This window comes from Pseudomonas nitroreducens NBRC 12694, assembly GCF_002091755.1.
GTDB classification, from domain to species: domain Bacteria; phylum Pseudomonadota; class Gammaproteobacteria; order Pseudomonadales; family Pseudomonadaceae; genus Pseudomonas; species Pseudomonas nitroreducens.
On sequence record NZ_BDAI01000001.1, the window covers coordinates 1 to 111455 of the forward strand.

Genomic DNA, 111455 nt, shown 5'->3' on the forward strand with positions numbered 1-111455 from the left:
CTGCCCATGCGGCCGTCGAGGCTGGTGATATTGCCTTCTGCCGTGGTCATGCGGCCGCCCAGGCTGGCGATCGAAGTCGCATTGCTAGAGATATCGGCGGTATTTTGCGTGACGCGGGTATCCAGCCCGGCGATCGATACAGCATTGGCAGCACTATCCGTGGCGTTCTGGGTCACACGACCATCCAGCTTGCCCAGAGCACCATCCACCTTGTCAAAGCCCGCTCCCACATTGGTCGCGGCGCCACTGGTTCCGCCAATGGTATTGGTCTTGGCCAGCAGGTAACTCGGCGCAGTGATCGCACCGTTGGTGCCCACGGTAGTGCTCAGAGCCGATGCGGCTGTCGCGGCGAGGTTCTCCACCTTGGCGTCTTCCGACTGCAATTGGCTGACGTTGACTGCGTCGGTTGCCTGCGAGCCAGCTGCCAGGTTGGTCAAGCGGCGCTCCTGGGTGGATGCGCCGATGGACACTTCGCCGTTGGTGGCGGAAGCCACACCCGACAAGGTGGCGATTCCCGGGTTGTAACCGGCAGCGGCAAGGTTCGCAGTGGTGCTGGAGTTGGCACCCAAGGCAACCGAGTTGCCCGCCGTGGCGACGGCGGAAGTACCCAGTGCCAGGCTGCTGGCGGCTGTTGCGCTGGCGGAAGTACCCAGCGCCAGGCTATCCACGCCCGAGGCATTGGTGCCATAGCCCAGCGCAATCGCATGGTCGGCCACCGCGTTAGCCAGGGTACCCATGGCGATCGAGCCGTTGCCCTTGGACGAGGAGTAGATGCCCATGGCGATGCCGCCGGAATCCTGCGCCATGGAGCCAAAGCCCATTGCGGTGGAGCCGAATCCATAGGCGCGGACGGCACAACCGATAGCCGTGGAGTTGTACCCGTATGCCAGGGTCGATCCGTTATTGACCGCGGTACCGCCGGCGTTGTTGCCAATGTTGCCGGTGCCGCCGATGAACTGGCTCGAGCCCCAGTTGACGTATCCCGTGCCTTTGTTGGCCTGCGAGCCATAATCGACTGTGGTTGAGTATTGCGGAGCCAGGCTGCTGAACAGACTGCTCATGTTGCCCAGCGCCCCAGGACCGGTCGTGTAGGTAGCGGTGAGGTCCTGGCAGTCGCCGTCAGGCGTCATCGCCAGGCCCTGGTAGTTGGCTTGCGCCCCCCAGCCACCACTCGAACCGGCAGCCCGAGAACCGTTGTTGCCGTTGACCGCTGCCCCCGTGTCGGAGAACGACGCTCCCGCAAACGCCTCGGGCAGGAAGCCGAATACGCTCATGAGGGCAGCAGCGATCAGACCACCGATGCGCCCTGCCTTGGTCCGACTTTTGGCCGTCTCCGCAGCCGCGACATAGGTCCCTGTTTTTTCACACCAGATACTGCGATATACGCGATTCATAAGAATTTCCCTCATGCCAAACGTAGGAATCGTCTCGTTTAAAAATCGAAAAGAGACGGGATGAGCGCATGTTATGGAGAGGCAAATTCCTATGAACTCAGATAATCCCATTACTTAGGTAGGATGATTCCTAAGACCATTTCCGCATGAAGCACGGAATACGCAATAAACGACCAGAACATAAATCTGGCCGACTCGTTTGAATCGTCACTTACAGAAATAGGAGATATCTCATCATGATGATTTCTCCTACAGACTGGAGTTGGAACCTACTGGCTGCCGCTTCGTAGCCGAGTCAGATAAAGTACTGCCTGCATCTACTACCCGGCGTGCGGAAGTACCCCCTCTCGCGGGTAAAAAAGCGGCAGCCTGAACCAGCCCGGGCGAGTCGTCGGCGAAGGCTTGAGCGCGCACAGAAAACAGAAAGGAAAACGCCAGGACTGTCCCACAGGGTGGGACAGTCCTGGCGATAAGACCTGCTCCCCCTCGAGCGACGGGGCCACTGCACGGGGAAGAGCGGCTGGTATCAATCAGGGTAACGTCGTCGAAAGATAATAGTTCTTGCCAAGTATCACTCCCCGGCCGAGCCAGAGCTGGCCGTAGCGTTTCAACACCACCCCCTCCCTTTTTGACACGTCGTAACGCAGGCCGGTGTCGGAGCTGAAGGAGAACTGATCGCTAGTCAGGCGATCCAGGCGATACCGGGTACTCGCGGGCGGAATATGCTGTTTCAGATCGTTCAGATAGCGCGGTGCCAGCTCCGCGAACAGTTTGGCAGCACTGCTCCGGTAATCACTCTCGGTCAGGCCCGGCGTGGCAGCCAGACGCCCAGCGATGAGTGCAAAGACGTCCGCATTGGCGCGGCTTTGCGCAATCCGCAAATCCATCAGCCTGCCCAGTGCGACGCTATCGAGTGTGACGGCTGAATCCGCCTTCACTTCACTTTTCCTTGCCTCCTCACCTGCAACTTTCCTGGCATCAGCGACGCTCCGAGCAGCCTGTGGCGTCGTCTCATGGGGCCGCATGAAGTCCTCGGGGGCAACAGGGGTCAGTGCGGAAACCGCATGATAGGCGGCACAGGCCGCAGCCTGAGCAGCCGTATTGCCGTTGACCAGTAGAGCCAGAGCGTCATTCCCCTGATGCGGCACCGAAGTCGGGTCGATCCCCAGCTTTCGCAACTGGGCACTGTTCTGCTCCGCGGTAACGCCATCATTGGCCAAGGAGCACAATTGATGGACAAGGGCGGGAACGCTTCGGCCATTGAAGGTGGGATACAGGGAGCGCACCGCCTCCTGAATGACCGGCAGTGCGGGCATGCTGACCGAATGGGCGGACGGCCCAGCCCCGGAGCCTTCATGCGGGCCGCAGCCAGCCAGAGTGAGCAATACCGCCGAGAAAACGAGGGATTTTGAGTTCATAGCAGCACCAGTTAGAAAGAGTGGCTCTCCGATATTGAAAGTCTTCAGAGAATGACCTGGTGATACTAGGAATTTACCCACTCGTTCTCGGTCATAAAATCCCACAACTCATGTAGGATATTTCCTATTAAGAATAGAAATTCATCGAAGTATTTCCTACGAATAAGTCTCGGGCGCTTTGGTTGATCAATTAAAAACCTACGAGAACCTGCTCTCGAAAATTCATCCCCCTGCGAACTCCCACCCCGGAACTGTGAACACAATCGTGACACCCCAGACACTCGCCTCAAGGTGAAGTGATGCTACTCGGCGCTATGTGCAGCCCCATGAATAAACGATCTCGAAGTACAAGGGTTTTCTCAAGGCTGAGCGGCGCTATCGGCGGGTGATGATCTGGGCGCGTGCACGCAGTTGCCCGCAGCCACCATCAACATCCTGCCCGGCGCTGTTGCGCACCTTGGTCAGCACGCCACGGCTGTGCAGGTAGCGGACCATTTCGACGATACGTTCGCTACCCGGTCGCTGATACAGGTCGCCCTCCAAAGCGTTGAACGGGATGAGATTGAGCACGCCGAACTTGCCCTTGAGCAGGCGCAGGATACCGTCGAGTTCTTCCTGACTGTCATTGATACCCTTGAGCAACGTCCACTGGTACTGGATCGGATAGTCCGTGGCGCGAGCGTAGGCCTCGCCCAGCTCCACCAGTTCGTCGGGGGTAATCTTCGGCGCACGCGGCAGCAGGTGCTCGCGCAACGCCGCATTGCTGGTGTGCAGCGAGAGCGCCAGCGCCGGCTTGATCCGCTGCTGCGGGAGGCGCTCGAACACGCGCGGGTCGCCGACGGTGGAAAACACCAGGTTCTTGTGGCCAATACCGCCGTCGGTGCCGAGGCGGTCGATGGCCTCCAGCACATTGTCGAGGTTGTGCGCCGGCTCGCCCATGCCCATGAACACCACCCTCTTCACTGGCCGCACACGCCGCGCGAGCACCAGTTGGGCAACGATCTCGCTGGTGGATAGCTGGCGCAGCAGGCCGCTCTTGCCGGTCATGCAGAAGCGACAGCCCACGGCACAACCGACCTGAGTCGACACGCAAACGCCGCCGCGCGGCAGCAGCACGCTTTCCACCATCTGCCCATCGGCCAGGCGTACCAGCAGGCGCTCGGAGTTGTCGCCGCCCGGGTGGCGCGACTGGATGGTCGCCAATGCATCCAGCTCGGCGGCAATCTGCGCCACGCCGTTGCGCACGCTCAGCGGCAGGAAGTCCTCGGTCGCCTGCCGCTTGGTGCCGGCATCCAGCGCCTTGCCCTGAAGCCAGGCACGCAGCATCCGGGCGCGATGCAGGGGCAGCGCGCCAAGGTCGGCAAGGCGTTGGTCGAGGTCGGATATTCGCATGGGGCGCGAATCCTACCACCCGCTGCCGGCTCGGCGTAGCGCTGCCGGTCGACGGCGCTGAAATATCCGTCCTAGACGCCTTGCTGTGACAATCACGTGCATCTTCCTTTGAGATTCGTCTTATTCAGCAACCGTTCATCGGGGCCCTACAGTGCCGCCGCCCCCAATCCAATGCAAAAAGGGGCATTTGCATACAAGGAGTAAGCATGAAGAAGTTCCTGAGCGCCGCCGCACTCGTCTCGGTCGCCGCACTTGCCACCGGCTGCACCAGCTACAACGTCAGCCAGCCGATCGCCCCGATCGCCGGTGCCGTCAAGACCGACCTGAAGGCAGACGTTGCCGTCGGCGGCCCGATCAGTGGCCAGTCCCAGGTCAACATCCTGTTCGGCTTCATCAAGTTCGGCGGCGACAGCCAGTACGCCGATGGCGTCACCTACGGCGCCGAGAGCGGTTCGGGCATGAGCCTGGCTGCCTTCGATCCGGTTTCCTCGGTCAAGGCCGCTGCCGCTTACAAGGCCGTGAAGAGCTCCGGTTCCGATCTGATCGTCGCACCGCGCTACGAAGTGAACGTGCAGGATTACTTCATCTTCAAGAAGGTGGACGTCAAGGTCACCGGCAACAAAGGCAGCATCAACAACATTCGTTGATGGACGCCGGGCGGGGCATCGCGCCCCGCCTACCGCTGGAGCGACGGAGCAGGTGGTGCTAGGTTCAGTCCTTCTACACCGCAACAGGACGTCTTCATGCGCCGGACCGCTCCCCTCGCGCTCAGCCTCATCGCACTCGCATTCTCCAACCTCGCCCAAGCCACCCCGCCGGACTTCGATGCGAAGGTGAACAAGCTCGCCCAGCAGGTCATGCGCGAACAGAACATCGCCGGCCTGGCCATTGGCGTCACCAACCATGGCGAGCAGCATTTCTACAATTTCGGCGTGGCGTCGAAGCAGAGCAAGCAGCCGGTGAGCAGCGATACGCTGTTCGAGATCGGCTCGGTGAGCAAGACGTTCACCGCCACCCTTGCCGGTTTCGCCGAGGCCAGCGGCAAGCTCAAGCTGCAGGACAGCCCGACGCATTATCTGAAGGAACTGCGCGGCAGCGCCCTGGACAAGGTAACGCTGATCCAGCTCGCCACCCACGTCACCGGTGGTTTCCCACTGCAACTGCCCGACGAGGTGAAGACCCCCCAACAGCTCACCGACTACTACAGGACCTGGCAGCCGCAGTACCCCGCCAACACCCAGCGGACGTACGCCAACCCCAGTATCGGCCTGCTCGGCATCGCCACCGCGCGCGCCCTCGATGTGCCGTTCAAGACCGCGATGCAGCGCAACGTCTTCGCCCCGCTGAGCCTGAGCAATACCCATATCGATGTGCCCGTGACGCGCCAGGGTGTCTATGCCCAGGGCTACGACAAGGACGACCAGCCCGTGCGAGTGAACCCCGACCAGATCGCCGATGAGGCCTACGGGGTGAAATCCAGCAGCCGTGACCTGCTGCGTTTCGTCCAGGTGCAACTGGGCGAGGTCAAGCTCGGTGCCAAGTTGCAGGCGGCGGTGGATGCCACCCGCACCGGCTATTACCAGGTCGGCCCGATGACCCAGGACCTGGTCTGGGAGCAGTATGCCTACCCCCCCAAGCTCGCCGAACTACAGCAATACAACGGCCCTTCGATGGTGCTGGAGAGCCAGCCGGTGAAGGCTCTGCGCAAGCCGCTGCCGCCGCAGCAGGACGTCTGGGTGAACAAGACCGGCGCCACCGGCGGCTTCGGTGCCTACGTCGCGTTCGTCCCGTCGAAGCAGCGTGGCATCGTCATCCTCGCCAACCGCAACTACCCCAACGAGGCGCGGGTGAAGCTGGCCTGGGACATCCTCTCGAAGCTGGATTGACGCGCTTGCTGTGGCAACGAATCTTGGCCGCGATGTCTCCCGGCAGCTCCGCCGCCCAGCGGTTCGCGAGCAAGCTCGCTCCAGCAGGGCCTCTCCCGAGGCGCGCGGCTTGTATCGATGCCGGTGATGTTCTGAATCAAAATGCCGGTAATGATCCCTGGCGGCGGAGCCTGTAGCGTGCTGTCCTGACAGACTCCGCCTCCAGAGGATCAGTGCCTTGCCCCGCCTCCCACTGCAACGCGCGCCCATCGGCAACTACGACCACTCCGCGCAATCGCGCGGAGGTCGCTTCCACAACCTCACCCCTCGCCCGGCCGACATGCCCGAGCCCAGCGCGAGGGTGCTCTGGGATGTACTGTTCAACAAACCGAAGAACACCGTGCCGCGCGCTCCAGTGCCCGTGCGCGCGCTGACTCCGGTCGAGCTGGACTCAGCGCCTGACCGTAGCCTGTATCGCCTCGGCCACTCCACCCTCCTGCTCAAGTTGCGCGGCGGCTGGTGGCTGACCGACCCGGTGTTCTCCGAGCGCGCGTCGCCCTTCAGCTTCGCCGGGCCCAGGCGCTTCCACGCACCGCCGATTGCCCTGCGGGACCTGCCGCCGATCCGCGGCGTGATCCTCTCCCACGACCACTACGATCACCTCGACCGCGCGACCATCGCCGTGCTGGCCGAGCGCGCGGAGGTCTTCCTCACCCCGCTGGGCGTGGGCGACCGCCTGCTCGACTGGGGCGTACCAGCTGAGAAGATCCGCCAACTGGACTGGTGGCAGAGCACCACGGTGGACGGCCTGTGCCTGACCGCTACCCCGGCGCAGCACTTCTCCGGCCGCGGTGTACGCGACGGCAACCGCACCCTGTGGTGTTCCTGGGTGATCGAGGACGACAGCCTGCGCATCTTCTTCAGCGGCGACACCGGCTACTTCGACGGCTTCGCCGAAATCGGCCGGCGCTTCGGCCGCTTCGACCTGACGCTGATGGAAACCGGTGCCTACAACGAGCACTGGCCTTACGTGCACATGCACCCGCAACAGACTGTGCAGGCGCACCAGGACCTCAACGGCCGCTGGCTGCTGCCAATCCACAACGGCACTTTCGACCTGGCCATGCATGCCTGGTACGAACCCTTCGAGCGCGTGCTGGAAATCGCCGGTGAACGCGGCCTGCCCGTCACCACGCCGATGATGGGCGAGCGTATCGCCATCGAAGTACCGCATAGCGCTGAGCGCTGGTGGCGCGGCGTAGTGGCAGAGGAGGCCCGCGCACCGGCGCCGCGCTGTGGTTGTCGTGCCGCCCGCGAAGGATGAAACCACAGTAGCCTGACGCCAATCGCGAACCGAATCCGCTCCTACACGCGGGGTGAAGTCGGCATTTGTAGGAGCGAGCTTGCTCGCTCCTACGAAAAGCCATGGATGCTCGCATACTCAATCGCTGGCCAGTTCGAACAGCTGCCAGCGCACCGAGCTGACGCCCTTCTCCAGGCTGATGCGGCTGACCATGCGCTCCAGCTGTCCGGCGGCGCCATGGCCGCCGAGCAGTTCGGCGCGCACTTCCAGTTTCGCCGGGTTGGTTTGATCCTCGCTGTGCAGCGATTGCAGGCGCAGTTCGCTGCTGTCCAGGCTGTGCAGCATCAGGCTGCGCACTTGGATCTCGTCTTCGGCGCGGCAGATGATCGCGACGCCGTAGCGCTGCTCCGCTTCACTGGCCGGCACTACGTCCTGGTGGTTCAGGCGCAGGGCGATGTCGCGCAGCAGGATGTTGGCGCAGAGCACCACCACGCTGCCCAGCGCGGCTTCGAGCAACAGCCCCATGCTGCACAGCACACCGATGGCGGCGGTGCACCAGAGCGTGGCAGCAGTGTTGAGGCCGCGCACGTTCAGGCCATCGCGCATGATCACGCCGCCGCCGAGGAAGCCGATGCCGGACACCACATAAGCGGCGATGCGCGGAGCGTCGGCCGAGAGCCCCGGCATCGCCTGGGTCATCAGCACGAAGAGACAGGCACCGGTGCTGACCAGCGCATTGGTGCGCAGGCCGGTCAGGCGCTGGCGCAGCTGGCGTTCGGCGCCGATCAGGGCGCCCAGGATGAGTGCCGCGGCAACCCGCAGCAGGAAGATTTTCCAATCCATGTTCCACCTCGTTTGCGGCGCTCGGCCGCTCCATGCGCCGGGCGATGCCGGCGCGCATTCGGGTGGTGGATTGCGAGGGAGCGAAGGGCCGGTTGGCCCCGCAGGGGAATGGTGAGACGTCATCCCGCGGCGGGATGCGTATCGCCACTGTCCGCAACGCAGCGAGACAGTGGCAGGGTTCTGCCGGACGGCTCGCTGTTCAGACCTGTCGCAATCGACCAGGGCAAGTGTCCAAGGCAGGACTCCTCTATTGATTCAAAAAAAGCGACCGGGCCCGGTGTGAGCACTGCCCGGGACAGCCCCGGCCGCGAGTCGTCATCATCCCCGGGCAGCCTTAAGGTTTCCTTAGTGCCCGGCCAATGGTTGGCATTGGCCGGGACAGGGCCCTACCATGCGCCCCTGCCCGATCAGGAACACATCATGCCGTCCGCCATCGTCACCCGCGAGCACTGGATCAGCAGCGAGAAAGGCCAACTGTTCGCCCAGGCCTGGACACCCGCCGGGAACACTGGCGAGCCGATCCTGCTGCTGCATGATTCGCTCGGCTGCGTCACCTTGTGGCGCGATTTCCCGGAAAGCCTCGCCGGCGCCACCGGCCGCCCGGTCATCGCCTATGATCGCCTCGGTTTCGGTCGCTCAGAACGCTACCCCGGCGCCCTGCCCCTGGACTTCATCGACGAGGAAGCACGCACCGTCTTCCCTCTGCTGCAGCAGCACTTCGGTTTCGAGCGCTGCGTGGTGTTCGGCCATAGTGTTGGCGGCGCCATGGCCGTGACGTCCGTGGCACGGCATCCGCAAACCTGCGCGGCGTTGATCACCGAGTCGGCGCAGGCCTTCGTCGAGCACCGGACCCGCGACGGCATCCGCGCCGCGGAACTGGAATTCGCCCGCGAGGGGCAGTTGCAACGCCTGCAGAAGTACCATGGCGACAAGGCTTTCTGGGTGCTGCGCGCCTGGGTCGACACCTGGCTGTCGGACGACTTCAGCGACTGGAACCTGGACGCCGAACTGGCGCAGGTAAAGTGCCCGACCCTCAGCCTGCATGGCGAGCAGGACGAGTACGGCTCGGCCGCCCACCCGCAGCGTCTCACCTCGATACCGGGCGTACCGACGATGCTCAGGCTGCTGCCCGATTGCGGACATGTTCCGCACCGCGAACAGCAACCTGCCGTGCTGAAGGCGGTGGCCGAGTTTTTCCAGCGCCATGTGCCCCAGGCCCCGTCAGTCGTGGGGCGCAGGTAATACCGTCTGGCTGAAAAATTGAATCCGGGTTCGCGCAGGGCGGTCACAACGACCAGGCGCCGTCGCTTCGCTTTCTTTTCCCAGGGAGCAGCCTCAAGGGCGCCGTCGCGCGGGTACCGGAAGGGCCCTGCGCAACGGCCAGACTGGTTTTGTCGCGCAGGTAGGTTCGATCATGTGCCGCCTTCATTTTCTTCCGCTGTTATTGCTCGCGCTCTGGGCACCCTCTTCCATCGCCGCTGAGCTGGGCACATCCACCGATGAGAAAGCCCAGGCCGCCGTGACCAAGGGCGAAGTCCTGGAACAACAGGTCGCCCACCCCGCTACCGCGGTAACCACCGCAGCACCCATCACCAAGGCCGAAGTGAAAGCCGTCGACCCCGCCGGCAAGGCGCCGCTGGACGACGCCGTCGTCTGCCTGTCGCGGACCCTCTACTGGGAAGCCAAGGGCGGCGGCCGCGCCGACATGGAGGCGGTGGCCAATGTGGTGCTCAACCGCATGGGCCACGGTGGCTTCCCCGACACCGTGTGCGGCGTGGTCAAGCAGGGCCAGGAGCAGAAACACTGCCAGTTTTCCTGGTGGTGCGACGGCCGCTCCGACCAGGTGGAGGAGAAGAACCGCTACGACATCGCCAAGGAGATTGCCCGCAAGGCGCTGAACCAGCAGCTCAGCGACCGTACGCGCGGCGCGATGTACTTCCACGACCGCCACGTCTCGCCGTCCTGGGCGAAGGAATACATCCGCACGGCCGAGACAGACGAGTTCGTCTTCTACAAGCCGCGCGGCGGCGATGCGCGTTAGCTGACGGCATTGCTGCCGTCGCGCTGGGCATCCATCCAGCGCACCAGGGCCTCGCCGAACTCCGCCGGCGCCTTGCGCCCGACGCGGCGTGCGAGATCGAGCACGGTGTGCTGGGCCAGCGCCTCTTCCATGCGTTTCTGCGCGGTCAGCATGACGGCGTGGATCGAGCAGGTACCGCAGGTCGCCCATTCCGGCGGCGAACCTTCGAACACCGCGCAGCGGCCGCGGATGTCGCGGCACTCGAAGATCTGCTTGTCGCCATCGATGGCCCTGACGATGTCCAGCACGGTGATTTCGTCCGCCGGCCGCGCCAGGCGGAAACCACCGCGCACGCCTTCGGTGGCTGCTACCAGCCCAGCCTTGGCCAGTTTGGTGAAGACCTTGGCCAGCAATTCCTGGGGCACACCCTGCAGCTCCGCCAGCGTTCGCACGCTGGAGTCACGGCTGTCGCCCTTCTCATCCGTCAGAAAGAGCAGGCAGTGAATGCCGTACTCCACCCCTGCACTGTATAAAGCCATCACAAACTCCGACTAATTTAGTCGCACAAATATCAAACTACAGCCTGCACCCGACCAGCACTTAAGCATGCAACCAGGGGGATTGTAACCCGTCGAGCCCTGCTTGCAGTACTTCCAAGCGTGCAGAGAACAAACAGAAGCAGGACTACCGCCTCCGCCGTAGGGGTGACGAACGGTCGGAGTTTGGGAAAAAAACAATTGCCTCGGATAACTACGACAAATATAGTCGTAGTTATCCGAGGCAAGCCGGGAAGCAAACCGCTCCGATGTCGGGCACTCGGGAACCCTACAACCTGAATTCATCCTTTCGTCGGAGAGACCATGAAACAACGCATCCTGATCGTCGGCACCGGTTTCGCGGGTATGTGGAGCGCCCTGAGCGCCACGCGCCTGCTCGATCTGCACCAGCGCGGCGACGTCGAAGTCGCTGTGCTCGCCCCGCAGGCCGAACTGCGCATCCGCCCGCGCTTCTACGAGCCGAACGTGCACCAGATGGCCGCGCCGCTGGGCGACCTGTTCGGCGCCGTGGGCGTGACCTTCATCCAGGGCAGCGCCGAGCAGATCGACGTCGACGGGCGCCAACTGGATTACCGAGATGCCAGCGGTGAGATCGCCACCCTGGGCTTCGACCGCCTGATCCTCGCCAGCGGCAGCAAGGTTGCTCGCCCCGCCCTGCCGGGCATCGAACACGCCTTCGACGTCGACGACATCGACCAGGCCATGCGCCTTGAGACGCATATCCGCTCGCTGAACCAACTGCCGGAATCTGCAGCGCGCAACACCGTGGTCGTTGCCGGAGGCGGCTTCACCGGCATCGAGACCGCCACCGAAATGCCCGCGCGCCTGCGTGAAGTTCTGGGCGCGGACGCCAAGGTACGGGTGGTCGTGGTCGATCGCGGCGCCGAGATCGGCGGTGCGCTGGGCGTCACGTCGCAATCCGTGGTGGCCGAAGCCTCCGCCGAACTGGGCGTGGAATGGCGCCTGAAGGCCTCGGTGGAATCCATCGACGACAGCGGCGTCACTCTCTCCAGCGGCGAGCGCATCGAGGCGAAGACCGTGATCTGGACCGCCGGCGTGCGCGCCAGTTCGCTGACCGAACAGGTTGCCGGCGAACGTGACCGCCAGGGCCGCCTGCATGTGGATCGTAACCTCCAGGTGATCGGCCAGGATGCGGTTTTCGCCACGGGCGACGTGGCCTATGCCGCCGTGGACGACGCCGGCAACTACGCGCTGATGACCTGCCAGCATGCCATTTCCCTGGGCCGCTCGGCCGGCAACAACGCTGCCGCCGACCTGCTGGGCGTAGCCCCCATCCCCTACAGCCAGGAGAAGTACGTGACCTGCCTGGACCTGGGCGCCTGGGGCGCATTGTTCACCGAAGGCTGGGACCGCCAGGTGCGTTTCCTGCGCGAGGAAGGCAAGAAGATCAAGACCGAGATCAACACCGTGTGGATCTACCCTCCGGCCGCTGATCGAGCCACCGCGCTGGCAGCGGCCGATCCGATGATCCCGGTCGTGGCCTGATCGGTTGAGAAAAGCCCCGGTTGGCGCGAGTCTTCCGGGCTTTTTTACGGGCGGACCCAGCCTCACTCCTTGCATGCGCAGGCTCGCCGGGAGAAGACAGCCGCCCCTACGGATGCCGCACAGCGCGCGGCAGGCACAGGGCTTCAACCATCCGCGCCAGGGTATGGATCACTTCCTCGCGCCCCAGCAGCGGCTGCGCATCGCTCAGGTAACGCGCGCAGGTGTACTGCACGGAGTTGATCACCACGAAGAGCACCGCCGGCAGGTTGTCGATGCGGTAATCGTCGAAGTGCCGAATCAGGTACTGCCGGCACACCTCCATCATCTGCTGCTCCAGGGCATGGAACACCGGCGCGGAATTGAGCCGGTGCCAATGCCGCAGCAGCTCGCACTGCGCCGAATCTCCCTCCACCTGCTGGAAGATGCCCTCCAGCACCGCACGGGTGACGCTGCCGATGTCCGCGCCCAGTAGCGGCGTCACGCGCTCGTGCACCACCTTCATCAGCGTGCCGGCGCGCTGCATGAGCAGGGCCTCGACGATCATTTCCTTGTTCGCGAAGTACTGGTAAAGCGAGCCGACGCTCACCCCGGCTCGACGCGCGACGTGGTTCGTGGTCAGGCCATCCAGGCCGTGCTCGCCGATCTCCAGTGCAGCGGCCTCGAGCAGCACCGCGACCATCTCGCTGGCGCGCTGCTGCTTGGGTTGCTTCCTCATGCCTATCCCCCGATGCGAGTCGGATGCGAGTTGAATGCGAGCAAATACTCGCAATAGCGTAACTCGACGAATCCTCCCGGCAACCAAACCAAGGTATGAATCGATGTGCGCAACTGACCTGCCTACCCGTCACGGCGCTGACCTGCAGCGCGCTCGGCGCACCGCTGCGCCGGTCAAGCGCTTCCTCAAGGGCCCTAGCGAGCCGGATACCGCGACCTGGAAGGCCATCGGCGCGTCCCTCACGGTAGGCGATGCTCCCATGGATACGCTGCTGGAGTGGATGTTCGAAGTCGGCCTCGGCAAGAGCATGCGGTTGTATGAACAGGCGCTGCACCAGGGCATTGCCGCCATCCCCGACGCACCCGAGGCACTGAGAACCTTCTTCGCCCGTGTCGAAACACCGCCCGCCTGGGTCGACCCGCAGCGCCTCGACGAGGGCGCCCGCGCCTGCGGAATTTCCGGGCTGACCGGTATGCGCGTGCTGCGCGACCTTGGCTTGCTGGCCGGATACCAGGCCTCCGCGATCAACCGTACCCTGGTACTCACCGGCGCGCTGGAAAAAGGCCCGCAGCGGCGTATCGCCGAGACCACCAAATGGTGGATCGACTGCACCCGCCCAAGGGGCATGGCGCGCGGCGCAGCGGGCTACCGCAGCACGCTGCACGTACGGCTGGTGCATGCATTGGTGCGACGTCGGGTGTCGCGCCTGGAGCAGTGGGACTTCGCTCACCATGGCCTGCCCATCAACCAGGGAGACATGCAGGCGACCTATCTGGCCTTCTCGGCGATCTTCCTGATCGGCCAGCGCATGCTGGGCGTAGTCCTGAGCCAGCGGGAGCGCGAAGCCATCAGCCACCTCTGGCGCTACATCGCCTGGCTGATGGGCGTCGAGGAGCGCTGGCTGTGCGCCAGCGAGAACGACGCGATACGCGCGCTCTACCACAACCTGCTGTCCCAGGCACCGCCGGACGAGAGCAGCCGCATGCTCGGCTGCGCGCTGGTGGACGAACCCCTGCAGCGCCACTACGCCAACTTTTCCTGGTTGCGCGGGCGCCTGAACCGGGCGATCCACCTGAGCATCGCCAGCACCTTCATCGACGACCAGGGGCGACGCGCCCTCGGCCTGCCCCGCGGCAGCCTGCCTTGGTACCCGTTGCTTACGGCCCCGCCCCGCTTCCTCGGCCACTGTCTGCTGCGCGTCATACCGGGCGGTCGCAACTGGCTGGTGCGCCGCGGCCTGCGAATCCAGGAGGATTACCTGCGCACCCTGTTTGGCGGTAGCGACCCCAGGCTGATCTCGCCCGTGCCTCTGGCCGTCGAGGATCGGCACTCCTGAGCTTGGCCATCCCGCCGGCGGATGAAAAAAAACAGCACTCCCGATGCCCTTTCGCGATCCATTACCGAAGAGACCTCGAGGAGCCGCCATGAGCACATCGCCGGAGCTGCTGGACCTGCCCCCCGACCTGCACTACGTCGACGACAGCCTGCCAGGCATCAGCCGGCGTCGCCTGCGCGGGCGCTTCGCCTACTTCGACCCGGGCGGCGAACGCATTCGCGTCGAAGCGGAGATCGAGCGCATCGACCGCCTGGCGATTCCGCCAGCCTATATCGATGTGTGGATCTGCATCGACCCGCTCGGCCACCTGCAGGCAACCGGCCGCGACGTGCGCGGGCGCAAGCAGTACCGTTACCACCCGCGCTGGACCGAGGTCCGCGACAGCGCCAAGTACGAGCGCCTGCTGCGCTTCGGGGAAAGCCTGCCAGCGCTGCGCAGGCGTATAGAACGGGACCTGGCGCTGCCCGGCCTGGGAGCGGAAAAGGTCATGGCGACCGTGGTCGAACTGCTCGATCGCACCTTGATCCGCATCGGCAACGAACGCTACCGCAAGGAAAATCGCTCCTTCGGCCTCACGACGCTGAACAACCGCCATGTCGAAGTCCAGGGCACGCGCATTCGCTTCGCCTTTCGTGGCAAGAGCGGCATCCGCCACAGCGTGGACATCGAACACCCGCGCCTGGCGCGCATCCTCCGGCGTTGCCTTGAGCTGCCCGGGCAACAGCTGTTCCAGTACCTGGACGCAGACCGCCAGCGGCACATGATCGACTCCCGCGATATCAACGCCTACCTGCGCGAGCACGCCGGCGAGGAGTTCACCGCCAAGGACTACCGCACCTGGGCTGGCACCACCCTGGCCCTTGAGCACTGCCGCAGGACCCACTGGGAAGACGAGAAGAGCGCCAACCGCCAGCTCAAGTCGATCATCCAGCAGGTGGCCGACGAACTGGGCAACACTCCGGCGATCTGCCGCAAATGCTACGTGCATCCGCGGGTGATACAGGCCTTTCTTGCTGGCGAACTGAGCGGATTAGCGAAGGCGCGCAAGCGCAAGAACCTCAGCGCCGAGGAAGCTACCCTGCTGGCTTTTCTCCAGTCCGACTGAGCTGCTCATGGCGCCGCGAAGACTGCCGAAGCGGAAAAGCCTAGACAAATGGCCCTCGGCCATTAGTGCGAAAAGCGTCTAATACGGCCAAACTGAAAAACTTTCATACGGGACTAACAGAGTATTCCCGCAACCAACTTCCGGCTCACAGAGTCGGTCCCCAACGGAGTGCCTAACCTTGCCCGCCGCAGAGACCGCCCTCGAACAAGCCATGGAGCGCTGCGCCCAGGAGCCGATCCAACTGCCCGGCAGCATCCAGCCGCAGGGATTCCTGCTGGTACTGGATGAATCCGACCTGCGTATCCTCCAGGCCAGCGAGAACGCCCAGCGCTGGCTCGGCCTGCCCGCCAGTGACTTGCTGGGCCGCGACTTCGCCGCACTGCTGGCCGATGACTTCGACCTGCGCGAACACCTCAAGCGCCTGCCCGACAGCGAAATATTCCCTTTCCACATTGGCGACGTCAGGCTGCGACACAGCCCAGGCGCCGGTGAGCCCACCTCGGTGATGGTGCACCGCCACGATCAGGTCCTGATTGCCGAATTCGCCCCGCACCAGGAGCGTCCCGGGAACCCGTCCAACGTCGATTTCTATCCATTGGTGCGCGCCTTCGTGGCCGGCCTGCACAACGCCAACAGCATCGATGAGCTGTTGCAACGCTCGGTGCAGGAGGTCAAGCGCATTACCGGGTTCGGCCGGGTCAAGGCCTACCGCTTCGATGCGGAAGGCAATGGGCTGGTCATCGCCGAGGCGGCCGACCCCGGCTATCCGCAGTACCTGGGATTGTGCTTCCCGGCCTCCGACATCCCCCGCCAGGCCCGTGAGCTGTACCGGGTCAACCGCATCCGGGTCATCGAAGACGCCAACTACCAGGCTTCGCCACTTGTACCGGTCGACAATCCCCGCACCGGGCGCCCGCTGGACATGAGCTTCGCCGCCCTGCGCAGCGTCTCGCCCGTGCACCTTCAGTACATGCGCAACATGGGCACGCTGGCTTCCATGTCGCTCTCCATCGTCGTCGATGGCCGCCTCTGGGGGCTGATTTCCTGCCACCACCGCGAGCCGCGCGCCGTCGGTTTCCAGACACGCACCGCCTGCGAGTTGCTCAGCAGCGTGCTGTCGTTGCAGATCGAGTCCCGCGAATCCCATTCAAATACCCGCCGATTGCTCGATCTGCGCCAACGCATCGTGCAGATGCTTTCCGCAATGGCCGACCACGACAGCATCAGCGGCGGCCTGCTGGAGTTGCCCGCAGTAATGCTGGAGTTCGCCGCGGCCACCGGCGCAGCGATCGTGTCCGCCGAGCGGATCGATCTGCTTGGCGTCACCCCGCCAGCCGCGCAGGTCAACGCGCTGATTCACTGGCTGGCCAAGCGTGGCGGCGAGGTGGTGTTCCAGACCGACAACGTGAAGCGCGACATCGACGAACTGCCTGAACTCGCCCAGCATGCCGGCGGCGTGCTGGCCGTGGCAATTTCACAGATTCACTCGCACTACCTGGTCTGGTTCCGCCCGGAACAAGCGCGCACGGTAAATTGGGCCGGACGCCCGGCGAAGGAGATCGACGCCCAGGGCCAGTTGAATCCACGCCATAGTTTCGAGCGCTGGCGCGAGGAAGTACGCGGTTTCTCCGCCCCCTGGGAGCCGCTGATCGTCGACGCCGTGGTGGAGCTTCGTACCTCGGTACTGGGCATCGTGCTGCGCAAGGCCGAAGAACTGGCCCAACTGGCGGGGGAACTGCGCCGCTCCAACAAGGAGCTGGAAGCCTTCTCCTACAGCGTTTCCCATGACCTGCGCGCGCCGCTGCGGCACATTGCCGGCTACGCCGAGCTGCTGGGCGAAATCGAGGGAGAGGCGCTGAGCGAGCGCGGCCGTCGCTTCCTCCAGCACATCGAGGATGCCGCGCGCTTCGCCGGCACCCTGGTGGACAACCTGCTGAGTTTTTCGCAGATGGGCCGCTCGGCGCTCCGCCTGTCCGAGGTGGACCTCAACGCGCTGGTAGAAACCATCCGCACGGAAATGGAGCCCGACTACGTCGGCCGCCAGATCGACTGGAAGCTGGAGACGCTGCCGAAACTGATCGGTGATCCGGCGTTCATCAATCTTGCGCTGCGCAACCTGATCGCCAACGCCATCAAGTACACCCGCGGCCGCGAGCCGGCCCGCATCGAAATCGGCGCGAAACAGACGCGGGATGAAACCGAGATTTTCATCCGTGACAATGGTGTGGGCTTCGATATGGCTTACGCCAACAAGCTGTTCGGAGTGTTCCAGCGCCTGCACCGCATGGAAGAATTCGAAGGCACCGGCATCGGCCTGGCCAGCGTGAGGCGCATTATCGAGCGCCACGACGGCCGCGTCTGGGCCGAAGGAGTTATCAACCAGGGCGCGACATTCCACTTCGCCCTGCCCCGCCACCCACAGCCCCACTGAAGGAAAGCCATACGTATCATGCTCAAACCCATTCTCTTGGTGGAAGATAATCCCAGGGACCTGGAGCTGACGCTGGTTGCGCTGGAACGCAGCCAACTGGCCAACGAAGTCATCGTCATGCGCGATGGCGCCGACGCGTTGGACTACCTGCTGCGACGAGGAGCCCACGCCGAGCGTGCCGATGGCAATCCAGCGGTGCTGCTGCTGGACCTCAAGCTGCCCAAGGTGGACGGCCTGGAAGTGCTCAAGGTGGTGCGCGACACCCCCGAGCTGCGCAGTATCCCCACGGTGATGCTGACCTCCTCGCGGGAGGAGCCGGACCTGCAACGTGCCTACGAATTGGGCGTCAACGCCTACGTGGTGAAGCCGGTCGAATTCAAGGAATTCGTCACCGCGATTTCCGATCTGGGGATTTTCTGGGCCGTTCTCAATGAACCTCCGCCCGGATCGTTGCGTCTGAATCGTAGACGCAACCCGTGACGGAGCGGTGATGTCCGAAGTTCCGCTGAAACTGCTGGTCGTCGAAGACAGCGCCATGGATGCCGAGCTGACCCTGCTACGCCTGGAGCGCAGCGGCATGAAGATCGACGCTCGGCATGTCTTCGATCACAACGGAGTCGAACATGCCCTGCACGAGGGCAGCTTCGACCTGATTCTCTGCGACTGTGTGCTGCCCGGTTCCTCCGGCACCCACGTGCTGGCCATCGCCCAGCGCCTGGTGCCTGATACCCCGTTCATTTTCCTCTCGGGCATCTATGGTGAGGAGCACGCGGTGGAGATGATCCGCCTCGGCGCCACCGACTACGTGCTGAAGAAGAACCTATCGCTGCTGCCCAAGGCAGTGCGCCGCGCCCTCACCGAAGTCCAGGAGCGACAGCGTCGACGTCGCGCCGAAGAGGCGCTGGCGGACGTCGAGGCGCGCGCGCGCATCGCCATCGACGCCGCCGGCATGGGCACCTGGGACCTGCGTCCGGAGGACGGCCTGCTGCTCTGGGACGAACGCTGCAAGACGCTGTTCGGCCTGCTGCCGGACACCGAAATGACCATGGATGTGTTCTACAACGGCATCCATCCCGAAGATGTGGAGCGGGTGCGCGAAGGCGTCGAGCGCGCCATGGACCCGCGGGGTAATGGTCGTTACCGCGTGGAATTCCGCATCGAACAGCCCGACGGGCTGGAACCGCGCTGGCTGCTGAGCAATGGGCAGGCGCGATTCGTCGATGACCGCTGTGTTCGTTTCTCCGGCGTGCTGCAGGACATCCACCAGCAACGCAAGGCTACCCAGGCCCTGGAACAGCTCAACGAAATGCTTGGCGAACGAGTCGAGCGCCGCACCCGCGAGCGCGACCGATCATGGGATCTGTCCCAGGACCTGCTCGCCGTGCTCAACAGCGACCTCACCCCGGTCGCCCTGAACCCGGCCTGGGAACACACCCTGGGCTTCCAGCGCCAGATGCTCTCGCGCATGTCGCTGTTGCAGCTGCTGCCCGAGCAGGACCAGGACGCCTTCCTCACCGAGTTGGCCGCCCTCGCCCACGGTGGTACCAGCGCGCGCTTCGATGGCCGCATACGCCACGCCAGCGGCAAGCAGCGCTGGCTTTCCTGGGTGGTGGTACCCGAAGACACCCTGCTTTACGTGGTCGCCCGCGACATTACCAGCGAGCGCGAGGCTGCGCTGGATCTGGCCGAAGCCAATGCCCGGCTGCGCGAGCAGATCGCCGAGCGCGAACGAATCGAGGCGGCGCTGCAGCAGATGCAACGGCTGGAGGCGGTAGGCCAGCTCACCGCCGGTGTCGCCCACGACTTCAACAACCTGCTGACGGTGATCCTCAGCGGCTCCACCTTCCTCGAGCGCGACCTGGCGAAGGGTGATTACGAAAAGGCCGGCAAACGCTTGCAGCACATCCGCGAGGCCGGCGAGCGCGGCGCCAAGCTGACCGCGCAGATGCTCGCCTTCTCCCGCCGGCAGCGTCTGGAACCAGTGCCGCTGAACCTCAACGACACCCTGAGCGGCCTGGAAGAGCTGCTGGCCCGCTCCCTGGGCGGCAATATCTCGGTGCGCCTGGAACTCACCGATGGCCTGTGGCAGGCGCTGACCGATCCGACCCAGACAGAGATGATCATCCTCAACCTGGCGATCAACGCCCGCGACGCCATGCCGGCCGGCGGCCAGTTGATCCTTTCCGCTCACAACATGCACATCAGCCACAGACCCAGCCGCCCGGAGCATCCCGAACCGGGAGACTACGTGGTGTTGTCAATCCGCGACACCGGCTGCGGCATGGACGAGGAAGTGCTGGGCAAAGTGTTCGAACCCTTCTTCACCACCAAGGACATCGGCAAGGGTTCGGGACTGGGGCTGGCGCAGGTGTTCGGCTTCGCCAAGCAGTCCGGCGGCGGTGTGCACATCGACAGCGAGCCGGGGCGCGGAACCCAGGTGAACGTCTACCTGCCGGCCGTGGAACGTGCGCAAGCGGCTGACGACAGCGTGCGTGACCCCAGCGGCGACCTCACCGATAGCGGCCACGACCGCAATATCCTGCTGGTGGACGACGACGACCTGGTGCGCGAACTGCTCGGCGACGCCCTGCGCCTCTACGGCTACCGGGTGCGTCAGGCCAACAGCGGGCAGCAGGCTCTGGAGATGCTCGACGAACACGTCGACCTGCTGCTCACCGACTTCGCCATGCCCGAACTCAACGGTGCGCAGATGGCGAAGATTGCCCGCGAGCGTTTCCCCTACCTGCCGGTGGTGTTTCTCACCGGCTACGCCGAACTGCAAGGGCTGGAGCTGCCCGGCAGCCTGGTGATTCAGAAGCCGGTACATCACGAGGAGCTGGCCCGGTCCCTTGGCGAACTGCTGGGCATCAGCTGAATTCGACAGCAAGATTGTTCAAGCCACGCACCAGGCTTCTCTGCGACGCTGAAGGCACTTATCGGCCTGCAAGAAACGCTCATGTCCCAAGATCAGCTTCCTTCACGTGCCTTCCTCAAGGGCGCCATCGACATCACGCCGCTGTCGCTCGCGGTCCTGCCCTGGGGGCTGCTCGCCGGCTCCCTGGCCATCGACGCCGGGCTTTCGCCACTGCATGGCCAGGGCCTGTCCGCCATCGTCTTCGCCGGTGCTGCGCAACTGGTGGCCATCGGCATGCTCAAGGGCGGCGCCGGGTTCTTCTCGATCATGATCACCACCCTGCTGCTGACCTCGCAGCACCTGCTCTACGGAATGACCCTGCGCCCGGTGCTCTCCGGCCTGCCGGGACGCTGGCGCGCCGGCCTGGGCTTCCTGCTCACCGATGAATTCTTCGCCCTCACCAGCGGCCACGACCGCCAGACCTTCAACCGCTGGTACGCCCTGGGCGTGGGGCTGACGTTCTACATCGCCTGGAACCTCTTCACCCTCGCCGGCGTGCTGGTGGGCACCAGCATTCCCGGTCTGGAACACCTGGGCCTGGACTTCTCCATCGCCGCCACCTTTGTCGCGCTGATCGCGCCGGTGGTGAAGAACATCCCCACCCTGGTCTGCGTCGCCGTCTCGCTGTTCTGTTCGGTGCTGTTCAGCTACTGGCAGGTCGGCTCGGCACTGGTGCTTTCCGGGCTGGCGGGCATGTTCGCCGGCTTTGTCTGCCAGAAACTCTCGGGGGGGCGCGCATGATGGTCTGGGCAGTGATTTTCGGCATGGGCCTGATCGTGTTCTTCAACCGCTACGTATTCCTCGAACCGCGCCTGCCGATCCGCCTGAGCAGCAACGTGCGGCAGTTCCTCGGCTTCGCCGTGCCGGGCATGCTCACTGCGATCTGCGGGCCGATCGTGTTCCTGCCCGAACATCAGTTGAACCTGCGCCTGGACAACCCCTACCTGCTCGGCGCCGTGGTCGCCGTGGCGCTGGTGCTGTGGACGCGCAACGTGCTGCTCAGCGTGATCCTCAGCATGGGCGCGTTCTACCTGCTGCGCTGGTGGCTGTGACCGACGCCGGGCTTCAGCCCGCCGCGCCCCGCCCGTAGTACGCCAGCACCAACTGCACCAGCGCTTCCTCGATGCCCTCCCGCCGTCCAGGGATCAGGGCGCCGGGGTCGTCCAGCAGGGCACGCAGGACACCGCCCACGGCATGGGCGAGGACGAACACCTCGGCCTCGTCGAGCTTGCGCAGCTGCTGGTCGTGGTCGACCAGGCCATGGGTCACCAGGTGGGTCATGACGCTGCCGCGCAAGGCGGGCAGCGGGCTGCCGCCGCCGCGCGTCATCAGGTAGTGCATCAGCGCCTTGTGCGCGCCGGTGCGCCCGCCATAGGCGCTGACGGCGGCGTGAATCACTGCGCGGATGCGCTCGCCGGGCGCCTCCGGCGGGCGGCCGGTGAGCGCGCCCATGATGCCGGTAGCCAACGCTGCCAGTTCGCGCCGGGCCAGCTCGTCGAGGATCCGCTCCTTGTTGGGGAAGTACTGGTAGAGCGAGCCGACGCTGACCCCCGCCAACTCCGCCACATGGTTGGTGGTGAACCCCTCCAGGCCGCGGCGCTCCAGGATGCGCCGCGACGCCTCCAATATGAGCTCGACCTTCTCCAGCGCCCGCGCCTGCCGCGGCAGGCGGCGGTTATCTGGATGATTTTCCGCTGTTTTTCGGTTCACCTGGGGCCACCGGGAAAGCGAGTACAGCAAGCGTCGCGTCCTACCTATCATGGCAGCCACATCGAGGCCGGCAAGTCGAGCGGATGAACCGCAGCGGCCGGCGCAGGAGACCCGCCATGAGCCACAAGAGCCACACCGCCCCGCTGGACGACGACATCTGCGTGCACATCTTCGCCGCGTCCGGCGCCATGGTCGGCGTGTGCCTGACAGTGGTGGGCATCCTGCGCATCATCGTCGGCCAGCACCGCGTCGACCTGATCGGCCAGGACATGCTCGCGCTGAACACGGTGATCTACCTGGCGACCACCCTCACCGCCTATTTCGGCCTGCGGACCCGCAAGCTGCAGCGCAATCACCGTCTGGAACGCGTCGCCGACACCCTGTTCCTGGTAGGCCTGAGCATCACCACCCTGACCACCGCCTTCATCGCCTGCGCCATGTCCTGCTGCTGAAACGCCGCTTGAATTCCGGCATCGCTATTTTGAAACAGGTATTGCGATCAGCCTGCCGTTCAGAAGAAAGGACATACAAACCGCCAGGTACGCCCAGCAAGCCATCGCCGCGCCGAGGCTGACCGAACCGGAGATGGCCGCCTGCCAGGCGGCGACAACCCTGTTCGAGCGCACCGAGGCGCGCTGGTGGGTTTCCGCCAGGGCGGGAAGGAAATCACCGGCACTGCCGTGCTTGGCCACCAGCGGCAAGACCCACCACCCCATCGTCCAGTAAAGCGGAGCGGATGCCGGCCGGCTCCCGGGACCGCCTTCGAAATCGCCCCGCAGGCGCTGCTGGCGGCACACGCATACGCGGTATGGAACTGCCAGCGGGTCAGCGTGCAATTACCCGCCCGGCCTCCAGGCGTGGGTCCACATCAAGGCCCGGGGCGAGCCGCCATTTACCAGCCTGCCTGCATGGACTCATTAGCAGAACTTCAGTGTCGACCAGTTCATGACCCACGGCGGAGTTTCCGCGACCAAGCCCGAGGCCAGGTGGATCAAGGGTTTGATGCCAGTTCCCGCCTCGGCGGAAATTGGCATCAAACCCGTCCCTCGAGCGATTCGATCATTCATACCAGTTTTCTTCATGGGTCCCTCCTGCGGCTGCTCACTAGACTGTGGTCACTCGCGAGCATCACCCCACTGCACCTCCTTACCGAGAACATTCCAATGAAACTGCTCACTGCCAGTACCCTGACCCTTGCCGCCCTGCTCGCCAGCCAGGCGTCCATGGCCGAAGAATCCGCCCTGATGACCAACCGTCTGACCCAGGCCAACTACCAGGCTCTGCAGGCCACGCACGACAAGACCGACGCCGGACAGCAGACCGCTCAGAACGCCCAGCCGAGCGTCGAGAAAAAGGCCGAGCAGGACAAGCACTGCTGATACCGCTTCACACCGGGAGCGCGCTGTCGCTCCCGGTTCCCCCGCCCCCACTCCCTCTGCATCCCACCCTGCCTGTCCCTTATGCCGCCCTGCAGGAATGCGCCGTGCGCGCGATTGCGGCCCACCACCCTCCTGGAGAAGCGACCCGCTCCTACCGGTATACTTCGCACAAAACATCAGCAACAGCTGATGTCAGTGCAATCAAATATGAATTTTTCCTGATGCGGCAGCGCCCTACTCTGGCCATGCGCTGCACTGACAGCGCCAGCTACTCAGCCGTCCTTTAGAGACGCGGGTTCTCGATAACAACTCCAACTGCCCCGAGGATCTCCCATGCGCCCCGTCATGCCTGGCCGTGAATCCCCCTATTCCCTGAACCCCGGAGGCCGGCATGTCTGACCTTCGCAGCCCTGCCGTCGCTACCAGCAACGGCGACGAAAGCCTGCTCGCCAGCCACGGCTACCGCCAGGAGCTGGACCGCGGGTTGAACCTGTGGTCGTCGTTCTCCGTCGGTTTCGCCACCATTTCCCCGGTCGTCGGCATCTACTCGGTGATGTCCCTGGGCGCCATGAGCGTCGGGCCGTCCTGGGTATGGGTCGTGCCCCTGTGCCTGCTCCTGCAACTGACCGTGGCACTGGTGTACGCCGAGCTGTCCTCGCAGTTCCCGCTGGCTGGCGGCTGCTACCAGTGGGTGCGGCGACTGATCGGCGACCGCGCGGCCTGGTTCACCGGCTTCCTCTACCTCGCCTCCGCCCTCGCCTCGCTGACCACCGTCGCCTACCTGGGCGGCTTCTGGCTCGGCCTGCTGGTGACCGGCGAACCGCCGTCCGCCAATGCGCAGGTACTCTGCGGCGCGGCGCTGCTGGCCCTTGGGTTGGCGGTCAACCTGCTGGGCATCAACCCGCTGAAGTACTTCGTCAACGCCGGCATCTTCGCCGAGGCCATCGCCTCCATCGGCATCGGCGTGCTGTTGCTGCTGTTCTTCCGCAACCACTCCTTCGAGATGCTGTTCAGCAGCCTCAATGCCCTGGAAGTCTCCGGCGGCACCTACTGGAGCGGCTTCCTGACAGCACTGGCGGTGGGCGGCTGGGCCTTCCTCGGCTTCGATGCCTGCTCGCAGATTTCCGAGGAAACCACCGACGCCCGCGTCTCCACGCCCCGCGCCATCCTGCGTTCGATGCTGGTGGTCGGGCTGACGGTGATGCTCACCGCCTTCGCCGTCACCCTGTCGTACAAGGACCCGGCCGCCGTGGTCAGCGGGCAGGTCATCGACCCGGTAACCCCGGCCGTGGTGGACGCTTTCGGTGCCTGGGCCGAGCGGCCGTTCGTGGCCATCGTGCTGGTTGCCTTCGTCGCCTGCGTGGTCTCGGTGCAGACCTACATCGGCCGCGCCATCTTCGGCATGGCCCGCGATGAAATCCTTCCCGGTTCCGCCCTGCTGCGCCGCGTCGACAAGCGCAAGGTACCGATGGCCGCGATGGTCTGCAGCACCCTGCTGGCCAGCCTGGGCCTGGCCCTGGGGCTGAACGCCACGGCGGTCGGCACGCTGATCGCCTTCGGCAGCGGCGGCTTCTTCTTCGTCTTCCTGATCGTCGCCGCCAGCGCGCTGTATGCACGCCTGACCGGACGCTGGAACCCGGACAAGGGCGCACTGAAACTCGGCCGCAAGGGCCTGCTGGTCAACGTCATCGCCGTGGTCTGGCTGGTGTTCGAGGCGATCAACGTGGCCTGGCCGCGGGAGATGCTCGCCCCGCCCGGCGCGCCCTGGTTCCAGGTCTGGGCGGTGGTCGTGGTGTTCTCCGCCCTCGCCCTGTTCGGCCTGGCCTACCTGTTCATCGCCAAGCCGCACCGCCGCATCGCCACCAGCCTGAGCTTCGCCGGCCGCGCCGTCGGCTGAGCGCTCACCTGAACGCCTGGCGCCGGGCCTGTCCGGCGCCCTGTTTCCCACTTCCTCCCGCCGCTGGCTTTGCACGAGCCGGCGCGGGCAGGCCATGCCTGAAATCCGGAGCTTGTCATGTCCACCCTGAACTACTGGAACTACCCCACGGAAATCCTCTGCGGCGTCGGCGCCCTCGATCAACTGGCCGAGCGCTGCCGCCTGGCCGGCATGCTCAAGCCGCTGCTGGTCACCGACCCCGGCATGCTCGAACTGCCGCCGCTGCACGAAGTGCGGCGCCGCCTGGAAGCGGCCGGCATCGACTACGCGCTGTTCCACGGTTTCTCCAGCAACCCCGCGCTGGAAGAAGTCAGCGCCGGCGCCGGCGTTCTGGCCGAAGGCGGCCACGATTCGCTGATCGCCCTGGGCGGCGGCAGCGCGCTGGACGCAGCCAAGGGTATCGCCCTGCTCAGCCGCGATGCGAACGGCCTGCACAACTTCGAATGGTCGCAACTGATCGAGCGCTACCCGACCCTGGGCGACCACCCCGCCCTCGACCTGCCGCCGCTGATCGCCATTCCCACTACCGCCGGCACCGGCTCCGAACTGGGCCGCGAGGCCGTGCTGACCGATACCGCGCGCGGCATCAAGATAGTCGTCGGCCACCGCGAACTGCTGGCCCGCTCGGTGATTCTCGACCCGGTACTGACCGTCGGCCTGCCGAAGTCGCTCACCGCCGCCACCGGCATGGACGCCCTGACCCATCACCTGGAGTCGCTGTTCTCGCCGCTCTACCACCCGATGTCCGCCGGCGTAGCCATCGAAGGCGTGCGCCTGGTGAAGGAACACCTGCAACGCGCCGTGCGCAACGGCACCGACCTCGCCGCGCGCGAAGGCATGCTGGTGGCTTCGGCCAGTGCGGCAGTGGCCTTCCAGAAGGGACTCGGCGGCGTGCACGCGCTGGCCCACCCACTGGGCGCCAAGCACCACAAGCACCACGGCCTGCTCAACGCCGTGCTGCTGCCGTACCTGCTGGTGGCCAACCGCCCGGCCATCGAAGCCGACGCCACGCGTCTGGCGCGCTACCTGGAACTGCCGGAAGCGAGCTTCGAAGGCCTGCTGGGCTGGGTGCTGGAACTGCGTTCGGCGGTGGGCATTCCGCATACGCTCAGGGAACTGGGCCTGGACGGCGAGGACGCGCTCTGGATCGGCGAACAGGCGGTGGCGGATATCTCCTCCTCCGGCACCAACGCCCTGCCGCTGCAGGCCGAGGACTACTCGCGCATCTACCTCAACGCGGTCAACGGCGTGCTCGCCTGAGGGTTAGCCGAGGCCGTGCACGCTCAGCAGGTCCTCGATGAAGGCACGGGCGGCCTCGCTGCGCGGCCGCCCGGCGTAGGTGATCATGCTGTGCGTCACCTCGTAGCAGAGCTGCCCCGGCAGCAGCGGCTTCATCCGCCCGCGCTCGACCCAGATGTTCGCGTAGTGGGTCGGCAGGTAGCCCAGGTGCGTGCCGGCCAGCACCGAATGCGCCACCGCCTCCATGTGATGCGCGGTGGCGCTGCTGCGTTCGGGGCGGAACGGCAATTCCTGGTCCGCCGGCAGGAAGCCATGGCGCACCCAGTTGTACTCGGCGATCTGCTCCAGTGTCGGCTCGTGCGCCGCGAACAGCGGGTGGCGCTCGCCGCAGAACACGCCGATTTCTTCCGTGTACAGCGGCAGGTAATCCAGGGTCGGGCGCGCGCGGCTGAAGTAGGAAATCGCCAGGTCCAGCTGGCCGTCGATCACCGCCAGCTCCAGCTCGGTGGGCGAATTCACGTAGAGGTTCAGCTGCACGTCCTGCTCGCGACCGTGGAAGGCCGCCAGGGTCTCGTCGAAGCGCGCCTGCGGCAGGGTCGTGACGTTGTCCGCCAGCCCCAGGTACAGCTCGCCCACCAGCTTGCCCGAGAGCGCCTGCGCCTGGTCGCGGAACAGGCCGATGGCGTCGAACATCGCCTGGGACGCCTCGAGAATCCGCTGCCCTTTCGCGGTCAGGCGGAAGCCGCCCTTGCCGCGCTCGCACAGCCGATAGCCCAGGCGCTTCTCCAGGCTGCCGATGTGCATGCTGATGTTCGACTGGCTCATGTTCAGCTCGGCCTGCGCCGCGGTGAAGCCGCCGCACCTCACCACGGAGGCGAAGATGCGCAGCAGGCGCAGATCGAGGTCGGTGAAATTCCTGAGCATGGGCAGCGTCCGTCGCTGGGCGGGCGGCTAGTCTACTGCACGGGGCACGGCCAGTCCCGCTGGTGCGATCCGATGGAATCCCTGGCGCGCCCGCGAGTCCCTGTTCAGGTAGCCCTGATGGAGAGAAGCCATGCTGCTCGAAGGTTCCTGCCACTGCGGCGCCGTGCACTTCAGCCTGCACAGCGCCCATCCATACCCTTACCAGCGCTGCTACTGTTCGATCTGCCGCAAGACCCAGGGCGGTGGTGGCTACGCGATCAACCTCGGCGGCGAGGCCGCCAGCCTCAGGGTGCGCGGGCGCAAGCACATCAGCATCTACCACGCGAAGCTCCGTGAGGAAGGTCAGCGCACGCGTACCAGTGGCGCCGAACGGCACTTCTGCAGCCTGTGCGGCAGCGGCCTGTGGCTGTACGACGCGCGATGGCCGGAGCTGATCCACCCCTTCGCCTCCGCCATCGACACCCCGCTGCCCGTGCCCCCCGAACACACCCACCTGCTGCTGCGCTCGAAGGCCAGTTGGGTCGAAGTGCAGGCCACGCCCCATGACCTGCAATTCGACGATTACCCGCAGGAGTCCATCGCCCAATGGCACGAACGGCTGGGCGTGGAAAAGTAAGGGTCACGCCCGCCAGAACGGCTTGGCGATCTCCGTCGCCACCTGGCGCCGAGTCAGGCCGATGTCCTCGATCAGGTGCGGATTGGCCCTGGCCATCACGGCAAGTTGCTGGCGAAGCCGGGCGCGGGCCTGCCAGAGCGCCAGCAGTTCGGGCAGGGCCGACGGGCCGAAGCGCCCCGACGGAGCTTCCGACAGCAGCAGACGGGGAGTATCGTTCATGACAGCCTCCATGGACTCGGACCTCATGGGTCAAGCATGGAGAGCACCCGGCAAGCCGTCCTTAAATGACGCCAAACACTTCCAAAAACTTGCAAAGGGGGCGGCATGCAGCAATCGCGTCTGGCTTTCGGCCCCTTCGTGCTCGATGGCACCAGTGGCACGCTCAAGCGCAACGACGTTCCCGTGGCCGTCGGATTCCGTGCGCTGAACCTGCTGAGCGCCCTGCTCCAGCGGCCGGGTGAAATCCTCGGCAAGGCCGAGCTGATGGACGCCGCCTGGCCGGGCCTGGTGGTCGAGGAAGGCAACCTCACGGTGCAGATCGCCCAGTTGCGCAAGGTGCTGGGCGAGGCCCCCGACGGCAGCTCCTGGATCACCACGGTGCCCCGCGTCGGCTACCGCTTCAGCGCAAGCGTGGAACCCCTGGCCGAGGCGTCGCGTGCTCCGCTGGCGTTGCCGGATGAGCCTTCGATTGCCGTGCTGCCCTTCGTCAACGGCAGCCCCGATGCCGAGCAGGACTATTTCGTCGACGGCCTGACCGAGGATCTGACCACCGAACTGTCGAGGGCTTCCGGCCTGTTCGTGATCGCTCGCACTTCGGCCTTCGCCTACAAGGGCAAGGCCATGGACGTGCGCGAGATCGCCCGCCAACTGGGCGTGCGCTACCTGCTCCAGGGCAGCGCGCGCCGCGCCGATGCCCGCGTGCGGATCAACGCCCAGCTGGTGGATGCGCTCAGTGGCGAACAACTCTGGGCGGAACGCTTCGACCGCGAACTGGCGGCCGTCTTCGCCGTGCAGGACGAAGTCGCCGGGCACATCGTCCGGGCCCTGCTCGGCCATCTGCGCACGCCCCTGCCGCGCAATCGCCCGAGGAACATCGAGGCCTACGAACTGTGCGTGCGCGCCCGCCAGCTGATGGACGACTCGCCACTGGCCGCGCGCGAAGCACACCTGATGCTCAGCCGCGCCATCGCCCTCGATCCGCAGTACGCCGAGGCGCGCCGCTGGCTGGCGATGAATCACTGGATGGGCTGGATACACAGCGGCGGCCCCACCCAGGCTGAGCGCGGCGCGGCACTGCAGCGGGCGCGCGAGGCCGTGGCCATCGACCCCAATGACGCCGGCTGCCGCTGGAGCCTGGCCTACCTGCTGACGTACGAACGGCAGTACGCCGAAGCCGACCGGGAGTTCCAGCACGCCATCGAGCTCGACCCGAACGATGCGGACGCCTGGGCGGCGCTGTCCGACGTCACGGTACTGGCCGGGCGTATCGACGAAGGCCTGGAGTACATCCGCCGGGCCTTTCGCCTCAACCCCTTCCCCGCCGGCTGGTACTACCTGACCCTCGGCCAGGCACAGTACGCCGCGCGCGATTACCAGGGCGCCATCCAGACCCTGCGCCGCGACGAAACCTACCGCAGCAGCTCGCGGCGCTTCCTCGCCGCCAGCCTCGCGCAACTTGGCCGGCTGGACGAGGCCCGCGCGGAAACCGAATTCTTCCTGGTGGGCAATCCAAACTTCACCATCCGCCACTGGGTAGAGACCGAACCCCTGCGTGACGCGGCAGTGCGCGAACATTTCGTCGAAGGCTTCCGCCTGGCCAGGCTACCGGAGTAGGCAGCCCATCACGCAATTGTCATCTGCGCCGTTCAGCATGGGCGCTCATGTATCGCCCGCCGAACTCCGGCGGTGCGCTCGTCGCCAGCGCCAGATGACGGACCATGACGGTAGACACGAGCACCTCCCGCAAGCAGTTCCTGATCCGCTCCGAGAACATGACTGCCGACGATTTCGGCGAGCTGTACACGCGGATGTTCGGCAGCCTCTATTCGGGGATGCCGCGGCCCGAAAAGCCCATCACGATCGGCGGCGTCTATGGCCGCTACGAGGGCGTGAGCTTCCGCCGCCTGAGCTTTCGCGGCGACCTGCTGACCGAGATGCCGGACCTCGACGACGAGATCACCTTCATCTTTCCCGGCGCCGGGCGCGTGGTCTTCAACCAGTCCGACGAAACCATCGGTACACCGCGCGTCGGCCTCGCCATCGAGAAGGCCTCGGTGCGTTCGGTCGGTTTCATCGATGGCCACGCACACCACGGCCTGTCGGTGCGCCGCTCGCTGTTCGCGCGCCGGCTGGCAACGCTGCTGGGCCGGCCGATCAGCCACAAGGTGCGCTTCCAGCCGCGGGTCGACCTGCGCAACGAGGCCTTCCAGGGCATCAAGGCGATCGTCGCCATGGCCACCGGCAACGAGTTCGACCTGCTGATCAATTCCAGCGCGCTGATGCCGGCACGCCTGCAGGAAATGCTGGTGGATTCGGTGCTGGAAATCTGGCCGCACAACTACAGCGACGCGCTCAGGCGCCCTGCGCCGCAGATCGCGCCGCGCCACGTGAAACTGGCCATGGACTACATCCAGGAGCATCCGGACGCCCTGATCAGCGGCAGCGACCTGGCCGAGCTGACCAACGTCAGCCTGCGCGCCCTGCAGGAAGGCTTCCGCCGCTTCGTCGGCAGCTCCATCGTCGCCTACCAGCGCGAGGTGCGCCTGCAGCGCGCCTACGACGCGCTGCAGCAGGACGGTTCGCAATCGGTCAGCGAGATTTCCCTGGCCCTGGGCTTCAGCAACGTCGGGCGCTTCTGCCAGTACTTCCAGAGCGCCTACGGCATGAGCCCGGCAGACCTGCGCAGGAACCTGTCGACGCCTGCCTAGGGAAGCCACCGGCTCTGTTCGCGACGCCTGCTCCGTTTCCAGAGGAAAACTCTGGGCCACCCGGGGGCGTAGGGCGCATAACCCGGAACGGGTTATCCGCCGCCCTGGCGGATAACGCAGTGGGCGTTATGCGCCCTACGTGTTGGAAAGCAAAACGGCCCGCCGCGTTGGACGCGACGGGCCGCTTACCTAGGCCGCCACCGATCAGAACTGGTAGCTGGCCTTCAGGCTGCCATTGGCGCCGTGGCTGCCGATGCCGCCCAGTGCGCCGACTTCGGCGCCGACGCTGAAGTCACCCTGGCTGGCGGTCAGGCTGAACGCGCCGCTGAACTGGTCACGGTTGTCGAAGGCGGCACGCTGGGAAACGTCCAGGCCCAGCAGGTGGCCTTCGCTATCGACCTTGTAGTCGCCCAGCGCGTGGTCGTAGCCGACCTCCAGGCCCGGCACCATCTGCCAGCCACTGCCCAGGGCCACCGGGGCGAACGAGGCCTTGAGGTTGGCGTAGACGCTGCGGCGGTTCTCGCTGATATCGTTGACGTCCAGCGCCAGCTCACTGCCCTTTTCCTGGAAGCCATCCAGGTCCAGGTGGCTGTAGCGCAGACCGATGCTCGGCTCCAGGGTCACGGTGGACACCGCCGTGCGGTAGCCCAGCGCGACGCTGGCGCCGCTCAGGTTGCCGCTGGTGTCGCCCTTGGCTTTGCCCAGGCCGCCACCGATATCGCGCTTGCTGTCGTAGTCGAGCCAGCCATGGCTCAAGTCGGCGTCGACGAACAGGCCCTGATCCAGGCCATCGAGGGCGAGGCGCGCACCGCCACGGACAAAGGTCAGGTCGGTGTCGACATCACCGCCGCTCCCCCCGACGCGGCCCTTGCTGTAGCCGAAGCCCGCATTGCCACTGAGCTGCTCGGAAAAGCGCTGGGTGACGCCGACCATCAGGCCCTGGGTGTGTTCGTTGCTGCTTTCGGCGTTGGAGGTCGCGGAGTTGCCCTGATAGCCGGCCAGCGCCGTGGTCCACAGGCGGGTCTGCCCGGTCTTCAGGTCGACGCCGCTGGCGTAGGGCGCGGCAGCGCGGTCGATCAGCACATCCTGGCGCAGCAGGTAGCTGGCTGCGTCGGCGTGCACCTGGCCGCCGACGGTGGACTCCACACCACCGAGCGTGCCGGCATCGATGGCCGACTGCAGGTAGTAGTTGTACGCGGTGTAGGCACCGGAGAGGCTGCTGTTCTGCAGTTGGGTCAGCAGCTGCGCGCCCGCGGCGGCGTTGCCCGAAAGGCCAAGAGTGCCCGGCAGGCTGTTGTAGTAGACCATCTTGCCGCGCAGCACGTAGAGGGTTTCCTGGGACAGGCCGAGGCCCTCCTTGAGGTAGTTGTCCATGCTGCCGTACCGGGCGGTGACTTCGTCCAGGCCCGCCTGCAGGTAGCTGGCCTGCACGCCGATCAGCGGCTCGTAGATGGCCGCCATGCTGGCCGGCATCATCGCCAGGGTCGCCTTGATGCGGGCGGCAGTGTAGTCGTTGGTGGCCAGGTAGTTTTCCATGATGGTCTGGCTGTCCACCCCGGCGATGCTCAGCAGCACGGCGGCGGTCCAGCCGGTGCGGTCCTTGCCGGCGGTGCAGTGGAACAGCGCGGCACCGTCGGCGCCGGCCAGTTCATTGAAGAGCACGGTGAACTGGCTGCGCATGCCGGCGTCGCTGACGAAGGCGCGGTTGGTTTCCTCCATCATGGCCACGGCCTGGGCCGCGCTGGTGAAGGAGATATTGGTAATGTTGGCGCCCGAGGTGGTGCTGCCGATGATGTCGATGTTCTGGTAAACCGCCCCGGCCGGCAGGGTGTCCGGCGTGGCAGCCGCCTCGACGGGCGTGCGCAGGTCGTAGACGTTGCCGATGCCCAGGCTGTTCAGCACCGCCAGGTCGGTGCCCCTGGGGGTCAGTGCGTTGGAGCGGTAGAACACGCCCGAGCGCATCACGCCGTCGTGGAGCGTGGTGTATGCGGTGGTGGTGCCGGCGATATCGCGGAAGTTGTCGATGCCGGCCAGGCGCGGGGTATCCAGGCGGTTGGCCTCGGCCGCATTGGCGCAGGCGATGGACAGGCTGAGCAAGGACAGGGAAAGCAGAGCACGATGAAACACGGTGTAGCCTCTTTGAGCTGGGTTGGCGGGGCTACTATCGGGGGCCTTCGGGGCTCGAACGTGACAAGTCGGCGCCGATGAAAAATGGGCGCGCGATTGGTCCGTGGGCTGCGTTTTCTGTCCGTGAGCGGCGCTTTTCTAGTCTTCGTGCCGGTCGGATGACTCGCGGTCGCGCTCATAACGGTGACGCATCGCGAAGTCCGGCAGCCAGGCTTCGCGGCGGCAGGTCCACAGCTCATAGGTGGGCTGGAACTGGTCCGGCGCATCCAGCGCGCCAAGGGCCACCTCGATCTCGCCGGGACTGCGGCCGAATACCGATGAACCGCAGCGTGGGCAGAAAACACGCCCGGCGTATTCCCGCGCTTCGCCGTCGATGCGCACGGCATCTTCGGGGAAGATCGCCGAGGCATTGAACAGCGCACCATGGTGCTTGCGGCAGTCCAGGCAATGACAGATGCCTACCCGGTAAGGTTGCTCGATGGCTTCGATACGCAGGTTGCCGCACAGGCAACCGCCAGTGATCTTGCCCATATTGCACCTCCTCATGGAACTGAGCGGGGTTTCCCCTCGCCTGACCTAGCTGCAGAGAGGGGTGTCGCCTGTTGACCTTTTCAGGCCGGTATACGGTCCTGCCAACCGACGCGCGGCAGTGCTCGAGGATGGTCGCCGCCGACCGATTTGGCCGTTTCGCGATATTCGTCGTCCGGATCGCGTGAGACAGCTTCCGGCAGCGCGCCTAGCATAGACCACCCAATTCGAAGAACCCGGCGCCCGCCCGCGCGCCCTACCTTGCTGCCCCGGAGTCCCATGTCTACCACTGCTTCCCCCCTGGCCACGCCGACCGTGGCCAGCCAGGCCAGCCCGCTGGTGATGCGCGTGATCGGCGCCTGCGCCCTCGCCCACCTGACCAACGACCTGATCCAGGCCGTGCTGCCGTCGATCTATCCGGTGCTCAAGGCCAACTATGGCCTGAGCTTCACCCAGGTCGGCCTGATCACCCTGACCTTCCAGCTGACTGCCTCGCTGCTGCAGCCCTGGGTCGGCTACCACACCGACCGCCACCCCAAGCCCTGGCTGGCGCCGCTGGGCAGCGTCTGCACGCTGATCGGCATCCTCATGCTGGCCTTCGTTGGCAGCTTCCACGCCATCCTGCTGGCGTCGGCGCTGGTGGGCATCGGCTCCTCGACCTTCCACCCGGAAACCTCGCGCATCGCGCGGCTGGCCTCCGGCGGGCGCTACGGGCTGGCGCAGTCCACCTTTCAGGTCGGCGGCAACGCCGGCAGCGCCTTCGGCCCCTTGCTGGCCGCAGCCATCATCATTCCGTACGGCCAGGGCCACGTGGCGTACTTCGGCTTGTTCGCGGTGTTCCTCGTCGGCGTGCTCTGGGGCCTGAGCCGCTGGTACCGCAACCACCTAAGTCTGTTCAAGCTAAAGGCCGGCGGCGTGGCTACCCATGGTCTGTCCAGGGGCCGGGTGAGCGCTTCGCTGGTGGTGCTGGCGCTGCTGGTGTTCTCCAAGTACTTCTACATGGCCAGCTTCACCAGCTACTACACCTTCTACCTGATCGAGAAGTTCGACCTCTCGGTGGCCAGCTCGCAGCTCTACCTGTTCGGCTTCCTCGGCGCGGTGGCCGCCGGCACCTTCTTCGGCGGCCCGGTGGGCGACCGCATCGGCCGCAAGGCGGTGATCTGGTTCTCCATCCTCGGCGTCGCGCCCTTCACCCTGGCGCTGCCCTACGTCGACCTGTTCTGGACCAGCGTGCTGAGCCTGGTGATCGGCTTCATTCTCGCGTCGGCCTTCTCCGCCATCGTGGTCTACGCCCAGGAACTGGTACCGGGCAACGTCGGCATGATCGCCGGGGTGTTCTTCGGCCTGATGTTCGGCTTCGGTGGCATCGGCGCGGCGTTCCTCGGTCACCTGGCCGACCTCCACGGCATCGAGTACGTCTACACGCTGTGCTCGTTCCTGCCACTGATGGGCTGCATCACTATCCTGCTGCCATCCACCAAAAAAGCCTGAGGCACCAAGCCTGGCGAACCAGGTGCGCCGGCTGGATCAGCCCTTCCGGCGCTCCGGTTCGGTCGCGTGCACGAACACCGTGTAGGTGTCAGCCGGGTGCGCCACGCCGGCCTGGTCCAGCGCGCGGGCAATGGAGCCGCGGTGGTAGGTCGCGTGGTTGAGGATGTGGAAGAACATCTCCTCGCGGGTCAGGCTGCCGCTACGGCCGTCGGTGAAGCGGAAGCGAATGACTTCGCGCCCCTGCTCCGGGGTCAGCGCGGCGAGCTGCTCGACGTACCACTGGCCGGAGGTCAGCAGGCGCTCGCGCAGCTCGTCGTAACCGGGCACCACCTGGGTATTGGTGGCCGGGTGCGGGTCCGCTTCGCCCTTCAGCCGTGCGCGGAACAGGTCCTCGACGATGGCCATGTGGTTGAGTTGCTGGAGCGCGAAGGCATGCTCCTCGGGGAAGCGCCCGGCGTCGATCTGGGCGATGGCGTCCAGCGCCCGAAGGTCCGACCAGCACTTGTAGGCGAAAGCCTGGGTCAGCATCGCGATTCCTCGTCAGTGGCGAAGGCGGCACTGTAGCGCATCCGGGGCTTGGGTTGTGCCGGCCCAGCTGCCAGACTGGCGATAGCCCCAAGGACGATTCGCTGCCATGAAAACCCCCGATATAGAAGCCATCCGCGCCTTCCTGCTGGTCGCCGACCTGAAGAGTTTCACCCGCGCCGCCGAGGTCGCCGGCACCACCCAGGCGGCGATCAGCCTGAAGATCAAGCGCCTGGAAGAATCCCTCGGCCGCGCCCTGCTGGAGCGCACACCGCGCCGCGTCACCCTGTCCGCCCAGGGCTCGGTGTTCATTGCCAGCGCCCGCCGCCTGCTGCAGAGCTACGACGACACCTTGCGCTGCTTCGACGCGCCGCGCCGTACCCTGCGCATCGGCGTAAGCCATCACATCCTCGGGGCGGACCTGAGCCACTGGCTCCAGCGTCTGGCGCAAGCCGATCCGGAGGTGATCGTGGCCTTCAGCCTGGGTACTTCGCGGCAGATGCTGGAGAGCTACGAGGAAGGCGCGCTGGATATCGCACTGATCCTGCGTCACGACAACCGCCGCCAGGACGGCGAGGTGATCGGCAGCGAACGCTTCGGCTGGATGGCCGCCGAGTCGTTCGAACTGGACGATGGTGCACCACTGCCACTGGCGATCCAGCCGGCGCCCTGCGGCATGCGCAGCATGGTCAGCAGCGCGCTGCAGGGGCAGAACCGCAACTGGCGCGATGCCTTCGTCGGCTCGGGAATTCTGGCCATCGGTGCAGCGGTGTCGGCCGGTATCGGCATTGGCGCCATGGTCGAGCGCATGGCGCCGGCGGGCTGCGTCGATGTGCGCGAGCGCTTCGGCCTGCCTGAGTTGCCACCCCGCGACGTGGTGCTCTATTGCGCCCATCGCGACGCCCAGACACGCGCGCTGATCGGCGCACTGAGCCAGGCCATCACTGCCTGAGCCTCAGTGCAGGAGCACGCCCAGCCGCGCCAGGAACAGCGCCAGGGCGACGGTCAGCGAGCCGCAGAGGGCGACGGCAGCGAAGTGGATAAAGGCGATGTCACGAGCTTGCAGCGGTTCCTGGTCCATGAACGGCACTTCCTGAATGACGGTTGGGAGCCGCCAGTATCGAAAGTGCCGCCCACGGCAAACAGCGCACGCCGGCTATTTCAGCGATAAGCGAAACGCCTCAGTAGCCCGCCTGGCGATCCACGGTGTGCAGCAATTCGCTGCCTTGCAGATCCCGCAGGATATTCTTCGCCACCACCGCCGCGCCGCCTTCCACCTGCATGGTGCTGGCGATGTGCGGAGTGACCCACACCCGCGCGTGCGACCACAGCGGATGCCCTTCGGGCAGCGGCTCCTGCTGGAATACGTCGAGAATCGCCGCGCCGACCTGCCCCGCGTCCAGTGCCGCGACCAGGTCGGCCTCCACCACATGTTCGCCGCGGCCGACGTTGATCAGTCCGGCGCCCCTGGGCAGTTGCGCCAGCGTCTCGCGGTTGAGGATGCCGCGGGTGCTGTCGGTCAGCGGCAGCAGGTTGACCAGGATGTCGCACTGGGAGAGGAAGCTTGCGAGCTCCCCGGGGCCGGTGTAGGTCTTCACGCCGTCCAGCTCGCGGGCTGAACGGTTCCAGCCCAGCAGCTGGAACTTCAGGTGACGCAGTTGGGCCAGGCATGCCTGGCCCAACTGGCCGAGGCCCATCACGCCGACCCGGCTGTTCGACGCCGGGAGGATGCTCAGCGGCTCCCACACCTGCGCTGCCTGCGCGGCGCGGTAGGCCGGCATCTCGCGGTGCAGCGCCAGCGCCGACATCACCACGAACTCGGCCATGATGTCCGCCAGGGACTCGTCGACCATACGCACCAGCGCCACCGATTCGGGAATCTTCGCCAGGTCGAACTGGTCCACCCCGGCGCCGGCCGCAAACAGCACGCGCAGGCTGGTGTAACGCTCGATATCGGCGACTGCCTTCCAGGTCAGCAGGTAGGTGACACGCGCCGGGTCGACCGCGTCGAAGCCCTCGACGAACTCCAGGTCCGGCACCTGGGCGGCCAATAGAGCCCGCCATTTTTCCGCGTGTTCGGGTTCGGCGTTGTAAAGAAAGATCACGTCCTGTTCCTCACTCTTGTTCTCTGCACGTCCGGCCAGTTAACCAGCCGACCTGCGCGAGGAACACCATCGACAAGGCACTGCGGGCACGCAGACTGACTCGTCGAGCGCCTGCGTAACTTGGCGGAACGCACACAGCCGAAGCGCATTTCCTTCGACGGCGAATGGCCGAAGAACGAGGTGTAGCACTTGCTGAATTGGCTGGGCGAAACGAAGCCGCAGGCCAACGCCACCTCCACCAGCGACAGGTCCGAATGCTGCAGCAGGCGGCGGCTTTCCGTGATGCGCAGCTCCAGGTAATGACGCACCGGCGAGGTGCCCAGCGGCTCCGTGAACAGGCGCTCCAGCTGGCGCTTGGAACGCCCTACGCACTCGGAAAGCTGATCCGTGCTCAGCGGCTCCTCGATGTTCGCGCTCATCAGGTTGAGCACGTCGCGCAGCGGCTGGGCCATCTTCTCGTGCAGTGCCGGGCGGGTGCGGCGGTCACGCGATTCCTCGAAGACGAGGATATCGACGATGTCCTCCATAAGCTCGCGCTCGTGCAGGTTGTGGATCCACTCCAGCACCAGGTTGAAGGCACCGGTCGGGCTGCCGCGGTGAGGCGATTGCGGTCGAGGATATAGCTCTCGGCGGTGAGCACGCTGTTGCGCGCAACCTCTGCCAGCGAAGCGCGATTTTCCGGGTGCACCGCGCATTGGTGACCATCCAGCAGGCCAGCCTTGCCGAGGAACCAGGCGCCATTCCACAGGCCAGCCAGAGCGATGCCGCGCTCGTCGGCGAGCTGCAGCAGGCGGCTGAGGCCGGGCGTGTCCTTGAGCGGCGTGCGCAGGCCGCCGCAGACCAACAGTAGATCCATGTCCAGGTAACTGCCTTCCAGCGCCGCCGCCGGACAGATCACCATCTCCTTCACCGCCAGACGCATCAATCGGAGCGCGCATATCCGTTTCGGGCCGAAAGCGGCCCCTGGCAAGGAGCCGCTCCCCCACTGCGGACACCATCACCTCCACATCACCCACGGGATGAACGGTGCCTCCCATTGGGTAATCAAAACCGCACCCGAACCGAATCTCCACGGACCTCCGCCTGGCACGCCAAGGTCCAGCCCCGCCTGATCTCAGCATCGTTCAATACGTCGTTATTGCGCATGTGCACCGCGCCGTCCTCGACTCTGCAACGGCATGCTCCGCACAGGCCAGTACGACATCCACTGGGCGGATGGAGGCCTGCGCGCTCCAGGCTTTCCAACAATACTTCACCCGCATGACCGTCGGCCTGGAGAGACTGCCCATTCAGTTCGACCTGGATGCCATGTGTCACCTCACCCGCTGGTGGGAGCACCTGGCAGTGGCCACTGAAGCTCTCGCTGTGGATTCGATGAGGCGGAGCCCCGAGTTCCTGGAGGCATTCGGTGGCCAGGTCCATGAAGTCGGCGCCGCCACAGATGAATACTTCTTCATCCGACCATGGAGCCAGGAGCTGCAACAGTTCCTGCCTTCCTGCCCGGCCGCGCTCGTCGGTGTAGCGGTTCTGCAGGGTAAATCGCCCTGTGTACTGGTTCTGCAGGGCTAACAGTGGGGCAGCAAAAATGGTGGAGGCCGGAGACTGATTCAGGTAGACCAGTCGAACACGGCCACTCCCATTTTTCAGCAGGTCACGCAGTATCGAATACACCGGGGTAATGCCGCTGCCTGCCGCTATCAGCAGGACACTCCCTGCTCTGCTGGGGCAAACGAAACCGCCCATGGGCGCCTTCGCCCGAAAAGTCATGCCCACCCTCTGTCCGTCCAGGAGCCAGTTGGAAGCCCGGCCACCTGGAACCCGCTTCACCGTGATCCGCAGGCAATCGTCCAGCCCTGGTGTGCTGGATAGCGAGTAGCACCGCCACAATGGCAGCTCGTCACAGGGCACCTGGATCTGAAGGTACTGGCCCGGTCGATAGCCCGGCAGCGATCGGCCTGCACTGGCTGGGACCAGTTCGAAGGAGCGGCAATCTGCGGTTTCAACCTGGACAGCCCGAACCCGTAGCGCGATCTGATCACTGGGCGCCTTCGTCGTGCGGCGTGCCGTGAGCATCGCCCAAGCAGGCTTGCGGGCAAATAGCAGGAGGAAGCCCAAGTGGGCAACGACCAGCCCTAACGTCAGGTTGGCAAGAAGCTCATGGCTTTCTGCTGGGTCGCCGGGAAGTTTTTCAGCATCCAGAACACTTAGCCTCCAGGCGTCCGAAAGCTCCAGCGCTGCGCTCGAATTGATGAAGTCCACATTATCGATCATCAGCCAACCCAACGCCGCGCACGCCGCCAGCATAGCCAGCAGGGCCGCAGTCAGGCCCTTCCCTACGCGGAGTTTCGCAGTTGCAGTGATACGTCGAGAGACGAGCAGCCGGGGAAAACCATTTGCCGAGCCAAGCGCTGCCAGCAGACGGACACACAGCAGGGCGATAAGCCCATAGCCCAACCACACATGCAAAGTCTCAGCACGTTCGCCGCTGAGGTACACCCCCACGAAAAACGCCGCAAGCGACCAGTGATAGAGACGAAACCGGTTGTACGCGTTCATGTCATGCCCCCTTTCTAAACCTTGAAGGGTTGTAGGCGGGCATCCTTAACTATCCATGAACCGCTCTAGCACGGTATTTCAGCTTGAATTAAGAAAAAGACCATAGATTTTGTATGGAAAATTCAGGGGGAGTACCCATGCGCCAGTCCACATTGATCACCAGCATCTTCTGTTCGTTTTTTTCCGCTCTGGCTCTGGCCGCCGATCCGGCTGCATTGCTCGACAGTTACGCCGCCCAGGCACGCCAGCAGGAGCCGAATTTCACCGGCTTTTCCGGCGAACGCGGCAAGGCTCTCTACTTCCGCGAAGAACTTCGCGACGGCAAGAACATGAGTTGCACCACTTGCCACGGACAGGACCCGCTACAACCGGGAAAAACGCTGACTTTCCGCAAGATCGAGCCATTGGCGCCGAGTGTTACACCCGCTCGCTTCACCGATGCGAAGAAGGTGGAAAAGTGGTTCCGGCGAAACTGCAACGACGTATTCGGACGTGAATGCAGTGCCCAAGAAAAGGGCGATTTCGTTTCCTGGATCAGCAACCTGAAATAGCCGGAGCGACGCGCATGAACAGAAAGGGACTGCTACTGATGTTCGTTGCCATGCTGAATGTGGCTGGCTGCAATGCTGAAGACCACGGAGGGAACAAGCACGGAGGGTATAAGCGGCCCAAACAGCTGGCTGTTTCTGCAGCCGCTCCACAGCCTTGGCGCGAAGAGTGTTCGGCCTGCCATCTGGCCTATTCGCCCGGGTTACTGCCGCCGGACGCCTGGAGGGTTCAGATGAGTGACCTGAGCAACCACTACGGCAGCGACGCGAGCCTTGATCCAGACACGGAGAAAGTCATTCTCGACTTCCTCCTCCAGGCTTCAATGGCCAACCGGCTTCCGGTGGAAGGCGGAAGTCCAGGCAACCCACCACGCATCACGGAAACGCGGTGGTTCCTGAAAAAGCACGACGACATCAGCACTTCGACCTTCAAGCGCCCTAACATCGGTAGCGCGGCGAATTGTTCCGCCTGTCATCGTGATGCCGAGAAAGGGGACTTCGATGAGGATCGGGTGAAGATTCCAAAAGCGCAGGCCCAGAGCGCCGAAGTTGCCAATCTCATACAGCAGAAGCCGCAGCCTGCGGACAATTACGCGCCTCTCGCGGCTACTGCCAAAGGTTCTGGAGCCAGCAATAGCTGCAGGGTCACTAGCCTCACCTCCAATATCCATTGCGACACTTCGCCGGGTACCCCTGGTGAGCCCGCAACCGTGATTGTCTGGACGCAGGCCGCCGACGGAACATGGACTTGCTCCTTCAGTGGCTCGAGCAATACGGGACTCGTCCCTAAGAACTGCATGATTCTGGAGTCCCGCCAAGAGAACCTGATGCCTCCGGTAATAGAAAAATCGACGCGCTAGTGCCCGCCTGCAACTCGGAAAGAGCTCTGCAATACAAGCCTAAGCGGCGCAGAGGGCCAGTAGGCTGACTGAGCAAATTGTCAGTAATGCAGAAGTCCGCTCCTGAGCAAAAGCTGCCCGTGAGAAGCGGACGCTTGCGGTCAGGCCGCGGCCCGATTGCTCGATTCAGCTCGGCCCGGACGCTTCTTCTGCCCGGCTCCGGTGTTCCATGGCCACGGTCGTAACAGCCGTGAAAACGGCGAATGTGTCAGCGCACAACGATCTCCCCGTTGAGGGGCTGCACCTTGAGTGACAACGGAGCGCTGTGCCGGTCCGTATGTCCATCGCAAACCGAACTACGCTCCTCCAGTCGACACTCCTGGAGAGATCACGATGATCCGTCCCCTGCTGACCGCGTCCCTGCTGGTGACCTTGAGCATTCCGGCCCAGGCGGGGATAGCCGCCTTCCCCTCCTCCTTTCGCACCCAGGAGGTCGCCGTAGAGGGCGCGACCATCCACGTGCGCGTCGGCGGAACCGGGCCGGCAGTGGTGCTGCTGCACGGGTTCGGCGATACCGGCGACATGTGGGCGCCGCTGGCCACGGACCTGGCCAAGGACCACACCGTCGTCGTGCCGGACCTTCGTGGCATGGGCTTGTCGTCGATTCCGGCCAGCGGCTACGAGAAGAAGACCCAGGCCGCAGATGTGCGGGCGGTGCTGGCGTCACTGGGCATCGAGCACTCGGTGGTCATCGGCCATGACATCGGCACCATGGTGGCCTATGCCTATGCGGCGCGTTATCCGCAGCGAACCGAGCGCCTGGTGGTGATGGACGCTCCCGTCCCCGGCATCGCGCCGTGGAATGAGATCGTCCGCTCGCCGATGCTCTGGCACTTCGACTTCGGCGGCCCCGATATGGAACGGCTGGTGGCAGGGCGCGAGCGCATTTACCTGGACCGTTTCTGGAACGAGTTCGCCGGCGATCCGCACAAGGTGGACGAAGCGACCCGCCAGCACTATGCCAAGCTCTACGCCCGTCCCGGCGCGATGCATGCCGCCTTTGCCCAGTTCCGCAGCATTCGCCAGGACGCGGTGGACAACGAGGCGTCGAACAAGACGCGGCTGACGATGCCGGTGCTCGCCGTCGGCGGTGAAAAATCCTTCGGTGCCAACGAGGCCATCGTCATGCGCAATGCCGCCGACAACGTCACCGAAGTGGTGGTGCCGGGCGCCGGGCACTGGCTGATGGAAGAGGCGCCAGCCCCGACGATCCAGGCCATTCGCCAATTCATTTCGCCTTGAGATCCACGCCATGAAGGGCCCGGCATCAAGCGCCTGATGCCGGACGTTTCAGCGGCCCCAAGCCTTCCCCATCAGCGCATGGCCAACAAAGAAAGTTCGCTGCCGCTCGTCACAGAAATCCGATAGGAAGGTTGACCCTCCCCTACTGCGCCACTAGATTCCTACCCTTCTTTCGCCGGGGTGCGCTGTGCCCCGGCGAACACAACGGCAAAGGAATGTCCGCTCATGTTCAAGCCCCTCAGGCCCTGGCTGCCTGCCCTGCTGCTTTGCAGCCCGCTCGCCGCGCAAGCGGAAGGTCCCTCTGGCGATTTCTGGCTGATTCACCAGCAGGGCAGCCTCTACAAGAACGAAATCTTCGTCATTGATGGCGACCCCGCCAACATCTACGACCGCAAGAACGGCGTGCGCTCGCTGGGCGTCTATCAGTTCTACGAGGAAGGCGCCAAGCCGACCTTTACCGCTTATGACGTCGAGGTCGACTGCGCGAAGAATCGCGTGCGCCTCAACGGCGCGCAGAACTACGACAAATTCTACAACGACATCCGCCCGAAGAAGGTCTCTAAGGAATGGCAGAAGAAGCCTGAGGCGTGGATCGCCCAGAGCCGCGACTTCCTCTGCAAGCCGGATGCCCACGTCGAGCAGAAGATGTACCCGCTGGGCAAGATGCCCATGACGCAGCTGGTCTCGGCCGCCCCAGGCCTGTTCCAACTGCAGAACCGTGAGCACGCCAAGAACCTGATCCTGCAGATGGTCGACAAGGGCTTCGAGCAGATGCCGGTCAAGAACGCACCGGCCAAGGAGGGTGTGCAATGAAAGGTCTACTGGCACTCGGGATGATCGCCATCCTGCTCGGCGGCTGCTCCGCCATTCCCACCCTGCCCGAAGCGCAGGCCCGCAGCTACTGGAAGGGCCGCCCGGCCGGCGATGCCATCGACCACTTCGGTGCACCCAGCGATATTGGCCTTGCGCCGGAGAACGACTGGGTCGTGCTGATCTACCGCCGCGATACTTCCTACGTCTCGCGTGAAGCGCTCGGCACCTACACCGGCCCGCAGAACGGCCAACTGGTGCATACCGAGTACTGGGGCGACGTGGTCCACTCCGCCAGTTGTGAAATCCGTGTCGCCATCAATCGCGCCCGGCAGGTGGACTACCTGCTGACCCGCGGCAATTGCGGCGGCATCGCGCTGAGGCCGGAAGCCTGAGCCCAGGCTTCCTCATCAAGGAGGAGACGAAACCATGCCAAGCATGAACTACCTGGCGAAAGCGGCATTTCCGTTGCTCGGTCTCTTGACCATCAGCTCGCAGGCTTCTGCCGAAGAGGTCAAGGTGACGGAGTTGCTGCGCAGCGGCTATGAAGTGAAGGCGGCCTACGTGGCGCCGGGGCGAGTCACCCAGATCCACTTCCTGATCCTGCAGAAAGGCACGTCGGTCTACCAGTGCGGCAGCTATGAAAGCAGCGCGCCGATGCAGCGCTACTACGACTATTCCAACACCTACTCCTGCTCGCAGATCGGGGACTGGGTGCCCAAGAACTGAACGGCTTTCACCCTCAGCCTGTGCTCCTGCGAAGGTCGGCATCCTCGATGCCGGCCGGCCCCCGCGCTCCAACCGTCACACGGATGTTTCTGCGATGAAATTGCACCTGTTGCCCGCCAGCCTGTTGCTGGCCTGCGCCGTCTCCCACGCCGCCGAGCAGGCGCCTGTTCCCAAGCCCCTGGAAGAACAGGTCGGCCGCCTGGTCGAGCTGTACAAGGACAGCTTCGCCACTGGCTACCCCGAGGCCACCCGGGTGCAGACCCTGAAGGCCGGCAACGGCAGCGAGCTGACCCTGGCGGTCTTCACCGTCGAAGGCTTCGACATGGGTAACAACTACAACCAGTACCTCGCGGTCTTTGCCTCCACCCCGAACGAGGAAGGCCAGGAGCACTACAGCCTGCTGGATGCCATGCAGATCGGCGGCGGTGGCTGGCGCTCGATCGAGGCACTCAATGCCAGGCTGGTCAGCGATCCCACAGGCCAGCGCACGCTGATCGATATCCCGGTGATGGAAAACACCGACGACGATTCGCCGAACTTCCCCAGCCGCGCCGGCGTGATCCACCTGTCCCTGGAAGGCTCGCAGACGCCTCGGCTGGTGGAACAGCACTGACGCCGCCGCAAGGTCGTACCAGGCCTGATACCAAGTCGATAACAAGCCACGCTAAATTTCGCTGTGCGGCGGCCGCCACTGTCGGATAACCATCCTCAGCGGAAGTCTCGCCATGACCACCATCAGCGCCGTCAGCGCCACCAACGTTCGCTATTCCACTGCCTCGACTTCCTCCGCCTCGACCGTTGCGGCGAGCGGTGAAGACAGCACCACCACTGACACCACCAGCACCGGCCAGACTTCGGCAAGTGCTTCTGCACAAGGCGCGGGCGGAGCGGCAGGTGCCGGTGGCGCCGCGGCAAGCAGCGGCTCGGACAGCAGCTCCGACACCACCCTGGAAAAGCTCAAGCAGGCGATGGAGCAGGCGCAGAAGGAACTGGAAGAAGCCGAGCAGGAGCTTGCCAAGGCCAGCCAGGGCGGCGGCCGGACCGAGGAAGAACAGCAGGCCCAGCAGATCGCCACCCAGGCTGCACAGGCTCGCGTGTCGTCCGCCTCGGCGGCCGTGGCAGCGGCTACCGCCGCCTATTCGCAAGCGCTGACCGAGTCCGGCAGCGGCACCAGCGGCACGTCGGTGAATACCACGGCCTGAGGCCGGCAAACCAGCGGGCTGGCGCGCTCGCGCAGCCCGGTCAGGCTCAGCGGGTCCAGAGCGGGTCGGTGGTGAAGGCAATGGTCAGCCAACGGTTCGGGCCCTCGCCGCCGATGGCCGCGCCGATCTCGTCACGCAGTCGGTCCCACTCGTCGAGGGTCTGCGCCGGCCAGCCCGGCGGGACGATGAAGTACAGCTCGATCTGCTGTGCCCGCCCGACCTTGGCGACATAGGCCTGGTACGCCAGGAAGCCGTGCTGCGCGACGATCTGCGCGGCCACCTCGTCGACGTGCTGCTTCAGCTCCGGCGGGGTGACCAGCAGGATGTCCTTGAGCGCCTGGCGAATGGTCAGGAACGGAATCGGCAGGATCACCAGGCAGATCAGCGCCAGCACCGCCGGGTCGACATACGGGCCGATCTGCGCGTAGCCGCTCACGGTCGCCAGGTCGCCGACCAGAAAGGCGATCAGCAAGGCCAGGGAAATGCTGCCGGACATCACCCAGGACTTGGCATCGAGGGCGACGAAGTCCGAGCCGATGCGCCGGTTGGCGCGGAACTGCACCGCCGCCAGGGCGAAGCAGACCAGGGTGGCGACCGCCGCATAAAGAATGGCGAAGCCGAACTCCAGCGCATGGCCGCCGCTGAGCAGCCTGCCGATGGCGTTGATCAGCGCATACAGCGTCACGCCGCAGAGCAGCGTGCCGTTGAGTGCCAGCACCATCGGCTCCAGGTGCCAGAAGCCCATGTTGAAGCGTTCGGCCAGGCGCCGGCTGGCGTCGCCCTCGGTGGTGTGGCGGCGGATCAGCGTCGCCACCATCAGCGCCAGGCCGCTCATGCTGGCATCGGCCAGCGAGTAGACACCATCGAAGACGATGGAAAAGGATCCCGAAAGCAGGCCGACGACAATACCGAAACCGGCCAACAGCACGGTCACGATGATGGAAAGCCGCAGGATGCCCTGTTCTGTTTTCATTGCTGGCGTGCTCCTCGCGCCTCGATGGTTGCGTCGCCGGAAGCCGGCCTGGCCGGCCCTGGCGGTTTCGCTGGGGGGCGCGACTATACGCCAGGGGCCTGGCCACGGCCATTGGCGCCCCGGCAATGTGTCCATGCAAGGTCGCAAGGGGTCGGCACCACCAGCCCCTCCGGTACCGCCATTTCCTCCAGAGCAGCAGCCCCGACCTAGGGCGGCGTTGCCCCTTCGTTCATCAGGTAGGTCACCAATTGCCGGGCGTGGGAGGACAGGGCATCCCAGTCGGCAACGCAAAGGCGCAACTCACGGGTGGCCCAGGGATCCGCGAGGGCCACCAGCGTCGTCGGCAATTCCTGCGCCAGCCGCGTCGCGGCAGCCTCCGGCAACATGGCCACGCCCACTCGCTGGGCGACCAGTTGGGCGATGGCATCGAAGCTCGGCGCGCGCACGCGTACCTTGAGCGGCAGCGCATTGCGTACCGCCATCGCCTCGACGAAGCGTTGCATGGCGCGCTCGGCCGGCAGGCAGACGAAGGGAAAGCTCAACGCGTCGCGCAGGCTGGGCAGGTGCTGGCTGGCCAGCGGGTGGTCCCGCGGCACCAGCAGCACCAGCTTGTCATTGCGGAACGGCAGCGACAGCAGGCCCGCGGTGGGCAGGTTGCCGTCATACACGCCGATATCGATCGAGCCGTCCCGCACCGCGAGCAACACGTCCTTGCTGTTCTGCTCGATCAGTTGCAGGTCCACCTCCGGATAATCCGCCAGGAAGGGCCCCAGCGCAGTGGGCAGGAAGGTGCTGTTGGCGACGGTGGACGCCGCCAGGCGCAAGGTGATGCGCCGTTCACCGCCCAGCTCCTGCAGAGTGTCCTTGAGCTGCCGCGCCTCCTTCAGCACGCGCTGGCTGGCCTCCAGCACCAGGCGACCGGTCGGCGTCAACGTCATGCCGTCGCTGTGCCGGGCGAACAGGGCAAGCCCGCAGCGCTCTTCGAACTGGCGCAGGCGGTTGCTCGCCGCCGAGACCGCCACGGGCACCGAGGCCGCTGCCTTGCTCAGGCTGCCGGTGCTGGCGATGGCGGCGATCAGGCGCAGATCGGCAAGATCGAAATGCACTTTGCGTTCTCCATGGATGAAAGCAATCTTCGCCAATCCAGCATTCTAGCGGCCCAGCCTTCTCCATAGAATAATGCCTTTCCCCCGCCCTGCGTTCCCGCCGACATGAACAATCTGACTTCCCTGTACCAGCGCAGCCTGCACAATGGCGTGTTCTTCGCCGTGCTGTCCGCCACCGGCTTCAGCCTCAAGGCGGTTTTCGTCAAGCTCTCCTATGCGGCCGCGCCCGTGGATGCGATCACGGTGCTGGCCATCCGCATGGGCCTGGCGCTGCCGCTGTTCCTCTGGCTGCTGTGGTTCAGCCGGGGGCCGCAACAGGCGCGGCTCTCGCTGCCCGACGGTGTACGCATCCTGCTGCTCGGGCTGGTCGGCTATTACCTGTCGAGCCTGTTCGACTTCTACGGCCTGGAATACATCAGCGCAGGCCTGGAGCGGCTGATCCTGTTCACCTACCCGACGCTGGTCCTGCTGCTGCAGATGGCAATGACCCGCGAACGCCCGAGCTCACGCACCCTCGCAGCCATGGCCCTGTGCTACCTCGGCCTGGGCATAGCGCTGGTGCACGACATCAAGGTGGAGGGCAGCGGCGGGCAGATCCTGCTGGGCGCCATCTGGGTCTTCGCCAGCGCCGTGACCTACGCGGTGTACTACATCGGCACCGCCGCGGTGATCCAGCGTGTCGGCTCGATGCGCCTGGCCGCGCTGGCCGGCATCGCCTCGTCGGTGATGGTGCTGGGGCACTACGCGGTGACCGGCGACGCGCAGCAGTTGGCAACCCTGCCAGGCTCGGTGTGGCTCTATGGCGCCCTGATGGCACTGATCTCCACCGTGCTGCCGATCTACTGGATGGCGCTGGCCATCCAGCGCATGGGTGCCACCCACGCGGCGGCGTTCGGCAACCTGGGGCCGGTCCTCACCGTGTTCGCCTCCTGGGCGCTGCTGGGCGAGGCGATCTCGATCTACCAACTGGCCGGCCTGGCACTGGTGTTGTTCGGGGTATCGCGGTTGTCCGGAGCCAAAGCGGCTGCGCCTCAACCTGCGCCGAAACAGCAGGCCGAGGATTGCAAGGCAGCGGGTTGAGCGTATCCGCTGCCGCCCTGCGCGCGGACACCATGGCTTCGTGCAGCGGTGCGCCATTCACCTGGCGCACCGGTGCCTTACCCGCGTCTTACTGCACGTTGCCACTATCGAGCTGGTGTTCCTTCTCGGCCAGACCATTGGCCAGCGTGCTCAGCTTCGTGTCCGGAGCATTGCTGGGCAGCGGGTCGACGCCGGCCGAGGCGAACACCTGGCCGTAGCTGTTGCGCAGCTCGGCATAGGCCAGGTCGCGACGCAGGTCCGCCTGCAGGGCGTTGAGCTCGCCCTGGATCAGGTCCAGTTCACCGATGCCCTGTGCCTGGTGGCGGTTGCGCAACTGGCCGACGATCTGGTTATCCAGGCTGGCCAGCTCCTGCGTGGTGACGAACTGGCGGCGCGCCTCGTTGTAGTTGGCGTTGGCCACGTAGAGCTGCGCCAGAATGGCCATCGACATGGCTTGCCGGCGCGCCACGTTGACGTCCTCGCCCGTCTTCGCAACGTCGATGGCCGCCGGAGCGGACAGGACGTTGAAGAGGTTCCAGGTGACCTTCACGCCGTAGTCGGCCCAGCGGTTGTTGACCAGGAAGCTGTTGGAGTCGTAGTGCCCACCGGCGGAGAACTCCAGGCCCGGCAGCAGGCGCAGCATGGCCTTGCGGGTTTCCGCGGCGCTGATGCGCGCCTGGTAGTCCTGCTCGCGCAGTTCCGGGCGGCTGGCCAGGGCCTGCTGCTCCAGTTGCTCGATGCCTACCTTCAGTTCCGGCACGTCGTAACCTTCCGGCGCGGCGAGGGTCAGCTCGGTGCCCAGCGGCAGGTTGATCAGGGTGGCGAGTTCGGTTTTCGCCAGCGACAGCGCACGGCGCTGTTCTTCCAGCTGGCGGCTGGCCTCGATCAGAGCGCGCTGGTAGCCCAGTGCCTGGACCGGATCGCCAATGCGCTGCTGGCTCATCTGCTGGCTGTCCTTGCGCGCACTGTCGACCCGCGCCATCAGCGCATCGATGCGATCCAGCAGGCGTTGCGCGGCGACGGCGCGCCAATAGGCCGAGCGCACGTCCTGGATGATGGTCTGCACCACCTTGCGCCGGCGCTCCTGGACGATCAGGCGCTGGTCGGCCTGCTGCTTGGCGCTGACGTAGCTGACGCCGAAGTCCAGCACGTTCCACACCATGGTGAGGTCGGCGACATCGCGGTCACGGTCCTGCGAGGTGGAAGGTTCCAGCGACTGGGTGTTGGTCAGCACGCTCTGGCTGCTGGAGGCGCTCTGGTTGTTGCGTCCGGCGTAACCCGCTTCGAGCGCCATGCGCGGCAGCATGTCGAAGGTAGCGAGGTCGAGCTGTCGGCGCGACAGCGCCTCTTCCATCACCTTCAGGCGCGACTCGAGGTTGTACTTCACCGCGCGGGCCATGGCCTCGTGCAGGGTCAGCGGGCCGCTGAGCGGCTCCTGATCCTTGAACATCGCCTGCAGGTCGTCGCGGGCACGTTGCTCGCTGACGCTGCGGTCGATGGGTTGCGTAGTAACGGCGCAGCCGGACACGGCAAGCGCCAACAAGCTGATCCCTAGCAAGGTCGTGTGTTTTTTCATCCCTGGCCGTCCCCCTCGTTACGGCTTCGTTCCTGTGCTTGTTCTGCTTTTAGATGAGCTGATCAGGATGCGTCGCGGCCCTGGGCAACCTGCCCCAGCGCCCAGGCCAGCTCACGCACTGGTTGTTGTTCGGATTCGTGGATCTGCTCCAGCTGCTGCGCCAGACTCGGCGCGCCGAAGACGCCGCGGATGCCCTGGTCGATATCGCCGTTACGGCGGTCGAAGGCCTTGAGCGGCGAGTTCTCGTCGCTGCCGTTGCGATCGAAGATGCCCGCCAGCGTGCTGCTGCCGAATACCCCGGCATCGCCGCCGCCGAAGCCCAGGAAGCCCTTGCCACTGCCATCGCCGAACGACGAACTGCCAAAGGCCTGGGCGATGAAGCTCTGCGACGGCGCACCGTTCTGCACGAAGATATTGCCCAGCGGCGGCAGGCCACCGGCACCTTCGCTCTGGAATAGCGAGGGCGGCAGCACCGGCGAAGTGCCCTGTGGCGTGACCAGCACTGGCACGTTGGGCTGCAACGGCGTCGGCGACGACGTAGCCGGCACGGGCGGCGTGGTGATGCGGAACTCCGGATCGCCATCGGACAGCGAGCCGATCACGTAACTGTCGCCGCGCAGGGAACTGCCCAGGGCGTTGCCGGCGGCATCATTGATGCCGCCGGCGTTGACCGTCAGGCCCAGGCTGCCCTGCCCGCTCACGCTGCCGACGGTCACGCGGTAGATGCGTGCGTCCAGTTGCACGATCGAGACGATACTGCCGCTGGCGGAATTGCTGGTCACCAGGGAGAAATCGCCGGCGTCGACACCGCTGACGTCCTCGTCGAAGGTCACCAGGAAATTCACCGTGCTCGCGCCGGTGGGTGACGGGTCCAGGCGCACTATGCCGGTCGCCGTGGGCGCGCGGGTATCCACCAGCACGCCGTGGCTGTCGCCGACGCCGTTCAGGGAAGGATTCAGCGCATTGCCGGTGGCATCGCGCAGGGAGCCGCCATTCGCGGAAAGCCCGCTGACCTGGATGCCATCGGCGTCGTTGTCGCCAGCCTGGACGGTGTAGCGGAACACCAGGCTGGTGCTGCCGGAGCCGCTGACGTAGTCGGCATAGACAGTGCGCCCGCCCATATCGATCGCCAATTTCGGCGAGCCGTCGACCACCACGGCTTCGCTGGTCTGCACCACGAAATCGAGGGTGCTGCCCGCGGTGTTCAGCGCGCCCGGCGGCACGCTGACCGCGGTGATGGTCGGCGCATCGCGGTCGACGCTGTACACCGCGCCGGTCAGCCCGCCGCTCAGCGGGTTGCCTGCCGCGTCGACAATGCCGGTTGCGCTGCCGTTGAGGTTCAGGCCCAACGTGCCCGTCCCCGAGATGCCACTGACGGTAATCTGGTAAGTGCGCGCGTCGATCTGCTGCAGGCCGCTCAGGCTGCCGGCGGCAGTACCGCTGCCGACCAGGGTGAAATCACCCAGGTCGACGCCACTGACGTTCTCGCTGAAGGTCACGGTGTAACGCACGCTGCCGGCATTGGTCGGCGACGGGTCGAGGGTGACGATGGCGCTGGGAGTCGGTGCGACGGTATCGACGATAACGCCACTGGTGCCGCCTACATTGTTGAGCGTCAGGTTCATGTCGTTGCCGGCGACATCGCGCAAAGTGGCGCCGTTGGCCGACAGAGCGCCCACGCTGATGCCGTCGGCGTCGTTGTCACCCGCCTGGACGGTGTACTGGAACACCAGCGTCGAAGTACCGGAGCCGGCGACCAGATCGGCGAATACCGTGTGGCCGCCGATATCCAGGGCCAGCCGCGGGACACCGTTGACCACGACCGCCTCGCTGGTGTTGACCACGAAGGTCAGGGTATCGCCGGCATTGTAGGGAACGCCGACCGGCACACTGACGCTGCTGACCGTGGGCACCACGGCATCGACCAGCACGCCACTGGTGCTTGCCACGCTGTTGAGGCCATTGACGATGTTGTTGCCGGCAGCGTCGCGCAACGTACCGCCGTTGGCCTGGATGGACGAGCCGAGGGTGATGCCGTTGGCGTCCAGCTGACCGCTGGCCACCACCAGGCGGAACACCAGGGCACTGCCGCCGCTGCCACTGACGTATTGCGCAAAGACGGTGCCGCCGCTGTCCAGGGTCACGGCGATGCGCGGCGTACCGCCACTGCTGTCGACGATGACGTTCTCGTTGAAGTTCACCGTGAAGTCGAGGTTCTGCCCCGCCACGTAGGTACCGTTGGCCGGCACGCCGACGCTGGTGACCGTGGGCGCCACGCCATCGATCACGATATCGCTGCGACCACCGAGGGAGTCCGCGCCGCCGATGGTGGGCAACGTCAGGATCGCCAGGTCGTTGTTGGCGTTGGCCAGTACCGCGCCATTGAGTCGCAATGCCGTGGTGCTTTGGGCGTCGAGGTCGGCGCTGCGGTCTCCGGCCTGCACGATGTACTGGAACGTCAGGATGTTGCTGCCCGAGCCGCTGATATAGACCGCCTCGCGATCGACCGGACCGGTTTCCAGCAACAGGCTGGGGACGCCGCCACTGGTGTTGACGAGCACCGACCGGTCGAACTGGACCTGTACCACAATCAGGTCGCCCACCTTGTAGCTGCCATCCGGATTGCCGGCGCTGACACTGACGATACGCGGGTTGGGCTGCTCCACCGTGATCAGGATGAAGTCACTGTCGGTCTGGCTGCCGCCGCTTCCGGACTGCCCCAGGTCGTTGCTGACGATCTGCAGAGAGGCCGGGCCGTTGTAGCCGGCCGTGGGGCTGAAGCTCATGCCGGCCAGAGCATGGTTGATATCGGCGAGGCTTCCATCGAAGGTGACGGTGCTGTCAGCGGAACCACTGCCGACGCTGAACGTCAGACCGGTGACGCTGCCCAGGGTGATCGTCCCGTTGACGGCGGTGAGCGTCACCCGCATGGTTCCGCTACCCACATCCACGTCCGAAATGGAAATCGGGTTGCCGGTGCCGACGCCGAAGAACAGCGTCTGGCCACCAAGCACCGACTGGGTTCCCGGTACGCTGTTCACCGGGGCGTCGTTCACCGGGCTGATGGCCAGGTTGAAGGCGCTCGACGCATACATGTTGCCGCCCATACCGGTATTACCAAGGTCATCGAGCCTGACCGTCACGGTAACAGTGCCCGATGCATTGGCCGCCGAAAGGTAGCTCACTGCGCCGCTGGCGATGAAAGCATTGATATCGCTCAGTGTGCCGCTGAGCACCAGGTGGTTGCTGCCCGAGCCCGTCAGCATCACGCCGCCTGCCGCCAACGCGCTGAAGGTGCCGCTGCCGGGCAGTACGCTGAAACTTGCCTCGACCTGTCCGGAGCCGGCGTCGACATCGCTGAAGCTGATACCGGTCAGCACCAGGGGCACGTCCTCGCTGGCGTTCACCGGGGACGACGGCACCACGGGAAGGTTCGGGGCGTCGTTCACCCCTTCGACGTGCAGCGTCAGGCTGCCGCTGCTGGTCTGCGCCGGGCCACCGCTGTTGCCCAGGTCACTCACGCGGACGTCGAGGCTGACGTCGCCGAAGTAGTTCGGCGTCGGCATGTAGGTCAGGTTGTTGCCGGCAAGGTAGGCGTTGATGTCTGCGACCCGGCCGGTAAGGATCACGCTGTACATCGCCGTGCCGACGGCGACGGTGCCGCTGACCGCCGCGTTCAGGGTGCCGTAGCCGGCAGGCAGAGTGAAGGTGACCTGGACGTTGCCGGTGCCCGCATCGACATCGGAAACGCTGATGCCGGTAATACTGCCGGAGCTATCTTCAATGAGGTTGATCACCGCGGGCAGGCTGAGCTGCGGAGAGTCGTTGGCAGCCGTCACGGTCACCGTGCGCGTGGCCGCGGCACTGTCGAGCGTGCCGTCGCTCACGCTGAAGCTGATGCTCCGGGTTGAGGTGTTCGGGGTGTCCGAGCTGTTGCTGTAGGTCACCGAGCGCAACGCCGCCTGCCACTGTGCAACGCTGGCGCCGGCGGCAGAGCTGAGCATCAGCTTGCCGGTGCTGCTGTCGTAGCTGCCGACGATGTCACCCATGGTGGCCGGGTTACTGGTGAAGCCGAGCGTATCCTCCATGCCCTGGAAGTTGCCGGTGATACTCACGGTGGCGCTGTAGAGCAGCGGAGAATCGCTGTCCGATACCGTGAGGCCGCTATCGACTAGCACGGGCGTTGAGGCCACGTCCGCGCCCTCGACGAAGGCCGCACTGCCGCCGCTGCTGGTCACCAGCGGCGCATCGTTGATCGCTGTAACGGTGATGGATGCCGTGTCGCTGCCAATGGAGTACGGCGAGCCGCCACCTGCGCCGGTTGCATTGGCCTTGGTGCCTTGCAGGCCGGCTGTGATGTCAGTCTGGTCCCAGGCTCTGTAGGTGATGCTTGCGCTGGTGCCATTGATGCCGTCAGGCACGAAGCGCACGCGGTCGCTGCTGCGCAGCAGCAGCGCCGAACTGAGAGAGACCACTCCGACGTTCTGCCAGCTGGCACCGCCATTCACGCTGTATTGCCAGGTGCCATTACCGGCGTTCAGACCGGTGATGGCAATGCCCTTCAGTGCCCCGCTGTCGACGTCGCTGACACTGCCGAGGAAGCTGGAGACAGCCTGGCCGACGTTGTTGATGTCGGAATCGGTCAGCCCAGTGAGCGTGGGCGCCGTCGGCGTCAACACGGGCGCATCGTTTTCGCTGCTGACGATAAGCATCGCCTGAGCCGTGCCGCTGGAGAACGCGGTAGTCCCACCATTGGTGCTGGTGTCGCTCGTGCTGCGCACACCGTTAGTGGAAGCGATGCCGACACTCCCGTCCCAGGCACGGAACGACAGCGCCGCCGTCTCGCCATTCTGCCCGTTGGGCACGTAGCGCAACTGGGTGGTGGCCGACAGCATCAGGGCGCTGGTGCCGCTGACGCTGCCCACCTGGGTCCAGGTCACCTCATCGGTGGAGTATTGCCAGTCGCCACTGCCGGTGCTGGCGATGATGGCAATGCCGCTGTTCGGGCCATCGCCATCGGCGTAGCTGACGCCGGACAACAGCGAGGACACGCTGACCGCGCTCGACGTGGCGTCTTCTCTGGTGCCGGCCCACGCGTAGGGTCCACCGGACAATGTCGGAGCGTCGTTCACGGCGGTCACCGTTACCTGCGCAGTGGCCAGGTTGGAAGTGCCGCCCTCGGCGTCGGTCACGGTGAAGTTGACCTGGCGAGTAATGTCGGTACCGCCGAAGGTGGGGTCGTCCGAAGAAGACGAATAGCTCACCGAACGCAGCACGGCCTGCAACGAGGCCAGCGAGCCGCTGCCGCTGATCTGCATCACGCCGGTCGTGCCGTTGTAGGTCGCCGAGAAGCCGCCGGAAACGCTCACCGACAGCACGTCACCCGAGCGGAAATCGCTGATGATGACCGTGGCTCCCTGGAAGGTCGTGCTGTCGGCATCGGCCAGCACCAAGCTGCCCACCAGCACAGCAGCGCTGCCACCCTCGGTGTAACCCACCGAGTTGTTGGCGGGATTCAGCGTCGGGGCATCGTTCACCGGGCTGACGGTAACACTCGAGGTGAGATTCGGCGAAGCGCTGTTGTTGTTCGGGCCGCTGTCCGTCACCGTCACGACGGTGACGGCACGGGTGGCGCTGCCCGGGTTATCGCTGCTGTTGCGGTAGGTAATGCCGGCGATCAGCTGCGCCATCTGCATGTTGTCGCGAGACAGGCCGCTCAGGGTGACCACTGCAGTCCCCCCGGACAGGCTCACGCTGTAGGTGCCTAGGCCGGCGAGCGAGCCGCTGCTGCCGTTGCTCAACGCAATGTCGACGCCACCGATGTTCAGGAACTCGCTGGCACCATTGCTGACGTTGGTCACCCGCAGCGTCATTCCGGTGAAGGTCTCGCCGGCATCGTTGCTCGCGGCGACCACGCCACTGAACAGGTCCACGGCGGTGCCGTTCTCGGTGAAGCTGGGGTTGCTGGCGGTGGCGGTCACCGTCGGGGCAGTGCTCGGCGGAACAGGGTCGCCGGCAAAACTGTCGATGTTGGTGTTGAAGAAATCGTTGCCACTGATGCGCACTTCGTCGACGCGGATACCACCAAAGCTCAGGGTCCTCTGCTGCCCCATGAAGACGGTCTGGGCCGTCCCGACCAGTACGCCATCGCGGTAGCCCGCGACGGTGATGGTGTCGCCGGCGGTGTTGTTCAGGTAGATGCTGGTGAAGGTGAAATCGGCGCCATCGGTGCGAGCGATGGTGAACACCTCGGTCTTGGTAACGTCGAACGTGGTGGACTGCAGGTTGATCGATGCGCCGTTGGCCTCGCCATTGGCGCTCTCCCAGGCCGTGTCGCCACCGTCCCCGGCGCTGGTGAAGGTATAGGTGTAGCTGACACCGCCCAGTACTCGGGTAAAGCTGCTGCTCACCCCTGTATTGGTGCTGAAGTCGTCATTGAAGCTCACCAGCAGGCCGCGGAAGTCGCCCACGTCGAGCGCCGCCGCCTCGACGGCGCCGTGGCTGACTTCCAGCACCCAGTTGCCGCCCAGCGCGGTGGCGCCGGTCATGTCGTTTGAGGCGGCGACGTCGGCGCCGGTGGCATCGGCCAGTTGATCGACGAAGGAACGGCCCGCACCGTCGGCGCCCACCTGGCAGCCGTACAGGAGGATGTCGCCATTCTTGTCCAGCGCCTGGCCGATGCTGGTGAGCAGGTCACTGCGCAGGGCGATGCTCGAACCGTCCAGCCAGGTATTGCCCAGTTGGACCTTGCCCACGTCGCCGTGGCTGAGAATATGGATCGAATCGATGCCGGAACGCCCCTGTAGGTAATCGGCAATCTGCTGCAGGCCGTCCTTGTTCGCGTCGAGCACCACCACTTCGGTACCCGGCTTGAGGCCGGCCACCAACTGCTGGTAGCCCTTCACACTGGCGTCGACGAACACCACTTCCTGGCGGTGGTCGGAGGTGCCGGCGGGTACGGCAGAGAGGTTGTCCTTGCTCGCCTCGTGGACACTGTTGTCCTGCGACGGGTGGGCCTGGGCGACCTTCGCGGCGGTGTCGGCGGTCGGTTTGGCATCAGCGGCCTCGGCCATGGTGGCGGCCACGGCACCGTCGAACAGCATGCGCGGTTCCAGCGCCATCGCCAGGGCCGGCATCACCGGTGCCTTGACCGGTACTGCACGCTTCGCCTTGTTCCACCACATGACCCACCTCCACTGCTCTTGGTCGGGAGCGGGTGCGCCCCGCTCCACTGTTTACTGCTTTTACGGTCGAAAACGAGCGATCAGTTGCGCGACGGGAAGACCCCTTCCAACGCAATGATGAAATTGATGCCCAGGTAGGGGTTGCGCACAGAGAAAGGCTGGCTACCGCCAGCAATGCTGGCAGTCCCGTTCGGTACGTTACCGCTGCAGGTGATGGTGAAGGGCTGCAGGGTAGTATCCGCCGCCGTGGTGGAGTACAGCGTGCCCGGGCGGCCGCCTGCGGCGATCGGCCCGAGTACCGTGGTCGCAGCCGGAGCTGCCTGGGTCGCCGTGCTGGCCGACGCAGCGGGGATCGCGGCCTGGCCAGTGGCGGTCAGCGGCGAACCGAATGTCACAGTGTGCGTATGCTGCGGCATCTGGTTGGTAGTCAGCGTGGTGTTCTCGACACCACCGACCTGGCCCAGGTTGATCGGCCCGAGACCGGGGGCTAGCCCCTGGCCGACGGGGCTGCGGCCGCGCATGTCGGGCAGGCCGAACGTGACCTGACCATCGCCGCCGTACGTCGTGCCCAGCAGCGAGAACAATGCCGAGTTCTGCGCGATCGACATGAGCTGCCCCTGGCAGAATGCGTAGCCACGCGGTGCGAAGTTGCCACCGAACATCTTGATCTCACCGATAAAGGGTTCCACGTATTGCCTCTCCTTGGTACCAATCGCTGGAAATGACGGCCAGGCTCGCAGCCGCCGGAATGGGTCGCTACGCCGCCTTGCGGGTATGGAAGACCGCCTGGAGCACCGCGCGGCGATCGGCAGCAGGCTGCACAGGGGTCAACAGCAGCAACCACCCCTCCTCACCAGGTGGGGACAGGCGGTAAAGCGCCTGGGGCAGGTCCCACTGCTCGGGCAAGGCGAAGGCGGCGCTGAAGCTCTCGTACTCAGCACTCATTGGATTACCGACAAGCACCTCGATCAGTTCAACGTCCAGGGCCTGATCCGGGGCAATCCACAACTGGAAGCGCGAACCTTGCGCCTGCTGCAGGCCATGCTGGGTGGGCATCGGGTACATGGAGTTTTCCTTCACGACAAGACGGCGGCAGGCGCGATCGCCCGTGGCACGGCGCGGGGCAACCGGCGCAGCTTGTGATAGACGCCGTTTTCGCCGGCCACGACGAAACCCAGGCGGGCATACAGGCGCTGGGCCGGGTTGTAGTTCTCTACGTGCAAGCCGACACTCAGGCCCCGGGCATCGGCGCATTCGAGCAACTGCACGAGCACACGGGTCCCGATCCCCAGGCCGCAATGGCTGGGCAGCAGGGCAAGGTCGATGATCTGTAGATGGGTGGCGCCCCAGTGGAGGTAGACGCGGCCGACGGACTGGGCGTCCGCCTCGATCAGCAGGTACTCGGCGTCGGGAAAATGCGCCTGGTAGTAGTGGTGCTGGGCGTCGAACTGCTGGGTGAGAAAGGCACCGATGGCGGCGGGCTCCCAGGCTACCTGGGCCAGCTCAGCGGAACGGGTGCTCGCATAGAGGGCGCGCAGGAACGCCAAGTCAGCGTCCACAGCGGGGCGGAACCTCAACGCGAGTGAAGTCATGGTGCTGTGAGTCCTTTCATACGGCAGCCTGGGAAGCTACCTACACCCTATTGTTATTTAATCGCGCACGCATTTTTCCGCAAGACTACATGATGCTGAAGGCAAGTTGCCACCTGATTCCAACACAACTAACCAGTCTTTTCGCAAACTATTGTCTGAATTCGATCAGCCTGACTATTTCCCCTACGACAACGCCCTTACGCCTCCTGCAGGCGCAGGGCCTCAAGGGCCACGTAGGGCGCCCTCGCCCAGCGTTCCACCGCCGCTCGCACCACCTCGTCTGCAGCCGCACGCTTGCGCTCGCTGTCCGGGCTGAAGGCCATGCCGGGCTGCTTGGCGTCCGAGGCTGCTACCGCCTGCAGGCGCTCCCTGTCCCCCGCCTCAACGCGCAACAGAGCCGCCAGCCGGTGCCAGGCCGCACCCGGCAGTTCGCTGTAGTTCACCGGCACGGCCCCCGACTCACGGCAGAGCCGCAGGCCGCCGTGCAGAATCTGCCCAATGTGCCGGGCCACTCTGTCGACCCCATTCAGGGCCCCGGACGAGTCCAGAGAGATCGCGCCCAGAAGTCCCGGCACCATGTGCATGCCGGGCTGGCGCAGGTGCGAGACGACGATTTCCAGCGGATCGCGATAGACGAACAGGCTCGGCGTCATGGGATACAGCTGGTGCAGGCGCGATGCCTGGAAAACATTCCAGGCATCGAGCTTCACCACCAGGGCCTGCTCCTTGCCGAGGCGCCGCTGACCATAGGCGCTGAGCAACCCACGTACGCCCTCGCCCGCTTCGGCTGCAAGCTCCGGAGCCTGCAGCCCAGCGCGCAGCAGCGCGTCCAACGCCGGAGCCTCGGAGACCACGATGTTCTTCTCGTCGCTGGCAAGCAGTTGCGCCAGCAAGGTCGAGCCACATCGCGAGGCATGATGGATGAACAGGCTCGGCGCCACACCGGGACTTGCTTCGCGCCATTGACGCATGGCGTCCAGCGAGCTTTCCCGACGCATCGCCTGGTTGAACGGCAACCGCAGTGCCCGGCGCACACTGTCACTGAAGAATGGCTCGCTTAACGGTGTGGAGCCGAACCAGCACCAGTCGACCCGCCAGTCGTCTCCCGCAGCGAACACCCGAATTGGCAGCCAGCCTTTCCAGTCATCGCACCCATCCATCAGTAACTCCGTTGATCCAGCCAGGCCTGACGTCCTTGGCGCATGGCCGCACGGACATCGTCATCCTGGAAGCGCAGCCCGAGCCCGGCTCCGAGCGCCACTGCGCGCTCGCAGAAGTCTCGGGGGTCCTGAAGGTCCCGCAGCGCCGCGGCAAGGTCCGCGCGGCGCTCCAGCTGGCGGCGGAATTCGGCGAACGCCAGGGTCGAACGTGCCGGCCGGCACGCGGGGGTATCCTGCAATCCGCGGGTGATCTGCCGGCGCAGCCAGTCGTTTCGCCGGGCGTCGACCACCAGGTGCACCCGCGCCTGTTCGCCGACATTCTCCACCCGATGCGGCCGTGCCAGGTCGAGGAACCAGCATTCTCCCGGCGCCATCGGCACCACCTGCCCCTCGAGCAGGAACTCGACTCCTGGCCCACTGAAAATGGGAAGGTGCAAGCGCACATCCCCCTCGGGGTCGCCCAGGTCCGGGTCGCAGTGTTCACGGATGCTGCTACCCGCTTCCAGGCGCAGCAGGCGGGCGCAACGCACGGGCATCTCGATGCGCCGCAACAGCTCCTGCCAGGGCGGACCGTACCAGCGTGTCGCGCAGGGCGGCTGCGTGCCATTCCCCTGCCCCGCCGACAGCGCGTGGCTAGAACCCTCTGGGGCCAGCAGACTGATGCCGCTCCAGCCTCCGGTATGGTACCCAGTGTTGAAATGAGTGACCCAGGCGCTGGCCGGCAACGCTGCCACGGCGGCCTCCAGCCTCTGCGTCGCGAAACGCAACGGCAGCCGGGCGCAGGCCGGCAGGCGGAAGTCAGAAGCCACTTTCACGCACTCCCAGGGCCGCCAACCTTCGCCAGATGGCGCTGAGCGGCGACTCGCCGTTGGCGTCCAGCACCACCTCTCCGCGCACCGGCTGCGTCAGCTCGACTGCCTGGTCCGCACTCAGCCGCACGGCATATTGCCCCTGAACCGGCTGTGCGCGCCCCTCGCCGTCGCGCTGGACGGCGATGGGTCCCTGGCGGTCGGAAGCCAGGGCTTCCAGGTCGAGGTGCGAAGTACCGGTAGCATCCACCGACTCCAGGCGCACCGGGAGCGCCGGGCGCGATGGATCGTCAGCAACGAAGCGGCCCACCGCTCCAGGTTCGACCCGCCACACCGCCTGCTCGGCGACGTAACCGCGCAGGCGCACACTCGGCTCCACGACTCGCGCCAGTACCTGGCGCGGGGACAACCAGAGACCGGGAACCAGTTCAGGCAGCAGGTCTCGTACCACTCCGGCATGAGGCGCGCGGATTTCCAGACGCTCGCGTTGCGCAGCCAGGCCGCGGTACTCGGCCACCGCTTCGGCCAGGCGCTGCTCCAGCACGCCGATATCGGCAGCTGTCTCGCTTCGGCCGGCCTGGCGCCGCAATTGTAGCTGGGTGATTTCAATTTCCCGACGGGTAATGCTCTGCCGCGCGGCGAGATCGGGGGACTCCAGTTCGAGCAGCAATTCGCCAGCGGCCACACTCTGTCCGTCGCTTACCACGATCCGCTTCAGCATGGCCGCCAGCGGCGCGTGGAGCGCCGACGCGCGCGTAGCCTCCAGCACCGCGGGAATCTCCACACTGCCACGCCAGGGCACCAGCAGTACCAGCAGCAGCGCCGCCAGCCCGGCGGCGCCCAGAAACAGGCGTCCAGGCTGGGCCTGGCCGCGCCGCTGCCACCACTCGCGCAATTCGCGCCAGATCGGCAGGCCGATGAACCACACCAGCTCCACCAGCATCAGGAAGATGCCCAACACCTTGAAGAACAGGTGATAGACCGTCAGCGCGATCCCCAGGAACAGCGCCGCGCGCCATAGCCAAGAGCCGTATCCCCACAGTAGAAGGCGCCAGCGCAGTCCATCAGGCCAGGGCTCGGGCATCGGATCGCCGTAGTCGAACAGTGCCTCGCGCAAACGCCAGCGGCACAAGGCGAAGGCTCGTCCCTGAAGATTCTCGACGCCCAGCAGATCGCTGAGCAGGAAGTAGCCGTCGAAACGCATGAACGGATTGAGGTTGACCAACAGGGTAGTGACCCAGGTCGCACTGGCAAGCATGAAGGCTGACGTACGCAGAGGCCCGTCCGGCAGAAGCGACCAGGCCAGTAGCGCGACGCAGGCCAGCGTCAGCTCGGCCAACACGCCTCCCGCTCCGATCAGCAGCCGCGAGCGCCGGTCGTTGACGCGCCAGGCGTCACTGACGTCGGTATAGAACAACGGCAACATCACCATGAACGCCACGCCCATGCTCTGCACCCGGCAGCCGGCGCGCTTGGCCATGAACGCATGGCCGAACTCGTGGCACAGTTTGGCAAACAGCAACGCGACACCGAAGGCCAGGGCACCGCCAAAGCTGAACAGGTGCGGGAAGGTCGCGAGGAAACGATCCCAGTCACGCGCCACCAGCAACAGGCCCAGGCCAAGGGTCAACGGAAGGCCGATCCGCAGCAGCGGCCCGCCGTGGCGGGCCAACCAGGGCCAGGCGCGGTTGAGGAAGGCATCCGGCCGCCACAACGGAATTCGGAAGAACAAGTACTGGTGCAGCAGCGATTTCCACAGCCCGTGGCGCTGCAACGCGGCCTTCTGCCCGTAGCTGCTGCGCTGCTCGCCGTCGGCCGAGCTGATCAGGTCCTGCTGGCGGAGGAATGTGAGCAACTGCTGCAACTCCTGTTCGCCTAGCAGATCCCCACCTTCGCTGTTGGCCGCTCGCAGCACCCGTTGCGGATCACCCAGCGTCCAGTGGCGCAACAGGCGCATCGCCGCCACGCCAAGCTTGAAGTAGCGCCCGCGCAGCGGGTCGGCCAGTGTCCATTGCGGCGAACCATCCAGCGCCGGGGCGCCTGGCGATAGCTGCAAGTCGGCGCGCAGCGCCGGCAATACCATCTAGAAGCCCACCGTCTGACGAAGCGCCGCCAGGGGACGACGCAACACGTAGAGCAGGATGGGCGCTCGCTCGCCATAGAGTTTGGCGGTACCGCGCAGACCGATCCGCGGCGGCGCGGAGTCGAAGCGCGCGTCCAGACGGTAGGCCAGTTGCCCGCCGGCGACCGGCTGGGCCTCATAAGCGCTGCGTGACAGGCGGGCGGCATGGCGGTTCAGCGGATCGCTGTCGAGGAATAGCTGGACCTCCGCCTCTGGCGCCAGGCGGATGGCATTGGCCACCGACAGGTCGATGCGCAGCTCGGCCTGGCGAGGATCGGCCAGCTCCATCAGGCGCTCGCCGGTCTGCACCGGCTTGCCGGTCCAGCGCTCGGCGTCGGCGAATACCGCGATGCCGTCGCGTGGCGCCCGCACCTCGGCGCGTGCCAGCAGGTCCCGGGCGTAGTCGCGCTCGGCGCGCTTCTGCTCCACTCGCGCCGCCAGCAGATCGACCCTGGCGCCTGATTCGGCGTCGGAGAAAGCGCGTTGCGAGTTGGCCTTGAGTTCGGCCTCGGCCACGCCAAGGGACCGCTCGGCCACGTCCGCCTGCGCTTGCAGGGTGGTGGCGTCGAAACGCACCAGCAGGTCACCGGCCCTGACCGTCTGGTTGGGCTTGACCAGCACCTGCTGGATCACTCCGTCCAGCGGGGCGGCGATGACCTGGCCGTCCAGCGGGACGACCTCAGCCGGCGCCAGCACCGACTGGCGCACGGGTACGAGCAGCAACAGGCACAGCCCGGCGGCAATCATCGACAACTTCTTCTTCGGCCAACGCGCTCGCCAGGGCTTGCGCGGCTGCAGGGCTTTCCAGGCGTGGGCGTAGGCATCGCCCAGTTGCACCAGCAGCGCCTGCTCCGCTTCGCTCCACGGTTGCTCGCGGGCCAGCCAGAGGCCGCCAAAGGCAGCCCCCTGCTGGTCCGCCAGCGGCAGCCAGAAGACGTCTCCGGCGGAGAGCGCCTGCCAGTCAGCCTGCTGCTGCGCGCCCAGGGCCTGGAAGTCGACGCGCTGCGGCTTGTCCAGGGCGCCGAGCCTCTGCAGTTGGGCGCAGGCCTGCTCGACGAAGGCGACGAAGGGCGCATTGGGTTCGACGACACTGATGCCGGTCAGCGCCTGCACCTTGCCCGCGATCAGCAGCGCCGCGTGGCGGTAGCCGAACAGCGCCTGCCCGTCGTTGACGATGTGATAAGCCAGTTGCTCGACCGTTCCTGCTGCGCGGGCCTGGCGCTCCAGCTCGAGGAACTGGGCGAAGAGCCGCTCCGCCAGGCCAACCTGCGGTGCGTTCATGGCGTCTCCGCGAAGCGTGCCGTCCCGCTCATGCCGGCCAGCAGGCCCTTGGTCTCGGCCGGCAGGGTGGCGATCAGCGGCAGCATCTGGCTGCCCTCGTCGATCCGCGCACCCAGGCGCTTCACCTCGGCCTGCAGCGGCTCGCCGGTTTCATCGGGAACGAAGGTGAAGGACTGCCCCGCCTTGAGCCTTGCGACCCAGCGCGAGGGCACCAGCAGGCGGATTTCCAGGCTGCGGTTGTCGACGATTTCCAGCAGCGGCGCACCACCACTGACGCTTTCGAAAGGCTGTGCCTTGCGCTGCACGACCTGGCCGTCGTAGGGCGCGGTGAGCGCACAGCGGCGCACCTGGACCTGGTAGACCTGGGCCTGGGCCTGGGCTTCGGCAAGCTTGGCCTCGGCCAGCGCGACCTCGAAGCGCCCTACCGAGTTGAGCGCCGCCAGCTGGCGGTTGTGCGCCAGTTGCTCACCGGCCGCCTTGGCACCGGCCTGCGCGGCGTTCAGTTGTGCCTGATACGCGGAGCAATCGAAACGGACCAGTACGTCGCCCTTGCGGAAGGATTGCCCCTCGGCGAAGGGCATCTCCAGGATGCGCCCGGCCAGCTCGCTGGACAGCATCGCCTGATCGCGTGCGCGCAGGATGCCCCGGACATCGCCGGCCCCGCTGGACGTCGACGGGCTCGACAGCAGCGGGTCGTCCTCGCCGGGCTGCGCCGCGTGGGCTGCTCCGAACGCGCACAACGACAACCCCAAACCTAGCCAAATCCCTTTATGCATAGTGGTCTCCCCGGCAGATCGCGGGAGTCTACGGTACTCCGCAAGCGCCGGATATTGGCCGTAGCAGAAATCCTTCGTACGCTAGGCAGCCGGCCGGCACCGATGACCTGCCGACCTCAAGCAGCAGACGCTCTGGACTGGCCCTTGGGGCCGCGATCATGGACGAGAGGGAAATGGATCAAGCCATGCTGGATCAGGCAGAACTTCACCGGGAGGGCTACGCGCTGCTGCGCCAGGTGATCCCGCACGCGATGCTCGAAGAGCTGCGTGCGGCTTTCGACGCCAATGTCCTGCCATCGGATCAATGGCCGGTGCCCCGCGGAATGGATTGGCGCCATGCGCAGATGGACCTGGAGCCGGCCGTGCAGGCGGCGTGTCGCCTGCCGCAACTGCTGTCGGCAGCGGGCATGCTGATCGGCGAGCGCTTCTTCCTCGCCCAGGTCGAAGGGCGCGAGCCCTTGCCCGGCGGCGGTCATCAACAACTGCATCGCGATCTGTCGGCCCGGCGCCCGGGCGACATGGTCAGCGCCCTCGCCTTTCTCGATGACTTCGCTCAGGGAAATGGCGCCACCCGGATCGTTCCCCGCAGCCATCGACCTGCTTCCGCAGCGGCGCCGCTCGACTTCCTGGACGAGTCCGCTGCCGTGCATCTGAGCGGGCGGCCCGGTGACATCCTGGTCTTCGACGTCGACCTGGTGCACGCGGGCAGCCTGAACATCAACGGTGCCCGCCGCCGCACGATCCTGATCAGCTACCGTTCGGAACTCCTCCACGCAGCGCATCTGGAGACGCTGGCCCTGCGCAATGTCCGTATGGACACCAGCGAGCGCTTCGATCCCTCAATCGCCGAACGAAGCACTGCAAGGTCATGCACACCCCGATGAATGAGGGGGGGTTCACACCCGCCCAATCCTCATGTTGATCGGCCATCTGACCGCAAGCCGCGCGGCAGGGTCGCCCCAGCGCTCGGCCAGGTCGGCGGCGAAGTGCTGCAGCAGGTCTTCGCGCCCGGCTTCCCGGGCGCTGCGCACTGCCGACCAGGTGGAGACGTAGCCGAGGAACTCGTGGAGGGTCCATTCCAGGCGGATGGCGATCTCCGGCCCCGGAAACTCGGCGAAGGGGAAATCAAGGGTCGCGTAGCCGCTGTCCACCAGCTTGCGCTCGGCGGGCCAGTAGGGACCGATCTCCTGCCAGTAGAAAGTCTCGAAGCGCTTGCCCGGATCGCCGTCCAGGTGCAGCACGCCGTAGCTGATCAGCGCCAGGACCGCGTCGGGCTCGGCGATTCGCCGGACCTCGGCGTAGAACTTGGGCAGGTCGAACCAGTGCGCGGCCTGTGCCGCCGTGATCAGGCTGGCGCTGCGGTCGGCCAGCGGGAGTTCTTCGGCCTGGGCGCAGGCGTAGCTCAGGTTCGCGCGGGGCGCGGCATGGGCAATCTGCTCCGCGCTGGGATCGAAGCCGACAACCGAACTGAAATGCTCGGCCAATTGCCGGGTCAGCTGGCCGCTACCGCAACCCACGTCGACTGCCAGCGCCCGGTCGGGAGCCAGCGAGGCCAGGCAGGAGGCAAGCTCCGCCGGGTACTCGGGGCGGAAGCGCGCGTAGGCCTGGCCGCCCTGGTCGAACCAGTTTCGCAGGTCGGTTGACGTGTCATTCATGGCTGGCGGCTCCTCTCTTGAAAACTGGCTTGCCGCGACTGTAAAGGGCAAACGGGCCAGCACACCAGAGCCACACAGGCCGCAGCAGGACGCACGCCCTGCCCGGCCCATGGCATGGTCAGACCTGTGCCATGCCGCCATCGACGAACAGTTCGATGCCGTTGATGAAGCTGGCCGACTCCGAAGCCAGGAAGGCCACTGCCTTGCCAATTTCGCGAGGTTCGCCCAGCCGGCCCAGCGGTACCTGGCTGGCCAGCGCATCGAACAGGCCCTGGCGCGCTTCCTCGGGCACCAGGTCGCCGAGGCCGGGAGTGCGGACCGGGCCGGGGCTGACGACATTGACGCGAATGCCCCGGTCCTTCAGATCCAGCGCCCAGGAGCGGGCGAAGTTGCGCACGGCGGCCTTGCTCGCACTGTACACGCTGAAGTTGGCAGTGCCCTGGATCGAGGTGGTGGACGAGGTGAGGATCACCGACGCGCCATCGACCAGCAGCGGCAATGCCTTCTGCACGGTGAACAGCACGCCGCGCACGTTGGTGCCGAAGATTCGGTCGAAGTGTTCCTCGGTGATCGCGCCCAGCGGGAGCATGTCGCCGCCGCCGGCGTTGGCAAAGAGGATATCCAGTCGGCCGGCAGCTTTCGCGATCTGTGCGTACACCGCATCGAGATCGGCGAGCACCGAGGCGTCGGCACGAATGGCCGTGGCGGCCGGGCCGATGGCTTCGACGGCGGCGTCCAGTTCGGCCTGGCGGCGGCCGGTGATGAAGACGCGGGCGCCTTGCGCGGCGAGTTCCTGTGCGGCGCCGAGGCCGATGCCGGTGCTGCCGCCGGTGACCAGTGCAACTTTACCAGTGAGGGACTTGTTCATGATGAGCTCCTGAGCTTTGCGAGTTGAGGGTTCTGCCTCCTGGCCGGCATCTGGCGCGGCTTTGCGGTGAGGCATGGCGCTACTCTAGGGCCCGGCCATTGATGGAAAAAGCGCATACAATGGAATGACTATCCATGCCCATGGATAATCAGGCGATCCCCTCAGAGGAGTTCCCATGGACCAGCTCCAGGCCATCCGTGCCTTCTCCCGCGTGGTGGAAGCCGGCAACTTCACCCGCGCCGCCGACTCGCTGGACATGCCCAACGCCACCCTGAGCAAGCTGGTTCAGGAGCTGGAGGCGCACCTGGGCGTCCGCCTGCTGCAACGCACCACAAGACGCGTCATGGTGACGCCCGAAGGCCAGGACTACTACGCCAAGGCCAGTCGCGTATTGCGTGACCTGGAAGACATCGACTCGTCCTTCAACATTGCCCGCAGCAAGCCACGCGGCCATCTGCGCATCGATGTCGGCGGCTCGACCGCGCGGGACGTACTGATACCGCTGCTGCCGGACTTCCTGGCGCGCTACCCGGACATACGCATCGATCTGGGCGTGTCCGACCGCTCGGTGGACCTGATCGGCGACAACGTCGACTGCGTGATCCGCGGCGGCGCGCTGGACGCCTCGTCGCTGGTGGCGCGCGGCATCGGCCAGGCGACCATGGTTACTTGCGCCTCGCCCGAATACCTGCGCCACAACGGCATCCCCGCCTACCCCGAGGAACTGCGCAACGGCCACCGGCTGGTCAGCTACCTGTCACCGCAGAATGGTCGCGCGGTGCCCTTCCGCTTCGAGCGCGATGGCGAACGCAGCGAGCTGAAAATCGAGTACCGCATCGGCGTCAATGAAAGCAACGCGCACCTGGCTGCCTGCGTCGCCGGCCTGGGCATCATCCAGACCTTCTCCTACGCCGCCGGCGCCGCCCTGCGCGACGGCACGCTGGTGGAAATCCTCGAGGAATGGCGCCCACCGCCCTACCCCTTCCACGTCGTCTACCCGCAGAACCGCTACGTCACCCACCGTTTGCGAGTGTTCATCGACTGGCTGGTGGAGTGCTTCCCGGCGCGGGTTGCCGGTTGAGCGCTCAGGGCGCCCTGTCTGCCAGCGCTTCGAGCAGGTCGGCCGAGGGCACGAAGAACAGGCTGCCCGTCACCGCCTTGCTGTAGTCCAGCAGGCGATCGTAGTTGCCGGCCGGGCGGCCGATGAACATGTTCTCCAGCATTTCCTCCACCGGCGCCGGCGAGCGGGCGTAGCCGATGAAGTAGGTGCCGAACTCCCCTGCCCCGGGCCTGCCGAACGGCATGTTGTCGCGCAGGATCTTCACTTCCTGGCCGTCCTTCTCCAGGGTGGTCAGCGAACTGTGCGAGCAGCTCGGTTTCACGTCGTCGCCCAGTTCGATATCGGCCAGCTTGGTGCGGCCGATGATGCGCTCCTGGGTTTCAGTGGGAAGCTGGTTCCAGCCGGCCATGTCATGCAGGTACTTCTGCACCAGGACGTAGCTGCCGCCGGCGAACGCCGCGTCTTCCTCGCCGATCAGGGTGAAGTGCGGAATCTCGCGCCCTTCCGGGTTCTCGGTGCCATCGACGAAACCGATGATGCTGCGCATGTCGAAATAGCGAAAACCCTGGACTTCATCGACCACCGTGATCGCATCGCCCAGGCGCGCGACCAGTTGCGACGCCAGTTCGAAACAGAGGTCCATCTGCTCGGCGCGGATGTGCAGCAACAGATCGCCCGGCGTGGAGACGGCGACCCGCTCGCCTGTGCCGATCTGGCGGAAGGCATGCAGGGACGCCGGACGCGGGGTGCCGAACAGTGCATCCCAGGCCGCCGAACCAAAGCCCACCACGCAGGACAGGTTGCCCGCCGGCACGCGCTTGCCGACCGAGCGCACCAGCGCCGCCACGTCCTCGCAGAGGGCTCGAACCGGGCTCCAGTCCTTACCTGGCATCAACGTCGCAACGAGGAAGATCGCGCTGCGGGTGATCGGGCTGTCGACTGTCTGGGGTACGGGGGATTCGTTGAGCATGGTTTCCATTCGCCGCCATCAGGGTTGGGAAGATGGGGTTATCAAAGCAGGTCGCCTACCTCGCTGACAATGCGGGCGGCGCATGACGAAGGGCCGGTCTTTCGAGCCCTCCCTTCGGGACAGCGGATGCTCCGCTGCGGCTTAGCGCATCGCCGCCAGCTTGATGCCGAAACCGAGCAGGCACGCCCCCGCCAGCCGCTCCAGCAGATTGGCGACACGCGGATTCGCGCGCATGCGCTCGGCCAGCCGGTGGGTCAGCAGCACGGCTACCAGCCCATAGAGGAAGGTCACTACCGCAACCGTCACTGCCATGAAGGCGAAGGTCACCAGCCCCTGATGCTTCACCGGGTCGATGAACAACGGCAGGAAGGCCATGTAGAACACGATGGCCTTCGGGTTGAGCAAGGTGATCAGCATGGTCTGGCGCAGGTAGTGACCGTTGTCCATGCGGCTCTGCCGCGAAGCGGCCCCGGGCTTGCTCATCAGCATGCGCAGGCCCAGCCAGGCCAGGTAGCCCGCCCCCAGCCACTGTACCGCCTGGAAGGCCGATGGGTAGGTGGCAAGCAGCGTCGCCACGCCCGCCACCGCCATCCACAGCAGCACCTGGTCGCCCAGGATCACCCCGCAGGTGGCCGCCAACCCTGCCCTCACGCCGCCCTTGCCAGTCGCTGTGATCAAGGCGAAGTTGCCGGGACCGGGAATGGCCAGGAGCACCACGAAGGCGATCAGGAAGGCGCCGTAATCGGTCACTCCGAACATCGGGAAGGCTCCTGGCAGGTCAGGACTGGGTTGAACGCCGAGTTTATCACCCGTTCCCACGGGTTGGTCCTCTCTATCTCCGGTACGCAACGATCTGACAGCGATCGTGTGCGGGGCTGCTCTGGTTCGGGGATGCCGAGTTTGCACATGCGCCGGGGCGCGCGACCGATTCGGGTCCGATGCCAGCCTCCGCGCTGACCGCCGCAGAGCCTTCGGTCGGCGGCCCAATCTTCTGCTCAGGTAATCTGAACGCATTCCCGGCAGAACCCTCTATCGCAGCAGCACACCCACGCAGGAAGAGATCGCATGGACAAGCTCGGAAGCCCACCCTCCGCTCCCCCCGGCTATGTGCTCATTCTCGATGACGATTCGAACCTGGCCAGGATGCTCGGCTTGGCCATGGAGGATCACGGCATCGAGGCCGTGGTCCTGGGCAATGCCGACGACGGGCTCGCCTGGATCAACGGCAACCCCGGGCAACTGGCATTGCTGCTGACCGATATCTCCATGCCCGGCAGCATCGATGGCGCCGAACTGGCGCGGCAGGTCGCCCGACGGTTTCCCGCCATTCCGATCATCATCATGTCCGGTGGCGCATGGAGCGACGACTATCCCGCCTGCCACTTCCTGGACAAGCCATTCGACCTTCCGACGCTGACCGGCCTCATCGACGAAGCGCTGGGAACACGCCATTGAATCGGCAGCGGCCAGCGCAGCGCACCGGGCAGCAGAAACAAAAAAGCCCCGCATCAGCGGGGCTTTTTCAGCGAACGACCGGTCAGATCACTTGCACTTGCTCGGCCTGCGGGCCTTTGGCGCCGGCAGTGACGTTGAAGGTCACGACCTGGCCTTCGTCGAGCGACTTATAGCCGGTGCCTTCGATGGCACGGAAGTGGACGAAGACGTCCGCGCCGCTTTCCGGGGTGATGAAGCCGAAGCCCTTCTCGGCGTTGAACCATTTAACGGTACCGGTTTGGCGAGTTGCCATGATGAATCTCCAATCAAAAGGAAATCAGGCCATGCGACATGCCTGGCGTGACTGTATGCGAAGTGAAGAGGGGGCCGCAGAGATGGAGAATCAAGAAGACAAAACATCGGACGGTGCCGCTAAACCGAGCAGGCAGAGGCCCAGCATACAGATCTGGCAGGGAATAAGTAGCGATTTCGCATGAAAATGCTTAAATCGGCCGGGCGGTCGGTATTCATCGGTCGAGGTGGGTATAGTGTCCGCTAGCCGCCAGCCAGGTGGCTCATCACCTCAGGTGACCGAATGTCCGAGTCAGAGACGAAAAGCAAACGATCGGAGCTGGATAAGAAAATTTCAGCATTTCTTTCAAAAGGCGGCGAGATCCAGGAAATCCCTGCGGGCAAGCATGGCCGGACCGAGCCCTACAAGCGCGCCGAATTCACCCTCGCCAAGCCCAGGAAGCCCGACGCCTGATTGACCCGCGGGCAGCACAGAAAAGGCCGTATCCCTCGATACGGCCTTGTCATTTGTGCGCCAGGTTCGGGCTGGGCCGCCACCTTGGGACTAGGCCGCCGGCCTGATCGAGAACAACCCCGCGAGCAGGATCAGCAGTGCACCGGTGATCGTCCAGGCGCTCGGCACCTCGCCGAAGACGATGAGCCCGATCAGCGTGGCGAAGGCCAGCAGCGAGTAGTTGAACGGCTGCAGCGTCGAGGCCTGGGCGTACTTCAGCGCCTGGATCAGCAGCAACTGCGCGACAACCCCGGAGACGGCGACGATCGACATCAGCATGGCTTCGTGAGGCGTTGGCGTGACCCAGGCCGGCAGGCCAACCGCGCTTACCGACAGCGCGCCGGCAACCGCCATGTACAGCGTGGTGGTGGCGAAGGAGTCGGTCTGGCTGATGCGCCGCGAGAGGATGTTGAAGAAGGCAAAGGTCAGCGCCGCCGCCAGCGGAATCAGCGCCGCGGGCTCGAACACGCCCATGCCGGGACGCAGGATCAGCAGCGTGCCGCCGAACCCGACAGCCGCCGCCAGCCATTGCCGGCCGACCAGCCGCTCGCCGAGCAGCAACCGCGCCAGGCCCAGCGTCATCAGTGGGAAGACCGCATAGAGCGCGTGGGTCTCGGCCAAACCGAGGTAGCGCAGGGCCAGTCCGAACAGCGCGATCTCGCCCACCCCCAGCAACGCGCGCACCACCTGCTGCCAGGGGCTGGCGCTGCGGGCAGCCTGGCGTACGCCGCCCTGCGAACGGCTGACGATGAGCGCGAACAGCACGAAAACCCAGTAACGCACCATCACCAGCTCGCTCACCGGCAGGTGGCGGACGAGCACCTTGGTGATACCGTCCTGGCAGGCAAAGATGAGCATCGACAGCAGGCACAGGCCGATACCCAGGCGCGGGTTGCTGGTAGCGGCCAGCGCAGTGGCCGTGGTCTTGCTGGTCATGGGGGAAGGCTCGCAGGCGGTGGCGCCTCGCTGCGGGCGCCTCCAGCGCTTGTGCCGGAGCGGCCGGGGCGCGGTCAAGCCAGGCGGCGCTGGCACGCACGCCGATGTCGCCCGCAGGCCACCGGCACTTCAATCCCGCGCGGCTTCCCTCTACAGTCTGGCGACCCGCTCAAGGCGACAACGGTGATCCATGGACAGGTTTCAGGAAATGACAGTGCTGCTGGCCGTGGCCGAAGCCGGCAGCCTTGCCGCCGGCGCCCGGCAACTGGGCCTCTCGCCGCCCAGCGTGACCCGCGCCATCGCCGCGCTGGAGCAGCGCCTGGGCACCCTGCTGCTGGCCCGCAGTACGCGCAGCGTGCGGCTGACCGAGGCCGGCCAGCGCTATGTCGAGGACTGCCGGCGCATCCTGCAGGAACTGGAGGATGCCGAGGAGCTGGCCTCCGGCAGCGCCTTGCGCCCGCGTGGCAACCTCACGGTGACCGCCCCGGTACTGTTCGGCGAGCTGTACCTGATCCCGCTGATCGCCAGCTACCTGGAGGCCCATGCCGAGGTGACGGTCAACGCACTGCTGGTGGACCGCGTGGTGAACATGCTCGACGAGGGCATCGATGTCGCCGTGCGCATTGGCCAGTTGCCCGAGGGCAGCCTGACGGCGCTCAAGGTCGGTGAAATCCGCCCGGTGATCTGTGCCGCCCCCTCGTTCCTCGACCGCTACGGTCGTCCGCAGCACCCCAATGAATTGCTCGATGCGCCGGTGGTGATGGCCGCCACCAGCGTGCTGCTCACCGACTGGCAGTTCATCACCCCGGAGGGCCCGCTGACCCTGCGCCCGCCGTCGCGCTTCGTGGTCAGTTCGAACAACGCGGCTCTCCATGCCGCGCGCCTGGGCGGCGGCTTCACCCGCGTTCTGTCGTACCAGGCGGCCGAAGCCGCCGCGCGCGGCGAGCTGGAAATCGTTCTGGCCGACTTTTCCACGGCGCCGCTGCCGATCCACCTGCTCTACCAGGATGGCGCCCGGCTACCGGCGAAGGTGCGCAGCTTCGTCAGTCACTGCGCCGAGCGCCTGCGCGCCGACCCCTACCTGCAAGCTGCCAAGCCGTGAACCGCTTCCGGGAAATGCAGGCATTCGACGCCGTGGCGCGCTCCGGTAGCCTTGCCGCGGGCGCGCGGCGGCTGCAGCTGTCCCCCGCCACGGTGATGCGCCTGGTAGCCGGATTGGAGTCGCGTCTGCACTGCGAGCTGCTGCTGCGTGGTCCGCGCGGAGCCGAACTGAGCCCCAGCGGCGAGACCTTCGCCGCCAGTTGCAGGCAGATTCTGCAAGGTATCGAGGAGGCTGAAGGCTCGCTCAGCGGACTGCAGGCGCACCCGGCCGGGCAGTTGAACCTTTGCCTGCCGCTGCTGATGGCCGACCGGATTTTCGCGCCCATCGCCCTGGACTACCTGGCCGCCTTTCCCGAGGTGCGGCTGCTCAGCCGACACCGCGAAGACCTGCCGCGCCTGTTGGAAGATGGCATCGACGTCGCTCTGGTCATTGGCGCCCTGCCCGACTCTTCCGGCTTCGCCCTGCCGGTGGGCACGGTGCGGCCGGTGATCTGCGCATCGCCCGAGTACCTGGCCCGCCATGGCGTACCGCAAGCACCGGAGGACCTCAAGGCGCATCGCATCATCGTTGCCGGCGGCCAGGGTGCGGTCAGCGAGTGGCGCTTCCGCCACCAGGACGCCCCGCGTTCGGTGCGCCTGACCCCGCGCCTGGCGTGCAGCACCACCCATGCGGCAATCCGCGCCGCCGGACTGGGCCTCGGACTGACCCGCTGCATGAGCCACGAGGCCCATGCCGACCTCAGCGATGGGCGCCTGCAGGTGGTCTTGCAGGACTATGCGGCGCCAGGGTTGCCGGTGCAGCTGATCTACCGCGAAGGCCGTCGTGCCGCGGCGCGCGTGCGCACCTTCCTCGATTTCGTGGTGCCGCGTTTGCGTGCGCATCCCGCGTTGCGCGGGTGAGGCACGCCGTATCCAGAAGCGCCCCATCCCTCTTCTGAGCTCAGGGCAGTTCGCGAGCAAGCTCGCTCCTGCGCAGCTTCTCTGTAAGAGCGAGCTTGTTGGCGCTCCCCGCTGCAGGCTTGGGAACGGCTGCGCCCGCTGGCAACCCTGCGCCCCATTCTTCCGCATTCTGAAACGCTGGATTGCCCGTACTGGGGATTCTGCGCGCCGGCCATCGAGCGCAGCATTCACCCATCAGCTCGAGCAACCCACCATGGACCGACTCGCGCTGCCTACCCACTCAAGCCAACGGAGTCACCGTCATGTCCCACACCATCAAGCTCTTCCGCCACCCGCTGTCCGGCCACGCGCACCGCGCCGAACTGATGCTCTCGCTGCTGCAACTGCCCGCCGAACTGATCGACGTCGACCTCGCCAAGGGCGCACACAAGCACCCGGACTTCCTCGCCCTGAACAGCTTCGGCCAGGTGCCGGTGATCGATGACGAAGGTGTGATCGTCGCCGACTCCAACGCCATTCTGGTCTACCTGGCGAAGAAATACGGCAACGGCCGCTGGCTGCCGGAAGACCCGCAAGGCGCCGCCCGCGTGCAGCGCTGGTTGTCGGTGGCCGCCGGGCAGGTCGCCTTCGGTCCTGCTGCGGCACGGCTGATCACCGTGTTCGGTGCAAAATTCAACCCCGAGGAAGTCGCTACCCGCGCCCATGCCCTGTTCCAGGTGATGGAGGGCGAGCTGGCGAAGAAGCCTTTCCTGGCCGGCAACGAAGCGACCATCGCCGACGTCGCCAATTACTCCTACATTTCCCATGCACCGGAGGGCAACGTCTCCCTGCAGGAGTACCCGAGCCTGCGCGCCTGGCTGGCTCGCGTGGAAGCCCTGCCCGGCTTCGTGCCGATGCAGCGCACCGCCATCGGCCTGCAAGCCTGATGCAACCCCCGCCGCCGGGCGACCCGGCGGCGCCTACTGCGAGGTGCTCGTCATGTTCCAGTTGCCCAAACACCGTACCTCCCCGTGGCACGCCGGCGAGAAGGCGATCCAGGAACGCGTCGGCGTGGCCGACCGCATGGAGGTCCATGGCCAGAAGGTCATCCGCGACTACATGCCCGACCAGCACCGCGAGTTCTATCACCAGTTGCCCTTCATCATCGTCGGCGCCGTGGATCAGCAGGGCCGGCCCTGGGCGACCCTGCTCGAAGGCGCGGAAGGTTTCATAACCTCCCCCGACCCGAAAAGCCTGCTGCTGGACAGCGTGGCCGACCATCAGGACCCCGCCGCCAGCGGCCTGCAAGCCGGTAGCGCCGTCGGCCTGCTGGGCATCGAGCTGCACACCCGGCGGCGCAACCGCATGAATGGCGTCCTCCGCGAAGCCGAGGGTGGACTGATGACCGTGGCCGTGGAGCACTCTTTCGGCAACTGCCCGCAGTACATCCAGAAACGCGAGTGGAGCCGCGACGAGCAGCGCTACAACCAGCGTGCCCCGCGCGAGGACTTCGCCGCGCTGAACGAGGAATTGGCGGCAATCATCCGCGACGCCGACACCTTCTTCGTCGCCAGCTACGTGCAGCACGAGGATGGCGAGCGCTCGGTGGACGTCTCCCACCGTGGTGGGCGTCCCGGCTTCGTCAAGGTCGACGGCAATCGCCTGGTCATCCCCGATTATGCCGGCAACCTGCACTTCAACACCCTGGGCAACCTGCAGGCCAATCCGCAAGCGGGGCTGCTGTTCGTGGACTTCGCCAGCGGCGACGTACTGCAAGTCCATGGCTGCACCGAGATTCTTTTCGACAGCCCGTTGCTCGCCGCCTTCGAAGGCGCCGAACGCCTGTGGACCCTGGATGTGCAGCACGCTGTCCTGCGCCGCAGCGCCCTGGCGCTGCGCTGGAGCTTGCGCGAATACTCGCCCACCAGCCTGATGACCGGCACCTGGGCCGAGGCCGACGCCAGACTGCAGGAACGCGAGCAGCGCCAGCAATGGCAGGACTGGCAGGTGCTGCGCGTGGAGCAGGAGAGCGAGGACATCCGCTCCTTCTACCTGCAACCGCCGGCCGGCACCGCCGTGAGTTTCGCGCCAGGCCAGCATCTGCCCGTACGCCTGGCAATCGGCGAGCAGGCACTGATCCGCACCTACAGCCTGTCCAGCGCGCCGTCGGACGGCGAGCTGCGCATCAGCGTGAAGGCCCAGGGCCCGGCGTCCCGCCACCTGCACGAACAACTGCAGGTGGGCGATAGCCTGCAGGTCCGCGCGCCCATGGGCAGTTTCACGCTGAAAAACGACACCGCGCGGCCGGTCGTGCTGATCGGCGCGGGCGTGGGCATCACCCCACTGCTGTCGATGCTGCGCGAATCGGTGGCCGCGTCGACCCGGAGCATTCATCTGTTCCAGTCCGCGCGCAGCCTGCGCCAATTGCCGTTCCAGCGGGAAATCACCGAGCTCCGCCAACGCGCCCAGCAGTTGCAGGTCCATCGCGCGCTCAGTCGTCCTGAGCCGGAAGCACTGCCCGGACGCGATTTCGAGCAGACCGGCCGGCTGGACATCGCGGCGATCAAGGCCCGGCTGCCACTGGACGATTACGACTTCTATGTCTGCGGCCCCGGCGAATTCACCCAGGCGATCTACGACGGCCTGCGCGGACTGAATATTGCCGACGCACGCATCCACGCCGAAACCTTCGGCCCATCGACGCTCAAGCGCCAGGGCGACGGTCTGGCGCCGGCGCTGGTGCAGCCGCCCGCCGCTACCGAGCCAGTGCCCGTGTACTTCGCCGGCTCGGCCAAGGAAGCACGCTGGAAACCCGAGAGCGGCACGCTGCTGGAGCTGGCCGAAGCTCGCGGTTTGTCACCCGACTTCAGCTGCCGCGGCGGCTCCTGCGGCACCTGCCGGACCAAGGTCGTCAGCGGCCTGGTGCACTACCCCAACCCGCCGGCGGAGCTGCCCGAAGCCGGCAGCGTACTGATCTGCTGCGCCATCCCGGCGCAGGACGAGAGCGGCGTGCAACCGCTGGTGCTGGACCTTTAGGGAGGGATTCGACCATGAACGCACGGCATGCATACGACAGCGCAAGCCAACGCTTCCCGCGCTGGGACGAAGAGTTCGTCGAAGCACCGGCCCCGGTGCTCTGCGGTCCGAATGAAGCCGAGGTTGGCTTCCTTCTGCCGCAATTGATCTCGACGCCGGGTTGCCCTTCACGCTCGCGCACCGTGGAGATCGGCGCAGCACTGGTGCGCTGGTTCAAGCGCGCCTTGTAGGCGCCATTCGCAAACCTGCCCCCCTGCCCCATTGCTTCGCGCTCGGCTCAGCCCTCTCCCACTGGGAGAGGGCTGGGGTGAGGGAAAGGCCCAGGCACGGATTGGGTCGGTACAACGCCGTTGCGCCACGGCTACGACCCAATCACGACGAAGCACGGGAAGCCATGGATCACTCGTCCTCCCGCGCCGGAATCCACCACTCCTCGCCGCGCACCGTGCGGATGTATTCCGGCCAGCGGAAGCGGTGCGGGACCTTGAAGTCCTTCGGCAGCAACGGCGCCTGCCACTGCTCGCCACCGATGCCGCCGCCGGTACGCTGGTTGAACTCGCGGGTCGCCTCGGCCAGCAGATCGGCATCGGTGAACAGCTCGATCAGTGTGCTGCCGATGGTCTTCGACGCCACGTCGATCATCGGGTCGATGGTCTCGCGGATGCCGCCCAGGGCGTTGGATACCCAGTCCGGATAGGTGAAGCCCAAGGGTGCGCTGAGCATCGGCCGGGCCACGTAGAGGCGCACGGTCGGGCAGTGCCAGGTGTATTCGGGGTAATCGTCGGAGGTCAGGTACTTCTGCCACGCCGGCATCTGCAGGCGCATCTGCCGCTCGCATTCCTGCGGCTCGATCAGCGCCTGGGTGGCCGGCAGGAAGGGCTCGTCCATGGGGTCGAGGCCGAGGTTCGCCTGGATTTCCCGCGCCACGGCGATGGCCTTTTCGCCCCAGGTCGGCGCGCCGATGGCGGCGAGGTTGTCGTAGCAAGCCTGCGCCAGTGCGTGGTTGGCCAACCCGCCACGGGACTTGCAGACCCAGGTCTTCTTCCACTGGCAGCCGGTGGCCATGGCCGCGGCGGCGGCGTTGTTGTCCATCACCGTGGAGATGGTCTCGGCCTGCTCGATGGAGTCGCAACGCAGCAGGTACTGGATCTGCGAGATGTGCGGCGGCAGGTTGTCGGCGGTGGCCTGGCCGGCGGTGAGGATGGCCTCGTTGAAGCTCCACAGCCCGGTAAACGGCAGCGTCGAGCGGCGCAGGCTTTCGTTCAGCGTGTAGAAGTGCACCAGCGCATCGTTGGCGCCCGGCGCGCGAGCCGCGAGGTGGTTCTGCGGGATCGGGCTGTAGCGGTCGGCGGCAATCCAGTTCTGCGGGTCTTCGCAGGTGAAGGTGTAGATGTACGAGTAAGCGATGCCGCAGTGCGTGTCCCAGGTGGTGGTGTTGTTCAGCGGCAGCATGTAGGTGGGGTGGAAGCTGACGGCGGCGTCGAGGTCGTCGTAGTAGCCCTTGGCGGCGTGCACGGGCTTGGAGGCGCGCAGCTTTTCCGCCGGCTCGCCGAAGAACCTGATGGTACCGGCGATGCCGAATTCCAGCATCGCCGCCTTGGCCGCCAGCACGCCGCCCAGGGCGCTGATGCCCAGCGCGGAATGCGGGTCGGTATGGCCGGGCGCGTATTTCGACAGGCCCTCGCGCGGCATTGGTTTGGTCGCCGCCGCCTGGCAGTTGCCCGGCACCGCGTCGTATTCGGCATAGGTGGCGAGGATGGGCCCTTCGCCGTTGCTGAAGGTGGCGACGAAGGCGGTGGGCATGCCGCCACTGCCCTCTTCCACCGTGAAGCCTTCGCGGCGCAGCAATTCCACGTACCAGGCGCAGGACTTGTACTCGCGGAAGGCCGGCTCGGCGAAATGCCAGATCACCTGGTGCCAGTCGGACAGCTGCTGGCGGTGCTCGTCGATCCACTGCTGGACGTAGGCCTTGAATTTCGACATGGCGGCTTCCTCATCGTTGCCTGTTGTTGTTGTCGTGTGGCCTAGTATTGGTGAAGCGGAATTCGCAACAAGCGCAGGATTTCGCCACCCCATGTCCGGTTAGTTTCACCAGTCGAGAATTGGACCGCCCATGCACTTTCCTTCGATGACCGCCCTGCGCGCGCTGGATGCCGTGGCCCGGCTGGGCAGTGTGTCCGCCGCCGCCACGGAGCTGAACCTCACCCGCAGCGCGGTCAGCCACCGCATCGCCACGCTGGAGGAACGCCTGGGCTTCGCCCTGACCGAGCGCACCGGGCGCGGCATCCGCCTGACCTATCGGGGCGAGAGGTATGCGCGCGACGTGCAGCGCATCCTCGCGGAGGTGCAACTGGCCGGCAGCAGCTTCGACGAGCAGCAGGTCAGCGGGCCGCTGTGCGTGAGTTGCAACCCCGGCTTCGCCACCTACTGGCTATGCCAGCACCTGGGGGATTTCCTCGCGCAATACCCGCAGGTGCAGTTGCACGTGGTGACGCCGCGCGTGCCGCAGGACACCAGCGCCAGCGATGCCGACCTGTTCATCGCCTACGGCAGCGGCGACTGGCCGAACCAGACCGTGGAGCAACTGGTGGCCCTGCACTTCTTCCCGGTGTGCAGCCCGCGCCTGATCCACTCGCGCGGCGGCCTGACGCAGCCGGCGGACCTGGCCCACTACACGCTGCTGCACATGAACGATTTCGCCGATTGGCGCCTGTGGCTGGGCGCCGTGGGCGCGAGTGCCATCGACCACCGCTCCGGCGTGCTGTTCGCCGACGCGCCCTGCACCATCGCCGCCTGCATTGCAGCCCAGGGCGTGGCCATCGGCGACAACCTGCTCAGTGGCGATGCCCTGGCGCGCGGCCTGCTGGTGCGCCCGTTCGACATCACCATCCAGTCCAGCCGCGGCTATTTCCTGGTGACCGACCCGGTGAAGGCCGAGCGCCCGGTGGTGAAGGCCTTCAGCCAATGGCTCAAGGCCCGTGTCGCCGCCACCACGCAGAACGCCAGCGACCTCAGCCGCCCGCCGCTGGCGATTCCCGAAGAAGCGCGCTGAGCGTCAGGCGATGCGGCGCAGCCCTTTGCGCGCCTTGCCGGAGCGGGTGTAGCGGAACAGGTCCTTGGGATCGTTGTCCTCGTCCTCGCTCCACGGCACCAGGTCGATGCGCTCGCCGAGGTCCAGGCGGCTGGCCTGTTCGTTCACGTAGCGCAGTGCCGAGTAGTCTTCGAGCGCGAAGCCGACCGAGTCGAAGATGGTCACCTGCTCGGCGCTGTCACGCCCGCCGACCTGGCCGGCCAGTACCCGCCACAGATCGGTTACCGGGAAGTCCGCCGGCATCTGCTGGATCTCGCCCTCGACGCGCGATTGCGGCTCGTACTCGACGAACACCTTGCCGGCGCGCAGGACGTCGGCATGCAGCTCGGTCTTGCCCGGGCAGTCACCACCCACGCCGTTGATGTGCATGCCCGGCTCGATCATTTCCGGAGTGAGGATGGTCGCGTAGGCCTTGTCGGCGGTTACCGTGGTGACGATGTCGGCGCCGCGCACCGCTTCGGCGGTGGAACCGGCGCGGATGATCTTCAGGTTGGGGAAGTCCGACAGGTTGCGGATCAGTTTTTCAGTGGCCTGCGGATCGATGTCGTAGACGGCGATTTCCTCGATGCCCAGGTGGTGATGGAAGGCCAGCGCCTGGAACTCGCTCTGCGCGCCGTTGCCGATCAGCGCCATGCGTCGCGAGTCCGGACGCGCCAGGGCGCGGGCAGCCATCAGCGAGGTAGCGCAGGTGCGCAGCGCGGTGGCCACGGTCAGCTCGGAGAGCAGCACCGGATAACCCGTCTCGACATCGGCCAGCACGCCGAAGGCCATGACGGTGAACAGCCCGCGCTGGGTGTTCTGCGGGTGGCCGTTGACGTACTTGAAGGCATAGCGGGCGGTGTCGGACACCGGCATCAGTTCGATGACACCGATCTCGGAATGGTTGGCGACGCGGGCGGATTTGTCGAAGGACTCCCAGCGCACGAAGTCCTGAGCGATGGTGTCGGCGAGTTCGCCGATGAAGCGGGCGACACCGATCTGCTGGACCAGTTGGGACATCGTGGGGACGTCGACGAAGCGGGTCATGGTGGGACCTCCGATTGTTGTGATTGGCGTCTTCTGATTGGACTGCAGCCCGCCTCCGCCGTGTCTCGAACAGCGGGCACAACAAGGTCGCAGAGGCCCTGGAACAGGTCTGCACGTCAGAGAGGGGCAAGACGATTTTCCCACTCGCCGTGGTGAAATCCCGGCTGTAATACGGGCTCGCGCCGGCCGATCCGGCTGTATTGGCGAGCGCAACAGCCGATTCGGCTGTGCGTATAGCAGCCCTCGACAGGCCGATATTGCAGGCGGAAAACCCAAGGAACTGGCGCCGCCGGAGGGGGCGCCGGAGGGCTAGCTGGCGGATTCCTTGATGGTCGTCAGCTCGGGATGGGCAACCAGCTTGTCGATGTGCAGGCTCTCGTCGTTCAGCCAGGTTTCGGTCAGCGCGCGGTAGTGCTCCATGTCCCGGCAGCGCATGCGCACGCTGTAGTCGAAGGTCCCGCTGATCAGCTGGCAGTGCAGCACTTCCGGGCAGGCGATGACGCGGGCCTCGAAGGCCTTCTGGGCGCTGCGGCCGCTCTGGTTCGACAGTGCGACCAGTACCAGCAGCGAGAGCCCGGCGGAAATCTTCTGCTCGTCGATGACCGCGCTGTAGCCACGGATGATGCCGTGTCGCTCCAGCTTGCGGACGCGCTCCTGGCAGGGGCGCGGGGTGAGGTGCACGAGGGCGGACAGCTTGCCGTAGGTGATGCGGCCCTGGTGACGGAGGATGCGGATGATCTCCTCGTCGATGCGGTCCAGGGTGAAGGGGCTGTCCTGATCTTTCCTGCTCATGATGCTTCGCGATGATTCGTCAGTCGTGCCGGCTTCCCTGCCCCGGCGAAAGCAGTCGGTGGAGGCACTGCCCGCCACCGACCCGGATCTTTATGGGGCACGCCCCGCCGTCTGTCAAAGTGCGCCGTGCCGTCTGCGACAGCACGGCGCACCCGGTCAGATTTCCCGCGCCAGCTCGCTGCCGTTGCCACGTCGGCTGAGCACCGCGAGGTACACCAGGCCGATGGCGATCCAGCCCACCCCCAGCTCCTGCGCTTCACGGCTCATGCTGAACAGCACGTAGGCGATGATCACCAGCCCCACCAGCGGGAACACCAGGTGGCGCAGCACCCGGCCGCTCTTCTGGCGGATGAAGTAGTGGTTGATCACCGCGATGTGCAGCAGGCAGAAGCCGGTCAGCGCGCCGAAGTTGACCAGCGAGGTGAGCACGTCCGGCGAGTCGAGGAAGTAGATGCCGATGCCCAGCGACAACACACCCACCAGGTACAGGCTGATGTGCGGGGTCTGGTATTTCGGGTGCACCTTGGCCAGCACGCGCGGCAGCTTGCCGTCGCGGGCCATGGAGTACAGCAGACGGGAAACCGCAGCCTGCGAAGTGATGGAGACGGTCACGCCCCAGGCCAGCGCAGTGGCCACTGCGGTCAGCGTGGACAGCCAGCTGCCGCCGGCCGCTTCGGCGATCTCGTAGAAGGCGGTGTCCGCCGACTTGAAGGTCATGCCGGCGGCAAGGTCGGTGGCCAGCCAGGTCTGTACGATGAAGATGGCGCCCATGACGAACAGCGCGATCAGCGAGGCGCGGCCGATCTGCTTGGCCGGGTCGCCCTTGACCTCTTCGGCGAGAGTGGAAATCGCGTCGAAACCGAGGAACGACAGCACCGCGATGGACACCGCCTTCATCACCAGGCCGAGGTTGAAATGCTCCGGTTGCAGCAGCGGCTCAAGCGTCAGCCGGCCATTGCCCATGCCACCCTGCAGCGCCTGGTAACCAACGACCAGGAAGATCGCCAGGACCACCAGTTCGGCGATCAGGAACAGCAGGTTGAAGCGGGCCGCCAGGGTGATGCCGCGCAGGTTGATGAGCGTGGCGGACACCAGGAAGATCAGCATGAACGCAAGCTTGGGAATCGCCGGGAACAGGTGGTTCAGCGCCAGCGCGCTGAACACGTAGAGCAACGGCGGGATCAGCAGGTAGTCCAGCAGCAGGACCCAGCCGGCGATGAAGCCGACGTTGGGGTGGATGCCGCGCTGGGCGTAGGAGTACACCGAGCCGGCGATAGGAAACGCGCGGGACATCGCGCCATAGCTCAGCGCGGTGAAGAGCATCGCCACCATGCCCACCAGGTAGGCCATCGGCACCATGCCGTGGGCGTCCGCGTGGACCCAGCCGTAAACGCCGAAGGGCGCGATCGGGATCATGAAGATCATCCCGTAGATCACCAGGTCGCCGAGCGTCAGGCTGCGGCGGAGTTGTTGCTTGTATCCGAACTGTTCGATAGCCACGGGGCACTTCCTCTGGGAACGGCAGCTTTTAGGGTTCGGCGCTCATGCGCTGAATTGTTGTTGTTTTCAGAACCTGCCCGGCCGCTGCAGCACATCGGGTCGGGCTGGGGTCCTCAGAGCCTGCTTACGACCTCGCGAGCTAGAGCCGTAGTAGGCGAAAAGCGCCCGAAGAGCGGAGTTTACGAGCCGTAAATGAGCATCTGAGGGCGCTTTTCAACGCCCTACGGCCGACGCGCAGCAGGTCGTAAACAGGCTCTCAGAGCCAGGGAGCCAGGCGTACTGCCCAGGCTTCCACCCCTTGCGGGGTCCGCAGTCCGTCATTGCGGATTTCGATCAGCACGGCATCCACGCCGCGCTCGTCGCCATGTACCGGGACGGTCATGTCCTCCAGCGGGTCGATCACATAGGGTTGGTTGGCGCCGATCTCCTCCCCGCTCTCCCGCAGCCCCGCCACCATGCGCTCGGCATAGGCCTCGGCCTTGGCGTAGAGCACCCCGGCGACCCAAGGGCGAGCTTCGCCGCGATAGCTCGGGGTGAAGCTGTGCACGCCGACCAGGCGAGTCGGCCGGGCAGCGGCCAGGCGCTCGTCGAGCAGCGCGGCCAGCTGTCGGTGGAAGGGCTCGAACAGGCAAGCCACCCTCTCCTGCCGGGCGGCCGCGCTCAGGTTGCGGTTGCCGGGAATCGGGTAGATCTCGCTGTGCTCGGGAATCGCATCCGGGGCGGACAGCGGACGGTTGAGGTCGATCAGTAGGCGCGAGTAGTTGGCCACCAGCAGCGTGGCGTCCAGGCGCGCCGACAGCTCGCGGGCCAGGTCCAGCGCGCCGATGTCCCAGGCGATGTGCTCGGCGGCCGCCGCGTCGTCCAGGCCCAGTTGCGCCAGCTCCTCGGGGATGTAGCGGCTGGCGTGCTCGCAGACCAGCAGCACCGGGCTCTTGCCCTGCGGGTTGACGATCTCGAACGGCGGGCGCCGGTAAAAGCCGGATTCAGTAGAACTTTGCATAGGATTCACAGAGTTGTTCTTCGCTGAGTTCGCGGGTCAGGGCCAGTTCCTGGCGCTTCATGGCGACGTAGGTCTGCAGCAGGGCCGGCGGCAGCTGGGCGCAGAGTTCGGTATCGGCCAGCAGCAGGCGCTGGGCCTCCTCCAGCGAACCGGGCAGCGACTGGATGCCCAGCTCGGCGCGCTGCGCATCGCTGAGGCTGTGCGGATCGACATCGGTGACCGCCGACAGCGGCAGTTCCTGCTGCATGCCCAGGCGCCCGGCGATCAGCACGGCGGCCATGGCCAGGTGCGGGCTGGCGGTGGCGTCCATCGGGCGGAACTCCAGGTTGAACTGGCGTGCCTTGGGCTTGCCGCCGATCTCCACCACCGGACAGATGCGCAGCGCGGCTTCGCGGTTGCGCAGCCCCAGGCAGGCGTAGGCGGCGCTCCAGTGGTGCGGCTTCAGCCGCAGGTAGGAAACCGCCGTCGGCGCGGTGAGCGCACACAGCGCCGGCAGGTGACGCAGCACGCCGGCGGCCCAGTGCTCGGCGAGCTTCGACAGGTTGCTCGGCGCGGCCTCGTCGTAGAACACCGGGGTGCCATCCAGGCGTTGCAGGCTCAGGTGCAGGTGCACGCCGTTGGTCACGGCGCCGGGCGCCAGCAGGGGTGTGAAAGTGCTGCGCCAGCCGAACTGGCGGGCCATCTCACGGGTGACTTCGCGGACGTTCACCGCGCGGTCCGCAGCAGCAACGCCCTGGGTCGGCCGGCAGGTGACCTCGTACTGGTTGCGGCCGTACTCGGGCAGGAACATTTCCGGCTCGGCGCCGATCTGCTCCAGCGCGCTCATCAGCCAGCCGCCGAAGTTGCCGGTCTGCCGCTGCGCCTGCAGGGAGAAGGCGGCGGCACGCTCGTCCGGCAGGCCGAGCAGGTTGAATTCGTGTTCGAAGGCGGCGGTGACCTGCAGGCCCAGTTCGCGGTAGCGGGCGATCTCGTCGCGCAGCAGCGTACGCGGGCAGACCGGCCACGGCGCGCCAGTGGTCGTCACCAGGTCGCCGTGCAGGTAATCCAGCGGCGCGGCCTGGGAATCGGGGCCGTTTTCCAGGCGCACCCGGCTGCTCGGGTCGGGCAGCAGGCGCAGGTCGCCATGGCTGCCCCAGGGGTTGTCGTCGGCAATGATGTCCTGCGGCGTCAGCGCGCTGTTGGCAGGCACCCAGCCACAGCCGGTGGCCAGTTGCTCGGCGACTTCCGATTCGGGAAGCGAGCGGCCGCGGGTGATGCCGCAGAGGTCGGTGGTGACGAAGCTGGTCAGGCGCATCGGAGCGGGATTGTTATTGTTCTGACTCATGACGTTCTCCCGGCCTCAGGCCAGCGCGGCGATGCGGGCCAGCACGCTGTCGGTGTCGGCGATCCAGCAGTAACCCTTGATCGCTTCCAGGCAGGCCTGGTGGCGTTCGGCGGTGTGGGTGGCGCAGGCGTCTTCCACCAGGGTGACGAGGTAGCCACGGTCGGCGGCGTCGCGCACGGCCATGTCCACGCACTGGTCGGTGACCACGCCGCAGATGATCAGGTGGCGGGTATTGAGGTTGCGCAGCACGTAGTCGATGGCAGTGGAGTTGAAGACGCCCGAGGATGTCTTCGGCAGGACGATCTCGTTTTCCCGCGGCGCCAGGGCATCGATCACCTGGGCGTCCGGGCTGCCCTTGGGCAGGTGCATGTCGGAGAGCTTGTGGTCCAGCGAGCGGTCGCGGCCATCGGCGGTGAGACTCTCGATGATGGTGTGCAGCACTTCCCCGTCGACCTCGCGCATGGCCGCCAGCAGGCGCTGCTGGTTGGGTATCACGCTCGCCTCGACGCGGTCGTAGAAGTAGCGGTGCGTCTGCGGGTCGACATGGGCATCGCGGCCGGGAATGACCCAGGCGTTCTGCATGTCGACGAACAGGATGGCGGTCTGGCCGGCGGTGAACGGCAGGTCACGGGGCGAGTGGTGGGGCAAGCTGAACACGGTCATTCCTCAAGGATGTGGCTGCCGAAGGCAGCTCTCAGGTGGTCGATGCCTTCCAGGCGTTCGTCGAGCTGGCCGTCCATGCGCGCTACCAGGCTGGCGATCAGCGCTTCGACCTGGGCCATGGTCGGCACCAGGGTGTCGAAGGGCGACGGGGACTCCACCGGGGCGCTGATGATCAGGTCGGCGAACTCGCGCAACGGCGAGTCGTAGATGTCGGTGAACAGCACCACCCGCGCGCCGCGGGCCTTGGCCGCACGGGTCACGCCCAGCGCCTGGGCCTGGTAGCGGCGGTAGTCGAACACCACCACCAGCGCCTGGCGGTCGATGTCGCCCAACTGGTCGGGCAGCGCGGCGCCGTCGTCCAGCAGCAGGCAGCCGCTGCGCAGCATGCGCAGGTGCGCCACCAGGTAGCCGGCGACGAAGCGGCTGAAGCGCCCGCCGTGGCAGAAGACACGCAGCTTGGGATCGAGCAGCCAGTCACCGAGCAGGCGCACGTCGTCGGCCTGGGTCAGGGCCAGGGTGCGCTGGATGCCTTCGCCGGCATCGCTCAGGTAATTGGACCAGACGTCATCGCGGCTCATGCCTTCGCGGCGCCCGGCGAGCAGGGTGCGCGGTGAACGCAGGCGGTCATCCACCTCGGCCATCAGGGCGTTCTGGAAGTCGCTGTAGCCTCTGAAGCCGAGCTTCTTCACCAGCCGCAGGATGCTCGGATCGCTGACGCCGGCCTGGCGCGCGAGGCGCGACATCGGTCCGAGGCCGCTGCGCGGGTAGTCGTCGAGCAAGGCGCGCAGGACTTTGCGCTCGGCCTTGGTGAGTTCGACTTCCGGGGTGTTCAGGCGGTCTTTGAGTGTGAGCATGGGTGCGCCTCTTGTTGCGGCTAATTTGTATAATGCGCTCCAGAAACTTTCAATATCTATTTTCTGTAGTATTCACTACCAAATCTGGACACGCCCTTCGACTGCTCGACGCAGAGCCGCGCCTGCCATTTTCCGCAAAGGGAACCGCTGCGTTCGCCAGGACGTCGAACGCCTTCAAAGCCGCCAGGAATCAACCTTGATGAACGAGCTGGAAAAAGCTGCCGCCGGGCTGCTCTACGACGCCAATCACGACTCGCAGGTGCTACGCCAGCGTGCCGAGGCCAAGGCGAAACTCTTCGACTTCAACCACAGCCACCCGGATGACCGCGAGCGTCGCGAGGCGATTCTCACAGGGCTGTTTGGCAGCATTGGCGAAGGCTTCGTCATCGAAGGCCCGTTGCACTGCGACTACGGCTTCAACATCGAGATCGGCGCGCGCTTCTACGCCAACGTCAACCTGGTGATCCTCGATGGCGCGAAGGTCAGCATCGGCAATGACGTGTTCATCGCGCCCAACGTCGGCATCTACACCGCCGGCCACCCGCTGGACGCCGAGCGGCGCAACCAGGGCCTGGAGTACGCGCACCCGGTGAGCATTGGCGACAACGTGTGGATCGGCGCGGGGGTGAACATCCTGCCCGGCGTGAACATCGGCGCGAACAGCGTGATCGGCGCTGGCGCCGTGGTGGTGGGCGACATTCCCGAAGGCGTGCTGGCAGCCGGCAATCCGGCGCACGTGATTCGCCCGATCACCGAGGCCGACCGCCAGCGCTACCGCTGACGGCGACAGCCAGGGTGCGCGGCGCTCCCTCAGGCGTCGTGGTCGAGGCGCACGACCCAGCGCTCCGCCGCATCGTGGGACGCCTGGAACGCCTCTTCGTGGGATTCCCACGGGCCGACCACCACGTCCAGCGGCGAGACGCCAGCGGGAACCTTCGCCAACGACAGCAGCACTTCGCCCACCTTGCCGGGGGCAATGTAGCGCGGCGACATCAACACGGCGACGCCCGTGGAAGTCAGGTATTCACTGGGTGCCATGAATTCCGGCTCGACTGACTGCTGCATGCGGTTCTCCCCTTGGCCACGGATGGCCCGTTCTGCGCTGAGTGGCGGAGACGAGGCGCACAACGCGCACTCTCCCTGATTCCTGACCCGGCCGGGCGAACCACAGTTCCGGCAACCACCGCCCTCATCCGCGCCAGCGGACAAACGGCCGTTTCAAGCGGGCACCGGCTCGTGGACCGGCATCGGCCGACCGAGCAACGTGCCAACCATCACGGCAAACACCAGCGCCGCGATGCCCGCCACCAGCAGCACACTCTCGAACCCGCCGATAAAGGCCTGGCGCACAACGGGTGCCAACGCATCGCGCAGTGCCGGGTCAACCACCGACAGCGCAGCACTGAAATCGCCAGCCGCCGCACGGATCGCCATCTCGGTGGCCTTGTCCAGTTGCGCGGGCGCCGCCGTTGCCAGCACATCTCGCAGCAACTGGGCGCTGCGTGCGGACAGCACGCCACCGAGAATGCCGATGGCCAGCACGATGGCGGCGAAGCGCGTCGTGGTGCTCAGGCCCGAGGCCATGCCGGTGCGCTCACGGGGCACGCAGGCCATGATGTTCTTCTGCGTATCGCCGTTGAGCAGCCCGGCGCCGGCCCCCAGCACCAGGCTGGCCAGGGCGAACGGCAAGTACTCCCCCTGCCCGGCCGCCAGTGCGCAAAGCAGGTTGCCCGCGCCGACCAGCAGCAGGCCCAGGGCGAAGACCTGCGCCGGACTGAAGCGGCTGTTCAGGCGCATGCCCAGGCGCGGGGTCAGCAGCATGGCGACGGCGAAGGGCAGCATCCCGGCACCGGCCGCGACAGCGGAGAGCTGCAGGCCGTTCTGCAGGTACAGCGGCAGCAGCGTCATCATCACCTGGGCGCAGGCGGCATAGGCGAACATGCCGAGCAAGGCGCCGATGAAGCGCCCGCTGCGCATCAGCCGCAGATCGATCATCGGCCGCGCCTGGCTGCGCTCCACCATCACGAACAGGCCCAGCAGGCCGGCGCTGAGCAGCAGGCGCGCGAGGGTCGGCGGGCTGTCCCAACCGATGCGGTTGGCGTCGATCAACGCCCAGATCAGGTAACCCAGGCCACCGGCAAAGGTCAGGCTACCGAGCGGGTCGAGGCGCGCGGCGGCACTGTCGCGGGATTCCTCGATGCTGCGCAGCGCCATGCCCCCGAGCAGTGCTACCAGCGGCAGGTTCAGGTAGAAGATCCAGCGCCAGCCCAGGGTGGCGGAGATCACCCCGCCCAGCAGCGGCGCAAAGGTGATGGTGGCGCCCATGCATGCGCCCCAGAAGGCCCAGGCCCGCAGGCGCTCTTCGGGCTCGTGGAAGCGGTGGCCGATGGCGGCCAGCGCCGACGTCAGCAGCAGGGCCGCGCCAACGCCCTTGGCGGCACGGGCAATGTCCAGGAGCTGCAGGCTCGGCGCGGCCCCGCAGGCCAGCGAGGCCGCGCCGAACAGCACCAGCCCGAGCAGCAGCATGCGCCGCCGGCCGAAGCGGTCGGCCAGGCTGCCGGCCGGCAACAGGCAGGCGGCGAAGGCCAGCAGGTAAGCGCTGACCACCCACTCGATGTCGGCAAAAGAACCCGACAGGTCGCGGGCGATACTGGGCAGCGAGACGGCAACGATGTTGGTGTCGAGGATGATCAGCGAGCACACTGCCGAGGCGGTCAGCAGGGTGAAGCGAGCGGAGGGACGTTCAGACATGGCAAGGCTTCCGGCGGCGGCCGCGCAGCCGTTCTTTGCTCTGACGCTTGCGGCCTTGTAGTGTTGCCCCACGGTAACGCCCACGCGCGCCGGGCTTGTTAGCCATGGCGGCCTTCGTCATTAGCCTGCGACTAACGAACATGGAAATCCGCCATTTCCGCTACTTCCTCAGTGTCGCCCGCCACGGCCACTTCACCCGTGCGGCCGAACAGCTGGGCATCGCCCCGCCAACCCTCAGCCGACAGATCCAGGACATGGAGAAGGAACTGGGCGTGCTGCTGTTCCAGCGCAGCCAACGCGAGGTGCGCCTGACCGCTGCGGGCGAGGCGCTGCTGGGTGAAGCCGAACTGGCGGTGCTCCAGTTCGATGCGGCGCAACTCGGCGCGCAGCGCGCCGGCCGGGGTGAAACCGGGCATCTGCGCGTGGGCTACGTGGCCTCGGCGGCCTATTCCGGCGTACTGCAGCAGCATGTCGAGCAGTTCACCCGTACCTCGCCGGGCGTGGATCTCGACATCAGCGAAGCGCCCATGGCGCAATTGCCGGCGCAACTACACGACGGGGTCCTCGACCTCGCCTACGTACGCTCGCCGATGAACCTGCCAGAGGAGCTGGAATCCGTCGCGCTGCTGGAGGAAAACTTCGTCCTCGCCCTGCCCGCCGCCTCGCGCCTCAACGAACTGCCGGAGATTCGCGCCGCCCGCCTGAGCGACGAAACCTTCATCCTGCCCGAACAGATCTCCGGCACCCTGGAGGTCGCCAGCGCCGGAGGCTTCTCTCCGCGCCTCGGCCAGCAGCCCGGCAGCCTGGTCGCGGTGATTGCGCTGGTCTCGCTCGGCCGCGGCATCGCCATCGTCCCCGAGTCGGTGGTGCGCCGCGTGCAGCTGCCACGGGTCAACTACCGCGCTCTCGCCGATTGCCAGCCTCGCTCGTGGTTGTCGCTGCTGCACCGGCGTTTCGAGAAATCACCAGTGGCCCGACGCTACATCGAGCAGGTCCGGGCTCAGTCCGCCGACCAGACCGCCAGCTCGTAGCCGTCCGGGTCGATGAAATGGAAGCGCCGGCCACCAGGGAACGCAAACGTGGCGCGGCTGATGGTGGCGCCGGCGGCCTCCAGGCGGGCCTGGGCCTGCACCAGGTCATCGGCGTAGAGAATGACCAGCGGGCCGCCGGGGCGCACCGGCTCACCGCTGGTGAAGCCGCCGGTGAGACGTCCGTCGCTGAATTCGCTGTAGGTCGGGCCGTAGTCGGTGAAGGTCCAGCCGAAGGCGCTGCCGTAGAAGGCCTTGCTGCGCCCGATATCGCTGACGTTGAACTCGATGTTGTCGATCTGACGGTCGTTTCCACGGATACCCATAGTCGCCTCCTGGCAAGTCATGACCGCCTGATCCTACGGCAAACTCCATAATGTAGAGCAGGTTGCGCCAGTCAGCCGCAGCGTCGTTGGCCATTTTGCGCGGATTGACGAATAATCATCGCAACCCAGCCAAACCCGTCACCATGCTCAACATTCCCCTCGCCAGCGTCGACGACGTCGACCGCACCGTACTCGCCATCGGTACCGACTACCCGCTCGGCACCCTGCTCCAGCCGCACTCCCATCGGCGCGCGCAGTTCCTCTATGGCATGAGCAGCCTGATGGAGGTGGAGACCGAGGACGGCGCCTGGGTAATCCCGCCCTACAGCGGTGTGTGGATTCCCGCCGGCAAGCGCCACCGGGTGCTGATGCGCGGGGTCAGCACCCGCAGCCTGTACATCGAGCCGCGGGTGCCGGTGCGCGACACGCTGCTGTGCCAGGCGCTGACCGTTTCGCCGCTGCTGCACGAGCTGCTGCTGGCCAGTGTCGAGGTGCCGGCGCTGCACGACGAGGATGGCCGCGATGGCGACCTCCTGCGCCTGCTGCTGCATGAGCTGCGCCAGGCTCCGAGCCTGCCGCTGTTCGCCCCGCTGCCGGCTCACCCACGCCTGGCCGAGCTGTGCCGCGACTTCCTGCGGGCGCCGCACATTGGCGTTACGGCGGACGCCTGGGCCGCCGAACTGCACTGCAGCACGCGCACCTTCAGCCGCCTGTTCCGCCAGCAGACGGGCCTCTCCTTCGGCGCCTGGCGCCAGCAGGCCTGCCTGCTCGCCGCCGTCACCCGCCTCTCCGCGGGCACGCCGGTTACGCGCGTGGCCCTGGAGCTGGGCTACGACAGCCCGAGTGCCTTTTCCAGCATGTTCCGCCGCAGCCTCGGGGTGGCGCCCAGCAGTTACCAGGCCGCCGCGGACAGCGCCTAGGAGCACCGGCGCGACTGCCCCCGCGCCGCCGGGGGGCAGATCGGAGTCATCCGTGGGGCGGCTCATGCGGCAAGGGAGGATTCGCCGGCGGCGCGCTGGATAGATCGGATACCCGTGCCGACTGAGACACTGGACGCGGCCCGGCACGCCATGCTCAGTGCGCCGGCCGCCTGGCATGGCGTCCAGGGGATGACACTACGCTATCGGCCCCCACCTCGAACACAAGGATGTGCGATGGAACGAACCTGCCTGAAGTGCGGGCATCAGCATCAGTTCAACGATGCACTGCCCAGCGATGCCTGCCCCCAGTGCGGGGCCATCTACGCCAAGGTCGAAGCAGCCCGGCGACTGGCCGACTCGCCCCCGGCGCAGGCGCCCGTCAACCCTGCCGCGGCAAGCAGCCGGCTGGATGTCTGGCATTGGACACTGCTGGCGACGTGCGTCCTGCTGGCCATCTCGACAACGCTGCTGGGCTCCCTGCTCTTCCAGGAGCTGCGCCTGAACCGCGTGCTGTTGAGCCAGCGGGAGGTGAAACCCGCGGAGCCGATCCGCAATCCGCCTGCGGCGATTGCAGCGGCCAGCCTGGACGAGCGGCCGCCGGCCCCCATGAGCAGCGCACAGCCGCCGGCCAGCCTGGCCGAAGGCGCCGAAGTGATGGTGGTTTCAGGCTACGAGGCGGAAGGCAAGGCGCGTCAGGGCACGGCGGTTCAGGTCAGCATCGACCGCCCCGGCAAGTCGGTGCTGCTGGTTCTCGCCAGTTACGAAAGGATCGTGTGGCAGGTCAGTGCCAGCGAGGCTACGCAGGTCAGGGCGATTCTCGTGTCGGGCTACGATCGCCCCCGAGTGGAAACGCCACTGACCGCTCCGGTGTACCAGACCAAACTTCCCTATAGCTACGAAAAGGACAGCGGAACCTTTGTCGCCCTGCTGAAGGGTTTGAAATCGCTGTTCGGCGTGGAAAAGGTCGACGCGTTCCGCGGACAGTATTCACTGCCCGAACGGGTCGTCATCGATCAGCCGGATCCGCCGCAGAGCGATCTCACCCTGCAGGGCGAGCAACCCCAGGCGCCGCTGAAGAGCATGGAGTTCCAGCTCAGCGACAAGACTTTCGCCATGGTTCCCTGGTCTCTCGGAGGCCCCGTCGGCACCGCGCCACCAGCCCCCCTGGCCTCGCCGGGCGCCATTCTGGTGCCCGGGGACGGGCGTATCTACCGGATCGCCAGCCACGCTTTCGAGATCGTGGAGCCGGCCACCGGCAAGGTGACGCCGCTGGAGCTGCCCGACAATTTTCCGCGCCTGTCGTGGCCCACGGACGTGACCTACGACAGCAAGCGCCACCTGGTGGTCCTCGCTTCGCTGGGCGGCGAGGGCTACCTGTACCGCTACGCTGTCGACGAGGGGCGCTGGCAGGACTTCCGCTCGCTGGACAATATAGACATCAATGCCCTCGCTTACGACGAGCAGGCTGACCGATTCGCAGCCTGGACTTCCGAGGGAGGCCTGCTGTTCCTGGCGGGCGACGGCACCCCGCTCAATACCCGCCGGCTCGCCGACCGCCTGCCGGGCTACAACCGACTCTATGACACCGGGAACTCCCGGCCTCCGAGGCTGCAGGTGGTCCCCCAGGGAGATCGCATCGCCCTGCTCCGCACCTCCGGCGATTCGGTGCAGATGATCTGGTACTACGACGTCCCGATGGACCTGGTCCAGCTCACCTACAAGAAGGATGCAGCAGCCGGCGCTCAGCCCTAGCTTCCCGTCACGCCCAGTGTTCCGCCGCCTGGCGGAACAGCTGCAGCGAGCGGGCGGATGAGTCAGATGGTGCGCGAGAAGCGCGCCTGCTGCCCACCGCCCAGGTAGGCATCGAAGGCCATGGCCACGCTGCGCATCATCAGTTGCCCCTGGGGCAGCAGCACCAGCGCATCGTCGTGCAGTTCGACCAGGCCGTCGCCAACCTGCTCCTGCAACTGCCGCAACGCCCCTTCGAAGTACTCGTCAAAACGAATGCCATGGCTCTCCTCCAGCGGCGCGTAATCCACCCTGCCGTGGCACATCAGCGCGCTGATCACCTCGCGGCGCAGGCAGTCGTCGTCAGTCAGGCGGTAGCCCTTGTGCACCGGCAGCAGGCCCTGGTCGAGCCGCGCGTAATACTGCGACAGCTCCTTCACGTTCTGCCCGTAGGTATCGCCGACCTTGCTGATGGACGACACGCCCAGGGCGATGAGGTCACAGTCGGCGTGGGTCGAGTAACCCTGGAAGTTGCGCTGCAGGGTGCCGTTGTTGCGTGCGACCGTGAGCTCGTCGTCCGGCAGGGCAAAGTGGTCCATGCCGATATAGACGTAGCCCGCCTCGGTCAGCCGCTGGATGGTCAGTTCCAGCAACTCCAGCTTGCGCTCGGGTGGCGGCATGTCCTCGCGGCGGATCAGCCGTTGCGCGCGCACCCGCTCCGGGAGATGGGCATAGCTGTAGGCGGCGATGCGGTCCGGGCGCAGGGCGATGATCTTGCTCAGCGTGGTGTCGAAACTCTCCACCGTTTGCAGCGGCAGGCCGTAGATCAGGTCCACCGACACCGACTTGAAACGCGCCTCGCGGGCCGCCTGTACCAGGTCGAAGACCTGCTGCTCGCTCTGCACGCGGTTGACCGCCTGCTGCACCTGCTCGTCGAAATCCTGCACGCCGAAACTCAGGCGGTTGAAGCCCTGGGCGCGCAGCTCGGCGATGCGTTCGCGGCTGATGGTGCGCGGGTCGACTTCGATGGAGAACTCGTGGGCATCGCTCTCGTCGAGGTTGAAATGCTCGCGCAGGCTGTCCATTACCTCGCCCAGCTGCTCGCTGGTCAGGTAGGTCGGCGTACCGCCGCCCAGATGCAGCTGGGTGAGCTTGCGCGACCCGTCGAACAGCGCCGCCTGCAGGGCGATCTCGCGCTTGAGGTACTCCAGGTACTCCACGGCGCGGTGGGTCTTCTGGGTGATGATCTTGTTGCAGGCGCAGTAGTAGCAGAGGCTCTTGCAGAACGGGATGTGGATGTACACCGAGAGCGGCTTGGCCGCCCCCTCGTTGCCGCGCTGGTTGCTGCGCTGGGCGGCCGCCCGGTAGTCGTCGGCGGCGAAGGCGCCATGGAACTGCGGCGCGGTGGGATAGGAGGTATAGCGCGGGCCGGGACGGTCGTACTTCTCCACCAGCGCGCGGTTGAAACTCATCGATTCGGGCATGACACGGGCTCCTGAGGCGCTGGCAGTCTGACGCTGCGAGTCGCGCGGCAACCTTACACCTGCCCGCGGGAGCGCTCCCTGCGCAGGATCAAGACTTCCATCCAGTCAGGCATATCGCAGCAATCTCACGCCAGTATCCGACCGCTGGCGCAGAATCAGGAGCCGTCGCGGCGGATGGTCGAGAGGAAACTCGTGGGAATCGACATCAGCAGGATGTAGGCCGACACCACCAGCATCAACCCGCCACTGCCCAGCAGCAGGTAGCGGCGCTCCTTCACCACCGTCATGTCCAGCCCGCCGGAGAAGAGGATCCATCCCAGCCCCGCCAGGGCCACGGTGAACAGGATCGCAATCAGGTAGCTGGCGGCGACGATCAGGAACCAGAGCGGACTCCAGCGCCGGCGTGTCGGCTTTTCCATGGTTTCGGGCCTCCAGCCCCACAGCGAATACTCACGAATCCGCACAGTCTGATGGCCAGTGGCCGCTTCGGCAATCCGACAAAAGCGGAAGAAGCGCTTTCCAGACGCGACAGAACGGTTGCAAACCCGACCGGAAGCACCCGGCCGACGTACCGGAGAACCAGCAAGGGCGCTTACAATCATGTTTTTTACCGCAAGTGCAGTACGGTTCAGGAAATGGCGCTCGATCCACCCACCATGTTGACTATTTCGGTCGCCCTAGCGGCGGCCGCAGCGCTGTATCTGGCCATCGAATGGCGCAGCGTGCGCGAACGCTCGCTGCTCTACTGGAGCGCAGGTTTCGCCACCATCACCCTCGGTTCCACCCTCGCGCTGCTGCGCATGAGTGGCTATCTGCTGGTCGGCATCTGGTTCGCCAACGGTCTGCTGGTGCTGGCGCACTGGTTCTTCCTCAGCGGGGTGGCGAAGTTCACCGAGGCACGGCTGTCACGGGGCTGGCTGCTTGTCCCACTGACCTGGATAGCGCTGCTGGCGCTGCCCGATGGCGGCCCGCTGTGGTCCAAGCTCATGCTGCTGGCCAACTCCTGGCTGGTCGCCCTGCTCTCCCTGCGCGCCAGCTACCTGTTGCGGCCCCACGGCAAGTCCCTGAGCGTGGGCGCGGTGCAGCTGCGCTACGTGATGCTGGTGCATGGCGCCTTCTACCTGGCCAAGGGCGCGACCGTGATCATCCCCGGCACGCTGATCGACCTCGCCGCCTTCCGTGGCGAGATCATCCAGATCTCCCTGGTCGAGGGCGCCATGGCGATCATGCTGATTGCCCTGTCGATGACCGGCACCGAACGCTACCGCCGCGAAAAGCGCATCGCCCGCCTCGCCGCGCGTGACCCGCTGACCGCCCTGTACAACCGCCGTGCCCTGGAAATGCGCGCGCCCCGCGTGTTCGAGGAGATCTCCCCCGAAGCCCCGGCGCGCTGCTGCTGATCGACATCGACAACTTCAAGCAGGTCAACGACCTGCACGGGCACACCGCCGGCGATCGCCTGCTGGTGGCGCTCAGCGAGATGATCCGCGCGGCACTGCCCGAGCGGGCCGTGGCGGCGCGCCTGGGTGGCGACGAGTTCGTCATTCTGCTGAGCAATGTCGGCGGCGAGCAGGTGATGGCGCTGGCCAACAAGTTGCGCGAGCAGTTCCAGGCCACTGCCACGCAGAATTTTGCCACGCCCCAGGCGGTCACCCTGAGCATCGGCGCCAACCTGTTCGACCAGCCGCCGGCCAGCCTCGCCGCGCTGATCGAGCAAGGCGACGCCGCGCTCTATGAATCCAAGCGCGGCGGCCGCGACAGCATCCGCCTGATGGACCGCACCCTGGCTGGCGGCGATCCGCTGCGGCTGGGCTGATGTTCGGAGCAGGATGAGCCCCTAGCGCCACAGCTGCGCAAGCACTGTGGCGTTCCCCTGAAACGACTCAGCTGCGACGCGCCGGCGCCGCGTACTGGGGCATAGTGATGCAGCCGATGTTGCCGCCGCCCAGGAGGATTTCCCGCGAGTTGTCGATGCCGATCACACGCTTCTCCGGGAACAGCTCGGCCAGCACGCCCTGGGCAATGCGGTCGTTGGGGTCATTGAAGAACGGCATGACGATGGCGGAATTGCCGGTATAGAAGTTGATGTAGGAGGCGCAGATCTTCGTGCCTTCCTGGCGATCAAAACTGCCATCGACCTGGTCCAGCCCCTCGGCTTCGGCAGCGGTCCACTCCAGCACCCGCGGCTGCGGCAGCTTGTGCACCTCCAGCGCATTGCCGCGGGCATCGCGCGCACTGCGCAGCACGTCGTAGGCCTCCTGATAAATCTCCCATTGCGGGTCGTCGCGGTCGTCGGTCCACTGCATCACCACCACGCCGGGCCGCACGAAGCAGGCAAGATCGTCGACGTGGCCGTCGGTTTCGTCGAACTTGCAGCCACGGGGCAGCCAGATCACCTGCTCGGCGCCCAGGTAGTCGCAGAGACGGCGGGTGACTTCCTCCTTGCCCAGGTGGGCATTGCGGTTGCGGTTGAGCAAGCACTGCTCGGTGGTCAGCAGGGTGCCCTGACCGTCACTGCGGATGCTGCCCATCTCGGCGATGATCGACGCGCGATAACGGTCGAAGCCTTCGATCTCGAGGATCTTCTGCGCGATCTGGTCGTCCTTGTCCCAGGGGTAGTAGAGGCCGCCGTCGAGACCACCGTAGGCGTTGAACTGGAAGTCCACGCCACGCATCTCGCCGGTTTCGTCATTCACCAGGAAGGCCGGACCGCTGTCGCGGAACCAGGTGTCGTTGCAGGTCATTTCCACCACCCGCACCTGCTCGGGCAGCATGCGCCGGGCGTTGGCGTATTGCGCGGCGGAAGCGCAGACGGTGACCGGCTCGCTGCTGGCGATGGCCGTCACCACCTCGACCCAGATCTTCTGCGCCGGCTTGCCGCCGTTGCGCCAGACGTCCGGCCGCTCCGGCCAGCCCAGCCAGCAGCGGGCCTTGGGTTCGAATTCACCGGGCAGGCGGAAGCCGTCTGCCTTGGGCATTGTCGAGTGGGTACGGGACATCGTGACGCTCCGGAGTCAGGGAGGGGAATGGCCCAAGGTTGCCGGCCCGGAACGGCGGACACCATTGATGAATTTCGCGGAATACCTGAACTGGATTCATCATTCATCTCCACAAACGATGAATTTCCATGCGACGTGGGAGTGGACTTCGTCCGCGACCGGCCACGCTTCACGCCGAATCGCAGACAGCGTCCGCCCCTACGCGATCCCCACCCGCATCAGCTATCAACCAGTTGATCGGTAAACCACTCGATGAAGTCCGCCACCGCCGGCTTTTCCAGACGCAAACGCTCGCAGACCAGGGCGTACTGCCCCAGGGAGGTGATCTGCGCGGCGAAGGGCCGGACCAGCCGGCCGCTGGCCAGGTCCTCGGCGCTGGTGAGGTTGTCGCCGATGGCCACGCCCTGCCCGCGCACCGCCGCCTCCATGGTCAGCCCGGCGTGGCCGAGGTAGACGTGCCGGCTGGGGCGGATGTCGCTGGCATGGGTGGTCAGCCAGGCAGTCCAGGATTTGCCGTCCTGGTCGTCGTGCAGCAGGCAATGCCGCGCCAGGTCACGCGGATGCTTGAGCGGCGACTGGTTGAACAGGCTGGGGCTGCACACCGGGAAGAACTGCAGGGTAGGCAACGGCCGCACGAAATAGCTGCTCGCGTCTGCCGGGCCGGTACCGTAGGTGATCGCCAGGTCGATCTCCGCGGCTGGCCCCGCTGCCTCCAGCGGCTGTTCGTGCAGGTGCAGGACGATCTCCGGGTAGCGTTCGGCGAAATCCGCCAGCCTGCCCACCAGCCACTTCTGCGCCAGCTCGACCGTCACCGCCACATGCAGCTGGGCCTGGGACCCGGGATCGCGCAGCTCATCGCACGCCGTGCCGATCAGCTCGAAGGCCTGTTGCAGGCTGTGCAGCAGGCGTCGCGCCTGGGGAGTGGGCTGCACCTGGCGACCCTGGCGCTCGAACAGCGTCGCCCCCAGCTGCTCTTCCAGCTGGCGAATCTGGTGGCTGACCGCACTGTCGGTGACGCACAGCTCGGCGGCGGCGCGGCCGAAGTGAGCGTGGCGGGCAGCGGACTCAAAGGTACGCAGGGCGGTAAGCGAAGGCAGGCGGCGCATGGGCGGAGCATCTTTTCGAAAAGGCGGCCGGCATGCTGACCGACACGCCGGGCCAGATGCAAGGCAGATCCTGCCGACACCTCGCGAAACGCCACCCGCGGCGGGAGTGATTCAATTCATGACGGCCGCCACTCCGCGAAAGCTCACTGCATTCCGCGAAACGTCGTCAACGCCGCGACCGCAGCCCGTTGCAACATGCAGATTGGATACGCTTCGTGCCCGCTGTTGTGTCGTGCAGGGCACATTGATCGCGTCTCGCAGCAAAAACCCGGTTGCATATCCCGTATCGCTATCTAGGCTCATCTGCACGCACGGATCCTGCCCGGAACTAGGCCCAGCTCTCTCCAGGCCGGATTCGCAACGAATGCCATTCAACTGCCCGCAGGCGGTGAATGCCCGTCAGGGACCGGCAGGGGATGCTCGATGACAGCATGCGTACCAGGCGCAAAGAGGATCGACCGCGCCAGTATTGCGACATCACTTTGTATCCTATTTCCGGCACGGTCGCCGCGACCGGCATCTGGATGGACCAGGCCAGGCGTGAAGGCGCGTGCCTTGCCAACGCCCCGGCATGCTGATGAGCGACCTGGCCCCCCTATGCAGCGCACATGAGGCCCCGAAACCCGATGCAGTGAACACCCAAAACTCGCTGGCAGTTACCTCGAAGGGTACAGCGCATCAAGCAAGAAGGAGCTTGAAATGAAACTGATCGCGCAATCTTCGAATGCAATGGATGGCCAGGGAGCTGCCAGGCTGTGGAAATTCAGCTCATCGTTCTTGTTGGCGGCGGCCATTTCCATGACCACCCAGGCCTGGGCCGCCGAACAGCCGAAACCGGCTACCGATGCCACCAAAGCCGCCAATGACGCGTTGCTCCAGGAGCTGCCGTTCAACGACAAGACCTCGTTCGAACTGGCTCACAAGGGATTCATCGCGCCCCTGCCCACCGAGCCGATCAAAGGCGAAAAGGGCAACATGATCTGGGACCCGGCCAAGTACAACTTCATCAAGGAAGGCGAAGCCGCGCCGGCCACCACCAACCCCAGCCTGTGGCGGCAATCGCAGCTGATCAACATCTCCGGCCTGTTCGAAGTCACCGACGGCATCTACCAGGTGCGCAACTACGACCTGTCGAACATGACCATCGTCGAAGGCAAGAGCGGCATCACCATCTTCGACCCGCTGATCTCCAGCGAGACCGCCAAGGCAGCGCTCGACCTCTACTACGCGCACCGGCCGAAAAAACCAGTGGTCGCGGTGATCTACACCCACAGCCACGTCGACCACTACGGCGGCGTGCGCGGCGTGGTCGACGAGAAGGATGTGAAGGCCGGCAAGGTGAAGATCTACGCGCCGCTGGGCTTCCTCGAACACGCCGTGGCGGAGAACGTCATGGCCGGCACCGCGATGAGCCGCCGCGCCAGCTACATGTACGGCAACCTGCTGCCGCCCAGCGAAACCGGCCAGCTCGGCGCCGGCCTGGGCACCACCACCTCGGCCGGCACCGTGACCCTGATCCCGCCGACCGACATCATCTCCAAGACCGGCGAGAAGCGCGTCATCGACGGCCTCACCTACGAGTTCCTCTACGCGCCGGGCAGCGAGGCGCCGGCCGAGATGATGTACTACATCAAGGAGAAGAAGGCCCTCAACACCGCCGAGGACTCCACCCACACCCTGCACAACACCTACTCACTGCGCGGCGCGAAGATCCGTGAGCCGCTGCCCTGGTCGAAGTACCTCAACGAGGCACTGAAGATGTGGGGCGACGACGTCCAGGTGATGTACGCCATGCACCACTGGCCGATCTGGGGCAACAAGGAAGTGCGCGACCAGCTTTCCTCGCAGCGCGACATGTACCGCTACATCAACGACGAGACCCTGCGCCTGGCCAACAAGGGCCTGACCATGACCGAGATCGCCGAGCAGGTGAAACTGCCCAAGGGCATCGCCGATCGCTTCTCCAACCGCGGCTACTACGGCTCGCTGAACCACAACGTCAAGGCCACCTACGTGCTCTACCTGGGCTGGTTCATCGGCAACCCCGCCACCCTTTGGGAACTGCCGCCCGAAGAGGAAGCCAAGCGCTACGTCGACATGATGGGCGGCGCCGACGCCGTGCTGAAGAAGGCCAAGGAGTACTACGACAAGGGTGACTTCCGCTGGGTGGCCGAGGTGGTCAACCACGTGGTCTTCGCCGACCCGAACAACCAGGCGGCGAAGAACCTGCAGGCCGATGCACTGGAACAGCTCGGCTACCAGGCCGAGAGCGGCCCATGGCGCAACTTCTACCTGACCGGCGCGCAGGAGTTGCGCAACGGCGTACAGAAGCTGCCGACCCCGGACACCGCCAGCCCCGATACCGTCAAGGCGATGGACCTGGACCTGTTCTTCGACTACCTGGCCATGCGCCTGAAGGGGCCTGAAGTCGCGGACAAGCACATCACCCTCAACTTCGACTTCACCGACCTGAAGCAGAAGTACATCCTGGAAATGGTCAACGGCGTGCTCAATCACACCGAAGGCGCGCAGGCGAAAGATGCCGACGCCACCATCACCCTGACCCGCGACACCTTGAACAAGCTGATGCTCAAGCAGACCACGCTGAAGGACGCGGAAGGCTCGGGCGAGCTCAAGGTGCAGGGCGACCAGGGCAAGCTGGACGAGCTGATGGGCTACATGGACAGCTTCGACTTCTGGTTCAACATCGTCACGCCGTGACCTGGCGGTAACCCACAGGCCAGCGGCAACCCCGCTGGCCTTTCTTCCATGGCCAAACCTGCAGGACTGGGCCATCGCGCTGATCCGGCGACACAAACCGATCCGCTACCGCCGGACAATCCGCCCGTTAGCTGCTATATGCCTTGAGGCACGCGCTGCGGCGCGGCCACTCTTCTTGCGCCTTCGTATGGATACCGGCATGCCGATCCACCGCTCCAGCACCCTCCTGGCCAGTAGCCTGGGCCTGACGGCCGCCATCAGCGCCCTGTCGCTCTGGGCCATCCTGGAGATGCGCCACGATGCGCTGGAAGTCGCCAGTGCCAATGGCCATAACATCGCCCTGCTGGTGCAGCGCGACATCCAGCGCAACCTCGACCTCTACGACATGACTTTGATGGCAGTGGTCCACGCCCATGCCCAGCCCGAAGTGCGTGCGCTCTCCGGCGAAGTGCGCGAGTCGCTGCTCAAGGACTACACCGCACCGACCCATGGCATGGGCTCGGTATTCATCACCAACGCCCAGGGCGTGGCCACCTTCAATTTCGGCAAGGAGATTCCGGGGCGCATCGATCTCTCCGGGCGCGAATACTTCCAGGCGCAGCGCGAGGCCAAAGGCAACCAGCTGTACATCGGCCACCCTTACATTCCCTACTCCAGCAACGCCCGCAGCAGCATCGCACTGAGCCGCCGACTGGAGCGCGAGGACGGCAGCTTCGCCGGAGTGGTCGGCGCCAACCTGGAGCTGAACTACTTCCGCGAACTGTTCAGCGGGCTGAACCTGGGCGAAGGCGGCACCGTCAGCCTGCACATGCGCGACGGCACCCTGCTGGCGCGCTGGCCCGATTCGCCGCCTGCCGGAACACTGGCCGGAGCCTTCGAACGCTACCTGGCCAGCGGCGAGGAAACCTTCTTCGATGTCGGTAGCGACGGCGAAACACGCTGGCATGACTTCCGCCCGGTGGAAGGCTACCCACTGGTGTTCAGCGTCGCCCTGCCGTCGGCGGAAATCTACGAGGACTGGTACTGGCGCGGCGGATTGATCGCCCTGCTGGGTCTTGCCCTGGATGGCACGGTGATCGGCCTGGCACTGATCGCCCTGCGCCAGATGCGCCAGCGCGACCGCAAGGAAGCCGAGTTGCAGATGGCGGCCAGCACCGATCCGCTGACCGGTCTGAACAACCGCCGCGCCTTCGACCTGCGCGCCGGCCACGAGTGGTCGCGTTACCAGCGCAGCGGTGCGGCACTGTCGGTAATGCTCATGGATATCGACAAGTTCAAGGCCTACAACGACCACTACGGCCACCCCGCCGGCGATGCGGCGCTCAGGACCGTGGCCCAGGTGATCGCCGAGTGGACCCGGCGCCCGAGCGATTGCGCGGCGCGCTTCGGTGGTGAGGAGTTCGTCATATTGCTGGGCGACAGCGACGAAGCCGACGCGTTGGCGCTGGCCGAACACATCCGCGCCAGCCTGCAGGAGCTCGCCGTTTTGCACGAGCACGGCCCGCGGGGAGTACTCACCCTGAGCATCGGCGTCGCCAGCACCTCGCGCTTCAGCCCGGTCAACTGGGCCGAACTGCTGCAATCTGCCGACAGCGCGCTGTACCAGGCAAAGAATGGCGGGCGCAACCGTGTGGTGGGCTTCCGCCCCGTCGAGGTCGAATCCTCCTAGCTGTGGGCGCCACGCAGGCTCAGCACCTTCAGCTCGCACTCGAACAGGAACTCGAACGCCTCCACCTGGCGCAGCGCATCGCTCATGCGTGCGCCCCAGGTGTACAGGCCATGCCCGCGAATCAGGTAGCCGGGGCAATCCGGGTGCGCATCCAGCCAGGGTTGCACTTTGGCCGCCAGGCGGGCGATGTCCTGGTCGTTGTCGAAGATGGGCACGATGACTCGGCCTTCGTGGGTGGTAACCCCGGAAAAGGCCTTCTGCAATTCGTAGTCTTCCAGCTCCAGGCGGTCGCCTGCGGTCAGGCGCGACAGCACGGTAGCGTTCACCGAGTGGGTGTGCAGCACCGCGCCGATCTCCGGGCGCCAGGCGTAGAGCTGCGTGTGCAGCAGGGTTTCCGCCGAGGGCTTCTTGCCCGGTTCGAGACTGTTGCCGGCCAGATCGGTCTCCAGCACATCGTCCTCGCCGAGCTGGCCCTTGTGCTTGCCCGAAACGGTCAGCAGCGCACGGTCGGCGGCCAGGCGCGCCGAGTAATTGCTGCTGGTGGCCGGCGACCAGCCACGACCGTAGAGGAAGCGGCCGGCGTCGATGATCTGCCGGGTGAGTTGCTGGCGGGTGTGGGTCATGCGAACGCCGGTGCTGTTGGAAGAGTCCGCCACTCTAGCCATGCTCACCTGCAGCTAGAAAATACCTTAATCGCATGAGGTCATAACTCGCGCACGCCCGCGCCAGAGCGATCCATCGCCGCGACGGCACTTGGCGCACAGCTATCTGCTCGCCGCCCGCTGCCAGGGAGTTATTATTCTCTAAGGTTATAAAAACCTGTGAAATTCATATTGGTATATACCAATTGTTCTACCTTGCAATACGCCCCATCGCAGTCATCGGCCGCTGGCCGTTTTGGAGAAAGGCTTCATGCTCGCCCTGAGGGTCATGCTCGAATACTTCCACCCCTGGCCCAATTCGGCCGGCTTCTACCTCGCCCGCGAACGCGGCTGGTACCGCGAGGCGGGGCTGGACGTGGAACTGGTGGTGCACGACCCCTACCACGGCGACACCCTCGACCACCTGATGCGCGGCGCCGCCGCGTTCGGCGTGTTCCCCAGCAATCGCCTGCTGGTGCGCCGTGAACTCGGCCAGCCACTGATCGGCGTGGCGGCGATCAACCATCGCGGCCTGGAATCGATACAGACCCTCACCGACAGCGGCATCCGTCGCCCCCGTGACCTGCAGGGCAAGCGCCTGGCGCTCAACCCGACGCCGCGCGGCCTGGCCATGGTGCGCCACCTGGTGAGCCAGGACGGCGGCGACCCCGATGCGGTGGAACTGGTGGACGCCGGCTTTCGCGAGCTGCGCCCCGAAGACCTGGCCGCCGGCCGGGCCGATGCCAGCTTCGGCGGCTACTGGGCCTGGGAAGCGCTGCTGCCAAGCCCCATCGCCGATGAGCGCCGCGTGGTGCTGCCGGTGGACGAGATCGGCGCCCCGCCCTACCACAGCTATCTGCTGGGCGCGCGCGAGGACTGGCTCGATGCCAACCCCGACATCGCGCGGCGTTTCCTCGCTGTCACCGCACGAGGTTTTCTCGCCGCAGCAGCGGAGCCAGAGGCCGCATTACCAGTCTACGAACGCACCATTCCCTACTTTCCCCACGCAATGCTGGCAGAATCCCTGCGGCGCATCGCGCCCAGCTGGCTGCATCAGGGCCACTGGGGCGAACAGCGCGAAGAACTGCTGCAGCCCTACGCCCAGTGGCTGCATGAATACGGCGTGCTGCGCGACCCGGAAGTCTGGCGCGGCGCCACCAGCAATGCCTGGCAAGTGGAGACCCCAGCATGACGAAACGCCTGAGCCACGGCATGGGCCTGGAACCGGTGGAAGCCGACTGGCCGGCGCTGACCGAAGCGGAGGTCGCCGCACTGCTGCAAGACTTCCCGCAGGCCGGTGGCGAAGTCCGCCTGACCTGGCACAGCCCGCGGCCATTCTCCGCCGCCGCATTGGTGGAAACCGCCAACGGCCCGCTGTTCGTCAAGCGCCATCACCCGAGCGTGCGCACGGCTGACTGGCTTGAGGAGGAGCACGCGCTCCTCGATCACCTGGCCCGCCACGGCGCGCCGGTCGCGCAGGTATTGCGGGATAGCCACGGCCGCAGCGCCATCGAACGGGACGGCTGGACCTATGAAGTCCACCAGAAGGCGGAAGGCCTCGACCTGTACCGCGACGCATTGTCCTGGACGCCGTTCCAGCACAATGCCCACGCCTTTGCGGCCGGCGCCGCACTGGCGAAACTGCACCGCGCTGCGGAAGGTTTCAATGCGCCTTCGCGCAGCGCCAGCGTACTGGTCAGCAACCTCAACCTGTTCGGCGCGCCGGACCCGTTGGCCGCCATCGAAGCGACCTTCGCCCAGGCACCCGCCCTCGCCGAGTACCTGCAAGCACGCCCCTGGAGGGAAACGCTCAGCGAACTGCACCTTCCGCGGCAACGGGAACTACTACCCTACCTGCAACGCCAGCCGGCACTCTGGACGCATAACGACTGGCATGCCTCCAACCTGTTGTGGAGCGAGGATAGCCCGCAGGCGCAGGTGGTCTCGGTGCTGGATTTCGGCCTGAGCGACCGCAGCTTCGCGCTGTTCGACCTGGCCACCGCCATCGAGCGCAATCTGGTGCCCTGGCTGGAGCTGGACCAGGGCCGCGCCGCCGTCGCCGACCTCGATGCACTGGACGCCCTGCTGCAGGGCTACGCCAGCGTGCGCCCGCTCGGCCGCGATGACCTGCTCGCCCTTGCCGCGCTGCTGCCGCTGGTGCACGCGGATTTCGCGCTGTCCGAGGTCATCTACTTCCACGGCATCCTCGGCTCGGCCGAGAGCGCTTCGCTGGCCTACGACAACTACCTGATCGGCCATACCCGCTGGTTCCTCGACGCCGAAGGCCAGCGCTTGCAGAACCATATCCGCCAACTGGCCGCGAAGGTGAAATGAGATGAGCGAACCTCTGGTCACCGCGCACTGGCTGGCCGCCGCGCTGGACAACCCTCGCCTGTGCCTGCTGGACGCCAGCGTGGAACTGGCGGCCCCCGAATTCGATGGCGACTACCGCGTAAAGAGCGGCCACGACGGCTGGCTCGCCGGGCACATCCGCGGCGCACGCCATGCCGACCTGCTGGACGAGCTGGCCGATCCGCAAGCCTCCTGCAGCTTCGCCCTGCCCGATCCACAAGTGGCGCAGGACGCCCTGCAGGCACTCGGGGTCGGCGACGACTCGCTGGTGGTGATCTATGACCGCAGCGACGGTTTCTGGGCTGCGCGCCTGTGGTGGATGTTGCGCAGCCTGGGCATTGATGCAGCCGTGCTGGATGGGGGCCTACGCGCCTGGATCGCCGCCGGATATTCGCTGGAGCAAGGCGAATCTTCCCAGACGGGAAACGCGATGCTGTCGGCCCCGGCGCAGTACCGGGACGGCTTCTGGATCGACCGCCACGACGTCGAGAAAGTCGTCGCGGGAGAGTCTCCTGGCACACTGGTCTGCGCCCTGTCCGCCGCCCTCTTCGACGGCAGCGCCGTCACCCGTTACGCGCGCCGTGGGCACATCCCCGGCAGCAGCAACCTGCCCGCGCGCAGCCTGTTCGACGACGACGGCCGCTACCGGCGCGGCGCGGCGCTGAGGGAAGCGCTCGCCGGGCTGCGCCAGGCCGAACCACCCTTGCTGCTGTACTGCGGCGGGGGCATCTCCGCCGCCGCCCTCGCCCTGGCGCTGACGCTCGCCGGGGAAACACGGGTCGCGATCTACGACGGCTCGCTGCAGGAGTGGGCCGCAGAGCCCTCGCTGCCATTGACCACCGGAGCAGCTCCGGCCTGACCGCCCGTTCGCGGGCACTCACGTTTCATATCCAAGGCCATCCGTTTCGCACGGGAGGGGCTCGGCCCCGTGCATTCCCGGCGCACGCCCCGGCGATTTTCAGGAGCGTTCCATGCAGTACCTGCCGCGCCCAGCGCGCACGCGATTTCCCCTCAGCCTGCTGACCCTGGCCGTGCTGCTGGCCAGCGGCCCCGGCCACGCCGAAGACGCCACGACCCTGGACACCGTGACGGTGATCGGCCACGACACCGAGAGCTACGCCAGCAGCCGCGCGTCGGTCGGCGGCTTCGGCGAGGCACCGTTGCTCGATACGCCCGCCGCCATCTCGGTGTTCAACCAGGCGCTGCTCAAGGACCAGCAGGCACGCCTGCTCAGCGATGTGCTGAAGAACGACGCCTCCACCGGCGAGGCCTACGCACCGGTGGGCTACTACGAGAACTTCGAGATCCGCGGCTACTCGCTCAACGCCGCCAGCAGCTACAAGATCAACGGCCGCACCATCACCGGCGAGCAGAACGTGGCGCTGGAGAACAAGGAGCAGGTCGAAGTGCTCAAGGGCTTGTCCGGCCTGCAGAGCGGCGTGTCCGAGCCCGGCGGAGTGATCAACTACGTCACCAAGCGCCCGCAGGACGTGGGCTCGGTGACGCTGGGCACCGACGATGAGGGTGGCCGCTACATCGCCACCGACGTCGGCGCCTGGCTGGATGACGAACAGACCGTCGGCGTGCGGGTCAACCTCGCCCACGACGACCTGCGCTCCTACATCGACCACACCGACGGCCAGCGCGACTTCGCCTCCCTGGCACTGGACTGGAACCTCTCGCCCAACGCCCTCTGGCAATTCGACGCCGAATACCAGAACCGTCGCCAGCCCTCGGCACCCGGCTACCAGTTGCTCGGCGGTACGCAGCTGCCCCACGACATCGACCCGCACGACCGCATCGGCTACCAGAGCTGGGCCGACCCGGTGCGCATCGAATCGCTGAACCTCAATACGCGCTTCGAGTACCGCTTCGACGACGCCTGGACCGGCACCTTAAGCGCCTCGCGCAGCCGCGTGGTGATCGACGACTACAGCGCCTTCCCCTGGGGCTGCTACGGCGCGGCCAGCTGCGCCGATTCCGCCGTGCCGAACTACTTCAGCCCAGAAGGCGACTACGACCTCTACGACTTCCGCAGCCCCGACGACACCCGCCGCAACGACGAACTGGAAGCCGCCCTGCACGGCCAGTTCGCCACCGGCTGGCTGCGCCACGAGCTGACCGTCGGCACCTCGGCCTTCCGCCGTGTGCTGGACAGCCGCCCGGAGCTCAACGAGTGGGTCGGCACCGGCAACATCTATACCGGCATCGGCGCCGTGGAGCCTTTCGACGGCGAGCCCGGCCACAGCTACCGCCACCTCGACAGCCGCCAGTACGGCCTGTTCGCCAGCGACCGCCTCTCCTTCAATGACCAATGGCAGGTCGTGCTGGGCGGGCGCCAGGTGCGCCTGGACGAGCGCACCTTCGACAGCGAGGGCGACACCACCCGGCATACCCGCCGCGCGGAGTTCCTGCCCAACGGCGCGGTGATCTTCAAGCCGCGTGCGGACATCTCCATCTACGGCAGCTACAGCAAGGGCCTGTCCCTGGGCGGCGAGGCACCCTGGTTTGCCAGCAACGCCGGCGACACCCTGGCGCCCACCTCCTCGCGCCAGGTGGAATTGGGCATCAAGCAGGAGCTGGCCGGCTTCGACTGGAGCGCCGCGCTGTTCCAGATCCACCAGGCCTACCAGTTCGCCCGGCCCAACGGCGACGGCAGCTTCACCTACGTGCAGCAGGGCCAGCAGAAGAACAGCGGGCTGGAGTTGTCCGCCAGTGGCCGGGTAACCTCCGCGCTGCAATTGAGCGGCAGCCTCGCGGCGATCCGTTCGCGGGTGGTGAACAG

Annotated in this window: 102 protein-coding genes and 2 pseudogenes (1 of these 104 running past the window's edge); 52 read left to right on the forward strand and 52 right to left on the reverse strand. The window is 65.9% G+C overall.

Features of this window, described 5'->3' with window-relative positions; genetic code table 11:
- The 3 genes from PNI01S_RS00005 to PNI01S_RS00020 all read right to left on the reverse strand — a co-directional run.
- A partial coding sequence (locus PNI01S_RS00005) for an ESPR-type extended signal peptide-containing protein (RefSeq protein ID WP_218191849.1) occupies positions 1-1394 on the reverse strand: 1394 nt, incomplete at its 3' end.
- A 530-nt stretch (positions 1395-1924) separates the two neighbouring features.
- Positions 1925-2812: a hypothetical protein gene (locus PNI01S_RS00015; protein ID WP_084357133.1), complete on the reverse strand. Its 888-nt coding sequence runs from the start codon at positions 2810-2812 to the stop codon at positions 1925-1927.
- A 375-nt stretch (positions 2813-3187) separates the two neighbouring features.
- Positions 3188-4204 carry an RNA methyltransferase gene (locus PNI01S_RS00020; protein ID WP_065085671.1) on the reverse strand — a complete coding sequence of 339 codons (1017 nt, stop codon included), beginning with the start codon at positions 4202-4204 and terminating at the stop codon, positions 3188-3190.
- 206 nt (positions 4205-4410) lie between these two features.
- Between PNI01S_RS00020 and PNI01S_RS00025 the strand changes: the two genes are divergently transcribed.
- The 3 genes from PNI01S_RS00025 to PNI01S_RS00035 all read left to right on the forward strand — a co-directional run bounded on the left by PNI01S_RS00025 (position 4411) and on the right by PNI01S_RS00035 (position 7393).
- Positions 4411-4851 carry a hypothetical protein gene (locus PNI01S_RS00025; protein ID WP_024763830.1) on the forward strand — a complete coding sequence of 147 codons (441 nt, stop codon included), beginning with the start codon at positions 4411-4413 and terminating at the stop codon, positions 4849-4851.
- A 96-nt stretch (positions 4852-4947) separates the two neighbouring features.
- Positions 4948-6090, forward strand: coding sequence for a class C beta-lactamase (ampC, locus tag PNI01S_RS00030; protein ID WP_084357134.1), 1143 nt, complete (start codon positions 4948-4950; stop codon positions 6088-6090).
- A gap of 217 nt (positions 6091-6307) precedes the next feature.
- Entirely contained in the window at positions 6308-7393 is a 1086-nt protein-coding gene (locus tag PNI01S_RS00035; protein WP_084357135.1) for an MBL fold metallo-hydrolase, read from the forward strand.
- A 117-nt stretch (positions 7394-7510) separates the two neighbouring features.
- Here PNI01S_RS00035 and PNI01S_RS00040 read toward each other — a convergent pair whose 3' ends face one another.
- A complete protein-coding gene (locus tag PNI01S_RS00040) occupies positions 7511-8215 on the reverse strand; it encodes an MgtC/SapB family protein (protein WP_084357136.1) in 705 nt (234 codons plus the stop codon).
- Between the two features lie 420 nt (positions 8216-8635).
- Here PNI01S_RS00040 and PNI01S_RS00045 point away from each other — a divergent pair, with 420 nt between their 5' ends.
- Both PNI01S_RS00045 and PNI01S_RS00050 read left to right on the forward strand, forming a co-directional pair.
- Positions 8636-9457 (forward strand): alpha/beta fold hydrolase, encoded by an 822-nt coding sequence (locus PNI01S_RS00045; protein WP_084357137.1) that lies wholly within the window; start codon positions 8636-8638, stop codon positions 9455-9457.
- A 172-nt stretch (positions 9458-9629) separates the two neighbouring features.
- A complete protein-coding gene (locus PNI01S_RS00050) occupies positions 9630-10256 on the forward strand; it encodes a cell wall hydrolase (RefSeq protein ID WP_037009010.1) in 627 nt (208 codons plus the stop codon).
- Here the strand turns inward: PNI01S_RS00050 and PNI01S_RS00055 are convergent.
- Positions 10253-10774 carry an RrF2 family transcriptional regulator gene (locus PNI01S_RS00055; RefSeq protein ID WP_084357138.1) on the reverse strand — a complete coding sequence of 174 codons (522 nt, stop codon included), beginning with the start codon at positions 10772-10774 and terminating at the stop codon, positions 10253-10255. The two genes, PNI01S_RS00050 and PNI01S_RS00055, sit on opposite strands and share 4 nt — an antisense overlap.
- Positions 10775-11095: 321 nt before the next feature.
- On the opposite strand from PNI01S_RS00055, the gene PNI01S_RS00060 reads away from it, so the two are divergent.
- On the forward strand, positions 11096-12298 hold the full coding sequence (locus tag PNI01S_RS00060; RefSeq protein ID WP_084357139.1) for an NAD(P)/FAD-dependent oxidoreductase: 1203 nt from the start codon (positions 11096-11098) through the stop codon (positions 12296-12298).
- A gap of 106 nt (positions 12299-12404) precedes the next feature.
- Here the strand turns inward: PNI01S_RS00060 and PNI01S_RS00065 are convergent, their stop codons facing one another.
- Positions 12405-13013 (reverse strand): TetR/AcrR family transcriptional regulator, encoded by a 609-nt coding sequence (locus tag PNI01S_RS00065; protein ID WP_084357140.1) that lies wholly within the window; start codon positions 13011-13013, stop codon positions 12405-12407.
- A 103-nt stretch (positions 13014-13116) separates the two neighbouring features.
- On the opposite strand from PNI01S_RS00065, the gene PNI01S_RS00070 reads away from it, so the two are divergent.
- From PNI01S_RS00070 to PNI01S_RS00100, 7 genes are all read left to right on the forward strand, one after another.
- The gene (locus PNI01S_RS00070) at positions 13117-14349 is read left to right on the forward strand and encodes an oxygenase MpaB family protein (RefSeq protein ID WP_159457335.1); all 1233 of its coding nucleotides are present in this window, start codon (positions 13117-13119) and stop codon (positions 14347-14349) included.
- Positions 14350-14437: 88 nt separating this feature from the next.
- The gene (locus PNI01S_RS00075; protein WP_084357142.1) at positions 14438-15454 is read left to right on the forward strand and encodes a DNA topoisomerase IB; all 1017 of its coding nucleotides are present in this window, start codon (positions 14438-14440) and stop codon (positions 15452-15454) included.
- A gap of 211 nt (positions 15455-15665) precedes the next feature.
- Positions 15666-17885 carry an ATP-binding protein gene (locus PNI01S_RS00080; protein ID WP_037006885.1) on the forward strand — a complete coding sequence of 740 codons (2220 nt, stop codon included), beginning with the start codon at positions 15666-15668 and terminating at the stop codon, positions 17883-17885.
- Between the two features lie 18 nt (positions 17886-17903).
- A complete protein-coding gene (locus tag PNI01S_RS00085) occupies positions 17904-18365 on the forward strand; it encodes a response regulator (RefSeq protein ID WP_024763819.1) in 462 nt (153 codons plus the stop codon).
- Positions 18366-18375: 10 nt separating this feature from the next.
- The gene (locus PNI01S_RS00090; RefSeq protein WP_084357143.1) at positions 18376-20760 is read left to right on the forward strand and encodes a PAS domain-containing hybrid sensor histidine kinase/response regulator; all 2385 of its coding nucleotides are present in this window, start codon (positions 18376-18378) and stop codon (positions 20758-20760) included.
- A gap of 81 nt (positions 20761-20841) precedes the next feature.
- The gene (locus tag PNI01S_RS00095) at positions 20842-21540 is read left to right on the forward strand and encodes an AzlC family ABC transporter permease (protein ID WP_084357144.1); all 699 of its coding nucleotides are present in this window, start codon (positions 20842-20844) and stop codon (positions 21538-21540) included.
- Positions 21537-21851, forward strand: a complete 315-nt coding sequence (locus tag PNI01S_RS00100) for an AzlD domain-containing protein (RefSeq protein ID WP_024763816.1) — start codon at positions 21537-21539, stop codon at positions 21849-21851. The genes PNI01S_RS00095 and PNI01S_RS00100 overlap by 4 nt, the downstream gene beginning before the upstream one ends.
- A gap of 13 nt (positions 21852-21864) precedes the next feature.
- On the opposite strand, the gene PNI01S_RS00105 is transcribed toward PNI01S_RS00100, so the two are convergent.
- Positions 21865-22509, reverse strand: coding sequence for a TetR/AcrR family transcriptional regulator (locus tag PNI01S_RS00105; protein WP_243779852.1), 645 nt, complete (start codon positions 22507-22509; stop codon positions 21865-21867).
- Between the two features lie 116 nt (positions 22510-22625).
- Here PNI01S_RS00105 and PNI01S_RS00110 point away from each other — a divergent pair, with 116 nt between their 5' ends.
- Positions 22626-22961 carry a P-loop NTPase family protein gene (locus PNI01S_RS00110; protein ID WP_037008997.1) on the forward strand — a complete coding sequence of 112 codons (336 nt, stop codon included), beginning with the start codon at positions 22626-22628 and terminating at the stop codon, positions 22959-22961.
- Positions 22962-22985: 24 nt separating this feature from the next.
- Here PNI01S_RS00110 and PNI01S_RS00115 read toward each other — a convergent pair whose 3' ends face one another.
- Together PNI01S_RS00115 and PNI01S_RS28420 are read right to left on the reverse strand one after the other, a co-directional pair.
- Positions 22986-23210 carry a hypothetical protein gene (locus PNI01S_RS00115; protein ID WP_143514238.1) on the reverse strand — a complete coding sequence of 75 codons (225 nt, stop codon included), beginning with the start codon at positions 23208-23210 and terminating at the stop codon, positions 22986-22988.
- Between the two features lie 216 nt (positions 23211-23426).
- Entirely contained in the window at positions 23427-23591 is a 165-nt protein-coding gene (locus PNI01S_RS28420) for a hypothetical protein (RefSeq protein WP_159457336.1), read from the reverse strand.
- An 81-nt stretch (positions 23592-23672) separates the two neighbouring features.
- On the opposite strand from PNI01S_RS28420, the gene PNI01S_RS00120 reads away from it, so the two are divergent.
- The 3 genes from PNI01S_RS00120 (at position 23673) to PNI01S_RS00130 (ending at position 27084) form a co-directional block, all read left to right on the forward strand.
- A complete protein-coding gene (locus PNI01S_RS00120) occupies positions 23673-23888 on the forward strand; it encodes a hypothetical protein (protein WP_084357146.1) in 216 nt (71 codons plus the stop codon).
- 391 nt (positions 23889-24279) lie between these two features.
- Positions 24280-25785 carry an APC family permease gene (locus tag PNI01S_RS00125; protein WP_084357147.1) on the forward strand — a complete coding sequence of 502 codons (1506 nt, stop codon included), beginning with the start codon at positions 24280-24282 and terminating at the stop codon, positions 25783-25785.
- 117 nt (positions 25786-25902) lie between these two features.
- The gene (locus tag PNI01S_RS00130) at positions 25903-27084 is read left to right on the forward strand and encodes an iron-containing alcohol dehydrogenase (protein WP_084357148.1); all 1182 of its coding nucleotides are present in this window, start codon (positions 25903-25905) and stop codon (positions 27082-27084) included.
- 3 nt (positions 27085-27087) lie between these two features.
- On the opposite strand, the gene PNI01S_RS00135 is transcribed toward PNI01S_RS00130, so the two are convergent.
- Positions 27088-27987 carry a LysR family transcriptional regulator gene (locus tag PNI01S_RS00135; RefSeq protein WP_084357149.1) on the reverse strand — a complete coding sequence of 300 codons (900 nt, stop codon included), beginning with the start codon at positions 27985-27987 and terminating at the stop codon, positions 27088-27090.
- Between the two features lie 130 nt (positions 27988-28117).
- On the opposite strand from PNI01S_RS00135, the gene PNI01S_RS00140 reads away from it, so the two are divergent.
- Positions 28118-28603, forward strand: a complete 486-nt coding sequence (locus PNI01S_RS00140; protein ID WP_084357150.1) for a GFA family protein — start codon at positions 28118-28120, stop codon at positions 28601-28603.
- 3 nt (positions 28604-28606) lie between these two features.
- On the opposite strand, the gene PNI01S_RS00145 is transcribed toward PNI01S_RS00140, so the two are convergent.
- Complete coding sequence (locus tag PNI01S_RS00145; RefSeq protein ID WP_084357151.1) at positions 28607-28822, reverse strand: DUF1127 domain-containing protein; 216 nt, start codon at positions 28820-28822, stop codon at positions 28607-28609.
- A gap of 105 nt (positions 28823-28927) precedes the next feature.
- Between PNI01S_RS00145 and PNI01S_RS00150 the strand changes: the two genes are divergently transcribed.
- Positions 28928-30436 (forward strand): winged helix-turn-helix domain-containing tetratricopeptide repeat protein, encoded by a 1509-nt coding sequence (locus PNI01S_RS00150; RefSeq protein ID WP_084357152.1) that lies wholly within the window; start codon positions 28928-28930, stop codon positions 30434-30436.
- Between the two features lie 104 nt (positions 30437-30540).
- Entirely contained in the window at positions 30541-31530 is a 990-nt protein-coding gene (locus PNI01S_RS00155) for an AraC family transcriptional regulator (protein ID WP_084357153.1), read from the forward strand.
- Between the two features lie 204 nt (positions 31531-31734).
- On the opposite strand, the gene PNI01S_RS00160 is transcribed toward PNI01S_RS00155, so the two are convergent.
- Positions 31735-33657, reverse strand: coding sequence for a tyrosine-protein phosphatase (locus PNI01S_RS00160; RefSeq protein WP_084357154.1), 1923 nt, complete (start codon positions 33655-33657; stop codon positions 31735-31737).
- Between the two features lie 138 nt (positions 33658-33795).
- Positions 33796-34188 (reverse strand): GFA family protein, encoded by a 393-nt coding sequence (locus PNI01S_RS00165; RefSeq protein ID WP_024763804.1) that lies wholly within the window; start codon positions 34186-34188, stop codon positions 33796-33798.
- A 276-nt stretch (positions 34189-34464) separates the two neighbouring features.
- Between PNI01S_RS00165 and PNI01S_RS00170 the strand changes: the two genes are divergently transcribed.
- A complete protein-coding gene (locus PNI01S_RS00170) occupies positions 34465-35676 on the forward strand; it encodes an MFS transporter (RefSeq protein WP_084357155.1) in 1212 nt (403 codons plus the stop codon).
- 36 nt (positions 35677-35712) lie between these two features.
- On the opposite strand, the gene PNI01S_RS00175 is transcribed toward PNI01S_RS00170, so the two are convergent.
- A complete protein-coding gene (locus tag PNI01S_RS00175) occupies positions 35713-36204 on the reverse strand; it encodes a DinB family protein (RefSeq protein WP_084357156.1) in 492 nt (163 codons plus the stop codon).
- A gap of 106 nt (positions 36205-36310) precedes the next feature.
- Between PNI01S_RS00175 and PNI01S_RS00180 the strand changes: the two genes are divergently transcribed.
- Positions 36311-37153: a LysR family transcriptional regulator gene (locus PNI01S_RS00180; RefSeq protein ID WP_084357157.1), complete on the forward strand. Its 843-nt coding sequence runs from the start codon at positions 36311-36313 to the stop codon at positions 37151-37153.
- Between the two features lie 3 nt (positions 37154-37156).
- Here PNI01S_RS00180 and PNI01S_RS28570 read toward each other — a convergent pair whose 3' ends face one another.
- The 4 genes and pseudogenes from PNI01S_RS28570 to PNI01S_RS00195 all read right to left on the reverse strand — a co-directional run bounded on the left by PNI01S_RS28570 (position 37157) and on the right by PNI01S_RS00195 (position 40862).
- Complete coding sequence (locus tag PNI01S_RS28570; RefSeq protein ID WP_256576486.1) at positions 37157-37282, reverse strand: hypothetical protein; 126 nt, start codon at positions 37280-37282, stop codon at positions 37157-37159.
- 100 nt (positions 37283-37382) lie between these two features.
- Complete coding sequence (locus tag PNI01S_RS00185) at positions 37383-38306, reverse strand: 2-hydroxyacid dehydrogenase (protein ID WP_084357158.1); 924 nt, start codon at positions 38304-38306, stop codon at positions 37383-37385.
- 119 nt (positions 38307-38425) lie between these two features.
- Positions 38426-39207: pseudogene (locus PNI01S_RS00190) on the reverse strand (GlxA family transcriptional regulator); the annotation flags it as partial.
- Between the two features lie 143 nt (positions 39208-39350).
- Entirely contained in the window at positions 39351-40862 is a 1512-nt protein-coding gene (locus tag PNI01S_RS00195) for a 2Fe-2S iron-sulfur cluster-binding protein (protein ID WP_084357159.1), read from the reverse strand.
- 137 nt (positions 40863-40999) lie between these two features.
- Between PNI01S_RS00195 and PNI01S_RS00200 the strand changes: the two genes are divergently transcribed.
- From PNI01S_RS00200 to PNI01S_RS00235, 8 genes are all read left to right on the forward strand, one after another.
- Positions 41000-41413, forward strand: a complete 414-nt coding sequence (locus PNI01S_RS00200) for a DUF1924 domain-containing protein (protein ID WP_037008981.1) — start codon at positions 41000-41002, stop codon at positions 41411-41413.
- Positions 41414-41427: 14 nt separating this feature from the next.
- Positions 41428-42270: a diheme cytochrome c gene (locus PNI01S_RS00205; protein WP_084357160.1), complete on the forward strand. Its 843-nt coding sequence runs from the start codon at positions 41428-41430 to the stop codon at positions 42268-42270.
- A gap of 372 nt (positions 42271-42642) precedes the next feature.
- A complete protein-coding gene (locus tag PNI01S_RS00210; RefSeq protein ID WP_084357161.1) occupies positions 42643-43551 on the forward strand; it encodes an alpha/beta fold hydrolase in 909 nt (302 codons plus the stop codon).
- Between the two features lie 225 nt (positions 43552-43776).
- On the forward strand, positions 43777-44364 hold the full coding sequence (locus PNI01S_RS00215) for a hypothetical protein (RefSeq protein WP_037008977.1): 588 nt from the start codon (positions 43777-43779) through the stop codon (positions 44362-44364).
- The gene (locus tag PNI01S_RS00220) at positions 44361-44756 is read left to right on the forward strand and encodes a hypothetical protein (RefSeq protein ID WP_024763794.1); all 396 of its coding nucleotides are present in this window, start codon (positions 44361-44363) and stop codon (positions 44754-44756) included. Before PNI01S_RS00215 ends, PNI01S_RS00220 begins: the two co-directional genes overlap by 4 nt.
- A 34-nt stretch (positions 44757-44790) precedes the next feature.
- Entirely contained in the window at positions 44791-45090 is a 300-nt protein-coding gene (locus PNI01S_RS00225) for a hypothetical protein (protein WP_024763793.1), read from the forward strand.
- Between the two features lie 94 nt (positions 45091-45184).
- A complete protein-coding gene (locus tag PNI01S_RS00230) occupies positions 45185-45703 on the forward strand; it encodes a hypothetical protein (protein WP_024763792.1) in 519 nt (172 codons plus the stop codon).
- Between the two features lie 112 nt (positions 45704-45815).
- Positions 45816-46292 carry a hypothetical protein gene (locus tag PNI01S_RS00235; RefSeq protein ID WP_084357162.1) on the forward strand — a complete coding sequence of 159 codons (477 nt, stop codon included), beginning with the start codon at positions 45816-45818 and terminating at the stop codon, positions 46290-46292.
- A 46-nt stretch (positions 46293-46338) separates the two neighbouring features.
- Here PNI01S_RS00235 and PNI01S_RS00240 read toward each other — a convergent pair whose 3' ends face one another.
- A complete protein-coding gene (locus PNI01S_RS00240) occupies positions 46339-47265 on the reverse strand; it encodes a cation diffusion facilitator family transporter (RefSeq protein WP_037008972.1) in 927 nt (308 codons plus the stop codon).
- Between the two features lie 206 nt (positions 47266-47471).
- Positions 47472-48371 (reverse strand): LysR family transcriptional regulator, encoded by a 900-nt coding sequence (locus PNI01S_RS00245; RefSeq protein ID WP_084357579.1) that lies wholly within the window; start codon positions 48369-48371, stop codon positions 47472-47474.
- Between the two features lie 105 nt (positions 48372-48476).
- Between PNI01S_RS00245 and PNI01S_RS00250 the strand changes: the two genes are divergently transcribed.
- Positions 48477-49451 (forward strand): DMT family transporter, encoded by a 975-nt coding sequence (locus PNI01S_RS00250; protein WP_024763788.1) that lies wholly within the window; start codon positions 48477-48479, stop codon positions 49449-49451.
- Positions 49452-49539: 88 nt separating this feature from the next.
- On the opposite strand, the gene PNI01S_RS00255 is transcribed toward PNI01S_RS00250, so the two are convergent.
- The 10 genes from PNI01S_RS00255 to PNI01S_RS00300 all read right to left on the reverse strand — a co-directional run bounded on the left by PNI01S_RS00255 (position 49540) and on the right by PNI01S_RS00300 (position 65951).
- On the reverse strand, positions 49540-51027 hold the full coding sequence (locus PNI01S_RS00255) for a TolC family protein (protein ID WP_084357163.1): 1488 nt from the start codon (positions 51025-51027) through the stop codon (positions 49540-49542).
- Positions 51028-51089: 62 nt separating this feature from the next.
- The gene (locus PNI01S_RS00260) at positions 51090-58211 is read right to left on the reverse strand and encodes a DUF4347 domain-containing protein (protein ID WP_084357164.1); all 7122 of its coding nucleotides are present in this window, start codon (positions 58209-58211) and stop codon (positions 51090-51092) included.
- A gap of 80 nt (positions 58212-58291) precedes the next feature.
- Complete coding sequence (locus PNI01S_RS00265; protein ID WP_024763785.1) at positions 58292-58900, reverse strand: phage tail protein; 609 nt, start codon at positions 58898-58900, stop codon at positions 58292-58294.
- 67 nt (positions 58901-58967) lie between these two features.
- On the reverse strand, positions 58968-59276 hold the full coding sequence (locus PNI01S_RS00270; protein ID WP_024763784.1) for a DUF6916 family protein: 309 nt from the start codon (positions 59274-59276) through the stop codon (positions 58968-58970).
- 11 nt (positions 59277-59287) lie between these two features.
- The gene (locus tag PNI01S_RS00275; RefSeq protein ID WP_252858361.1) at positions 59288-59758 is read right to left on the reverse strand and encodes a GNAT family N-acetyltransferase; all 471 of its coding nucleotides are present in this window, start codon (positions 59756-59758) and stop codon (positions 59288-59290) included.
- A gap of 242 nt (positions 59759-60000) precedes the next feature.
- The gene (locus tag PNI01S_RS00280; RefSeq protein ID WP_024763782.1) at positions 60001-60963 is read right to left on the reverse strand and encodes an aspartyl beta-hydroxylase; all 963 of its coding nucleotides are present in this window, start codon (positions 60961-60963) and stop codon (positions 60001-60003) included.
- Complete coding sequence (locus PNI01S_RS00285) at positions 60963-61772, reverse strand: aspartyl/asparaginyl beta-hydroxylase domain-containing protein (RefSeq protein WP_243779844.1); 810 nt, start codon at positions 61770-61772, stop codon at positions 60963-60965. Before PNI01S_RS00285 ends, PNI01S_RS00280 begins: the two co-directional genes overlap by 1 nt.
- Complete coding sequence (locus PNI01S_RS00290) at positions 61762-63855, reverse strand: site-2 protease family protein (RefSeq protein ID WP_084357165.1); 2094 nt, start codon at positions 63853-63855, stop codon at positions 61762-61764. The genes PNI01S_RS00285 and PNI01S_RS00290 overlap by 11 nt, the downstream gene beginning before the upstream one ends.
- On the reverse strand, positions 63856-65175 hold the full coding sequence (locus tag PNI01S_RS00295; RefSeq protein ID WP_024763780.1) for an efflux RND transporter periplasmic adaptor subunit: 1320 nt from the start codon (positions 65173-65175) through the stop codon (positions 63856-63858).
- Positions 65172-65951 carry an efflux RND transporter periplasmic adaptor subunit gene (locus PNI01S_RS00300; protein WP_084357166.1) on the reverse strand — a complete coding sequence of 260 codons (780 nt, stop codon included), beginning with the start codon at positions 65949-65951 and terminating at the stop codon, positions 65172-65174. The genes PNI01S_RS00295 and PNI01S_RS00300 overlap by 4 nt, the downstream gene beginning before the upstream one ends.
- A 185-nt stretch (positions 65952-66136) precedes the next feature.
- On the opposite strand from PNI01S_RS00300, the gene PNI01S_RS00305 reads away from it, so the two are divergent.
- Positions 66137-66835, forward strand: coding sequence for a phytanoyl-CoA dioxygenase family protein (locus PNI01S_RS00305; RefSeq protein ID WP_084357581.1), 699 nt, complete (start codon positions 66137-66139; stop codon positions 66833-66835).
- Between the two features lie 12 nt (positions 66836-66847).
- Here the strand turns inward: PNI01S_RS00305 and PNI01S_RS00310 are convergent, their stop codons facing one another.
- A complete protein-coding gene (locus PNI01S_RS00310) occupies positions 66848-67606 on the reverse strand; it encodes a class I SAM-dependent methyltransferase (RefSeq protein ID WP_024763777.1) in 759 nt (252 codons plus the stop codon).
- Between the two features lie 118 nt (positions 67607-67724).
- Positions 67725-68474, reverse strand: a complete 750-nt coding sequence (locus tag PNI01S_RS00315; RefSeq protein WP_054908885.1) for an SDR family NAD(P)-dependent oxidoreductase — start codon at positions 68472-68474, stop codon at positions 67725-67727.
- Positions 68475-68649: 175 nt separating this feature from the next.
- On the opposite strand from PNI01S_RS00315, the gene PNI01S_RS00320 reads away from it, so the two are divergent.
- Positions 68650-69555, forward strand: a complete 906-nt coding sequence (locus PNI01S_RS00320; protein WP_084357167.1) for a LysR family transcriptional regulator — start codon at positions 68650-68652, stop codon at positions 69553-69555.
- Positions 69556-69559: 4 nt separating this feature from the next.
- On the opposite strand, the gene PNI01S_RS00325 is transcribed toward PNI01S_RS00320, so the two are convergent.
- Positions 69560-70504 carry a Dyp-type peroxidase gene (locus PNI01S_RS00325; RefSeq protein ID WP_084357582.1) on the reverse strand — a complete coding sequence of 315 codons (945 nt, stop codon included), beginning with the start codon at positions 70502-70504 and terminating at the stop codon, positions 69560-69562.
- Between the two features lie 141 nt (positions 70505-70645).
- Entirely contained in the window at positions 70646-71263 is a 618-nt protein-coding gene (locus tag PNI01S_RS00330) for a LysE family transporter (RefSeq protein ID WP_024763774.1), read from the reverse strand.
- Positions 71264-71569: 306 nt separating this feature from the next.
- On the opposite strand from PNI01S_RS00330, the gene PNI01S_RS00335 reads away from it, so the two are divergent.
- Positions 71570-71959 (forward strand): response regulator, encoded by a 390-nt coding sequence (locus tag PNI01S_RS00335; RefSeq protein ID WP_065085646.1) that lies wholly within the window; start codon positions 71570-71572, stop codon positions 71957-71959.
- Positions 71960-72041: 82 nt separating this feature from the next.
- Here PNI01S_RS00335 and PNI01S_RS00340 read toward each other — a convergent pair whose 3' ends face one another.
- Complete coding sequence (locus PNI01S_RS00340; RefSeq protein ID WP_024763772.1) at positions 72042-72251, reverse strand: cold-shock protein; 210 nt, start codon at positions 72249-72251, stop codon at positions 72042-72044.
- Positions 72252-72533: 282 nt separating this feature from the next.
- Between PNI01S_RS00340 and PNI01S_RS28475 the strand changes: the two genes are divergently transcribed.
- Positions 72534-72704, forward strand: coding sequence for a hypothetical protein (locus PNI01S_RS28475; protein ID WP_164488274.1), 171 nt, complete (start codon positions 72534-72536; stop codon positions 72702-72704).
- Between the two features lie 90 nt (positions 72705-72794).
- On the opposite strand, the gene PNI01S_RS00345 is transcribed toward PNI01S_RS28475, so the two are convergent.
- Positions 72795-73679: a DMT family transporter gene (locus PNI01S_RS00345; protein ID WP_084357168.1), complete on the reverse strand. Its 885-nt coding sequence runs from the start codon at positions 73677-73679 to the stop codon at positions 72795-72797.
- Between the two features lie 190 nt (positions 73680-73869).
- Between PNI01S_RS00345 and PNI01S_RS00350 the strand changes: the two genes are divergently transcribed.
- From PNI01S_RS00350 to PNI01S_RS00370, 5 genes are all read left to right on the forward strand, one after another.
- The gene (locus tag PNI01S_RS00350) at positions 73870-74781 is read left to right on the forward strand and encodes a LysR family transcriptional regulator (RefSeq protein ID WP_024763770.1); all 912 of its coding nucleotides are present in this window, start codon (positions 73870-73872) and stop codon (positions 74779-74781) included.
- Entirely contained in the window at positions 74778-75680 is a 903-nt protein-coding gene (locus tag PNI01S_RS00355) for a LysR family transcriptional regulator (RefSeq protein ID WP_174602957.1), read from the forward strand. Before PNI01S_RS00350 ends, PNI01S_RS00355 begins: the two co-directional genes overlap by 4 nt.
- Positions 75681-75982: 302 nt before the next feature.
- Positions 75983-76606, forward strand: coding sequence for a glutathione S-transferase family protein (locus PNI01S_RS00360; protein WP_024763768.1), 624 nt, complete (start codon positions 75983-75985; stop codon positions 76604-76606).
- A 52-nt stretch (positions 76607-76658) separates the two neighbouring features.
- A complete protein-coding gene (locus PNI01S_RS00365; RefSeq protein WP_084357170.1) occupies positions 76659-78695 on the forward strand; it encodes a pyridoxamine 5'-phosphate oxidase family protein in 2037 nt (678 codons plus the stop codon).
- 14 nt (positions 78696-78709) lie between these two features.
- On the forward strand, positions 78710-78925 hold the full coding sequence (locus tag PNI01S_RS00370; RefSeq protein ID WP_024763766.1) for a hypothetical protein: 216 nt from the start codon (positions 78710-78712) through the stop codon (positions 78923-78925).
- Between the two features lie 169 nt (positions 78926-79094).
- Here the strand turns inward: PNI01S_RS00370 and PNI01S_RS00375 are convergent, their stop codons facing one another.
- Positions 79095-80678, reverse strand: coding sequence for a zinc-binding metallopeptidase family protein (locus PNI01S_RS00375; RefSeq protein WP_084357171.1), 1584 nt, complete (start codon positions 80676-80678; stop codon positions 79095-79097).
- A gap of 130 nt (positions 80679-80808) precedes the next feature.
- On the opposite strand from PNI01S_RS00375, the gene PNI01S_RS00380 reads away from it, so the two are divergent.
- Positions 80809-81747 carry a LysR substrate-binding domain-containing protein gene (locus PNI01S_RS00380; protein ID WP_037011581.1) on the forward strand — a complete coding sequence of 313 codons (939 nt, stop codon included), beginning with the start codon at positions 80809-80811 and terminating at the stop codon, positions 81745-81747.
- 3 nt (positions 81748-81750) lie between these two features.
- Here the strand turns inward: PNI01S_RS00380 and ocd are convergent, their stop codons facing one another.
- The 7 genes from ocd to PNI01S_RS00415 all read right to left on the reverse strand — a co-directional run bounded on the left by ocd (position 81751) and on the right by PNI01S_RS00415 (position 88945).
- On the reverse strand, positions 81751-82812 hold the full coding sequence (gene ocd / locus PNI01S_RS00385) for an ornithine cyclodeaminase (RefSeq protein WP_084357172.1): 1062 nt from the start codon (positions 82810-82812) through the stop codon (positions 81751-81753).
- A gap of 309 nt (positions 82813-83121) precedes the next feature.
- Positions 83122-83604 (reverse strand): Lrp/AsnC family transcriptional regulator, encoded by a 483-nt coding sequence (locus PNI01S_RS00390; protein ID WP_084357173.1) that lies wholly within the window; start codon positions 83602-83604, stop codon positions 83122-83124.
- Between the two features lie 156 nt (positions 83605-83760).
- Positions 83761-85104, reverse strand: coding sequence for an APC family permease (locus PNI01S_RS00395; protein WP_037011583.1), 1344 nt, complete (start codon positions 85102-85104; stop codon positions 83761-83763).
- Positions 85105-85360: 256 nt separating this feature from the next.
- Complete coding sequence (locus tag PNI01S_RS00400) at positions 85361-86104, reverse strand: N-formylglutamate amidohydrolase (protein WP_084357174.1); 744 nt, start codon at positions 86102-86104, stop codon at positions 85361-85363.
- A complete protein-coding gene (locus tag PNI01S_RS00405; RefSeq protein ID WP_084357175.1) occupies positions 86088-87428 on the reverse strand; it encodes a glutamine synthetase family protein in 1341 nt (446 codons plus the stop codon). The genes PNI01S_RS00400 and PNI01S_RS00405 overlap by 17 nt, the downstream gene beginning before the upstream one ends.
- A gap of 15 nt (positions 87429-87443) precedes the next feature.
- A complete protein-coding gene (locus PNI01S_RS00410; RefSeq protein ID WP_084357176.1) occupies positions 87444-88085 on the reverse strand; it encodes a cysteine hydrolase family protein in 642 nt (213 codons plus the stop codon).
- Positions 88086-88087: 2 nt separating this feature from the next.
- The gene (locus PNI01S_RS00415; protein WP_084357177.1) at positions 88088-88945 is read right to left on the reverse strand and encodes a MurR/RpiR family transcriptional regulator; all 858 of its coding nucleotides are present in this window, start codon (positions 88943-88945) and stop codon (positions 88088-88090) included.
- A gap of 199 nt (positions 88946-89144) precedes the next feature.
- Between PNI01S_RS00415 and PNI01S_RS00420 the strand changes: the two genes are divergently transcribed.
- Positions 89145-89726: a sugar O-acetyltransferase gene (locus PNI01S_RS00420; RefSeq protein WP_084357178.1), complete on the forward strand. Its 582-nt coding sequence runs from the start codon at positions 89145-89147 to the stop codon at positions 89724-89726.
- 29 nt (positions 89727-89755) lie between these two features.
- Here the strand turns inward: PNI01S_RS00420 and PNI01S_RS00425 are convergent, their stop codons facing one another.
- Both PNI01S_RS00425 and PNI01S_RS00430 read right to left on the reverse strand, forming a co-directional pair.
- Positions 89756-90010 carry a hypothetical protein gene (locus tag PNI01S_RS00425; protein ID WP_084357179.1) on the reverse strand — a complete coding sequence of 85 codons (255 nt, stop codon included), beginning with the start codon at positions 90008-90010 and terminating at the stop codon, positions 89756-89758.
- A gap of 153 nt (positions 90011-90163) precedes the next feature.
- Positions 90164-91696, reverse strand: coding sequence for an MFS transporter (locus PNI01S_RS00430; RefSeq protein ID WP_084357180.1), 1533 nt, complete (start codon positions 91694-91696; stop codon positions 90164-90166).
- A gap of 140 nt (positions 91697-91836) precedes the next feature.
- Between PNI01S_RS00430 and PNI01S_RS00435 the strand changes: the two genes are divergently transcribed.
- Complete coding sequence (locus PNI01S_RS00435; RefSeq protein ID WP_084357181.1) at positions 91837-92727, forward strand: LysR family transcriptional regulator; 891 nt, start codon at positions 91837-91839, stop codon at positions 92725-92727.
- Here the strand turns inward: PNI01S_RS00435 and PNI01S_RS00440 are convergent.
- On the reverse strand, positions 92697-93050 hold the full coding sequence (locus PNI01S_RS00440; RefSeq protein WP_024763755.1) for a VOC family protein: 354 nt from the start codon (positions 93048-93050) through the stop codon (positions 92697-92699). The two genes, PNI01S_RS00435 and PNI01S_RS00440, sit on opposite strands and share 31 nt — an antisense overlap.
- 143 nt (positions 93051-93193) lie before the next feature.
- On the opposite strand from PNI01S_RS00440, the gene PNI01S_RS00445 reads away from it, so the two are divergent.
- Together PNI01S_RS00445 and PNI01S_RS00450 are read left to right on the forward strand one after the other, a co-directional pair.
- A complete protein-coding gene (locus PNI01S_RS00445; RefSeq protein WP_084357182.1) occupies positions 93194-93970 on the forward strand; it encodes an AraC family transcriptional regulator in 777 nt (258 codons plus the stop codon).
- Positions 93971-94204: 234 nt separating this feature from the next.
- Positions 94205-95722, forward strand: coding sequence for an SMP-30/gluconolactonase/LRE family protein (locus PNI01S_RS00450; protein WP_084357183.1), 1518 nt, complete (start codon positions 94205-94207; stop codon positions 95720-95722).
- 62 nt (positions 95723-95784) lie between these two features.
- Here the strand turns inward: PNI01S_RS00450 and hemN are convergent, their stop codons facing one another.
- On the reverse strand, positions 95785-97182 hold the full coding sequence (gene hemN, locus PNI01S_RS00455) for an oxygen-independent coproporphyrinogen III oxidase (protein WP_065085633.1): 1398 nt from the start codon (positions 97180-97182) through the stop codon (positions 95785-95787).
- 155 nt (positions 97183-97337) lie between these two features.
- On the reverse strand, positions 97338-97601 hold the full coding sequence (locus PNI01S_RS00460) for a hypothetical protein (protein ID WP_037015552.1): 264 nt from the start codon (positions 97599-97601) through the stop codon (positions 97338-97340).
- Between the two features lie 216 nt (positions 97602-97817).
- On the opposite strand from PNI01S_RS00460, the pseudogene PNI01S_RS00465 reads away from it, so the two are divergent.
- A pseudogene (locus PNI01S_RS00465) lies at positions 97818-98998 on the forward strand (GGDEF domain-containing protein).
- Between the two features lie 67 nt (positions 98999-99065).
- On the opposite strand, the gene aguA reads toward PNI01S_RS00465, so the two are convergent.
- Together aguA and PNI01S_RS00475 are read right to left on the reverse strand one after the other, a co-directional pair.
- Positions 99066-100181, reverse strand: a complete 1116-nt coding sequence (gene aguA / locus PNI01S_RS00470) for an agmatine deiminase (protein ID WP_084357184.1) — start codon at positions 100179-100181, stop codon at positions 99066-99068.
- A gap of 218 nt (positions 100182-100399) precedes the next feature.
- On the reverse strand, positions 100400-101287 hold the full coding sequence (locus PNI01S_RS00475) for a LysR substrate-binding domain-containing protein (RefSeq protein ID WP_054908564.1): 888 nt from the start codon (positions 101285-101287) through the stop codon (positions 100400-100402).
- Between the two features lie 798 nt (positions 101288-102085).
- On the opposite strand from PNI01S_RS00475, the gene PNI01S_RS00485 reads away from it, so the two are divergent.
- Positions 102086-104008: an alkyl/aryl-sulfatase gene (locus PNI01S_RS00485; protein WP_256576488.1), complete on the forward strand. Its 1923-nt coding sequence runs from the start codon at positions 102086-102088 to the stop codon at positions 104006-104008.
- A gap of 199 nt (positions 104009-104207) precedes the next feature.
- Positions 104208-105677: a sensor domain-containing diguanylate cyclase gene (locus PNI01S_RS00490; RefSeq protein WP_159457337.1), complete on the forward strand. Its 1470-nt coding sequence runs from the start codon at positions 104208-104210 to the stop codon at positions 105675-105677.
- Here the strand turns inward: PNI01S_RS00490 and PNI01S_RS00495 are convergent.
- The gene (locus PNI01S_RS00495) at positions 105674-106300 is read right to left on the reverse strand and encodes a methylthioribulose 1-phosphate dehydratase (protein ID WP_084357186.1); all 627 of its coding nucleotides are present in this window, start codon (positions 106298-106300) and stop codon (positions 105674-105676) included. The two genes, PNI01S_RS00490 and PNI01S_RS00495, sit on opposite strands and share 4 nt — an antisense overlap.
- A gap of 289 nt (positions 106301-106589) precedes the next feature.
- On the opposite strand from PNI01S_RS00495, the gene PNI01S_RS00500 reads away from it, so the two are divergent.
- The 4 genes from PNI01S_RS00500 to PNI01S_RS00515 form a co-directional block, all read left to right on the forward strand.
- Positions 106590-107510, forward strand: a complete 921-nt coding sequence (locus PNI01S_RS00500; RefSeq protein WP_084357187.1) for an ABC transporter substrate-binding protein — start codon at positions 106590-106592, stop codon at positions 107508-107510.
- Positions 107507-108652: a phosphotransferase enzyme family protein gene (locus tag PNI01S_RS00505; protein ID WP_084357188.1), complete on the forward strand. Its 1146-nt coding sequence runs from the start codon at positions 107507-107509 to the stop codon at positions 108650-108652. The genes PNI01S_RS00500 and PNI01S_RS00505 overlap by 4 nt, the downstream gene beginning before the upstream one ends.
- Before the next feature lies 1 nt (position 108653).
- Positions 108654-109529, forward strand: coding sequence for a sulfurtransferase (locus PNI01S_RS00510; protein WP_084357189.1), 876 nt, complete (start codon positions 108654-108656; stop codon positions 109527-109529).
- A 112-nt stretch (positions 109530-109641) separates the two neighbouring features.
- Positions 109642-111455 carry the 5' portion of a TonB-dependent siderophore receptor gene (locus PNI01S_RS00515; RefSeq protein WP_084357190.1) on the forward strand. Its footprint extends 358 nt past the window's final position, so 1814 of the gene's 2172 nt are visible here — the first part of the coding sequence; its start codon is at positions 109642-109644; its stop codon lies beyond the right edge, outside the window.

What these genes read in the sequence shown, in the direction of transcription:
- PNI01S_RS00015 (WP_084357133.1), bottom strand. Translation starts at nt 2,812, where the DNA reads ATGAACTCAAAATCCCTCGTTTTCTCGGCGGTATTGCTCACTCTGGCT.
- PNI01S_RS00020 (WP_065085671.1), bottom strand. Translation starts at nt 4,204, where the DNA reads ATGCGAATATCCGACCTCGACCAACGCCTTGCCGACCTTGGCGCGCTG.
- PNI01S_RS00025 (WP_024763830.1), top strand. Translation starts at nt 4,411, where the DNA reads ATGAAGAAGTTCCTGAGCGCCGCCGCACTCGTCTCGGTCGCCGCACTT.
- ampC (WP_084357134.1), top strand. Translation starts at nt 4,948, where the DNA reads ATGCGCCGGACCGCTCCCCTCGCGCTCAGCCTCATCGCACTCGCATTC.
- PNI01S_RS00040 (WP_084357136.1), bottom strand. Translation starts at nt 8,215, where the DNA reads ATGGATTGGAAAATCTTCCTGCTGCGGGTTGCCGCGGCACTCATCCTG.
- PNI01S_RS00045 (WP_084357137.1), top strand. Translation starts at nt 8,636, where the DNA reads ATGCCGTCCGCCATCGTCACCCGCGAGCACTGGATCAGCAGCGAGAAA.
- PNI01S_RS00050 (WP_037009010.1), top strand. Translation starts at nt 9,630, where the DNA reads ATGTGCCGCCTTCATTTTCTTCCGCTGTTATTGCTCGCGCTCTGGGCA.
- PNI01S_RS00055 (WP_084357138.1), bottom strand. Translation starts at nt 10,774, where the DNA reads ATGGCTTTATACAGTGCAGGGGTGGAGTACGGCATTCACTGCCTGCTC.
- PNI01S_RS00060 (WP_084357139.1), top strand. Translation starts at nt 11,096, where the DNA reads ATGAAACAACGCATCCTGATCGTCGGCACCGGTTTCGCGGGTATGTGG.
- PNI01S_RS00065 (WP_084357140.1), bottom strand. Translation starts at nt 13,013, where the DNA reads ATGAGGAAGCAACCCAAGCAGCAGCGCGCCAGCGAGATGGTCGCGGTG.
- PNI01S_RS00070 (WP_159457335.1), top strand. Translation starts at nt 13,117, where the DNA reads ATGTGCGCAACTGACCTGCCTACCCGTCACGGCGCTGACCTGCAGCGC.
- PNI01S_RS00075 (WP_084357142.1), top strand. Translation starts at nt 14,438, where the DNA reads ATGAGCACATCGCCGGAGCTGCTGGACCTGCCCCCCGACCTGCACTAC.
- PNI01S_RS00080 (WP_037006885.1), top strand. Translation starts at nt 15,666, where the DNA reads ATGGAGCGCTGCGCCCAGGAGCCGATCCAACTGCCCGGCAGCATCCAG.
- PNI01S_RS00085 (WP_024763819.1), top strand. Translation starts at nt 17,904, where the DNA reads ATGCTCAAACCCATTCTCTTGGTGGAAGATAATCCCAGGGACCTGGAG.
- PNI01S_RS00090 (WP_084357143.1), top strand. Translation starts at nt 18,376, where the DNA reads ATGTCCGAAGTTCCGCTGAAACTGCTGGTCGTCGAAGACAGCGCCATG.
- PNI01S_RS00095 (WP_084357144.1), top strand. Translation starts at nt 20,842, where the DNA reads ATGTCCCAAGATCAGCTTCCTTCACGTGCCTTCCTCAAGGGCGCCATC.
- PNI01S_RS00100 (WP_024763816.1), top strand. Translation starts at nt 21,537, where the DNA reads ATGATGGTCTGGGCAGTGATTTTCGGCATGGGCCTGATCGTGTTCTTC.
- PNI01S_RS00110 (WP_037008997.1), top strand. Translation starts at nt 22,626, where the DNA reads ATGAGCCACAAGAGCCACACCGCCCCGCTGGACGACGACATCTGCGTG.
- PNI01S_RS28420 (WP_159457336.1), bottom strand. Translation starts at nt 23,591, where the DNA reads ATGAAGAAAACTGGTATGAATGATCGAATCGCTCGAGGGACGGGTTTG.
- PNI01S_RS00120 (WP_084357146.1), top strand. Translation starts at nt 23,673, where the DNA reads ATGAAACTGCTCACTGCCAGTACCCTGACCCTTGCCGCCCTGCTCGCC.
- PNI01S_RS00125 (WP_084357147.1), top strand. Translation starts at nt 24,280, where the DNA reads ATGTCTGACCTTCGCAGCCCTGCCGTCGCTACCAGCAACGGCGACGAA.
- PNI01S_RS00130 (WP_084357148.1), top strand. Translation starts at nt 25,903, where the DNA reads ATGTCCACCCTGAACTACTGGAACTACCCCACGGAAATCCTCTGCGGC.
- PNI01S_RS00135 (WP_084357149.1), bottom strand. Translation starts at nt 27,987, where the DNA reads ATGCTCAGGAATTTCACCGACCTCGATCTGCGCCTGCTGCGCATCTTC.
- PNI01S_RS00140 (WP_084357150.1), top strand. Translation starts at nt 28,118, where the DNA reads ATGCTGCTCGAAGGTTCCTGCCACTGCGGCGCCGTGCACTTCAGCCTG.
- PNI01S_RS00145 (WP_084357151.1), bottom strand. Translation starts at nt 28,822, where the DNA reads ATGAACGATACTCCCCGTCTGCTGCTGTCGGAAGCTCCGTCGGGGCGC.
- PNI01S_RS00150 (WP_084357152.1), top strand. Translation starts at nt 28,928, where the DNA reads ATGCAGCAATCGCGTCTGGCTTTCGGCCCCTTCGTGCTCGATGGCACC.
- PNI01S_RS00155 (WP_084357153.1), top strand. Translation starts at nt 30,541, where the DNA reads ATGACGGTAGACACGAGCACCTCCCGCAAGCAGTTCCTGATCCGCTCC.
- PNI01S_RS00165 (WP_024763804.1), bottom strand. Translation starts at nt 34,188, where the DNA reads ATGGGCAAGATCACTGGCGGTTGCCTGTGCGGCAACCTGCGTATCGAA.
- PNI01S_RS00170 (WP_084357155.1), top strand. Translation starts at nt 34,465, where the DNA reads ATGTCTACCACTGCTTCCCCCCTGGCCACGCCGACCGTGGCCAGCCAG.
- PNI01S_RS00175 (WP_084357156.1), bottom strand. Translation starts at nt 36,204, where the DNA reads ATGCTGACCCAGGCTTTCGCCTACAAGTGCTGGTCGGACCTTCGGGCG.
- PNI01S_RS00180 (WP_084357157.1), top strand. Translation starts at nt 36,311, where the DNA reads ATGAAAACCCCCGATATAGAAGCCATCCGCGCCTTCCTGCTGGTCGCC.
- PNI01S_RS28570 (WP_256576486.1), bottom strand. Translation starts at nt 37,282, where the DNA reads ATGGACCAGGAACCGCTGCAAGCTCGTGACATCGCCTTTATCCACTTC.
- PNI01S_RS00195 (WP_084357159.1), bottom strand. Translation starts at nt 40,862, where the DNA reads ATGAACGCGTACAACCGGTTTCGTCTCTATCACTGGTCGCTTGCGGCG.
- PNI01S_RS00200 (WP_037008981.1), top strand. Translation starts at nt 41,000, where the DNA reads ATGCGCCAGTCCACATTGATCACCAGCATCTTCTGTTCGTTTTTTTCC.
- PNI01S_RS00205 (WP_084357160.1), top strand. Translation starts at nt 41,428, where the DNA reads ATGAACAGAAAGGGACTGCTACTGATGTTCGTTGCCATGCTGAATGTG.
- PNI01S_RS00210 (WP_084357161.1), top strand. Translation starts at nt 42,643, where the DNA reads ATGATCCGTCCCCTGCTGACCGCGTCCCTGCTGGTGACCTTGAGCATT.
- PNI01S_RS00215 (WP_037008977.1), top strand. Translation starts at nt 43,777, where the DNA reads ATGTTCAAGCCCCTCAGGCCCTGGCTGCCTGCCCTGCTGCTTTGCAGC.
- PNI01S_RS00220 (WP_024763794.1), top strand. Translation starts at nt 44,361, where the DNA reads ATGAAAGGTCTACTGGCACTCGGGATGATCGCCATCCTGCTCGGCGGC.
- PNI01S_RS00225 (WP_024763793.1), top strand. Translation starts at nt 44,791, where the DNA reads ATGCCAAGCATGAACTACCTGGCGAAAGCGGCATTTCCGTTGCTCGGT.
- PNI01S_RS00230 (WP_024763792.1), top strand. Translation starts at nt 45,185, where the DNA reads ATGAAATTGCACCTGTTGCCCGCCAGCCTGTTGCTGGCCTGCGCCGTC.
- PNI01S_RS00235 (WP_084357162.1), top strand. Translation starts at nt 45,816, where the DNA reads ATGACCACCATCAGCGCCGTCAGCGCCACCAACGTTCGCTATTCCACT.
- PNI01S_RS00240 (WP_037008972.1), bottom strand. Translation starts at nt 47,265, where the DNA reads ATGAAAACAGAACAGGGCATCCTGCGGCTTTCCATCATCGTGACCGTG.
- PNI01S_RS00250 (WP_024763788.1), top strand. Translation starts at nt 48,477, where the DNA reads ATGAACAATCTGACTTCCCTGTACCAGCGCAGCCTGCACAATGGCGTG.
- PNI01S_RS00255 (WP_084357163.1), bottom strand. Translation starts at nt 51,027, where the DNA reads ATGAAAAAACACACGACCTTGCTAGGGATCAGCTTGTTGGCGCTTGCC.
- PNI01S_RS00260 (WP_084357164.1), bottom strand. Translation starts at nt 58,211, where the DNA reads ATGTGGTGGAACAAGGCGAAGCGTGCAGTACCGGTCAAGGCACCGGTG.
- PNI01S_RS00270 (WP_024763784.1), bottom strand. Translation starts at nt 59,276, where the DNA reads ATGTACCCGATGCCCACCCAGCATGGCCTGCAGCAGGCGCAAGGTTCG.
- PNI01S_RS00280 (WP_024763782.1), bottom strand. Translation starts at nt 60,963, where the DNA reads ATGGATGGGTGCGATGACTGGAAAGGCTGGCTGCCAATTCGGGTGTTC.
- PNI01S_RS00290 (WP_084357165.1), bottom strand. Translation starts at nt 63,855, where the DNA reads ATGGTATTGCCGGCGCTGCGCGCCGACTTGCAGCTATCGCCAGGCGCC.
- PNI01S_RS00295 (WP_024763780.1), bottom strand. Translation starts at nt 65,175, where the DNA reads ATGAACGCACCGCAGGTTGGCCTGGCGGAGCGGCTCTTCGCCCAGTTC.
- PNI01S_RS00300 (WP_084357166.1), bottom strand. Translation starts at nt 65,951, where the DNA reads ATGCATAAAGGGATTTGGCTAGGTTTGGGGTTGTCGTTGTGCGCGTTC.
- PNI01S_RS00305 (WP_084357581.1), top strand. Translation starts at nt 66,137, where the DNA reads ATGCTGGATCAGGCAGAACTTCACCGGGAGGGCTACGCGCTGCTGCGC.
- PNI01S_RS00310 (WP_024763777.1), bottom strand. Translation starts at nt 67,606, where the DNA reads ATGAATGACACGTCAACCGACCTGCGAAACTGGTTCGACCAGGGCGGC.
- PNI01S_RS00315 (WP_054908885.1), bottom strand. Translation starts at nt 68,474, where the DNA reads ATGAACAAGTCCCTCACTGGTAAAGTTGCACTGGTCACCGGCGGCAGC.
- PNI01S_RS00320 (WP_084357167.1), top strand. Translation starts at nt 68,650, where the DNA reads ATGGACCAGCTCCAGGCCATCCGTGCCTTCTCCCGCGTGGTGGAAGCC.
- PNI01S_RS00325 (WP_084357582.1), bottom strand. Translation starts at nt 70,504, where the DNA reads ATGCTCAACGAATCCCCCGTACCCCAGACAGTCGACAGCCCGATCACC.
- PNI01S_RS00330 (WP_024763774.1), bottom strand. Translation starts at nt 71,263, where the DNA reads ATGTTCGGAGTGACCGATTACGGCGCCTTCCTGATCGCCTTCGTGGTG.
- PNI01S_RS00335 (WP_065085646.1), top strand. Translation starts at nt 71,570, where the DNA reads ATGGACAAGCTCGGAAGCCCACCCTCCGCTCCCCCCGGCTATGTGCTC.
- PNI01S_RS00340 (WP_024763772.1), bottom strand. Translation starts at nt 72,251, where the DNA reads ATGGCAACTCGCCAAACCGGTACCGTTAAATGGTTCAACGCCGAGAAG.
- PNI01S_RS28475 (WP_164488274.1), top strand. Translation starts at nt 72,534, where the DNA reads ATGTCCGAGTCAGAGACGAAAAGCAAACGATCGGAGCTGGATAAGAAA.
- PNI01S_RS00345 (WP_084357168.1), bottom strand. Translation starts at nt 73,679, where the DNA reads ATGACCAGCAAGACCACGGCCACTGCGCTGGCCGCTACCAGCAACCCG.
- PNI01S_RS00350 (WP_024763770.1), top strand. Translation starts at nt 73,870, where the DNA reads ATGGACAGGTTTCAGGAAATGACAGTGCTGCTGGCCGTGGCCGAAGCC.
- PNI01S_RS00360 (WP_024763768.1), top strand. Translation starts at nt 75,983, where the DNA reads ATGTCCCACACCATCAAGCTCTTCCGCCACCCGCTGTCCGGCCACGCG.
- PNI01S_RS00365 (WP_084357170.1), top strand. Translation starts at nt 76,659, where the DNA reads ATGTTCCAGTTGCCCAAACACCGTACCTCCCCGTGGCACGCCGGCGAG.
- PNI01S_RS00370 (WP_024763766.1), top strand. Translation starts at nt 78,710, where the DNA reads ATGAACGCACGGCATGCATACGACAGCGCAAGCCAACGCTTCCCGCGC.
- PNI01S_RS00375 (WP_084357171.1), bottom strand. Translation starts at nt 80,678, where the DNA reads ATGTCGAAATTCAAGGCCTACGTCCAGCAGTGGATCGACGAGCACCGC.
- PNI01S_RS00380 (WP_037011581.1), top strand. Translation starts at nt 80,809, where the DNA reads ATGCACTTTCCTTCGATGACCGCCCTGCGCGCGCTGGATGCCGTGGCC.
- ocd (WP_084357172.1), bottom strand. Translation starts at nt 82,812, where the DNA reads ATGACCCGCTTCGTCGACGTCCCCACGATGTCCCAACTGGTCCAGCAG.
- PNI01S_RS00390 (WP_084357173.1), bottom strand. Translation starts at nt 83,604, where the DNA reads ATGAGCAGGAAAGATCAGGACAGCCCCTTCACCCTGGACCGCATCGAC.
- PNI01S_RS00400 (WP_084357174.1), bottom strand. Translation starts at nt 86,104, where the DNA reads ATGCAAAGTTCTACTGAATCCGGCTTTTACCGGCGCCCGCCGTTCGAG.
- PNI01S_RS00405 (WP_084357175.1), bottom strand. Translation starts at nt 87,428, where the DNA reads ATGAGTCAGAACAATAACAATCCCGCTCCGATGCGCCTGACCAGCTTC.
- PNI01S_RS00415 (WP_084357177.1), bottom strand. Translation starts at nt 88,945, where the DNA reads ATGCTCACACTCAAAGACCGCCTGAACACCCCGGAAGTCGAACTCACC.
- PNI01S_RS00420 (WP_084357178.1), top strand. Translation starts at nt 89,145, where the DNA reads ATGAACGAGCTGGAAAAAGCTGCCGCCGGGCTGCTCTACGACGCCAAT.
- PNI01S_RS00425 (WP_084357179.1), bottom strand. Translation starts at nt 90,010, where the DNA reads ATGCAGCAGTCAGTCGAGCCGGAATTCATGGCACCCAGTGAATACCTG.
- PNI01S_RS00430 (WP_084357180.1), bottom strand. Translation starts at nt 91,696, where the DNA reads ATGTCTGAACGTCCCTCCGCTCGCTTCACCCTGCTGACCGCCTCGGCA.
- PNI01S_RS00435 (WP_084357181.1), top strand. Translation starts at nt 91,837, where the DNA reads ATGGAAATCCGCCATTTCCGCTACTTCCTCAGTGTCGCCCGCCACGGC.
- PNI01S_RS00440 (WP_024763755.1), bottom strand. Translation starts at nt 93,050, where the DNA reads ATGGGTATCCGTGGAAACGACCGTCAGATCGACAACATCGAGTTCAAC.
- PNI01S_RS00445 (WP_084357182.1), top strand. Translation starts at nt 93,194, where the DNA reads ATGCTCAACATTCCCCTCGCCAGCGTCGACGACGTCGACCGCACCGTA.
- PNI01S_RS00450 (WP_084357183.1), top strand. Translation starts at nt 94,205, where the DNA reads ATGGAACGAACCTGCCTGAAGTGCGGGCATCAGCATCAGTTCAACGAT.
- hemN (WP_065085633.1), bottom strand. Translation starts at nt 97,182, where the DNA reads ATGCCCGAATCGATGAGTTTCAACCGCGCGCTGGTGGAGAAGTACGAC.
- PNI01S_RS00460 (WP_037015552.1), bottom strand. Translation starts at nt 97,601, where the DNA reads ATGGAAAAGCCGACACGCCGGCGCTGGAGTCCGCTCTGGTTCCTGATC.
- aguA (WP_084357184.1), bottom strand. Translation starts at nt 100,181, where the DNA reads ATGTCCCGTACCCACTCGACAATGCCCAAGGCAGACGGCTTCCGCCTG.
- PNI01S_RS00475 (WP_054908564.1), bottom strand. Translation starts at nt 101,287, where the DNA reads ATGCGCCGCCTGCCTTCGCTTACCGCCCTGCGTACCTTTGAGTCCGCT.
- PNI01S_RS00485 (WP_256576488.1), top strand. Translation starts at nt 102,086, where the DNA reads ATGACCACCCAGGCCTGGGCCGCCGAACAGCCGAAACCGGCTACCGAT.
- PNI01S_RS00490 (WP_159457337.1), top strand. Translation starts at nt 104,208, where the DNA reads ATGCCGATCCACCGCTCCAGCACCCTCCTGGCCAGTAGCCTGGGCCTG.
- PNI01S_RS00495 (WP_084357186.1), bottom strand. Translation starts at nt 106,300, where the DNA reads ATGACCCACACCCGCCAGCAACTCACCCGGCAGATCATCGACGCCGGC.
- PNI01S_RS00500 (WP_084357187.1), top strand. Translation starts at nt 106,590, where the DNA reads ATGCTCGCCCTGAGGGTCATGCTCGAATACTTCCACCCCTGGCCCAAT.
- PNI01S_RS00505 (WP_084357188.1), top strand. Translation starts at nt 107,507, where the DNA reads ATGACGAAACGCCTGAGCCACGGCATGGGCCTGGAACCGGTGGAAGCC.
- PNI01S_RS00510 (WP_084357189.1), top strand. Translation starts at nt 108,654, where the DNA reads ATGAGCGAACCTCTGGTCACCGCGCACTGGCTGGCCGCCGCGCTGGAC.